We start from the raw sequence: 113,676 nt of genomic DNA, 5'->3' as shown, positions 1-113,676 counted from the left end.
ATCCGCGCACCGCCGCCACGGTGATGATCTCGGCCTATCTGGAATCCTATGGCGCCGACCCGCATCGGGCGAAGCTGGCGTTCCTCGAGGTCGTGGGCGTGAGCGAGCGGATGGAACGGCATCGCCGCGAGCGCAGGCATATGTGGGCCACCGTGATCGAGCGCGTGGTGGTTCCGCTGGCCGGATCCGATATCCGTATTCGCGGCGCGCACGGGATGGCGGCCAGCGCCCTGATCGGCGCGGTCAACGGCCTTGCGCACGAATGGCTGCTCACCGATCCGCGCCCGCCGATGGGGGATCTGGTCGAACTGCTCGTCCCGATCGCGCTGGCGCTGATCGACTAGCGATCCGATCCGGCCAGCAGGAAATCGTCGAGGGAGTCGACCTCGCACCGCGCTGTGCCGGATTCGGCGAAGACGGCCTCGACCTCGTCGGGGTGGACTCGGCGGAAGCTGAAGCGCAGATCCTCCACTCCGGACGCGAGAGTGCGGGTGCGCCGGGTGGTTTCGCCGGAGGTGTAGACCACCGTGACCGTCACCGGACCCGGGGTCTTCAGATGATGTAGCCGCACGGTCACTCCGCGCCCTGTGCTCGCGCCGTCCCAGACACTCGGCATCGCACAGGCCGCGGTGCCCGCCCGCAGGGTCGGCAGCGCCGCGGCCGGTTGATGCGGGCGCTCGGTGGAGGCATTGTGCGCCGATACCGCGAAGGCCGCCGCCGTCGCCGGAATCGTGAGCAGTACGGCCACCGCGAGAACGACGCGGAGCAGACGGCGAAACATGGCTTCTCCCTTGTTTATTGAATGGCGAGCGTGGTTTCGATGAGGTCGTGGCCGAGTTCGGGGTGGATGGCATCGGTGGCGGGCAGGCGCGGCGGATGGAACCAGCTCTCGTCGGCCTCCGGATGCGGTCCGGTCAGGCCGACGCGACCCTGGCCGTAGCGGGTGACGATGGCGGCCGGTTCGCCGGTGGGATAGGTGGCCAATTGCTGTAGCGCTGTGCCGGAACGGATTCGGAAGGTCGGCCCGTCCTGGAAGTACAGTTTGCGTCGTTGGCCACGCCAGGTCACCGGGACGATCGCGTCGTCGGCGGTGGTGACGACCGCGTTCGCGGTGGCGATGTACTGCTCGGAATTCCCGGCCAGCAGCCGATATCCGGGGGCACCCGCGAGATATCCGCCCAGGCAGAAGCCGAGATAGACGCCCCCGCCGCGCACCCAGTCGCGCACGGTGTCGGCGTGTTTGCGCAGTCGAGGCCAGGCCGATTCCACATCACCGCCGCCGGGCTGGGCGAAAATCCGTGCTCGGGCCAGGTTTTCGACACTCAACTCCAGTTTCTCGCGCGGCCCGACGTATTCGACTCGCAGCCGTGTCGAGGTCGTGCGCAGCAGTGCCGCAACGGCTTCCGGGCATCCCGGGGTGGCGGCCGGTCCGCGGTACACCAGCGCCAGCGGCGGATTGTCGTGCAGCAGTTCGTAGGTGGCGAAGGCTCCCGCTCCCGCGGTCGTGGTGACCGCCGCGGCCGTGGCGATCAGAAAGGTGCGGCGGCGGATCATGTCGCGGCTCTCGTCCGGGTGGCCGCGCGGCGGGCCCGGCGTGCGATCGCGGTGACCAGCGATTCCAGCGGGCCGCGTCCGGCGGTGGCGGTCCAGGCCAGGCCGATCAGCAGCGCCGCGACCGTCTGCGCCGCGTAACTCGTTGTGCGGGAGTAATGATCGAATTCGCTGTTGATGAAGATCAGATGCAATGTGTAGAGCGTCAGGGTCATCCGCCCGGCCGCGGCGAGTGGCCGCAGCGCCCGGCGGACGAGGGCCGTTCGGGTGATCGCGAGCAGGACGCCCAGGACCGCGACCGACGAGCCGACGGTGGCGAGCAGATCCAGCGGGGTTCCGGTATGCGGCCCGGCCACCGCGAGCCACCACCAGGTGTCGTCGGGAACCGTGCCGTCCGCGCCGAATTCCAGCATCTGTTCGGTCTCGTCGAGGGTCAGCGCGCTCGCGGGCTGGGCGGCCAGGATGTGGTCGAGGCCGTGCTGGGCGTTCAGCAGGAAAGTCGACAGCGCGGGCGCGCCCCAGGCCGCTCCCGCGCCGAAGGCGATGAGCAGCAACATATTTCGCATACGACCGAGATCGAGCCTGCCGACGACCAGTCCGGCGCACAGATAGGCCAGCCACGGCAGGGCCGGAAATTCGCCCGTCACACAAAGTTCGGCGATCAACTGCCCCGGCCGCGTGACCAGATCGGTGAAGGCGAAATTGTCGCCGCTGGCATCGGGCAGCCGCCCCAGCAGTAGATGGGTGGCTACCGGAGCCCCGGCGACAATCCCCGCGCCCACCACTCCGACCGCCCAGGTCGGCAGCAGCACAAGCGGAATCGCGGCCACGAACAGCACGGCGTAGTACGGCAGAATGACCGTCGCCAGCTCCGGTTCGGTATAGCCGAGCGCGAGCCCGATCGCGCCCACGGCGAGCGCTCGCGCGGCCAGTCCCGCCGCATGCCCCGGCGCATCGGCGAGCCGAACCCGGCGACGACCGGTCAGCAGCGCCACCGAGACCCCGGCCAATACCGCGAACAGCGCCGAGGCGCGCCCGCCGAACAGGGCGAAACTCCAGGTCGGGTCGCCGTCGTCGGTGGCGTCCGGCAGGACGTGCACGGCCATCATGCCGATCAGGGCGAGGCCGCGCGCGGCGTCGACACCGATCAGGCGGGCCGTGGAAGCGGCTGTGCCGGAGGCTTTTTCGGTGGGCCGGGTGGGTGCGACGGCGGTGGTCATCGAGCCATCACCGCGTTCACCAGATCGTGGGCGAGATCGCGGCCGCAGGCCGGCAGCCGGTCGTTGCCGTGCGGAAACGGCAGTCCGGCATCGGCGAACCAGTCGGGCGTGGCCTCCGGATGCGGGCCGACCACCCCCACCCGACCCGCGCCGAACCCCGTCACCGCGGCCGCGATGGCGTCGTTCGGGTAGGTCGCCAGAACCGTTGTGCCGCGGTCTGTTTCGATCTCGAAATGCGGACCGTCCTGGAAGAACAGCCGCCGCGGTCGTCCGCGCCACACCACCTCGACCACGGCATTGTCCTCGGTGCGCACGGTGGCGCGCCGGGTGTCGATATAGCGGTCGGTATCGCCGGGCAGCAGTGCGAATCCCGGTGTGGCGCCGGCCAGATAGCCGCCGAGGCAGAAACCGAGATAGCGCCCGCCCGCACCCACGAAACCCCGGATCGCCTCGCGCTGATCGCGCAGGTGGCGGTAGGCCGCGTCGAGGGTGTCGCCGCCGGGCTGGGCGTAGAGCGTCGCGCGGGCGAGGGTGGCCTGCGACAGCGGCACTCGCTCGCGCGGTCCGGTGAAATGGATGTCGAAATCCCAATGGCTCGCGGCCAGCATGTCCGCGACGGCCTCGGGACAGCCCGGCAGGCTGGCGGGGCCGCGGTAGACCAGGGCCACCGGGCGCGAGAGTCGGGATTGCAGAGCGTATTTCATGGCGTCACTCCTCAGCCGACGACGGCCAATTGCGCGGGAATTCCGGCCCAGCGGGTATCGGCGGTGAGCTGTTCGCCCTTCATCAGCAGCGACAGCGAGTCCAGGACCACCCGATCGCCGACAACGGCGTCGTAGAGCACGATCGCGCGGGTGCCGACCGTGGCCCCGGGGCGGATGGTCACCGTCGACATCTTCATCACCCGGTCCTCGAACAGATGGGTCTGCAACGAGGCCTCCGGGCCCACCGCCGCGTCGTCACCGATGATCACCAGATCGAATTCGGTGAAGTAGGTGGTGCCGATCCAGGTGCGCCGCCCGATTTCCGCGCCGAACCAGCGCAGCAGCGGCGGCAGTAGTGGGGTTCCGATCAGCAGCGCCAGACAGGCCGGGACGGCGGCCGCCTCGTACAGGCCGGTCACGAATTCGCTCTTGCGCACGAACGGATCCCACAGTGGTTCCACCCGCGGGCCGTAGCGGCCGACCACCCCGCGTTTGACCGCCGCGCAGTAGCCCACGATCGCGACCGCGACGGCCCCGGCCACCAGCGGTGACACCAGTGCGGGTACGCCGATGTCGCGGCCGTGCGCCAGTATGGACAGCGACCACAGATACAGATAGAAGCCGGTGCCGAGAACGGTCGCGGGCAGGGTGGCGCGGAAGAATTCGATGGCCAGCCGATGCCTGATCTGCCGCGGTGTCGGTGCGTAGGTGGCCGTCTCCGGGAAGTCGCCCGAATCCTGGCGCACCGGAAGATGCATCGCCGGGGAACCGAGCCAAGAGGTCCCGTCGGGCACCCCGGTGCGCGGCGGCAGTGTGCCGACGCCGACCAGCGCGCCCGCGCCGACGGTCGCGCCCGCCGAGACGACCGCCGCGTTGCCGATGAACGAGCGTCGCCCGATCGTGGTGGGAGCGAAGGAGATCCAGCCGTGGCCGAAGGTCGCCGCGCCGACACTGGCCATATCGGCCACGAAGGTGCCCTCGGCGAGTTCGAGCAGATCCGGATCCAGATGCGCGGCGGTCGACACCTCCGAACCGCGCCCGATGCGCGCGCCGAGCAGGCGCAGCCACGGCACGGTGTAGAGCGTGGCGTAGAGCGAATTGGTGAATTCGAGGCTGTATTCGAACAGCTTGTCCGCCACCCACTTTCGCACGCCCAGCGCTGAGCGGGCCGGATGGATGCCCGTCGGCAGCTGCGGCAGCACCAGCCACTTACCGGCGGCCACCAGCGCGCAGACGGTGAGCACGAAGGCCGGACCGGCCAGCAGGGTGGAGATCAGGCCGATCAGCAGGTCGAAGCGCAGCAGCGCCCACCAGACGAATGCGGTGGCGGGCACGATCATCGCGATCGCGGCGACCTCGAGGATCAACGCCGCCGCCGCGATAATCGCCAGCTGCGGCCGCGTCCACGGCGCGCGGCTGGGCGGCGTGGCCAGAATCGCCTCGGCCGCATCCGAAAGCCGTTCGGTCGGGACCGCCGGGGATCCGGACCAGCGCTGTTCGGGCGGTACGGTCACACCCCGGCCGAGGGCCGACTGCTCGCCCAGCGCCGCCCGGGCCGACACCACTGATCCGGGATCGAGGACCGCGTGCGCGCCGACGAAGGCGTCGTAGCCGATCGCGATGGGCGCGACGACGACCCAGCCGTCCTCGATTCGCCAGGGCCACAGGGTGACTCCGTATCCGATGGATGCGCCGGGTCCGATATCGAGCAGATGCGGCAGGCTGATCGAGCCGCTGGCGATATGCGCGCCGCGCCCGATACGCGCGCCGAGCAGGCGCAGATACACATTCGCCAGCGGGGAGCCCGACAGCACCGGCAGCGGGCCGATCGTCAGCAGTAGATGCAGGGCCCAGATACGCAGATAGGTCGGGCCCCATAGTCGATAGCGGCCAGGCCGCACGCCCGCGACGAGGATGCGGCCCAACAGGATCGGCACCACCCAGCGCACATTCAGATAGGCGATGAGCAGGGCGAGCAGCAGCTGCGCGAGTACATCGAAGGAGACGTAGCCGTCGTTGACGGTGTAGACGTAGACCACCGGCAGGGTGATCACGAGCAGTAGTAGATACAGTGCGGCCAGCTGGGCGATACCCGCTCGGGCGACCGCGAAGCCGCTGTGCCGTAAGGGTTCCGGGCGTTCGAGCGATAGCGTGGGGGTCGCGTTCGTGGTGTGCGCGGCCAGTTCGCGAACGGTCGGGTACCGGTAGAGATCGCGCAGCGCGGCCTGCGGAATCGCCGCGCTCTCGCGCAGTCGCGATACGGTTCGCGCGGCCAACAGCGAATGTCCGCCGAGTTCGGTGAAGAAATCGGCTGTGACGGAGACTGTTTCGGGCGGCAGGCCCAGTGCCTCGGCCCAGATGTCGCGGACGCGTTCCTCGGCGGCATCGGCGGGTGCGACGACCGTGCCCGAGCCGACGAGGCGGTGGGTGGTCGGAGCGGGCAGCAGCCGACGGTCCACCTTGCCCGACGGCATGGTGGGCAGGGCGGGCAGTGTCTCGATATAGGAGGCGACCATGTAGGCGGGCAGGCGTTCTCGCATGCGTTCGTGCAGTCGCGCGCGCAGGTCGTCCGCTTCGACACTGGCTACGACGTAGGCGGCGAGTTCCGGTCCGTCGGCGCCGGGTGTGGTGGTGACCACTGCCTCGGCGATGTGCGGGTGGTCCATGAGGACGGATTCGATTTCGCCGAGGTCGATGCGGTGGCCGCGGATCTTGACCTCGGCATCGGCGCGGCCGAGGTATTCGAGTTCGCCGGTGGGGGTGTGGCGGCCGAGGTCGCCGGTGCGATAGAGCTTGCCGTCGGGTGTGCTGGGGTGGTCCAGGAAGCGGTCGGCGGTGAGGTCGGGGCGGCCGATGTAGCCGAGGGCGACTCCCGGTCCGCCGATGCAGATTTCGCCGACCTCGCCCGAGCCGACCTCGTTTCGGTCGTCGTCGAGCAGGACGATCGAGTAGGTGGGCAGGGGTCGGCCGATGGTGACGGGCTGGTGGGGGAGGAGTTCGCCGACCGTGGCGGTGACGGTGGCCTCGGTGGGGCCGTAGGTGTTGAGCATGCGGCGGCCGGGGCGGGCCCATCGTTCGACCAGATGGGCAGGGCAGGCTTCGCCGCCGACGAGGATGCTGCGGATGCCGGGCAACTCCCGCGGGATGGTGGCCAGCAGTGTGGGTACGCAGTACAGCACCGTCACCGCGGCGACCTCGAGGAAGTCGGCCAGCTCCGCGCCCAGCCGCCGCGAATCGGTCGGCCCCGCAACGAGAGTCGCGCCGCGCGCCCACGTCGGCCAGATCTCCTCGATGGAGAAGTCGAACGAGATCGTCATGCCCTGGTACACCCGATCGCCGGGGCGCACGTCGTAGACCTCGGGTACGACGCCGAGGAAGTTGCAGATGCTCGACTGCGCGATCAGCACACCCTTCGGGCGTCCGCTGGAACCGGATGTGTACATCACATACGCCACCGGATCGTCGGGCTCGTCCGGCGGTTCCGGGCGCACGGGCGAGGCGTCGGCGAGCGCATCGCTGTCCATGAGAACGATCGTCAGGTTCGAATCCGGCAGTGCGGGGGCCAGTTCGGTACAGGTCACCACGGCCTCGACCCCGGCATCGGCGACGATGTAGGCCACGCGGTCCGCCGGTGCGCCCGGATCGATCGGTACGAAGGCGGCCCCGGACTTGCCGATGCCGAGCAGTGCGACATAGGTGTGCGGCGAGCGCGGCAGCAGGATCGCCACCCGGGCGCCCGCTCCCACGCCGAGGCCGCGCAGCCGATGCGCCAGGCGATTGGCCCGGGAGTCCAATTCGGCGTAGGTCAGGCTCGTTCCGGCGCATTCCAGCGCGATCGCCTCGGGCGTGCGATCACAGCTGGCCTCGAACAGTCGATGCATTCGCTGCCCGCATGCCGATGATGATTGCGCCGTAGGGCGTTCCGCACCGAGCTCGATCACCAGGTCCTCCATCATGACGCGCGCCGACGACACCCGGTGACCCCATCGGCGCCGGGCCCGCGATTCCGGGCCGTACCGCACGTCCGCCTGCCCTGTCGGCGGAGGATTGTGTAATGCGTTGTGTTACAACGGATTACCGCACGGTGTGACGCATTTGTTACAGACGCTAACAGCAGCGGGGGGAAGCTACCACCCGGAATCATCGAATTAGAGTTATGGACATCCGGTCGAGCCGGGCCGGTAACCTGCGCTTCTTCGGGTGTTCGCAACGCGTTGCCCGATGTTGTCTCGGGTCAGCCCTCGGCGTCGTTCGCGGCCAAGGGATGAAAGGGCAGGATTTCGGCGAGGACGCGGTAACGCCGCTGCGGAATGTCGATCTCGATATCGGTGTCGGCCGGTTTGTAGACCTTCTGCGCGCAACCCACCGGCGGATACCGCCGGCCGCCTCGTAGTGGGCCCGCAGCAGTCCGGCGTCGACGAGCTTGTCGAGATGGAAGGCGGCCAGCTTGCGGGAGATGCCGACCTCGGCGGGCGCCTCGTCGCGGGTGACCGGTCGGCGCATCCGCCGGATGAACCAGTACATGCCGCGGCGCAGTTCGTCGTCCAGGGCCGCGACCGCGCCGATCGCCGAATCGCTGGTCATGCGACCCGCTGGCGCTGTCGATCGCGAGCATCGCGGCTCTGGCCGTCTCCGGTTATCGGCACCGACTCGATCCAATTCGTTCTCAGGAGACATCATGGGTATCGCGGCGTTGATCACCTGGCTGCTCACCGCGGCGGGTGGTTTCGTCCTACTAGGCATGTGGGTGGCGAAAGGCGCTGTGCGCGAGGACGGTTCGACCCGCCTGCCCGCGCCGGTCGTATTCGGGCACTTCCTGCTCGCCGCCGCCGGTCTGGTGATCTGGATCATCTGTCTGGTGGCCGATTCCACCGGTCACGGCGTCTTCGCGGTCGCCACGGTGGTGCTGGTCTTTCTGACCGCGCTCGGGGTGGGGGACCAGCGGGTCGGCTCGAGACCGAAAACAGTGGCCCCGACCGGATAAGGTCGGGGTTACTGTCGTATCAGGGAAGAGTGCAGATGAGATCCACTCGTGACCAGCGATCGTTCGTACCCGCGGCCGGATTCGGTTGGCTGACACCGATATACGAGCGGACGATGAGCATCCTGCAACCGAGCCGCCAGCAGCTCGTCGAGCGAGCGGACATCGCGCCGGGGATGACCGTTCTGGATTTCGGTTGCGGGCCCGGCCAGCTGGCATTGCTGGTCGCGCGGGTCGGTCCGGATGTTCGGGTCATCGGCGTGGACGTCGATCCCAGCATGCTGAAGATCGCCCGTCGCCGCATCGCCGCGGCCGGCGTGGATATCGAGATCCGTTCGGGGACACTGGAAGAACAGGACTTCCCCCCGAACTCCTTCGATCGGATCGTGTCCGGCTTCGTCCTGCACCACCTCACGACGCCGCAGAAGATCTCGACCCTGCGGACCATGTACGACCTGCTGCGCCCCGACGGGCAACTGCACATCGTCGATATCGGTCGGCCGCGCAATCTACTCGCCAAGCTCAGCGGCTATGCCAATCGCCTGTCGCACGGCCGCGGCGTCCTCGACGCGAACCTCGAGGGGCGCATTCCCGGGCTGCTGCGCGAGGCCGGTTTCCTCGATGTCGAGGAGAGCCCGTGCGCGCCCGCCCGGCTCGGTATGGCGTTCTGGCGAGCGCGGCGTTGAAAAGAGTAACGGCCCTCTGCCTGTTGACCAGGCGGAGGGCCGCTGTCGTGTCTCCACACACGAGTCGGGGTGACAGGATTTGAACCTGCGACCTCCTCGTCCCGAACGAGGCGCGCTACCAAGCTGCGCCACACCCCGTGGTTGAGCCTGTCGTAGCTTACAGCAGGGTCGGCTCAGACGTTAAATCGGCTGGTCATCGGTCCGGGAGCGGGCGGATGCTGGCGAGCACCTTCTTGGCGGTTTCCTTGTCGATCGACTTGGCCACGCCCGTGTCGGCGGCGATGGTCATCACGAAATTGCCGTTCTCGCTCGGGAAGGCGAAGGTGTAGACCGAGAACGATTTGGCGCAGCCGGGAGCGGGCGCGGTACCGCCGCCGGTGGTTTCGACGAAGGCGCCGTGCAGTTGCCCGTCCAGGGAGACGAGCTGTTCGGCCTTGCCCGGATTGGCGCCGGTGGCCGCGGGCCAGCCGACCTTGATCATGCGCATGCCGACATCGGCGGCCGCGGCGGCCGGATCGGCCTGCGGGGACAGCGTCAGGAAGGAACTCGTGCGCACCGAGCGCGGGCAGTAGTTGTCACCGTCGGTGGCTCGACCGGCGATCTCCACGGTGTCGGCGCCGCTGCCGAGGGTGGTGGTGGCGAGCGCGTCGACCTTCCAGTCCTTCGGAATGTCGTAGGCCGCGCCGCGATCGGGGACGAGCACGGTCTGATAGCCCGGGATCAGCGGGGCCGATGCGATGGCCGGGGTGGTCGCGGGCTTGGTGGTCGTCGGGCGCGCGGAGGTGGTGGGCGCGGGCGCGGCGTTCTGCCCGCTGGTCAGCGCGCTCACCATGGACGGTGTGGGCGCGGCCTGTGTCGCGGCGGTATCGGAGCTGTGCCGGGTGGACACCACCGCGACCGCACCGGCGACGGCGGCCAGGACGACCACCCCGACGCCCGCGAGCAGCCAGATCTTGCGGCCTCGGCTGGACGGGGGAGCCTCGGTGGGTGGCGGCGGCGGGGGGTTTCGTTTCTGTTGCGCCGCTGCGGGTTCGGGTGTCGCGCCGAGTTGCCAGGGCTGTTCCGGCTGGGGTCGGCGGGGTGGCTGGTTCTGCGGAAAGTGTTGCCGGTCGGGGTTGTTCGGTGGCCGACTGGTCGGAATCGCTTGGGTCACAGCCGAATCGAGACCGCGTGGTGGCGGCGTGACGTTGTTCATCGGGCGGGTGGCATCGTCGCGTCCGGAGGAGGCGAGCGATTGGAGGGCGCGGGTCGCGGCGTCACGATCCAGATTCGGGGCGGCCTCGCGCGGCGCGGCGGGTGTCGGCGCACTGCGGCCCGGAATCGGTTGCTGCGGTGGGGGACTCGCGGCAGGGCCGGGCCGCCGGGGCGGCTGCGGGGGCGGGTTCGTGCCGGGTCTGGCCAATTCCTGCCAGGCCGGGCGAGGTAGCGGCGGATCGGCGGGGCGCGGTGGTTCGGCGCGCGCGAACATCTCGGTCTTGGCCGTATCGGCGGGCGATTCGGCGCGATGGACCGCCTGCGTCGGCGCTATCTCCGGTGCGTCCGGCCCGGGCGGTCTGCGATGTATCTTCTCGGTCGCAGCCGCGTTGTCGGCCGACGGGTCGTTCGGCCGTCCTTCGAACCCACTGGTCACCCTCGTCCCCTACCTGACGTTCCAGCCCGGCGCGCAACCCTAGCGCGCGACGGCCTCCGATGCCGACAGCCCATGGCCGGTGTCGGCGGCGGGGCGTTTCGGCGGGGCGGCCACCAGGGTGAGCAGAGTAGCCTCCGGACGGCAGCAGAACCGGTAGGGGGCCCATGGTGAGGTGCCCAGGCCGGCCGAGACATGCAGCCGGGTGTGCGCGCCCCAGCGTGAGGGGCCCTTGACGCGGGAACGATCGATACCGCAGTTGGTGACGAGCGCGCCGAAGCCGGGCAGGCAGAGCTGCCCGCCGTGGGTGTGCCCGGCCAGCACCAGGTCGTAACCGTCGGTGGCGAATCGGTCCAGGATGCGCGGCTCGGGGGAGTGGGTGAGGCCGATGCTCAACTCCGCCAGCGGGTTCGGCGCACCGGCGATGGTGTCGTAGCGGTCGCGGTGCAGATGCGGATCGTCGACGCCCGCGGTCGCGATCTTGATTCCGGCCACCTCGAGATCGCGGCGGACATGGGTCAGATCCAGCCAGCCGCGTTCGTTGAAGGCCGCGCGCAGATCCTGCCAGGGCAGCGGCGCGCCGTGGACGCGCTTGTGGTTCTTCTTGAAGTACTTCAGCGGATTCTTCGGCACGGGCGCGAAGTAGTCGTTGCTGCCGAAGACGAACAGGCCCGGGCGCGACAGCAGACCCGACAGCGACTGCACCACCGCGGGCACCGCGCGCGGATGGGCGAGATTGTCGCCGGTGTTGACGACCAGATCGGGCTCGAGTCGCTCGAGTTCGCGCACCCACGCCTGTTTCAGCTTCTGCCCGGGTGTCATGTGCAGATCGCTCAGATGCAGGACCCGCAGGCTGGACGAACCCGGTTGCAGGACCGGGAGCGTCGCCTCGCGCAGGACGAAGGCATTGCGTTCGATCAGCGAGGCGTAGCCGATTCCGGCTGCTGCGGCTCCGACGGCCCCCAGCGCGGCTCGTCGGAGTGCGGGAGACGAGAGTTCGGGCATTCGCTCAGAATAGGCGACCGGTGTGACGTACGCCGAGTGCTGTTCCGCACAGGGACCCGGTACGGGACGCTACCGTGAGCCTCATGACGGAACTCAAAGCCAGGTTGCGTACCGATCTCACCGCCGCGATGAAGAGTAAGGACGCGCTGCGCACGGGCACGCTGCGCATGCTGCTGGCCGCCGTCCAGACCGCCGAGGTCTCCGGACCCGAGGCCCGCGAACTCAGCGACGCCGAGGTGATCGCCGTGCTGAGCAAGGAGGCCAAGAAGCGCAACGAGGCCGCCCTGGTCTTCGAACAGGCGGGCCGCGGCGAACTGGCCGCCAACGAGCGCGCCGAAGAAGAGATCATCGACGAATACCTACCCACCCCCCTCACCGACGCGGAGGTCGCCCACATAGCCGACACGGCCATCGCCGAAATCGCCGAGGAACTCGGCGAACGCCCCGGCATGCGCCAAATGGGCCAGGTCATGAAAACAGCCACCCGCCTGGCCGAAGGCCGCGCCGACGGCTCCCGCCTCTCCGCCGCCGTCAAGGCCCGCCTCTAACCGGCCGCCCGTCGGCCCCCGCCCTGGAACCGGCCCACCTCTGACCTCGGGTCGACCACACATCTGACCTCGGGTCGGCCCCAACTCTGTCCTCGAGTCGGCCACAACTCCGGCAGGGTTCGGCTTCGACTCCGTGGCATCGGGGTTCGGTTTCAGCTCCGCGGTATCGGGGTTCGGTTTCAGCTCCGCGGTATCCGGGTTCGGCCACAAATTTCCCCGGCATCCGGCCCCCAGGGCCGGATGCCGGGGTCTCCCCTACCGAGGAATAGGAATCGGAATCGGAATCGGCGGCAACCGCGGTGGCGGCGGCAGTCCCGGGAGACCCGGCGGCAGCTGGATCGGCCCCGGCGGCGGCGCTTCGCGCTGGGTCCCGTCGCTGACATTGACCGTGATCACCGAACCCGGGATCGCCGAGCCGTTCGGCGTGGTGCCGATGACGGTGCCCTTGGCGGGCGAGCCGGGCACGCTCACGATGGTGACCTGGAATCCCGCGCCGACCAGAGTCGACCGGGCCTCGGCCTCGGACATGCCCGTCACATCAGGAATCTGCGAGTTGTTCGCGCCGCGGACGTATTTGTCGTCCAGCGGCGGCAGGCTCGTCGGCGGGTAGTGGTCGAGCACCGGCCTGATGCCGGAGAACCAGCTGCGCGCCGGTTCGTTACCGCCGTAGAGATTTCCGTCGCCACAACTGCGCAGCGGGAACGAGCAGATCTCGCCGGGCGTCGGCGAGTCGCCGTAGATGTAGGCCGCACCCGCGAGCGAATTGGTGAAGCCCAGGAACGCCGAGGACCGATGCGATTCGGTGGTTCCGGTCTTCGCCGACACCGGCGCGTTCCACCCGGCCGCGCGCGCCGATCCGGCCGCGGTACCGCTGATCGCGTCCTGACTCAGCGCATTGGCCAGGGTGTTCGCCAGTCCGGGCTCCACGACCTGCTCACACGCCTGCTGGGTCAGCGGCACGGTCTTACCGCTGCGATCCACGACCTCCTTGATCGGATTCGGCGGGCACCATTTACCGCCCGAGGCCAGCGTCGCGGCGACATTGGACAGCTCCAGCGGATTGATCGCGAACGGGCCCAGGGTGAACGAGCCCAGATTCTGCTGTTTGACCATGTCGGCCAGGCTCTGGTTGCCGTGTCCGGAGGTATTGGGCTGGGTGTAGGACCGCATGCCCAACCGGATCGCCATATCCACGGTCGGGGTGACCCCGACATCCTGGATCAGCTTGACGAACGCGGTGTTCGGCGACTGCGCCAGCGCCTCGGTCACCGACATCGGCGATTTGTAGTTGCCCACGTTCTTCACGCAGTAGGTCTCCGCCGGACACCCCGGCGTCCCGCTGTTACCCATACCCTTCGCGGTGAAGAACGACGGAACATCCAGCTGGGCGTTGATGCCCAGGCCCTTCTCCATCGCCGCGGCCGTGGTGAATACCTTGAAAATCGAGCCCGCGCCGTCACCGACCAGCGAATACGGCTGCGGCTGCACCGTTTGATGCTGTCCCTGATCCAACCCGTAGTCGCGGCTCGAGGTCATCGCGACCAGCGGATGGGTGTCCTGCCCGGTGCCGACGATGCTCATCACCTCGGCGATATCGTCCAGGCGCGGATTGGTCACCGAGTTGACCGAGGCCTTGATCGAGTTCTGCACCGCGGGATCGAGATTGGTGCGGATCAGATAACCCCCCTTATCGATCTGATCCTTGCTGATCCCGGCGTTCTGCAGGTACTGAAGCGCGTAGTCGCAGAAGAAGCCGCGGTCGCCGGAGGAAATGCAGCCGCGCGGCAGGCCCTTCGGTTCGGGCAGTACGTCCAGCCCCCTCGCCTTCGCGGCGCGGAATTCCTCGGCGCGGCTGGGGATGTTCTGGATCATCGTGTCCAGCACGGTGTTCCGCCGCTCCAGCACGCCCTTCGGATTGGTGTAGGGGTTCAGCTTGGAGCTGGACTGCACCATGCCCGCGAGCATCGCGGCCTGCTGAACGCTCAGATCCTTGGCGTCCACGCCGAAGTAGGTCTGCGCGGCGTCCTGTACGCCGTAGGAGCCGTTGCCGAACGGGACCAGGTTCAGGTACCGGGTGAGGATCTCGTCCTTGCTGAGCTCCTTCTCGAGCGTCAGCGCCATGCGGATCTCGCGCAGCTTGCGCGCCGGCGTTGTCTCGATCGCGGCGCGGCGCTCGGCATCGGTCTTGGCCACGACCAACAGCTGGAAGTTCTTCACATACTGCTGATCGATGGTCGAACCGCCCTGCTGCACTTCGCCGCTGGAGGAGTTGCGCAGGAACGCGCGCAGGGTGCCCTGCCAGTCGACGCCGCCGTGTTCGGCGAAGCGCTTGTCCTCGATGGACACGATCGCCAGCTTCATATCGTTGGAGATCTTGTCGCTGGGCACCTCGAAGCGCCGCTGCTCGTAGAGCCAGGCGAACGGCGCACCGGTCGCGTCCACCATGGTCGACACCGCTGGCACGGTGCCCTCGACAAGTTCCGCGGAGACGTTGTCGACGGCATCGGCGGCCCGGTTGGACACGAACCCGAAACCGCCGGCGAGCGGGAACAGCAACCCGGCGATGAGCACGGCCGCCAGGACGCACGCACCCACCAGCCTCGCGAGCGTTTGTGAGATCGGCACGACCTAAAGCCTAAAGCAGTGTTTTCTTGCCTTCGCTTCGCTGCGGCGGGTTCGCGGCCCCTGAGTCTCGTCGTTCCGCGATCGAGACTCGCGCTTCGCGCATGCGCTTCGATCGCGGAACGACGAGACGGGCCGCGAACCGCTTCTCGTATCGGTCGCTGGGAGGGGCCTTTCGGCGCGTCGTGGCCACTTTCAACGGGCGTGTCGTCCGGTTGGTTCCCGACTGTCCGGTCCTGTCGGGGATTTGCAGGGACGGTCGTACCAAAAATTCCGGAGACGGTCTTGCGCAGGCGCCATACCTTTACCTAGATTGAGAACCCAGTGTGATAGAGCTAACACTCAAAGTGGAATGTGGTGCAGGACGCAGGTTGGGTTGGGTTGCTGCGACTGCACGCGATTCTGGAGCGCCGTTGACCCGGTGTTCGGACTGCAAAGGGGCACACCAAATGCACATGACTACCCCCATCGCTCGATTGGACGTGGAGCAGGCCGAAGCGAGAATCGCCTGGGTGTCCCAGGCCCGATGCAAGGAAGTGGATCCCGACCAGTTGTTCGTGCGCGGCGCCGCTCAGCGCAAGGCGGCGACCATTTGCCGGCACTGCCCGGTCTTGATGGAGTGTGGCGCGGACGCCCTCGACAATCGAGTGGAGTTCGGTGTGTGGGGTGGGATGACGGAGCGGCAGCGGCGTGCGCTGCTGAAGCAGCATCCGGAGGTGACGTCCTGGGCGGACTTCTTCCGTGCCCAGCGCCAGCAGAAGGTTGCGATGTAGGGGTTGGTGCGTCGACAACGGTCCGAGCCCGCCGGTGCGGGCTCGGACCGTTTCAGGGCTGGTTCGGGCCCGTCAGCTGAGCGCCGACCGCTCGCAGGGCGTCGAGATCCGACACCTCGAACGGCAGCGCGGTGACCGCCACGATCGGTACCCGCGGATGGGCGCCGGTGAATCGGTGCAGCAGATGCTGTTCTCGCTTGGCGGTGGCCGCCCGATGTGCGTGGATCCGCAGCACATCGGCGGCAAGACCGGTTGATTCGGCGGCGTCGGCCGCGGAGCCGTTGGGCGCGAGCCGATCCGCCGCGGCCAGCGCGTGCTCGGGCGAGAGCGCGCACAGCGCCGGATGGGTCCGATTGAGCACCAGTCCGGCCAGCGGCATGCGATCGGTCGACAGCCGGTCCACGAAGAACGACGCCTCGCGCAGCGCGTCCGGCTCCGCGGCCGCCACCACGAGGAAATGCGTACCCGGCCGCGACAGCATGGCGAAGGTGCGCTCGGCGCGATCCTGGAAGCCGCCGAACATCGACTCGAGCGACTGCAGGAACAGCGAGGCGTCCTTGAGCATCTGACCGCCCACGATCGTGGAGACCCCGCGCACCGCCAGGCTCATCGCACCGGTCACGAACCGCCCCACGCCGCGGCCGGGCGCCATGATCACGCGGATCATGCGGCCGTTGAGGAAGTTTCCCAGCCGCTTCGGCGCGTCGAGGAAATCCAGCGCATTGCGCGAGGGCGGGGTGTCGACGACGATCAGATCCCATTCGCGCCGCCCGGCCAGCTGGCCCAGCTTCTCCATCGCCATGTACTCCTGCGTCCCGCCGAAGGAGGAGGCCACGGTCTGATAGAAGGGGTTGGCGAAGATCTGCTCGGCCTTGTCCGGGGTGGTGTGCTCGAGCACCATCTCGTCGAAGGTGCGTCGCATATTGAGCATCATCGCGTACAGCTCGCCCTTGGCCTCGGGGCCCAATTGCACCCGCTGCGGGACATTGCCCAGATCGCTCACGCCGAGCGACTGCGCGAGCCGCCGGGCCGGGTCGATGGTGAGCACCACGACCTTGCGGCCCTGTTCGGCCGCCCGCAGCGCGATGGCCGCGGCCGTGGTGGTCTTGCCGACGCCGCCGGAACCGCAGCAGACCACGACCCGTGCGGTGGGATCGGCGATGATCCGCGAAATGTCAAGGGGCGTAACGGTAGGGGGTAGGAGGGAAGCAGGGGTGGGCATCAGCGGACTCCCTGCGCGCTCAGCTGTTCGGCCAATTCGTAGAGCCCGCCCAGATCCATCCCGTCGGGCAGGGCGGGCAGGTACAGGCGGCTGATGTCGATCTTGGCCAGTTCCGCGGAGCTGTCGTCCTGGGCCTGCAGCGTCGCCGAATGTTCCACCGCCTCCCGCAGCAGCCCCTGGAAGTCGCTGTCGGACAGTGTGATCCCGGCCTCGCGCAATCCGGCCCGCAGCGCCTCGGCGTCGAGCTCACCGGCCGCGGCGCGGGCGCGCAGCTCGGCGGGCAGATAGCCCTCGGCGGCCCGATTCACGATCACGGTGCCGACCCGGAAGTCCGAGCCGCTCAATTCCGCGACGGCATCGGCGGTTTCCTGTACCGGCAGTGCCTCGAGCAGGGTGACCAGGTGGACCACGGTCTGGTCGGAGTGCAGCAGGCTGGACACGCCCTCGGCCTGCGAGGCGATCGGGCCGCCCTTGGCGACCTCGGCCATGGCCTTGGTGACGTCGAGGAAACTCGCGATCCGGCCGGTCGGCGGCGCGTCGACGACCACCTCGTCGTAAACCGGCCTACCCGACGATTTATCCACGCGCACAGCGCATTCCTTGATCTTGCCGGTCAGGATGACATCGCGCAGACCCGGGGCGATCGTGGTGACGAATTCGATGGCGCCCATCCGTCGCATGGCCCGCCCGGCGAAGCCGAGGTTGTAGAACATGTCGAGGTATTCCAGGAAGGCGTGTTCGATATCGAGCGCCAGCGCCACCACCTCGCCCCCGCCGTCCGCGGTCGCGATCTTGGTTTCGGTGGGCGGCAGCGGCGGCCGGTCGAACAGCTGGGCGATCGACTGCCGCCCCTCGACCTCGACCAGCAGCACCCGGCGTCCGCCCGCCGCGAGGGCGAGCGCCAAAGCGGCCGACACCGTGGACTTTCCGGTTCCGCCCTTGCCTGACACGTAGTGCAGACGAGCCCGGTCGGCCCGTTCCGGCCATCCTCGTTTCAGCCCCGGTTCCGCCGAAACGGGCACTGCTGTCGGTACTCCCACGTTCGCGAGCCTATAACCCGTTATGAAAGCGTGGCCATAGACTCGGCCGACTGTTTGTTACGACACAGTCCGGTTCCGCAGGCGCGTGAGCTGCGCCGTCGGATTCCCACTACGCTCGGGCGCATGAGTGATGTGACCCTGTGGGAGTACGCGACCGTGCCGTTGCTGACCCATGCGACCAAAGCGATTCTGGACCAGTGGGGCGCCGACGGCTGGGAATTGGTTACCGTGCTGCCCGGCCCGACGGGCGAACAGCACGTCGCCTACCTGAAGCGGGTGAAGGGCTGATGAGCGATTCCACGCTGTGGCGCAAGAATCTGGAGCGGCTGGGCCTCGAGCTACCGTCGGTCGCCGCTCCGGCCGGCGCCTACATTCCCGCGATCCGCTCGGGTTCGCACGTCTACACCTCCGGCCAGCTGCCGTTCGTGAACGGTGAACTGTCGGCCACCGGCAAGGCCGGCGCCGAGGTGAGCCTCGAGGACGCCAAGGAGGCGGCCAAGCTGTGCGCGCTCAACGCGCTGGCCGCGGTCGACGCCCTCGTCGGTCTCGACAATGTCGTGCGGATCGTGAAGGTGGTCGGATTCGTCGCCTCCGCACCGGGTTTCAACGATCAGCCGCTGGTGATCAACGGCGCGTCGGAATTCCTGGGCGAGGTCTTCGGCGAGGCCGGCGTGCACGCCCGCTCGGCCGTCGGCGTATTCGAGTTGCCCAAGAACACCCCCGTCGAGGTGGAGCTCATCGCCGAAGTGCGGTAAGGCTATTCGCTGAATGGTTTGCGGCCCGGCTCGTTTCTGGACTGACGGAGCGGGGGAGCGGAGGAGGGAAGAAGCGAGCCTCAGGGGCCGCAAACCCGCGACGCCGAAGGCGGCGCAGAGGACACAGCGTTAGGAGCTTTATGAGCCTCACCCATCCGGCCTACGAGCAGGTGCGCCCGGTCACGGCGAGCGCGTCGGTGCTGCTGGCGAACAATCCGAATCAGATGACCCTGCAGGGCACCAATACCTGGCTCCTGCGCGCCCCGGATCGATCCGAGTACGTCGTGGTCGATCCGGGTCCGAAGGACAAGGCGCACAGCGAGGCCATCGCCCGGGCGACCGGCGGCGCGATCGCGCTGACCCTGATCACCCATCACCATCACGATCACACCGGCGGCATCGAGCGGCTGGTGAAGCTGACCGGAACCCCTGTCCGGTCCCATGATCCGAAATTTCTGCACGGCTCGGACGCGCCGCTGACCGACGGTGAGGTCATCGAGGCCGCGGGCCTGCGCATCACCGTGCTCGCCACACCGGGCCATACTCAGGATTCGGTGAGTTTCGTCCTCGACTCGGCGGGAGCGACGGGCCCGGAGGCGGCAGTTCGCGTAACCACGCAGGGACCCGCGGACGCCGTATCGGATGCAGCCCTGCTGACCGGTGACACCGTGCTCGGCAGCGGCACCACCGTATTGGAATCGCGTGACGGCGCGCTGGGGGACTATCTCGCCTCGCTGGACCGGCTCGCCGCGGTGGCTTCGAACCGAGCCCTGCTACCGGCGCACGGCCCCGATCACCCGGAAGCGAAGCCGGTGATCGACTACTACGTCCGCCACCGCCAGGAACGCCTGGAACAGGTGCGGGAAGCGCTGCGCGTACTCGGGCCGAATGCCCGTTCGCTGCAGATCGTCGCGCGGGTCTACGCCGACGTCGACAAACGCCTGTGGCCGGCCGCGCGCAGCTCGGTCAAGGCCCAACTGGCCTATCTGCGCAGCCGATCCGCCGACTGACAGCACAAATCACCCCGTCCGGCGGCCTCTCCCTGCAGAGGCCGCTCCGGATGACGGGGTGATCAGCGGGCCCGTCGGGCCAGACGCTCTGAATCGGTGATCAGCACGCTCTTACCCTCGAGACGCAGCCAGCCGCGGTGGGCGAAATCGGCCAGGGCCTTGTTCACGGTCTCGCGCGAGGCGCCGACCAGCTGGGCGATCTCCTCCTGCGTGAGGTCGTGGGTGACCCGCAGCGCGCCCGCCTCCTGAGTGCCGAACCGCTGCGCCAGCTGCAACAGCGCCTTGGCGACACGACCGGGGACGTCGGTGAAGATCAGATCGGCGAGGTTGTTGTTGGTACGGCGCAGCCGACGCGCCAGCACTCGCAGCAACTGCTCAGCGATCTCCGGGCGCTGGTCGATCCACGACTTGAGGGCGTCGCGGTTCATGGTCACCGCGCGGACCTCGGTGACGGTGGTGGCCGTCGAGGTGCGCGGGCCCGGATCGAAGATCGACAGCTCGCCGAACATATCCGAGGGACCCATGATGGTCAGCAGGTTCTCACGACCGTCGGGGGAGCGACGACCGATCTTCACCTTGCCTGATGTGATGATGTACAGCCGATCACCGGGCTCGCCCTCGTTGAAAATGACGTGACCGCGCGGGAAATCCACGGGCTCGAGCTGTTTGGCTAGAGCCGCCACCGCGGTGGGCTCTACGCCTTGGAAGATGCCTGCTCTGGCGAGGGCCTCGTCCACGAATGTGCTCCTTATGGGAATTGGCTCTGTCCTGGACCGAAGCGAGTCGGCCGACAGTGCAGTCTACTTGGCATACGGGCAGCGTAGTGACAGACACCACGTAACGTGCGCTTTGTGGAACGCTCGTGGTGCCGAATCGGTTCCCGTAGCCCAGCTCGGGGAGCCGGGCCGCTCAGCTCGCGGCGGCAACGTCCAGTTCGTCGCTGTTGGCGCGTCGGCGGCGATTGCGCGGCGCATGGGCCGGCACGCCGAGCTTGGCCAGCTCGTTGACCTCGGAGGCCTCACTGGCCCGATCGAGGTACTGCTGCACCTCTTCCTCCGGTTCGAGCAGTTTGCGTAGCCGATTTTCGACCCGTTCCATGAACAGCGCGAACAGCATCAGCACCACCGGGAAAAGCACCACAGCGAGTCCTTGCATACGGGTGAGTAAACACGGAGAAGGTCTCAGATGGAACACGGGGCTTGTTCACGGCCGCGCCCGCGTCGGTGTGGTTCCGTAAGGTGGACGCGTGCGTGAAACCGGATCCGCCGCCGCGAACGGGCACGAATCGCCCGCCGATATCCAACCCGTCGAGACCACCGCCGAACCCGCCCGCCGTCGTCGCGCGCCCGCCTCGCCGAAGTCGAAATTCGCCGGGGAGACCAGGCTGGGTCTGGTGCGGCGGGCGCGCCGGATGTATCGGACGCTGACCGAGGCGTTTCCGGACGCACACTGCGAGCTGGATTTCACCACCCCGCTCGAATTGGCCGTCGCCACAATTCTTTCCGCCCAGTGCACCGATGTCCGCGTGAATATGACCACACCGGCGCTGTTCGCCCGTTACCGCGACGCCAAGGGCTATGCCGAAGCCGATCGAGCCGAGCTCGAGGAGTACATCCGGCCGACCGGTTTCTATCGCAACAAGACCACCTCGCTCATCGGTCTGGGCCAGGCGCTGATGGACAAATACGACGGCGTGCTGCCGCACACCCTGGACGAGTTGGTGAAGCTGCCCGGTATCGGCCGCAAGACGGCCAATGTGATCCTGGGCAACGCCTTCGATGTGCCCGGAATCACTGTCGACACCCACTTCTCCCGGCTCGTGCAGCGCTGGCAGTGGACCACCGAGGACGATCCGGTGAAGATCGAGCACGCCGTGGGCGAGCTGATCGAGCGCAAGGAGTGGACGATGCTGTCGCACCGGGTGATCTTCCACGGTCGCCGGGTGTGCCATGCGCGTAAACCGGCCTGCGGCGCATGCCTGCTGGCCAAGGACTGCCCGGCCTTCGGCACGGGTCCGACCGATCCGGTCGCCGCGGCCGCGCTGATCAAGGGACCCGAGGCCGAGCATCTGCTCGAACTGGTGGGCCGGTGAGATCTTTTCCGGTCGCCTGGCGCTGGACGCTCGCGGCTCTGATCGTGATCGTCGCGCTGGCCGTGGCGATCTGGCCGCGCGGTACGCGCGATACGCCCCGCGACACCGCGCGGCCGACCTCCGCGCCGAGTGCGGCCGTCTCCCAGGACATGCGGGCCGCGGCCGCGCTGGCCGACTGTCCCCAGGCCGCACCCGGCGCCGTCGCGCGCGGGCCGCTGGCCGGAATCACCCTGAACTGCCTGGCGAACGGCCGCCCGGTCGAATTGGCCGCCGCCCTCGCCGGTCGCCCGGCCCTGCTGAATCTGTGGACCTACTGGTGCCCGCCGTGCGCGGAGGAATTGCCCGCGTTGCAGCGCTACGCCGCCCGGCCCGGCGCGGTCGCCGTGCTGACCGTGCACAGCGACCCCGACGAGGCCAAGGCGCTGGCCCGGCTGACCGATCTGGGCGTGCGGTTGCCCGGGGTCCAGGACGCCCGCGCCGAGGTGCGCAATGCGGCGGGAGCGCCTGCGGTGCAGCCGGTTTCGGTGCTGGTGCGGGCCGACGGCTCGATCGCCAAGGTGGTGGTGCGCCCGTTCCGCGACACCGACGACATCGCCGCGACCGTCGCCGCCGAATTGGGAGTCGCGGCGTGACCGAATCCGATCCGCGGCACGGCAAACCGCAGCCCCGGGGCGCGCGCGATCGCGCGGGCGACGATGATCGGAGGATGAGCAGTGGGATCGGAGGTTGCGTGTGCCGCGGTGCACGGCCTCGCGCCCGCGGCAGTTCGAGCGTGAGCGACGGGGCAGCAGGAGGCAGCGTGGACGACCGCGAGAGCCGGGAAAAGGCGAGCGTCGCACCGAGATTGGTGACCGACGCGATTCCCGAATGGCTACGTGGCGTGGCCGAGCACGAGCCGGCCGATCCGACCGGCACCAATCCGGTGCTCAATCGGCGGGCGATGAAGAAGGTCGTCAGCGCGGCGCTGCGCCCGCGGCAGGCGGCGGTTCTGGTGCTGTTCGGCGGATCCCCGGAATCCGATCAGGCCGCGCCGGGCGGATTACCGGCCGATGCCGATGTATTGCTGACCCAGCGCGCGGCCACGCTGCGACAGCATCGCGGGCAGGTGGCCTTCCCCGGCGGCGGTGTGGAGGCCGGGGACGACGGCCCGATCGATACCGCGCTGCGCGAGGCGTGGGAGGAGACCGGTCTGGAACGCGACGGCGTCGAGCCGATCGCGGTGCTGCCCAAGATCTTCGTGCCGCCGTCGCGCTTCGACGTGACACCGGTTGTCGCGTACTGGCGTAAGCCGGGCGAGGTCCGGGTGGTGAGCGAGACCGAGGCCGCGCGGGTGGTGCGGGTGCCGCTGGCGGATCTGATCGATCCGGCCAATCGGTTCGTGGTCCGACACCCGCTGGGATACATGGGTCCCGCGTTCGCGGTCGACGGCATGCTCGTATGGGGTTTCACGGCCGGCGTGCTCGCCGGTCTGCTGGCGGTGTCGGGATGGGAGCGGGAGTGGGATCACCACGATGTGCGTGATCTACAGACCTCGCTCGCGGCAGTGGGGATGACGTTATGAGTTCCTCGGCGTGGCTCGATCTCGGTGTCGTGATCATCGCGCTGCTCGCCGCCACCTCGGGGTGGCGGCAGGGCGCGGTCGCCTCGGCGCTGGCCTTCCTGGGTGTGGTGCTGGGCGCGGTCGCGGGCATTCTGATCGCGCCGCACATCCTGATCCACATCAGCGAGGGCAGAAAGCGCGTGCTGGTCGGCGTGGTGCTGATCGTGGCGCTGGTCATCATCGGCGAGGTCGCGGGCATGGTGCTCGGCCGTGCCGCGCGCAGCGGTATGCGGCATCCGTTCACCCGCAGTGTGGACAGTGTGGTCGGCGCGGCGCTGCAGTGCGTGGCGGTGTTGGTGACCGCGTGGCTGCTGGCGCTGCCGCTGGCCTCGTCCTCGCAGCCTTCGATCGCGGCCGCCGTCAACGGTTCTCGCGTCCTGACCGATGTCAATCAGGTGGCGCCCGACTGGTTGCGGCGGGTGCCCAACGAATTCTCCAAGCTGCTCAACACCTCCGGGCTGCCGGATGTCATCGGCCCGTTCGGCCGCGCGCCCATCGCGGCCGTGGAACCGCCGGATCCGACCGTGCTCGATTCGCCGGTGGCGCTGAATCTGCAGTACAGCGTGCTGCGCATTCGCGGTGTCGCGCCGAGTTGCCAACGGCAGCTGGAGGGTTCGGGCTTCGTGGTGGCGCCCGAGCGCATCATGACCAACGCGCATGTCGTCGCCGGTACCGCCTCGGTGCAGGTCGACACCACGCGCGGGGCGCTGGATGCCAGTGTGGTGCTGTTCGATCCGAACAAGGACATCGCGATTCTGAAGGTGCCGGGGCTCCAGGCGCCGGTCATTCCGCTGGCCCCGTCCGCGGCGAAGTCGAGCGAAAGCGCCATCGTGCTGGGCTATCCCGGCGGCGGTAAGTACACCGCGAGCGCCGCGCGCATCCGCGAGACGCTGAATCTGAGCGGTCCCAACATCTACAAGTCCGGGACCGTCACCCGCGAGGTCTACACGTTGCGCGGTCAGGTCCGCGCGGGCAATTCCGGTGGGCCGCTGGTGGATACGGAAGGTGAGGTGCTCGGCGTGGTCTTCGGCGCGGCGGTCACCGACGAGGACACCGGATATGTGCTGACCCTCAAGGAGGTTCAGACCGACCTCGACGCCGCCACCCGCTCGGAGACACCGGTGCCGACCGGGGAGTGCGTGCTCAGCTGAGTGGTTGCCGCCGGGCCCGCTGAGATGTCAACGGGCCCGGCGACAATCGGCTCACTGCTGCGCGATGGGCAGCAGCCCGCGTTCCTGGAAGACCTTCTTCGCCACGAAGGTGGCATTGAGCGCGCGCGGGAATCCGCAGTATCCGGCCGCGTGCAGGAACGCCTCGACGATCTGCTCCGGCGTGAGGCCGACATTGAGAGCGGCGTTGATATGTACCTCGAGCTGCGGCTCGGCCCCGCCCAGGGCGGTGAGCATGCCGAGGGTGACCAGCTGGCGATCGCGCGGGGGCAGCGCCGGACGCTGATAGATCTCACCGAAACCCCAGGCCACGATCTGGTGGCCGAGTTCGGGGGAGATATCCGACAGCGAGTCGATGACCCGCTGTCCGGCCTCGCCGTCGATGCGCCGCAGGACCTCGAGGCCCCGGTCGAACGCTTCCTGACGGGTGTCGGCGCTATCGCTCATCGTCGGTCCTTTCCTACCGCTTCCGCGGTGGTTGATCGTGGATACGAAGAGAACCGTAAAAGCTGGAGCGTGCTCCAAGTCAAATGGTCAGCCGAGCAGCTTGGCCAATTCGGCCGTGACGGCCTCGGGATTCTCCTGATGCGCGTAGTGACCGGCGTTCGCGATCGAGACCATGCGGCGATCCGGGCTGAGTTCGGGGTGTAGCCGGACGGTGCGATCGAGGATGTAGCGATCGGCCTCGCCGCGCAGCGCCAATACCGGCACCCGCACCGGTTCGCGCATCACCGACATGAAGCGGTGCCCGTCGGGCCGCCACTGACTGCGGAAGGCCCAGCGCTGATACTCCAGCGCACAGTGCGCCACCCCGGGAATGCGAATGGCCGAGCGCAGTCGCCGTGCGGTGTCGACGAATTCGGCGCTACCGCTCCAGCCCGCGCCGGCCCGCTGCCGCAGCAGCCGCTCCACCTCGAAGCCGTCACGCTTGGTCAGCAGCCGTTCGCCGGTGCGCGGGGGCTGATAGCGCAGGAAGTTCGGCAGCCAAGCCGACCGCTGGCGGCTGTCGCGCAGGACCGACTGTTTCAGCGAGATCGGATGCGGCGAACTCACCAGCGCGATCGAGCGGACCAGCCGCGGATGCAGCACCGCGGTCGCCCAGCACACCAGGCCGCCCTCGGCGTGACCCACCAGCGTCGCCTCGGTATGGCCCAGGGCTCGGATCAATCCGGCGACGTCACCGGCCAGGGTCCAGCCGTCGTAGCCGCGCGGCGGCTTGTCGGAGTCGCCGTAGCCGCGCAGATCGACAGCGACCGTGCGATATCCGGAGTCGGCGAGCGCGCTCAGCTGATGCCGCCACGACCACCAGAAATCGCCGAAGCCGTGTAGCAGCACCACCAGCGGGGCCTCGGCGAGTACAGCATCGGCCGGTGCGGCCTCGACGATATGGAATCGAATGCCGTTGGCATGCACGTCCTTATGCGTCCACGGTCCGTCGTAGCGGACGCTGGACGGATCGGGACCCGGAGAAGGCGACACGCGAGAAGCGTAGTGTGCGGCTCAGTCGGCGTGCGAGCCACCGACGTGCGGAATCACCGAGCGTGTCTCCTTGAGCGTCTCGATGGTCTTCTGCGGCGCCCGCAATTTGCGCACCTTCAGATAGCCGAGGAAGCCGAATCCGGCCACGGCCACGATCATCAGCCCGAACACGATCAGGAAGGCCGCCCAGCGCACCAACCACACATCGAGCAGCTCGGCGAGGAAGAAGAAGAAAAAGAAGCTGGAGAACAGCAGGATCGTCAGCGCGACGATGAAGTACACGCTGCCCTGCAGGCCCTTCTTGATCTCGCCGGTGACCTCGGTCTTGGCCAGCTCCACCTCGGCGCGAACCAGGGTCGACATCTGCTCCGCCGCATCGCGCACCAGATCGCCGATGCTCGCGCCCGCTGTGGTGTCGACCTCGGACAGCGGAATCGAGTTGATGGTCCGGTTGCGGCCCGTGTCCTGCCCGTTACCGCCCTGTGTGAAGCTCAATTGCTCGACCCTTCTCCATTCCCGGTGCTGCCCCGGCCTTCACTCGTCTCCGGCAGCCGCACGTGCGTCCCGCCGTGCCTGGTGTACGCGGCCCCGACGCAACAGTAGCGCCGAACCCAGTAGGGACGCCGTCATTGACGTCATCAACACGGCGGCTTTCGCCAGTTCGGCCGATGCGACGTCGTCGGTCAACGCCAGTTCTGCCACCAAGAGGCTAACGGTGAACCCGATCGCGCCCAGTACCGACAGGGCGAACATATCGCGCAGGGCCAATCCATCGGGCCGCCGAGCGAGTCCGGAGTGCACGGCCAACCAGCCGGAGCCGAAGATGCCGAGTGTCTTTCCGACGATCAGTCCGGCGATGATCGCCAGCGCCAGCCGGTCGGTCGCCAACTGACCCAATACCTTCGTGGACAACGGAACTCCGGAGGCGAACAGCGCGAACAGGGGTACGCACAGACCGGCCGAGACGGGTTGGAACAGATGCTCGAGTCGCGTCGCGGGAGCCTCGTCCTCGTCGGCATCGGGCCGGACCCGGGTCAGCAGCCCGCAGACCACCCCCGCGAGCGTCGGATGAATTCCGGCCTCGTGCAACGCGAACCAGGACAGCAGTGCCAACGGCACGTAGATCAGCGGGCTGCGCAGCCGAAGTCGTTGCGCCAGCGCCCATCCGGCGAAGCAGGCCGCCGCCGCCAACAGCCAGCCGACTGCGACGGTGGTGGTGAACAGCACGGCGATCAGCACGATGGCGATCAGATCGTCGACGACGGCGAGACTCAGCAGGAAGACCCGGGCGCTGGCCGGAATCCGAGATCCGGTGAGCGCGAGTACGGCCAGCGCGAAGGCGATATCGGTGGCGACCGGTATGGCCCAGCCCCGGTCCATCCCATCGATGCCGTGTCCGACCACGAGCGCGATCAGCGCGGGTACGACCACGCCACCGATCGCCGCGATGATCGGCAGCACGGCCTGCTTGCGGTCGGCGAGCTCACCCACCACCAGTTCCCGCTTGAGCTCGAGACCCGCCACGAAGAAGAAGATCGCCAGCAGCCCGTCCTTGGTCCAGTCCGCCAGGCTCAGGTCGAGACGCAGTCCCGGAACGGCGAGCCGGGTCTCGGCGAGCGCGATATAGCTGTCACCCCACGGAGAATTCACCCACAGCAGCGCGAGCGCGGCCGCGACCAAGAGCAGGACCCCACCGACGGTCTCGGTGCGAAGAAAACGGGCGAATTCGGAGCGCAGCGCAGCGATCACGGGCACCTTCCGGTCGGACGGACAGTTCACACACGCCGACCAGACTTCCCGGCACTCCTGACGAAATTTTAACGCCTGTCCGTTTTGCCGGAGTAAGCACCCCGAACCGAAATCCCCCTGGCGACCTTCCCCTGTTCCCCGCCGGACTCAGGCCGCCCCATTTTCCCGTCGTTCCGGCCCCCAGGCCGGAACGACGGGATCGCCTCACCAGTTGGCCTTCTTCTCCCGAATGGCCTCGAACACATTGGGATCCACCAGCGTCGAGGTATCCCCAAGCTCACGCCCCTCGGCCACATCGCGCAGCAGTCGCCGCATGATCTTCCCGGACCGGGTCTTGGGCAGTTCGGGCACGATGTGGATCTCGCGCGGGCGGGCGATCGGGCTGATCTCGCGCGACACTTCGGCCTTGAGCTCGTCGACCAGATCCTGACCGGTGTTCTTGGCCTCCCCGGTGAGAATCACGAAGGCGACGATGCCCTGTCCGGTGGTGGCGTCGCTGGCCCCGACGACCGCGGCCTCGGCCACTCCGTAGTGCCCCACCAGCGCCGACTCCACCTCGGCGGTCGAGATGCGGTGTCCGGACACGTTCATCACATCGTCCACCCGGCCCAGCACCCACAGGTCACCGCCCGCGTCGAGTTTGGCCCCGTCACCGGCGAAGTACCAGCCCTGCGCCTCGAACCGCTCCCAGTAGGTCGCCTTGTAGCGCTCGGAATCACCCCAGATGCCGCGCAGCATCGACGGCCAGGGCTGATCGAGGACGAGATAGCCGTTGGCCTCGGTGGCCCCGAGCGTGACCGGCTTACCCTCCTCGTCCACCACCTGCGCGGAGATGCCGGGCAGCGGCGCCATGGCGGCGCCGGGCTTGGCGGCGGTGACGCCGGGCAGCGGCGAGATCATGATCGCGCCGGTCTCGGTCTGCCACCAGGTGTCCACGATCGGAGTCTTGTTGGCGCCGATCACCTCCCGGTACCAGCGCCAGGCCTCCGGATTGATCGGCTCGCCCACCGAACCCAGCACCCGCAGCGAGGACAGATCGTGCGCCCGCGGAATCTCGCGGCCCCACTTCATGAACGTGCGGATCAGTGTCGGCGCGGTGTAATAGATTGTGACGCCGTACTTCTCGATGATCTGGAAGTGGCGATGCTCATCGGGCGAATTCGGGGTTCCTTCGTAGACCACCTGCGTGGCCCGGTTGGACAGCGGCCCGTACACGATGTAGCTGTGTCCGGTCACCCAGCCGATATCGGCGGTGCACCAGTACACGTCCTGACCCGGCTTGTGGTCGAAGACGTAGTGGTGGGTGTAGGACGCCTGGGTCAGATAGCCGCCCGAGGTGTGCAGGATGCCCTTGGGCTTACCGGTCGTGCCGGAGGTGTAGAGGATGTACAGCGGATGTTCGGCATCGAACGGCTGCGCCTCGTGTTCGGTGGACGCCCGGGCGACGGTCTCGTGCCACCACAGATCGCGGCCCTCGGTCCAGGGCACCTCGATATCGGTGCGGCGCACCACGAGTACGTGCTCGACGCTCGACGGCGTACCACCGTGTGCGTAGAGCGCCTCGTCGACGGCCTCCTTGAGCGGGGCCGCCTTACCGCGTCGCCACTGCCCGTCGGTGGTGACCACCAGCCGCGCCTCGGCATCGTCGACGCGCTGGCGCAGCGCGGTGGGGGAGAAGCCGGCGAACACCACCGAATGGGTCAGGCCCAGCCGGGCGCAGGCCAGCATGGCCACGATCGCCTCGGGGACCATCGGCATATAGATGGCAACCCGGTCACCCGCCTCGAGGCCCAGCTCGGTGAAGTAGTTGGCGGCCTGGCTGACCTCGGCCAGCAACTGGGCGTAGGTGATGTCGCGGGAATCGCCCGGCTCACCCTCCCAGTGGATCGCGACCTGATCGCCGAAACCGTCGACGACGTGGCGATCCACGCAGTTGTAGGCGACATTCAACTTGCCGTCGACGAACCAGCGCGCGAAGGGCGCGTCGTCCCAGTCCAGCACGCGGGTCCACGGTTGATGCCAATGCAACCGACCGGCCTGCTCCGCCCAGAAAGCCTCGCGATCGGCGGCGGCCCGGTCGTAGAGAGACGCATCGGCGTTGGCCGCGGCCGCGAATTCCGCGGTCGGCGGATAGGCATCCAGGTGATCAGCGGTGGTATCTGTCATCTCGTCTCTTCTTTCGCGTGCGATGGGGCCGGGGGTGACCGCGGCCACGTTCCGACAGTAACGGAGTGTGACCTGCACCGCGTCAGGGTGTCGCCGGGTCGTCCCACAGCCTGGCGCACTGTCCGTGACGGAACCGTGAAGCAGGCCGTCCTGCTATCCGGATTGCGCAACCTGCCCGCTGAACTACCGGCAATGAGTCGGCTATGTTGCCGAATTGCTAACAAGGGGAACAAAAACGGGTCGATCCGCTGACAACCGGGCTGGTTGTGGCTACTGTCCGTTTCACCCAAGGTGGATCGTCGGTGCCCACGGGCGGATCCCTGCGCGTACCGCCGCTCCTCCTGCCTTTCCAGAACCGGAGTAGTTGCGTTGAGATTCAAGACGATCACCGCGCTGAGCGCGGCAGCACTGTTGGCCACGAGCCTAGCGTTGACAGGCTGTTCCTCGAGCGGCGGCAATGATGCCGATATCGTCACGGTGAACGGTGGCGAACCCCAGCATCCACTGGTCCCCACCAACACCAACGAAAACATGGGCGGTCGGGTGGTCGACCGCCTGTTCGCGGGCCTGAAGTACTACGACGCCGACGGCAAGGCCTACAACGAGGTGGCCCAGTCGATCGAATCGACCGATCGACAGCACTACAAGATCACCCTCAAGGACTGGAAGTTCACCGACGGCACCCCGGTGACCGCGAAGTCGTTCGTCAACGCCTGGAACTACGGCGCGCTCGGCACCAACGGCCAGGTGCTGAACTGGGCCTTCACCCAGATCGCCGGATACGACGACGTCGCCGCGAATCCGCCCAAGGCGCAAACGATGTCGGGCCTGAAGGTGATCGACGACAAGACCTTCACCATCGATCTCAAATCCCCCTCGATCGACTTCGAACTGGAACTGGGCTACTCGCCGTTCTACCCGCTGCCGGACGCGGCCTACAAGGATATGCAGGCCTTCGGTGAGAATCCGGTCGGCAACGGCCCGTACAAGATGGCCGGCTCGGGCGCCTGGCAGCACAACGTGAAGATCGACCTCGTGCCGAGCGAGGACTACCACGGTGGCCGCCCGCCCAAGAACAAGGGCCTGCGGTTCGTGATGTACCAGTCCTACGACACCGCCTACGCGGACCTGCTCGCGGGCAACCTCGACGCGCTCGACATCATCCCCGACAGCCAATTGGGTTCCTACCAGAAGGATCTCGGCGATCGCGCGATGACCAAGCCGATCGCCTACAGCCAGCACATCGGCATCCAGCAGACTGTCCCGCACTTCGGCGGCGCCGAGGGTGTGCTGCGGCGCAAGGCGATCTCGATGGCGATCAACCGGGAACAGATCGCGCAGAACATCTTCCACGGCACCCGCGTGCCCAGCCAGGACTTCACCGCGTTCACCCTGCCAGGCTTCCGCAAGAATCTGCCCGGTTCCGAACTGCTGAAGTACAACCCGGACGAGGCCAAGAAGCTGTGGGCCCAGGCCGATGCCATGTCGCCGTGGTCGGGTCGCTACGAGATCGCCTACAACGCCGACGGCGGACATCAGGCGTGGGTCGAGGCGGTCGCCAACAGCGTGAAGAACACCTTCGGGGTCGACGCTGTCGGCGTGCCCTTCCCGACGTTCAAGACCATTCGCGACGCGATCCAGGGCAACACCATCGGCAAGGCCTTCCGCTACGGCTGGCAGGGCGACTACCCGTCGATGTTCGAATTCCTCACCTCGCTGTACCTGACCGGTTCGGGCACCAACAACACCCAGCACAACGACCCGGAATTCGACGGTCTGCTGGCGAAGGCGCAGGCTGCGGCGACTCCCGAGCAGGCCTATGACATTCTTGCCCAGGCCCAGGGGCTGCTGTTCCGGGACATGGCCGATATCCCGATCTTCGACTACAACGTCGCGGCCGGACGGTCGGACAAGGTCAAGAAGGCCGAGGTGACCTGGTCGGGTCTGTTCGACTTCGAGAACATCGAGAAGTAGCCGCCCCGCCGGGGGCCGTGCCAGGCGCGGCCCCCGCCTGACAGGAGTTGAAACATGGCTTGGTATGTCGTGCGGCGGCTGCTCCAGATGATTCCGGTCTTCCTCGGAGCCACGCTGCTCATCTACGCACTGGTCTTTCTGCTGCCCGGCGATCCCATCCGGGCGCTCGCGGGTGACAAGCCCATGACCCCGGCGGTGGAGGCCACGCTGCGGGCCCGCTACCACCTGGATCAGCCGTTCATCATCCAGTATCTGGAATATCTGAAGGGCATCCTCACCCTCGACTTCGGGACCTCGTTCTCGGGTCGGCCGGTGCGCGACGAACTGGCCCGCGCGTTCCCGATCACCTTCCGGCTCGCGGTCATGGCCGTGGCGATCGAGGGTGTGTTCGGTGTGCTGTTCGGTCTGGTCGCCGGTTTGCGCAAGGGCAAGCTGTTCGATTCGACGATGCTGGTGCTCAGCCTGATCATCATCGCCGTGCCGATCTTCGTGGTCGGCTTCCTCGCGCAGTACGTGCTGGGGATCAAATTGGAGATCGCGAAGGTGACCGTCGGCGGCAAGGCCGATTGGGGTGATCTGTTGTTGCCCGCCTTCGTGCTCGGGTCGCTGTCGTTCGCCTATGTGCTGCGACTGACCCGAAACTCGGTGGCGGAGAACATGAGCGCCGACTACGTGCGCACCGCCACCGCGAAGGGACTGAGTCGTCGGCGGGTGGTCGTGGTGCACATCCTGCGCAACTCGATGATTCCGGTGATCACCTTCCTCGGCACCGATCTCGGCGCGCTGATGGGCGGCGCGATCGTGACCGAGGGCATCTTCAACATTCCGGGTGTCGGCGGAACGCTGTATCAGGCCATCACCCGCGGCGAACCGCCCACGGTCGTGGCGTTCGTGACCGTGTTGATCATGGTGTTCCTGATCTCGAATCTGATCGTCGACCTGCTCTACGCCGCACTCGATCCGAGGATCCGCTATGCCTGACCAAACGACCGAAGTCCGGGATGCCCGGCCGGGCCAGGGGCATTTCGTCGCACCGCCCGACGAGGTGGAGGTGCTGGCCACCGACCGGCTCGACGAGACCACCTCGCCGAGCAGTGTGTGGCGCGATGCCTGGCGACAGTTGCGGCGCAATCCGATCTTCGTCATCGCCACGGTGCTGATCGCGTTCGTCCTGGTCGTCGTGGCCTGGCCGAGTCTGTTCACCGATCTGGATCCGCGTTACTGCAGCGGCGATTTCAGCATGCACGGCCCGGCCTCGGGTCATCCGTTCGGCTTCGACAAGCAGGGCTGTGACATCTTCGCGCGCACGCTCTACGGCGCGCGGGCGTCGGTGGCGACCGGTGTCGGCGCGACGCTGCTGTTCATCCTGATCGGCGGCACGCTCGGCGCGCTGTCGGGATACTATGGCGGACTGCTGGATTCGATCGTCTCGCGCATCGCGGAGATCTTCTACGCACTGCCGCTGATGCTCGCCGCCATCGTGGTGATGCAGCTGCTGGACTCGCGCACGATCTTCACCGTCATGCTCACGCTCGCCTCGTTCAGCTGGCCGCAGGCCGCGCGTATCGCCCGCAGTGCGGTGATCCAGGCCAAGAACAGCGAATACGTCACGGCGGCAAAGGCTCTGGGCGTTTCCCGGTTCCGGACCCTGATCCGGCACGTACTGCCCAACTCGGCCGGTCCGCTGATCGTGGTCAGCACGATCTCGCTGGGCGCGTTCATCGTGACCGAGGCGACGCTGTCCTATCTGGGCGTCGGCCTGTCCCGGACGATCGTGTCCTGGGGTGGCGATATCGCGGCCGATCAGAAGGAGATTCGCACCTCCGGCATCCTGTTCTATCCCGCTACGGCGTTGGCGCTCACCGTGCTCAGCTTCATCCTGCTGGGCGACGCGGTGCGCGACGCGTTGGATCCCAAGGCACGCAAGAGGTGAGTGAGATGGACCAGCCACTGCTCGAGGTCCGCGACCTCAATGTCAGCTTCACCTCCGACGGCCGGACGATTCCGGCGGTGCGTGGGGTGAATCTGTCGGTGTATCCGGGCCAGACCGTCGCCATCGTCGGCGAATCCGGCTCCGGTAAATCCACGACCGCGCACGCGATCATCGATCTGCTGCCCGGTTCCGGCAAGGTCACCGGCGGATCGATCGTCTTCGACGGCAAGGATCTGGCCACCGCGTCCAAGCGCGAGATCGTCGGCGTGCGTGGGCGCGGTATCGGCTTCGTTCCACAGGATCCGATGTCGAACCTCAACCCGGTGTGGAAGGTCGGCTTCCAGATCCGGGAAACCCTGGAGGCCAACAAGATCGCCAAGGGTTCGGAGGCCAAGCGCAAGGTGCCGGAGTTGCTCGCCGAGGCGGGCATGTCCGATGCCGAGCGCCGGGTCAACCAGTATCCGCACGAGTTCTCCGGCGGTATGCGCCAGCGCGCGCTGATCGCGATGGGACTGTCGTGCCGGCCCAAACTGCTGATCGCCGACGAGCCGACCTCCGCGCTCGATGTGACCGTGCAGCGCCAGATCCTCGACCATCTCGACGGGCTCACCGCCGAGCTGGGCACCGCGGTGCTGCTGATCACCCACGATCTGGGTCTGGCCGCCGAGCGCGCGGAACATCTGGTGGTGATGTACCGCGGCCGGGTCGTGGAATCCGGTCCGGCACTGCAGATTCTGCGCGAGCCGCAGCATCTGTACACCAAGAAGCTGGTGAACTCGGCGCCGTCGCTGGCGTCGCAGCGGCTGTCGTCGGTGCGCAAGCGGGCCGAGATTCGCGAGCAGGCCATCGAGGCGGCCGAGGAGCTGGCCGAGACCGATTCCGAATTCGCCAGTGCCCCCGACGATGTGGTGATCGTCGAGAATCTGACGAAGGTGTTCAAGATTCGCGGCAGCACGCCGTGGAAGTCGACCGAACTGGTCGCGGTGGACGATGTGTCGTTCCGGCTGCGCCGGGGTACCACGACGGCCATCGTCGGTGAATCGGGCTCCGGGAAATCGACTGTGGCACAGATGGTTCTGGGTCTGCTGGCCCCGACCTCCGGCAATGTCACATTCGACGGCCGTGCGGTGTCCGGACTGGATCGCAAGGCGGCCTTGGCGTTTCGCCGCCGGGTGCAGCCGGTGTTCCAGGACCCCTACGGTTCGCTGGACCCGATGTACTCGATCTACCGCACGATCGAGGAGCCGCTGCGCACCCACGGCATCGGCACCTCGAAGGAGCGTGAGGCCACGGTCCGCGACCTGCTGGACAAGGTGTCGCTGCCCGCATCGGTGATGCGCCGCTACCCCAACGAGCTGTCCGGCGGTCAGCGCCAGCGCGTGGCGATCGCCCGGGCCCTGGCCCTCTCGCCCGAGGTGGTGGTCTGCGACGAGGCCGTCTCGGCCCTGGACGTACTGGTCCAGGCCCAGATCCTCACCCTGCTCAACGAACTGCAGGCCGAACTGGGCCTGTCGTACCTGTTCATCACCCACGACCTCGCGGTGGTCCGCCAGATCGCCGACAACGTCGTGGTCATGCAGCAGGGCAAGATCGTAGAAGCGGCCACCACCACCGAGGTCTTCGACAACCCGGAGTCGGACTACACCCGCCGCCTGCTGGCCGCCATCCCCGGCCGAGACCTCTTGACAACGGCGTAACCCAACGCCGTAAACCCTTGCGGCCGTACCCATCCCGAACCGCGGTGTGATGAGGGCCGTCGGTTCCACCGGGCACGGCCGCAAGGGGCCGAAACCGAACACCGGGATACACCAGGGCCGCCGCACGCTTCTCGAAGCGTCCAGCGGCCCTGAACGCGTTTCACACCCACCACGGCCGCAGTCCCCGGTCTCCCAATGTGCTCATGCCGCCACCTGTCGCGCGTGCCGATCGCGCCGCCACCTGTCTTCCCGCTGCCCCGATGGCCGCGCAGCGGGCATCAGGCCCTCGAGTAGCGTGTGGGCTCGTGAGTGATGTGCTGCAACCCCTCGTCGAGCTGCCCGGCGTGCGCGAGGCGGCCGATCGGGCCCGCGACGCACTGGCCGAGGTGCACCGGCACAAGGCCAATCGGCGCGGCTGGCCCACCACGGCCGCCGAGGCCGCGGTACGGGCGGCCCGATCCTCGGCGGCCATCGACGGCGGCAGCACCGAATTACCTTCCGACGGCCAGGTGGCCGACCCCCTCCTCGCGGGCGCCCTGCGCGTCGGCCAGGCACTCGACGGCGACGCCCTGCGCAATCTGGTCGCGGTCTGGGACCGCGCCCCCCTGCAGGCCCTGGCCCGCCTGCACCTGCTCGCCGCCGCCGATCTGGTGACCGATCAGGAACAACTCGGTCGCCCCCGCAGCGCCCCCGGCGTCGCCGAACGCCTCGACCTGCTCGCCCAGACGATCCTGACCTCGAGCGCCCCCGCCCCGGTCCTGGCCGCCGTGGTCCACGGCGAACTACTGGCACTGCAACCCTTCGGCACCGCTGACGGCCTGGTGGCCCGGGCGGCCTCCCGTCTCGTTTCGGTGTCGAGCGGCCTCGACCCCCACAACCTCGGCGTACCCGAGGTCTTCTGGCTGCGTCGCCGCCAGGCCTATCTGGATGCCTCCGTAGGCTTCGGCGCGGGGACCCCCGAGGGTGTCGGCGGCTGGGTCATCCTGTGCAGCGGAGCGCTGGAAGACGGTGCGCGAGAAGCCCGTTCGATCGCGGACGCCGCGACCTAGTCCGCACATCGAAGCGGGCGGCGTAGTCGTTGTCGACCTCACCGCCCGCTAGCACGGACCGCCCGGTTACCAGGCGTGCTTATAGGGTTGTGTTCTGCGGCCTCGGCGATTCGCCGGCCCCGACGGTTCATCCCCGCAACTTGTGCGAGGCGCTCGCCATCGCTGATCGGTACTCGCAGGCCCACAACGCTTCTGCCCTTGTCGCGGCGCGCTCCGCGTGGGTGCCTGACGTCCGTGCTGGGAAGGTTGGGATGGGAGATCGGACCTTCTCTTCCGGCCTCGGTCTTGGCCTTCCGTCCTTCCGTGGCTCCATTGTTACTCTGTGAGGCGACTCACATCAAGGGTTGGGAAACATTCAATTAATCGGCGTGTCGCTCGGCGTTTCGTGGTTTTCTTGATAGTTGGGTGCCATGACCCGGCGGTCCCGCTCAGCGACGCCGGCGCAACAGCCGATAGCTGATCGCCCCCGCCAGCAGCGCACTCGCCCCCACCACCGCGGTGGCCGCCACGGTCGTCGACGAGGGTGCCGGAAGCCGGGCCCACAGCGACACCGGATTCGAGAACTCGAGTACCGGCCAGCCGCGAGATACGGCCTCCCGCCGCAGATTTCGATCGGGATTGACCGCCGTCGCATGCCCCACCGCCGACAGCATCGGCAGATCGGTGATCGAATCCGAATAGGCGTAACAGTGCGACAGGTCGTAACCCTCGCTCGCCGCCAACCGCTCGATCGCCTCGACCTTGCCGGGACCGTAGCAGTAGAACTCGACTTCGCCTGTGTACCTTCCGTTTTCGACCACCATACGAGTGGCCGCGGTATGCGTCGCGCCCAGCGCGGCGGCGATCGGCTGCACGATCTCCTCGCCGGAGGCCGATACGATCACCACATCGTGCCCGCGGATCTTGTGGTCGGCGATCAGATCGGCCGCCTCGGCGTAGATCAGGGGATCCACCAGCTCGTGTAGGGTCTCGGCGACGATCGACCGCACCTGGCTCACATCCCAGCCCGCGCACATTTTGGTCAGATGCTCACGCATCCGCTCCATCTGGTCGTGGTCGGCGCCGGAGAGCAGGAACAGGAAGTGGGCGTAGCTGCTCTCCAGTACCGTGCGGCGGTCGAGCAGGCCCTGGGCGAAGAACGGCTTGCTGAATACGAAGGCGCTCGACTTCGCGATGACCGTCTTGTCCAGGTCGAAAAAGGCGGCTGTGCGTGGGGGGCGCGTATTCGTCACGGCGTCCAGGATAGGTACCGGTGGCACAAAGTTCCCCGGCCGGTGGACTTGCGTTTCGGCCGGGGCGTGGGTGTAGTATTGCTGACACCTGGACACGGTCCAGGCGCGTTCAGCCCGACCCCCCGGGGCTGAACCCCGACGGCCCCAGCCTCCTCCCCCCCCCGGCTGGGGCCGTCCTCTATTTCCAGGGCTTTTCGCCGTTCTGCCTGTGCCGGTAGCCGTTACGCGGCGTTCTGAACTTGCCAACACCCCCCGAGTTATCCACATTCGGTCTTCACCCCCTGTTGCCGAGGTCCGACTCGAGCCACGCTGACCTGCATGAATTCCGTTGCAGCACTAGCACCCTCGGCCCTGGTCCTCATTGCCGACCACCGGCTGCGCGACGAAATCCGGCGCATCGCCGCCGCGGCCGACCGCCGCCTCGACGAACAGCGGCCGCCGGTCGGTCGGCACGCTTGGTTGGCCGCCGGATCGGTGATCCTGGACACATCCAGCGCCCGGCACTGCGTCGAGACCGGTTGCCCCCGCCGATCCGGGGCGATTCTCGTGACCGCGGGCGAGCCCGAACTGGCCGACTGGCAGGCGGCCGCCGCGGTCGGCAGCGATCGGGTGATTCCCCTGCCCGCGGCGGCCGATCGCCTCATCGAGGCCCTGGCCGACCATGTTCCGCGCGGATCCGGCGACGGCGCGGTGGTCGCACTCGTCGGCGTGGGTGGGGGAGCGGGCGCTTCGGTATTGGCCGCTGCCGTGGCCCTGACGGCCGCGGCCGAACGATTTCGAACCGAAACACTGCTGGTCGACGGAGATCCGCTGGGCGGCGGTCTGGACCTGTTGCTGGGCATCGAGAACGCGCCAGGGCTGCGCTGGCCGGACCTGGTCGTCGAGGACGGACGGGTTGCGGCCCGGGCCCTGCACGACGCGCTACCGGCGGTCGCGCCGCGGTTGAGCCTGCTGTCGTGCGGCCGGGTCGACGACGGGCCGCCCGAGCAGATCGGCGCGGCCGCGGCGAGGGCGGTGGTGTCGGCCGGTCGCGCGGCGGGAGAGCTGGTCGTCTGTGACGTTTCCGCCGCGCGCGGTCCGCACGTCGACGAAATGCTCGACAGCGCGGGTCTGGTCGTCCTCGTCGCACCCGCACGGTTACGCGCGGTGGCCGCGGCCCGGGCGGTCGCGGCATGGGTGCGCCCGCGAAATCCCAATCAGGCCTTGGTGGTTCGGGGCCCCGCGCCCGGCGGGCTGCGCGGCTCGGAGATCGCCGAGGCCCTGTCGCTACCCCTGCTGTCCGCCTTCCGTCCGCAACCCGCGCTGCCGTATCGGGTGGAACGCGCAGGTCTGACCGATCCACGCGGTCCCTTGCGCGGGGCCGCCGAAGCCGTCCTCGACGCCCTTCCGGAGGTAATTCGATGATCACGTCTTATCTGTTGTCCGACAACGGGTTACGCCGACCTTGCCGCAGGCTTGCTGCTGGAACCGCTGTGGTCGATGCGGTTGATCTTTCCGGCGATCGGCGAACTCGATCCTTGATTCGGGTACGCCGCGCCGACGCGGTTGCTCGGCCCGGAAATTCTGCCCCCAGCTACCCTGTCCTGCAGTCATTTTCGATGCCATCATCGGTGTGTCGGCGTCGTATTTCCGACTGGGATGAGTGTGAAGAATCCGGCAAATCGGGCCTCGTTGGTTTCGCCGATATCGAATCCGGGGCCGGACGATGAGCGCCTCGGGTCGCCGGCGTCCGCGGCACGGCGACAACCGATTCCGGCATATCCGGTGGGACGTGGTGACCCTCGACGCTGGCGGTGACATGCCGAATCGGCTGCGGGACATTGCCGTTGACCGTCGATCGGTTTTCCGCCCGGGCATAGGCGATCGGCGATGAGCGGCCTGGTGACCGCCGAACTGCTGGATCGAGTGCGCGAGCGGTTGGTCGCGGAGGCGGCGGATCCCGATCCTGCCCGGGTAGCGGCGGCCATTCGAGCCGAAGCGGGCGGCGTGCTCGGCGACACCGACCTGCTGCGGGCGTTACGGCTGCTGCAGACCGAGATGACCGGTGTCGGCGTCCTCGAACCGCTGCTGCACGACCCGCGAGTATCCGACGTACTCGTCACCGCCCCCGACGCGGTGTGGGTGGACCGCGGAAACGGACTGCGCCGCAGCCGGATCGCCTTTTCCGATGAGGCCGCGGTGCGCCGATTGGCGCAGCGGCTCGCATTGGCCGCCGGACGCAGACTCGACGATGCGCAGCCCTGGGTGGACGGCCGCCTCCCGGAAATCGAAGGCCTGCTAGGTGATTCGTTCGGCGTGCGGCTACACGCCGTTCTCGCGCCCATCGCGCACGGCGGAACATGCCTGTCGCTGCGAATACTCCGTCCCGCCGCCCAGAATCTCGACGCCCTGGCCGCGGGCGGCGCGGTCGTCCCCGAGGCGAAACGCCTGCTGGAAGCGATCATTCGCGCCCGCCTGGCATTCCTCGTCGTGGGCGGAACCGGAGCGGGCAAGACTACGCTGCTGTCGAGCCTGCTGGCGAAGGTCGATGCGCGCGAACGCATCGTCTGCGTCGAGGACGCCGCCGAGCTGGCGCCACCCCATCCCCACGTGGTCCGCCTCGTCGCCCGCACCGCGAATGTCGAGGGCATCGGCGCGGTAACCGTCCGCGATCTGGTCCGCCAGGCCCTGCGCATGCGCCCGGACCGCATAGTCATCGGAGAGGTCCGCGGCGCCGAGGTCGTCGACCTCCTCACCGCCCTCAACACCGGCCACGACGGCGGCGCGGGCACCGTCCACGCCAACTCCCCGCGCGAGGTCCCCGCTCGCCTGGAAGCCCTCGCGGCCCTGGGCGGTATGGACCGCCCGGCGCTGCACAGCCAACTGGCCGCCGCCATCCAGGTGGTTCTGCACATGCACCGCCACCCCGACGGCACCCGCAGCCTCCACGAAATTGGCATGGTCGTCCGTTCCGCCGACGGTCAGGTCCATATAGATCCCGCCTGGCACCACGACCCACACCCGACACCCGCGGCCCCGTTGCTGCACCGCCTCCTCGAGGAGCGACTGCGCCGATGAATCCATGTGCACACCTGTTCCCCTCGAAAGTTGCGGCGCTGTACACGCTTTCGGCGAGGCGGCGATGCCGACTGGCCTCGAATGAGCAGAAGCAATCACTCTCGCGACGGACGACGCGATGAGCGCGGTCCTGTTCTGCCTCGCGCTGGCGATGATCGCTCTGCCCGCTCGCACAGGCAGACGGCGGTTCGAGGCTCTGTTCGGAGGGCCGCGATCGACGCGAAAACCGCAGTCGGCCTGGATGGTTCGGGCCGCACTGTTGTGCGCGCTCGGCGCGACGGCCGTCTTGGGCCTCGGTGCACTGCTCGCAACGGCCATGGTCGGGGCGACCGTCGGAACACGATTGCGTCGCGGGCGGAAAGAACAGCGGCGCATCGCACAGTGTCGAGCACTGGCGGACGGCCTGGCAGTGGTGATCGGCGAACTCCGCGTCGGTGCCCACCCCGGTGCCGCGGCCGCCACCGCGGCCGAGGAATCCGACGGCACAGCGGCCCACGCCTTCGCCGCTTGCGCGGCCCGCTCCCGCCTCGGCGGCCGCCCCGCCGACGGCCTACGCGACCCGCACGCACCGATCGCCACGGAACTGGCCCGCATAGCCGAAGCCTGGCAGCTGGCCGACCAACACGGCCTGGCCCTGGCCGACCTCCTGACCACCGCCCGCGCAGACCTCCTCGCCCGCATACGTTTCCGCGACCGCACCCGAGCCGCCCTGGCAGGCCCCCGAGCCACCGCAACCATCCTGGCGGCCCTGCCCCTACTCGGCATCACCCTGGGCCACCTCATGGGCGCCTCCCCGCTATCCATCCTCCTCCACCCCGGCCCCGGCGCCCTCCTCCTCCCCCTGGGCACAGCCCTGGCGTGCACCGGCATCCTCTGGACCGACGCCCTGACCCGAAAGGCGTTGATATGACCCACCTCCCACCCCGACCCGGCACACCTACCGATCGCCGGAAAAGAGCGCGACCCCACAACCGCACAATCCCCAACCGAGCCGCCCAGGAGACCAAGAACCACACCTTCGCCCCCACCCAGGACACAAACAACACCACGACCGCACTACCGGCAGCCGAGACGCCTGAGACCCAAACCATCGACCGCGATAGGAGTGCAGACATGACTGCGTCTGCCCTGAAGGTAGCCGTGCCGCCTAGCACGCCGAGAAACTATGCCGCCGGTCGCGTTTGGGGCGGGCGCAACGGCGAAGGTACGAGCCGTGGCCGAGTTGCTCAGCGGGTCAGGAGCCGCGCGCTGCCTGTAGCCGAGCCGCCTATTGCGCCGAGAAACTATGTCGCGGGTCGTGTTTGGGGCGGGCGTGACAGCGAACGTGCTGGCTGTGATGGAGTTGCCCAGCGCGCGGCCGGGGTGTGGGCATGACTGCGACTGTGCTGCCTGTAGTCGGGTTTGCAAGTGCGCCGAGAAACTATGCCGCCGGACGAGGTTGGGGTGGGAACAACCGCAACCGTGCTCGCAACGACCGAGATGACCGGCGGGGCAGTAACTTTGATGTCGACCGCCGTCGTGACGGGGGCACGATTGCGCTGCCTGTAGTCGAGTTTCCAAGTGCGCCGAGAAACTGTGCCGTCGGTCGAGTTCGGGGTGGGCACGACCATGACTGTGCTGGCTGTGGCCGAGTTGTCCAGCGGGACAGGTACTGCACTGTGGGCAGGGGCCAGGGCGCGGACATGACTGCGGTTGTGCTGTCTGTGGTCGAGGTGTGGGCATGACTGCGACACCGTTGGCTGTTTTGCTGGTTGGCGCTGCGCTGTTGGTTGTGCCGGGGCGGCGGACTTCTGCGGAGCGGTTGCGAGCTGTGCTGGGTGGGCGCGAGCGTCCGCGGCGTCGGTCGGCGAATGCCGCAGCGGATCCGTTGGCCACCGCCTCGGCCTTCGATCTGTTGGCGGCATGTCTGCGGGCGGGTCTGCCGGTGGCCACGGCGGCTCGAGCTGTTGCCTGCGCCGCGGCCGATCCGCTGCGTACCGCACTGCGACAGGCGTCGGAACTGCTTGCCCTGGGCGCGGATCCGGCCGCGGCCTGGCAGCGCGCGGCTGACGAGGCCGACTCCGACGATCTGGTCGCCCTCGCTCGTCTGGTCCGCCGGTCCGCTCGTTCGGGTAGCGCGCTCGCGGGCGCGGTCGCGGAACTGGCCGAGCACTGCCGCGCTCGGGTCGAGGATGCGGCGACCGCGCGAGCCGAACGTGCCGGAGTGCTCATCGCGGGCCCGCTCGGGCTCTGCTTCCTGCCCGCCTTCCTCTGTTTGGGCATCGTGCCCGTCGTGCTCGGCCTGGCAGGCCGCCTCCTCGGCGGAGGCCTGCTGTGACCACATCCGGGAATCGGCGCGGATCCGCCGCGCCGATCCGACAGAAAGGAGAGACCGATGCGTACCACAGCGCGATCGACACTCTGGGAGCTGCGCAACCGGCTCCTACGCGCGGCGGTGGCCGACGACGGTATGTCGACGGTCGAATACGCCATAGGAACAGTCGCCGCGGCCGCCTTCGGCGCGGTCCTGTACACCGTGGTCACCGGCGACTCCATCGTCAGCGCCCTCACCGGGATCATCGACAAGGCCCTCAACACGTCGATGTGAGCCCACCGGACGGCGAGGCGGGTGCGGTCACGATCGAGGCCGCCATCGCCCTCACCACACTGATCGCGGTCGTCGTCCTATGCCTGGCGGCCCTTATGGCGGCGTCGGCGCAGATCCGCTGCGTCGACGCCGCCCGAGAGGCAGCCCGCTCCGGCGCACAGGGCGCCGACGCCCTCCGCGTGGCCCGCCGAATAGCTCCTCCGAGCGCAAGCCTCTCGATCCGCGACGAGAACGACCTCGTAATCGCCACCGCCACAGCCCGAGTGCCCCTGTTCCCCCTCCTGGTCCTGCACGCCGAGGCGGTAGCGGTACGCGAACCCGGAGTCCGAGAGTGAGCACCGGGACGGGCCACCGGGCTCTGCGAGCTATGGGCTCTGGGATGCGCGGATGGGTGGCGCGAGTGCGTTCCGGAAGGTGGGCCTGGGCTTCGCGAATGCTCGGTACGCGGTCCCGGCGAGGTGAAGAGGGTGGCGCCACCGTTCTGGCCTGCCTGGCCGTGGTCGCGCTGCTCGCCCTGACTCTGCTGACGGCTCAGCTCGGTGCTGTCGTCGCGGGGCGGCACCGGGCTCAGGCGGTGGCGGATTTGGGAGCGTTGGCTGCGGCGGGTGCGCTCGCGGATGGAGAGCGGGCGGGCTGCGTGAAGGCCGAGGAGATCGTTCGGCGCATGCGGGCCGCCTTGCTCGAATGCGACGTCGTGGGGTGGGACGTCACTCTGCGAGTGGAGACGAGTGTGGCGGCGGGCTTATTGGTAGTGCGTCCAGTTCAAGCGATGGCTCGCGCTGGGCCCGTCGATCCGAATGACTCGTGAATACCGAACGGTTGGTGTCGCGGTTGATAAACGTGATCGCCGACACAGTCTGTGCGTTCCTTCTGTGCGATATTGCCGAAACTCGCTACCGAGAATTGGACGACGGCTCAATTTTCAATTGATCTATGAAGCGTCATTCGAATTGAACCCGCAAGTCATGGTTATTCACAGGAGCAATGGGTCAGTTAATATGATCACATTCCTTTTTATTCATTCCGGGTGGCAGCGACCCGTGACCCGGCTCGCCACAGGTCGGTGCGGTTCGCGGTCGGTTCGCACCCGACCGCAACCGCCCGGCCTGGGTAGCGAAGCGATCTCACGATGATGACTCGGCCGTCACGGTTCGGATTCGCCGTCGTCACCGGCCCAGTCCGGGGGCAGATCGGCCAGCACCGCGCGCAGCAGCGCCGCCGCCCCGGCCTTGTCCAGCGGGTGATTGCCGTTGCCGCACTTGGGCGACTGTACACAGGACGGGCAGCCACCTGGGCATTCGCAGGATTCGACCACCGACAACGTAGCCGCCAGCCAGGTCCGCAACCGAGCGAAACCACGCTCGGCGAACCCGGCGCCGCCGGGGTGGCCGTCGTAGACGAACACCGTGGCCAGCCCGGTATCGGGATGCTCGGCGGTCGAGACCCCGCCGATATCCCACCGATCGCAGCTCGCGACCAGCGGCAACATGCCGATCGCGGCGTGTTCGGCCGCGTGCAGAGCACCCGGCACCCGCTTGGGATCGAGGCCCGCACGGGCCAGCAGCGTCGGGGTGACGGTGTAGAAGACCGCCCTGGTCGGCAGCGTCTGCTCGGGCAGGTCCAGTTCGATCAGGTCCAGGACCTCGCCGGTGGGCAGGGTGCGCAGATAACCGACGACCTGGCGGCTCACTCGCACCCTGGCCAGGGCCGCCGTGACCGCGCCGTGTGCCCGCTCGGTGGTCACCTCATCGATGGCGATCGAGGTGACCGCTCGCGCACTGGTGGTCCAGCCGGGCTGGTCGGCGTGGACGAAGGCCACCCCGCCCTCCAGATCCAGCTCGTCGACCACGTAGGACTCGCCTTGATGCAGGTGAACGGCGCCCTGATGCAGCGTGGCCGGAGCCCGGCCGGCATCGGCCGTACCCAGCAGCCGTCCGCTTTCCTCGTCGACGATCGCCAGCGGTGCGCCGATGCCCCCGCGCACGTCGACGGCGTCGTGGGGTGTGGTGGCGGCGGTGACGTACCAGCGGCCCGGTCCGCCGCCGCTGCTCCTGCGCCGGATCAGGCCCTGTTCGGCCAGGTCGGCGAGCAGTTCCTCGGCCTGGAGGTCGTGAGCCTCCTCATCGGTGAGCGGCTGCTCCAGGGCCGCGCACAGCAGATGCGGACCCAATACATAGGGATTGTGCGGATCGGTGATCGTCGCCTCGACCGGTCGGCCCAGCAGCGCCTGCGGGTGGTGGACCAGGTAGTTGTCCAGCGGATCGTCCCGGGCGACCAGGACGACCAGCGATCCCTGGGTACGCCGCCCGGCCCGTCCGGCCTGCTGCCAGAACGATGCGACCGTGCCCGGAAAACCGGCGATCACCACGGCATCCAGCCCGGCGATATCCACGCCCAGCTCGAGTGCGGTCGTGGTCGCCGCGCCGACCAGCGATCCGTCGGCCAGACCGGCCTCCAACTCGCGACGGTCCTCGGCCAGATATCCCGCCCGATAGGCCGCCACCCGTTCGGCGAGCTGCGGATCCACCTCGAACAACATGCGCCGGGTCTCCATCGCCACCAACTCCGCGGCCCGCCGCGACCGCACGAAAGTCAATGTCCGGGCACCCTCTGCGACCAGGTCGGTCATGATCCTCGACGCTTCGGCCGTGGCCGGTCGCCGCACCGGCGCACCGTTCTCCCCGACCGCGGCCAGCAGCGGTGGTTCCCACAGGGCGACGGTCCGCGCACCCTGTGGTGAGCCGTCCTCTGTGACCGCGACACAGGGCGCCCCGATCAGCCGGGATGCCGCCTCGGCCGGATCCGCCGTGGTGGCCGAGCACAGGATGAAGACCGGATCGGCGCCGTAATGCCTGGCCAGCCGGCGCAGCCGCCGCAGCACCAGCGCCACGTGCGAACCGAAAACCCCACGGTAGGCATGGCATTCGTCGACCACGACGTAGCGCAGCCGCCGCAATACCCGGGCCCAGCGCTGATGCGAACGCAGAATCCCCAGGTGCAGCATGTCCGGATTGGTGAAAACCCAGCGGGCATTGGCGCGCACCCACTGCCTGATCTCGGCGGGCGTATCGCCGTCGTAGGTGGCCGGATGTATGTCGCGCAGCGGTCCCTCGTGGGTCAGCGCGGCCGTGGCCCGCAGTTGATCGGCCCCTAATGCTTTGGTCGGCGATATATACAGCGCGGTCGCGCGGGGATCCTCGCGCAACGCCGTCAGCACCGGCAGCTGATAACCCAGCGACTTTCCCGAGGCCGTCCCGGTGCACACCACCACGTGCTGCCCGTCCGCGGCGAGCTCCGCGGTGCGAGTCTGATGCGACCACGGAAATTCGATGTCGCAATCCTGAAACGCCGTGACCACATCCGGCGATACCCAAGAAGGCCAGGTCGTGGGCTGTGCTGTGCGTGCCGGAAGTTCGGTGACATGGGTGAGGCGGGAGTCGCCACCCGGATGCTCGATAAGGACACGATTCAGCAACGATCGACCATAGCGGGGTTCCGCGCCTGGATGTATCCGCGTCTTCGGCTGGCTCGGATTCATCGGACTCGGACCGCGACACGCAGAGAATGTGTGAACGGTGTGTGTTGCGAGAGCCCTACCTGCCTTTTCACTACCGAGTAGCGACCTGTGTCACAGGCTGTTTCCCTGACGGACGCTCGGTTATCGAGAAGCAAACCTACTCCAAGTACGGATATGGGCATTGTGCGCCTCACCTGCGCATTCGCAAGATCATCTTTTTTGCAAATTGTCGGTAACTCGACTGTTGAATTCCCCGGAGACATGGTTAAGTGGTTCCTGGTCGCAAGCTTCTGTGTTCGAGGGAACGGATCCAAAGTCCAAACCATCAGCAGGATCGATGTTGCGAACGGTGTGCTTGATGCTTCCTGCAGGGGGAACAGAGTACAGCGGTCGGAACGGACCCGGTGGATGAACCAAAGTTGTCCGCCGTTCCGGTATGGAAAGAGAAGGAACAGAATGGCACAGGGAACTGTGAAGTGGTTCAACGCGGAGAAGGGGTTCGGCTTCATCGCGCCCGAGGACGGCTCCGCTGACGTCTTCGTCCACTACTCCGAGATCCAGGGGTCGGGCTTCCGCACCCTCGAGGAGAACCAGAAGGTCGAGTTCGAGGTTGGCCAGGGCACCAAGGGCCCGCAGGCCACCGGAGTTCGCGCCATCAGCTGAGCGCGTAACCAAGGTTCGATCGCTCGTCCCTCACCGCCCACCGCGGTGGGGGACGAGCTGTATCCGGGGCAGTACACTCGACCGGAAACGGGGCATTCCAACACGCCGTGCCGCAGGTGCGGTCCTACAACACGGTATAAACGTCTCTGGTGGGAGACATCTGTCTCCACCGCTTGCCCCAGCCGCGCGCTGCGTGCCAGGCGCCGCGCGGGTCGACAGGAAAGGTGTGTTCGCCGGTGGCAACACGAGACCGCGGTGCGGCGCCGAACTCCAAGGCAGCGCCCGACCAGGGGCGTCCCCTGCGTCGTCTCGTCATCGTCGAGTCACCGACGAAGGCCAAGAAGATCGCGCCGTATCTGGGGCGCGGTTACATCGTCGAGGCCTCGGTCGGCCATATTCGCGATCTTCCGCGTGGCGCCGCCGACGTGCCCGCCAAATACAAGGGCCAGTCCTGGGCCCGGTTGGGCGTCGACGTCGACAACGACTTCGAACCGATCTACGTGGTGAGCCCGGACAAGAAGGCCAAGGTCTCCGAGCTCAAGAATCTGCTCAAGGATGTCGACGAGCTCTATCTGGCCACCGACCCCGACCGCGAGGGCGAGGCCATCGCCTGGCATCTGCTGGAGACGCTCAAGCCCAAGGTCCCGGTCCGGCGCATGGTGTTCCATGAGATCACCGAGCCCGCGATCCAGGCGGCCGCGGCCGACACGCGCGATCTGGACAATGATCTGGTCGACGCGCAGGAGACCCGCCGCATTCTGGACCGGCTCTACGGCTACGAGGTCAGTCCCGTGCTGTGGAAGAAGGTCATGCCGAGGCTGTCGGCGGGCCGGGTGCAGTCGGTGGCCACGCGCATCATCGTGCAGCGCGAACGCGAGCGCATGGCGTTCCGGTCGGCCGAATACTGGGATATCGCAGCCAAATTCGATGCCGGCGGCGAGGGTGACGAGGCCAATCCGCGGCTGTTCGGCGCCCGGCTGATCACCGTCGACGGCTCGCGCGTCGCGGGCGGTCGGGATTTCGGTTCGGACGGGCAGCTCAAGACCAGCGGCGTCACCGTACTGGACGAGGGCTATGCCCGGCGGCTGGCCGAGGCGTTGGAGACCAGCGCTTTCCAGGTCACCTCGGTCGAATCCAAGCCCTACACGCGCCGACCGTACGCGCCGTTCATGACCTCCACACTGCAGCAGGAGGCCTCACGCAAGCTGCGGTTCAGCTCCGAGCGCACCATGCGGGTCGCGCAGCGGCTGTACGAGAACGGCTACATCACCTATATGCGTACCGACTCGACCACGCTGTCGGAGTCGGCTATCGCCGCGGCCCGGGCGCAGGCCACGCAGCTGTACGGTCCGCAGTTCGTCCATCCGACGCCGCGGCAGTACACCCGCAAGGTCAAGAACGCGCAGGAGGCGCACGAGGCGATCCGTCCGGCGGGCGACACCTTCGCCACGCCGGGCCAGTTGGCCTCGCGTCTGGAACAGGACGAATTCCGGCTCTACGAGCTGATCTGGCAGCGCACGGTCGCCTCGCAGATGGCCGACGCGCGCGGCACCACGCTGACGGTTCGGATCACCGGTACGGCCGGTACCGGCGAGGAATGCGTGTTCTCCGCATCCGGTCGCACGATCACCTTCGCCGGATTCCTCAAGGCCTATGTCGAGAGCGTCGACGAGGACAGCGGCAGCCAGTCCGACGACGCCGAATCACGGCTGCCCTCGCTGACCGAGGGACAGGGCGTCAGCGCGACCGAGCTCACCCCCGATGGGCACACCACCAATCCGCCGCCGCGCTACAACGAGGCGTCACTGATCAAGGCGTTGGAGGAGCTCGGGATCGGGCGTCCGTCCACCTATGCCTCGATCATCAAGACGATTCTCGACCGCGGCTACGTCTACAAGCGCGGTAACGCGCTGGTGCCGTCATGGGTGGCGTTCGCGGTGGTCGGCCTGCTCGAGGTGTACTTCGGCAGACTGGTGGACTTCGACTTCACCGCGGCGATGGAGGACGATCTCGACGCCATCGCCGGAGGCCGCGAACAGCGTGGAAACTGGCTGTCCTCCTTCTATTTCGGCGGCGAGCACGGCGCCGAGGGGTCGGTGGCGCGTTCGGGCGGGTTGAAGCGGATGGTCGGCGAGCGGCTCGACGATATCGACGCACGCGAGATCAACTCGATCAAGATGTTCACCGACGACGAGGGCCGCGATGTGGTGGTCCGCGTCGGCCGCTTCGGGCCCTATCTGGAGCGGATGGTCGTCAATCCCGATGACCCCGACGGCGATCCGATCTCGCAGCGGGCCAATCTGCCCGACGATCTGCCGCCCGACGAGCTCACTCCGGAGGTCGCCGAGAAGTTGTTCTCGACCCCGCAGGAGGGTCGTGAGCTCGGCGTCGATCCGGAGTCGGGACATCGAATCGTGGCCAAGGAGGGCCGGTTCGGGCCCTACGTCACCGAGATCCTGGCCGAGCCCGACGGTGACGGCGACGCCAAGAAGTCCGCGAAGAAGTCGGCCGCCAAACCGCGGACCGGTTCGCTGTTCAAGTCGATGGATCTGGCGACGATCAACCTCGACGATGCGCTCAAACTGCTCTCATTGCCGCGCGTGGTGGGTAAGGATCCCGCCAGCGGCGAGGAGATCACGGCCCAGAACGGCCGCTACGGACCGTATTTGAAGAAGGGCACCGACTCCCGTTCGCTGACGAACGAGGATCAGATCTTCACCGTCTCGCTGGAGGAGGCGCTGAAGATCTACGCCGAACCCAAGCGGCGTGGTCGTCAGGCATCGAGCGCAGCACCGCTGCGGGAGCTCGGCGCCGATCCGGCCACGGGTAAGCCGATGGTGATCAAGGACGGTCGCTTCGGTCCGTACGTCACCGACGGCGAGACCAATGCCAGCCTGCGCAAGGGCGATGAGGTGGAGTCGATCACCGACGAGCGGGCCGCGGAACTGCTGGCGGATCGGCGGGCGAAGGCGCCGGTGAAGAAGACGGCCAAGAAGGCCGCGAAGAAGACCGCCGCCAAGAAGACCACCGCGAAGAAGGCCGCCAAATCCGCGGAGAAGGCCCCGGCGAAGAAGGCGACCAAGAAGGCCGCCGCCAAGGCCTGATCGCGGAAATCGGTCGTTGTCCGTTTTCTGTCGGTGTCCTGCCGTAGCGTGTCCAGCCAACCGGGCACGCCCAGCGGAAGGATCTGCGATGACCGCACCCTCGACCGATCAGGAACGCGAGGATCTGATCGCCATGCTCGACAGTCAGCGCGAGCTGTTCCGGATCACGTTGCGCGGCATCGACGATGACCAGGCGCGCCAGCGCACCACCGTCAGCGAGCTCACCCTGGGTGGGCTACTACATCATCTGGTCAGCTGCGAGCGGCACTGGTACACGGTGCTCGTCGAGCGGGACGAGAACGCGAAACTCGATGTGTCCAAGTTCGATTCGGAATATCGGATGGGTCCGGAGGAGACCGTCGAGGGGCTGCTCAAGGAGTGGGAGACCGTCGCCGACGACACCGCTGCCCTGATTCGGTCCGTCGACGATCTCGATACCGTCATTCCCACCCCGACCTCGCCGTGGGTGCCCGAAAGGGTTTGGCAGACAGTGCGTTTCACGCTGCTGCACATCTTCCGGGAGATCTCCCATCACAGCGGTCACGCCGACATCATCCGCGAGGCGCTCGACGGCGCCAATTCCACCTATCAACGCGTCTCCTGACCGGACGGCCGCATCGGGCTGTCGGTGGCGGCCGCTAGGGTGTACGACGTGGCGGGTGTCTTCGATCGGCTGGTGGGCCAGGATGCGGTCGAGTCCGAGCTGACGGCCGCGGCCGTGGCAGCGCGCAGCGGTGTGTCGTCCTCGGCGATGACGCATTCGTGGCTGTTCACCGGGCCGCCCGGCTCCGGGCGTTCGGTGGCGGCTCTGTGTTTCGCGGCCGCGCTGCAGTGCACCGATTCGGGCACGCCCGGCTGCGGTCACTGTCACGCGTGCACCACCACCATGGCGGGCACCCACGGCGATGTGCGCCGGGTGATCCCCGAGGGTTTGAGTATCGGTACCAAGGAGATGCGCGAGATCGTTCAGGTCGCCGCCCGTCGTCCGAGTACCGGCCGCTGGCAGGTCGTGGTGATCGAGGATGCCGACCGATTGACCGAGGCCGCGGGCAATGTGCTGCTGAAGGTCGTCGAGGAGCCGCCGGAGCGAACGGTCTTCCTGCTGTGCGCACCGTCGGTCGATCCCGAGGACATCTCGGTGACGCTGCGATCGCGCTGCAGGCATATCCATCTGGTGACGCCGTCGGTCCCGGCCATCGCCCACGTGCTGCGCGAGCGCGACGGTCTCGACGCCGACACCGCGGCCTGGGCCGCGTCCGTGAGCGGCGGCCACGTCGGGCGCGCCCGACGGCTGGCCACCGACGAGGAGGCCCGGACTCGCCGCAAGCGCGCGCTGGCCCTGGTCGCCGCGACCGCCCGTCCGGCCGCCGCCTATGCGGCCGCCGATGAACTGGTGAAATCGGCCGAGGAGGAAGCCAAACAGGTCAGCGCCGCCCGCGACGAGCGCGAGCGCGAGGAGTTGGCCACCGCCCTGGGCGCGGGTGGCACCGGTAAGGGCACCGCGTCGGCGACCCGCGGTTCGGCGGGCGCGCTGAAAGATCTGGAGCGCCGCCAGAAATCCCGTGCCACCCGCACCGGCCGCGACTCCCTCGACCGCGCCCTCATCGATGTGGCCGGGCTCTACCGCGACGCCCTCGCGGTCCGTCTGGGCGCGGCCCGCACCACCCCCGCCACCGGCGTCCCCCTCACCCACCCCGACCTGCCCGACCAGATCCGAGAACTCGCCACCGACGTCAGGCCCGAGGGCCTGCTCCGCTCCATCGAGGCCGTCCTCGACTGCCGCGAGGCCCTCGACCTCAACGTCAAACCCCGTTTCGCGGTCGCCGCCATGGTCGCCGGCCTCATCGCCGCCCGCACCCGTTGACCCAGGTCACCCCGCCCTCACCGAACCGATTTTCCGGATCGGCCCCCGAGACGATAGACTCGCACCCGCCGCAAGGCACGCCGCCTTAGCTCAGTCGGTAGAGCGCTTCACTCGTAATGAAAAGGTCAGGAGTTCGATTCTCCTAGGCGGCTCCACAACTTTCCGGCTCTATGAGCCGATTTCGGTTCGGTGATGCTTCCCGGGGCCGAGCCTTCGACCCGCCCGCCGCAAAAGGTCCGGGCATTCATGGGCACAGGGCGTGGGGCAGGATTGTGTCCACCACGTCCGAGCGGGAGGTGGGGGTGCCGGTCAGGGTTATCGTTACGGCTCGGCTTTGGGGAGTGGCGCCTGCGATGGTGGTGAAGCCGTAGATGCCGCCGGTGTGGCCGGAAAAGGTTGTGTCGCAGGGGAGGGGCTTGGTGGTGAGGCCCAGGCCGTAGGGGAAGTCGGGGGCGTTTTCGAGGGGGATGGTGTCGAGCATTTCGTTCAGTTGGGTGGGTGGGATGACCTCGCCTGTGCGGAGTTCGGTGTAGAAGTGGTTGAGGTCGGGGCCGGTGGAGATGAGGGCGCCCGCGGACCAGGGGATCGAGGGTTCTATTCGGGTTACGTCGGTGATCTTGTCGGCGATGGTGGCGTAGCCGGTGGGGTGGGGGCCGTGGATGGTGTGGTCGCCCGGGGTGGGGAGGTAGGTGTCGGTCAGGTGCAGGGGTTTGAGGATTCGGCGGGTCAGTTGGTCGGAATAGGGTGTGGCCGTGACCTTTTCGATGAGCATGCCAGCCACGATGTAGTTGGTGTTGCTGTAGCGGGCGTGGGAGCCGGGGGCGAATTCGGCGGGGTGGCTCAGGGCGATCCGCATTTCCTCGTCGGGGGTCATGATGCGGTTGTCCTGGGCCGCTCGGTATTCGTCGATGCGTTCGTCGTCGGTGAGTTCGGGTAGGCCGCTCTGGTGACGGAGCAGGTGGCGGACGGTGATGGCGTGGCCGTCGATGCCGTCGCCGCGCAGCAGGCCGGGCAGGTAGGTCTCGATCGGTTCGTCCAGCCGGATTCGGCCCTCGCCCACCAATTGCAGTACCACCGCGCTGGTGAAGGTTTTGGTGATGCTGCCGACCCGGACCTGCTGGGGCGGGTCGGCGGGGATCGGGCGGCCGGTCGCCAGATCGGCGAATCCACCGGTGAGGGCCTGGTTTCGGCCGTGGTCGGTGACCGTCACCAGGACGCCGGTGGCGCCGGAGCGCAGTAGCGCGTCGATATCGGCGCGCAGCAGCGAGGTCTGCGCGGTCGAAATCGGCGGGGTCGGCGTCGCGTCGGCGCTCTCGCTCGAGGTGCAGCCCGCGAGCAGGGCGGCGGCGGACAGGGCTCCCACGAGCGGTGACAGACGCATGAGCCGACGCTAAAACCTCTGCGCCGCAGCCGCATCAGGGCTCGACCCGGAGTCGTCCCCGAGATGTCGTGAGCCGCGGGAGGTACGGCTGTCAGCCCTACGGCTGACGGCGGGTGGACAGTCGCCGGGCCAGCAGCATGCCGGGCCAGGTACCCACCGAGAATTCGGCGACTCGGGTGAAGCCGTAATTCTCGTAGACGCGCACCAGCTTTCCCTCGCCGCCCGCATAGCAGTCGACCCGCAGCAGATCGATACCGCGCTCGGCCGCCTCGGCCACGGCACGCTCGATCAGCAGGCCGCCGAGGCCGCGGCCGCTGTGCCGACGCGAGGTGAGCAGCAGGTTGAGATACAGCTCGGGTTCCTCGACGGCCGGGACGTAGTCCTGACAGGTCTCGCTGATCACCAATGCCCCGGCGATCGTCTCGGATTCGTCCACGAGTACGCGCAGACCCTCGGCGGCGTGCGCGCGAACGAAGGATTCGCGGCGCTCGTCACCGGTCCAGGGCGTGGCGCCCCACTGCTGGTTGTTGCCCATGGTGTTCATCCAGGCCACGGCCTCGTCGCCGAGGGCGAGCACCCCGGCCGCATCCTCGGTCGTGCCGACTCGTATTCGCATGAGCCCTCCCGTCGCGTCGAGCCTACCGGGCGGGCGAATCACGCTGCTGACGAGCGGTTTTCAGGATACGAGACCCCGTCCGGTCGTCAGCGGCAGATCCAGGGCGGTGAGCAGCCCCGGTTCGGCCTCGACCACGGCGGGGATCGCGCTGACCAGTCGGGCGGCGGTGCCGACGACGCCCGCGCGGGCGTGATCGCCGCCGCTGTAGAGCTGCAGATCGAGTTGATAGTCCGGCTCACCCTCGATTTCCACTCGGTAGCAACCCTTTCCGGCGGGTTGCGGCCAGTCGGGAGCCAGATCGGGATGTAGGCGGGTGACATGTTCCAGGGCGATGAGCTCACGGCCGGAACGCGTTCCGCTGATCCGGAAGCGCAGTGCGGCGGCGGTGCCCGCCTCGACCGTGCGGTCCGCGACCCGCAGGGCCTCGGGTGCGGGATGACGTTCGAACGTCTGTGTGACCGAATCCAATTCGACATCCAGCGCCGCGGCCAGCTGGCGGATCACGCTGCCCCAGGCCAGCGTCAGGACGCCGGGCTGCAGGAGCATGGGCAACTCGTCGAGCTTGCTGCCGAAGCCCATGATGTCGAACAGAACCTTGGGATTGTCGTAGGTGGAGTAGTCCATGATCTCCGAGCACACGATCCGATCGATGCGCTCGCTGCCACTGGTGAGCAGCAGCGGCAGCCAGTCGTTGGCCCAACCCGGATCGATGCCGTTGACCCACAGCGAGGCGCCGCCCTCGCGAGCGGCCTCGACGATCGGATCGATGGCCTCGGAAGGCAGTGTGCCGTAGGGATATTGGAGGAAGACCGGACTGCTGGAGACCACGTTGATACCGGCGCGCAGGAAGGTCTTCAGATCCTCGACCGCCTCCAACAGGCGGTCGTCGGCCATGGCCGTGTGCAGGATGCAGTCGGGGCGCAGTGCGATGAGCTCCTGCGCGTCGGTGGTGGCCAGGATGCCGGTGGGCTCGTCGAGTCCGGCCAGTTCGGCGGCGTCGCGGCCCGCCTTGTCGGGGCCGGAGACCCAGACACCGACCAGTTCCAGTTCGCGACGGGCGATGATGGAGCGCAGCGCCCAGCGCCCCACATTGCCTGTGCTCCACTGCACTACGCGATAGGTCATCGGATGCTCCTCACAGATCCGGAAGGCCCAGTTCGAGATTCGGGCTTTCGATACCGCCGTCGATTTCGAGCACCTTGCCCGTGAGGTAGCCGCCCGCGGGGGAGCACAGATAGACGATGCCCGCCGCGATCTCCCACGGCTCACCCAATCGGTGCAGCGGGGTGGCGGTCTCCATCTTCGCCTTGATCTCCGGCTGGCGGGCCACGACGTCGAGGGCCGAGGTGAGCACCGAGCCGACCGCGATCGCGTTGACGCGGATGCGGGGCGCGAGATCGGTTGCGGCCAAACGGGTCCAATGCGCGAGGGCGGCCTTGGCGGTGCCGTAGGCGAGGAAGCCGCGGCCGGGGGAGCGCCCCATCATCGAGGAGATGTTCACGACGCTGCCGCCGTCGCCGCGCAGCATATGCGGTACCGCCGCCCGGGTGAGGGCGTGTGCGGTCGAGACATTGAAGCGAAAGGCTTCCTCGAGGAATTCGGGTGTGGTGGTCAGGAACGTGTTGGGCATGGTGCCGCCGACATTGTTGACCACGATGTCGATGCGGCCCAGTTCGGCGGCGGCGCGCTCGGCGAAGGCGGTGACCGTGGACAGGTCGGACAGATCGCACGGCACGGTGACCGCGCGGCGGCCCAGTGCGCGAATCTTGCCCGCGACCTCGTCGAGTTGGGCCTCGGTGCGCGAGGCGATGGCCACATCGGCGCCCGCTTCGGCGAGGGCGAGCGCGGTGGCGGCCCCGATGCCGCGTCCGGCGCCGGTGACGATCGCGACGCGGCCGTCGAGGCGGAAGGTGTCGAGAATCATGGCGGGTGGTCCTCCTTCGGATGCCCGCGGCTGATGAAACGTCTTGGGAGCCCGGACCTTCGGTCGTGACGGGCATCACAAGCAGTGTTGAGAATATTCGCTTAACTGTCAAGGATTTGTACTCAAATCCCTGGTGAGGGGCTATTCTTTCGAATGTGGAAGCGATTACGGCTCGGGAGCGGCTGATCCTCGCGGCGGAACGGCTGATCGCCGAGCGCGGGGCGGCGGTGCCGCTGCGCGATATCGCCGCGGCCGCGGGGCAGCGCAATAATTCGGCTATTCAGTACCACTTCGGTTCGCGGGACGGACTCGTCGCCGCGGTGGTCGAATCGCGGATGGCGACCCTCGAGGTGCGACGGCTGGAACTGTTGGCCGAGCGACGCGGTGACGGGGTGCGCGAGCTGCTGGCGGCCCTGGTGATTCCGATGTTCGAGCTGAGCGCCCGGCACGGGATCGGGCACTACGCGCGGTTTCTCGAACAGATTCGTACCCATCCCTCGGTCACCGACGCGGCCAATCTCGACGACGACAGTCGGACCTCGGTGCGGGTGATCATGCGTGGACTCGATCGGGCGCTGCCCGAACTGGCCCCGCGATTGCGGATACGGCGATTGCGCACGCTGCCGACCGTGCTGTTCGCGTTGCTGGCCGATCACGAGCGCGCGGTGGAGGCCGGGGCCGACGATGCCGATGCCGGTGGCGAGATCGTGGACATGCTGGTGGGGGTGTTGACCGCGCCGGTGTCGGAATCGGTCGCGAGTCGGTGAGATATCGGGGACCATTCGCCCATGGCCTCCGATGCGATTCGCCTCGCCGCTCCGATTCCCGTGCTGCGCATCTTCGATGTGCCCAGGGCATATGAGTTCTACTGCGACTATTTGGGATTCACCGTGGATTGGGAGCATCGGTTCGCACCGGAGATGCCGCTGTATGCCCAGGCGTCGCGGTCGGAGGCGACGGTACATCTCAGTGAGCACCACGGCGACGGTACGCCCGGGACGGTGGTGTGGATCGCGGTCGGCGACGTCTACGCGTTGCAGGCCGAACTGGCGGCGAAGGATTACGGATACGCGCGGCCCGGTCCGCCCGAGGACGGCCCGGGCGGACCGGGTTTCGCGGTGGCCGATCCGTTCGGCAATACCTTGCGGTTCGCCCAGGCGGACTGATCTGGTCAACCCGCCGCATCGGCCGCTACCGTGGACGATTGTGAACACCGCGCATGTGCTGCCCGAGATCCGGCCGGGCTGGCGGGCACTCGGTCAGCCGTTTCTCGTGGCCGGGGCCGCGGCGGGTGTGGCGGCGGTGCTGCATTTCCGGGATCCGCATATCTCCGGGTCCTACGGCATCTGCCCGTTCTACGCGCTGACCGGTTGGTGGTGTCCCGGCTGCGGTGGTCTGCGGGCGATGCACAATCTCACCGAGGGGCGCATTCTCGACGCGGTACACAGCAATGCGCTGCTGTTGCCTTTGGTCGTGGGTTTTCTCGCGTGGTGGGGCGGTTGGGTATTGCACCGCTGGCGTGGACAGCCGGGCAGCGCGGTGACATTCACCCTGAGCCGTACCGGATTGGTGATCACACTGACGCTGCTCACCGCGTTCTCGGTGCTGCGCAATACGCCGTGGGGCGGTTGGCTCGCACCGGTATGACCCGATCCGGCGTGGCCGTGCGGGTCGATCGCGCCGAACTGGGCATGCTGGAACCATGAGTGATTCGTTGAAGGCGCGCGTGCGCGAGAAGATCCTGTGACAGCTGAACGAGGACGGCGCTCCGGATCCGGAGCAGGACGATACCCGGCAGGTTTCGGTCGAGAGCGATCTCGAGGCGCTGGACGCGGTGGCCGACGACGATCCGCTGATCGAGGAATTGGCGGAGCGGTATCTGGTTCCTTAGGGCGGTCCTGTTGTCCCGGCGAAAAGCGTGCCGGGACAACAGGAACAGGGCGTGGTGCCGGGACAACAGGAACAGGGAGTGGTGCCAGGGGCACAGGACCACGGGGTGGTGCCAGGGCAAGAGGACTACCGGGTGGTGCCAGGACAACAGGGCCACGGGGCGGTGGCGGGTCGGAAAGGCGCGAGGCCGGCGGTCCGAAGGGACGAAAGGGCTTCGGCGCCAGCGGGATTCGAGTTGTCCGGGCGAGATGCGGTTTTGGTTAGAAGGAGCAAGGGGTGGCGCCTTGGGGGGAGGTGGGGGTGAGGCCGGGGCGGGTTTCGGGGGAGGGGTTCCACTGGCCTTGGGTGTTGGTGTAGGTCCAGGTGGGGCCTTGGGTGGTGAGGGTGGCGATGGCATCGATGAGGCGGTCTACATCGGCGGTGGAGGTGCCGAGGCCGATGCTGGCTCGGAGGGCGCCGTCCACGCCGAGGCGGGCGAGGAGGGGGTGGGCGCAGAAGCGGCCGTCTCGGAGGCCGATGGCGTGTTCGGCGGAGAGGTAGGCGGCGACTCGCCCGGGTTCGAAACCGGCGAGGGTGAAGGCCACGATGCCGACGCTGTCGGTGCTGTCGGACCAGATGCGCAGGAAGTCCACGCCAGCAATGGCTTTCAGGCCCGCGCGCAGGCGGTCGGCGAGATGGCGCTCATGGTCGAGGACGGTTTGTTCGTCCAGGGATCCGAGGGCGTCGCAGGCCGCGGCGAGGGCGGCCACGCCGAGGACGTTGGGGGAGCCCGCCTCGTGACGCTGGGGGGCGCAGGCCCATTCGGTTTCGGTGGCGCTGACCTGTTTGACCGCGCCGCCGCCGGCGAGGTACGGCTCGGCGGCGTCGAGCCAGTCGCGGCGGCCGACCAGGACTCCGGCGCCGAAGGGCGCGTACAACTTGTGGCCGGAGAAGGCGAGATAGTCGATGCCGGTGGCGCGCAGGTCGATTCGCCGGTGCGGGGCCAGCTGCGCCGCGTCGACGAGGATGCGCGCACCGCACTGATGCGCGATGGAGGCCAGCCGCTCCAGCGGCAGCACCTCGCCGGTGACATTGGACGCACCCGTGATCGCCAGCAGCGCAGCGGGTTTCGCACACAGTTCGGCGACCACGCGGCGGATGGTCTCCTCCACGGTGTCGGCCGCGGGCACCACGCGGCGTCCGTGCCGGGTCCAGGGCAGGAAGTTGGCGTGATGTTCGATATCGAGCACCACGGTGTCGCCGGGCACGCAGGAGGCCAGCAGATTCAGCGAATCGGTGGTGTTGCGCGTGAAGACGACGACCTGATCGTCGGCGCAGTTCAGGAAGCGGGCCACCGAATCGCGGCTGGATTCGTAGCAGTCGGTGGAGACGCGCGAGGCGTATCCCGCGCCGCGATGAACGCTGGCGTAGAGCGGCAGCAGCTCGGTCACCCGATCGGTGACCTGCGCCAGGGCGGGGGCGCTGGCGGCGTAGTCGAAGTTGGCGTATTTGCGAGTTCCGCCCTGTACCAACGGAACTCGCAGATCACATCCGGAAACGCGGGCGAGCGGGGCGCAGGTCTGTTCGAGTACGGCGGTCATCGGGCAATCCCTTCGGATCAGGGACTCCGCAAGAATCGGTGATCGGAGTCCGCGCTTGCCGCGCCCGGTCGGGCTGCGGCCCGGTCGTCACCCGGAGCACCCCACCGCGGAGGAGGGTTGCCGACCAGCTAGCCGGGGCTTAGCGCTGGTACTCATGACCTGAGGCGAGATTGGCAGAGCCGGTGGGATCTTGTCAAGTGCGCCCCGCTCGGAAAATCCCTTGCCGCCCGCGCTGACCTGGACTTATATGAGCCGATGAGCGTATCGCTATTGCTCGGGTTCATCGGAGTGTGCGTGGTCCTGTCCCTCACACCGGGGCCGGATTCGTTCCTGGTGCTGCGGTACTCGGTGGTCGGGCGACGACCGGCGATCGCCTCGGCCATCGGATCGGCGGTCGGCGGGATCGGGTGGACGATCGTGGTCGCCGCGGGGGTCGCGGCGCTGCTCGAACAGTCGGCGACGGCCTATCGCGTGGTGAAGGTGATCGGCGGAATCTACCTGGTGTACTTGGGAATTCGGACGCTGATCGAACAGCGCCGGGCCCGGGTGGCCACGGCGGAGGACGCGCCGGTGCGGCGATCGGTGTCGATGCTCTCGGCGTTCACCGCGGGTTTGCTGTCGACCCTGCTCAATCCGAAGGTCGGATTGTTCTATCTGGCGGTGCTGCCGCAGTTCCTCATCGAGGCGACGTTCGTGAACACCCTGACCCTGGGCGCGATCGAATCATTCGTGGCCGCAATCGAAATGGTGCTGCTGGCACTGGCGGCCGCCCGGCTGGCCGGACTGTTGCGGCAGCAGCGGATTCGCGATCGGCTGGAGCGGATCAGCGCGGGAATCCTTGCGGCCCTTGGTATCGGGACCGTAGTCTCGGCGAGCTGAGTCACTCCAGTCCGGTCGGGCGGTGATAGGCGCCGTTGTAGTACAGCAGCGGCGCGGCGATCGGCTGGTCGTCGGTATTGTCGAACACGCGCGTGACCAGGCCGATCACCAGGGTGTGATCGCCGATCGGGATGAGCCGGAACACCGTCGCGCGGACCCACAGCGGGGTGCCGTGCAGTACCGGCTCGCCCGTGTCGAGGGTGGTCCACAGCGAATGGTCGGCGAAGCGTTCCTCGGCGGAGCGCGAAAACCGTTGGGCCAGATGCTGTTGATGTTCGCCGAGGAAGTGCACGACCACCGAATCGGCCGCGAGCATGGCCTCGATACTCGAGGAGGTGTGGGCGATATTGAACGAGATGAGCGGGGGTTCGGCCGACAGTGAGGCGAAGGAGGTGGCGGTGAAGCCGATCGGTTCGATCGCCGAACCCAGCGTGACGATCGTCACCCCGGCCGGATAGTGCCGCATCGCCGCACGGAACTGCGTCGCGGTGATGCCGCTCAGATCGTCGGGCGCCCGTAGTCGATCGCTCACAGCCTTAACCTACGTCCCCCGCGCCGATGATATTCCGATCGCCGGTCAATCCACATCGATCGCCAGGCCCGCGGTGATGCGGACGAGCTCGGGGAACGATGTGCGGAATACGGTGTTCGGATGTCCGGCGGCGGCCCAGAGCTCGCGATGGCCGGACAGTAGGTTGTCCACGTAGGTGGGCAGATTGGTGGGATGGCCCACCGGGGCGACACCGCCGATGGGCTGACCGGTCACCTCGCGCACCAGGGCCGCGGGGGCCCGGGTGAGGGTGCCGTCGAGCCGCTTACCGGTGTTCTCGATATCGACCTGATGGGCGCCGGAGACCAGAAGCAGTACCGGATCGTCGTCGAGCAGGAACACCAGCGATTTCGTGATCGCGCCCACCGCCACCCCGAGGGCCTGAGCGGCCTGTTCGGCGGTGTGGGTGGGCTCGGATTGGGTGACGATCACGCCGTGGTGTCCGCGCGCGATGAGCGTGTCCGAGACCCGGGATGCCACCGGGGGCAACGACCTGCGCATGGCACCAGGGTAGAGCCGAATTCGGGCTACTGTCGGGCGAATTCAGTATTCGGGGTAGCCTTCGGCCGGTCCCAGCAGGCCTTCGATGTGATCGTGCATGATGCGCGACAGTTCCTGTACCGTGCGGGCCGAAACTCGCTCGTGCACAAGGGAATCGAAAACCCGGTCCAGATCTGGTCCGGACAGGGCGAGCAATTCGCCGTCGACGGCCGCGATCAGCGCCTCTCGGGTGGGGTAGGGCCGGGCGTCGGCGATCTTCTCCGCCCAGGTCACCGCGCAGCAGCATTCGAACAGTGCGTGTATCGCGCGACTGCGCGGCAGTGTGTTGAAACGATCCAGGCCTAGGCCCTGGTGCATCAACATATGACCTCCGGCACCGCTGCTGACTGATGGCTGATTCATTCATGTTCCGCCGCCGATCGGGCCGGGAGCACTGCCTTCCTGGAGATTTAGCGCAGGATTTACAGGCCCCGCGGTCTTTCCTGACGGTATCGCTACGCTGGGCGAATGACCGAATGGAAGGCCTTCACAGTCGAGACCGGCGACCGAGTTGCCACGGTGACGCTGACCGGCCCGGGCAAGGGTAATGCCATGGGACCGGACTTCTGGCGCGAGCTGCCGCTGATCTTCGGCGAGCTGGACGCCGATCCCGAGGTGCGAGCCATCGTGCTGACCGGGGCGGGTAAACATTTCTCCTTCGGGCTGGATCTGCCCGCGATGAGCCCGCTGTTCGGTCCGCTGCTGGCCGATAAGGCCCTGGCCGCCCCGCGCACGGAATTCCTGCGTGACATCCGGCGGATGCAGGCCGCGGTGACCGCGGTCGCCGACTGCCGCAAGCCGGTGATCGCGGCGATCTCCGGCTGGTGCATCGGCGGTGGGCTGGATCTGATCGCGGCCGCCGACATCCGGCTGGCCAGCGCGGACGCCAAGTTCAGTCTGCGGGAGGCGAAGGTGGCGATCGTCGCCGATATCGGCTCGCTGCATCGGCTGCCGGGCATCATCGGCGAGGGGCATCTGCGCGAGCTCGCCTATACGGGCCGCGATATCGACGCCGCGCGGGCGGAGAAGATCGGTCTGGTCAATGACGTCTATGCCGATCAGCAGGCCGTCCTGGACGCGGCCGCCGCGCTGGCCCGCGAGATCGCGGACAATCCGCCGCTGGTCGTACAGGGTGTCAAGGATGTGCTGGATCAGCCCAAGGTGGCCCGGGTCGCCGACGGGCTGCGCTACGTGTCGGCGTGGAACGCGGCCTTCCTGCCGTCGGAGGATCTGACCGAGGCCATTCAGGCCGTTTTCGAGAAGCGGTCGCCGGAGTTCAAGGGACGTTAGCTCTAACACGACCGTCCGGTCTGTCGACGGTATCGGTGATCGGATAGCGTTTCCGAACAGAGAAATGACGCTTTTCGGACAGGACAGATGCTGAAGTTTGCCGTGCTCGGTGAGGTTCGTGCGTGGCACGGTGAGCATCCGTTGGACCTCGGTCCGAAACAGCGCCGGGCCGTACTCGCCGCGCTGCTGCTGCGCGGTGGGCGCTCGGCCACCCTGGGCGATCTCATCGCCGACGTCTGGGGTACGCGGCCGCCCGCGAGTGCGGTCGGGGCGGTTCGCAATCACGTGCTGCATCTGCGGCGTGTGCTGGAACCCGAGCGAGCTACGGGATCGTCACCCGCGGTGCTGGTCGGCTTCGCGGGCGGGTACGCGCTGCGGCTGCCGCCCGGTGCGGTGGATATCGAACTCGCGCAACGGTATGCGGCCGAGGCGGGGCGGGCGGGCGATACGGCGGCGGCGCGCGAACGACTACGGGAGGCGCTCGCACTGTGGGAGGGCACGCCCCTGGCCGGGCTGCCCGGCCCGCATGCCGAACGACTGCGCGCCCAGCTGACCGAGTTTCGGCTCACCCTGTTGGAACAGCGCCTCGCCGCCGATCTGCGATTGGGTCGGGCCGGTGAGATCGTCGCCGAGCTGCGGTCGCTGGTCGCGGAGCATCCGCTGCGCGAGCGGACGCGTGAGCTGCATATGACCGCGCTCTACTGCGCCGGGCGGCAGGCCGAGGCGCTGGAGGTGTTCGCCGAGACGCGGCGAATTCTGGTGGAGCGCTTGGGCATCGATCCGGGACAGCGGCTCACGGATCTGCAGCGGCGGATTCTGCGGGGCGAGCCGGTGGGGGACGGGCCGATGCTTCCGGGGGAGACGAGTACGGGGACAGCGGGTACGCCCGACGCCGCGATGGACGATGCCACGGGCGGCCCCGGAGTTCGGGGCGAGATCGAAATCCCTTCCAGCGCTGGGCTCGAGGCCGAGCGGCGTGGCGCGGCCGGTGCCGGAATCGCGATCGCCGCGCGTTCGTACGGCGCTGCCCCGGATCCGGGCAATGCCGATATGATGGTGGAAAGCCGTTCGGAGGCAGTGCCGTCGGAGGGTTGGGCGGCCGTGCTGGGCCCACGGGTTTCGGTGCGTCGCTCGGCCGTGCACACCGCCCCGCCCGCGCAATTGCCCGCCGACATCGCGGATTTCACCGGGCGCGAGGACGCGGTGCGCAGACTGGTGGATCGGTTGCGGGACGCGGGAGCCGCGGTGCCGGTCTGCGTCGTCACCGGAATGGGCGGGGTCGGTAAGAGCACGGTCGCGGTCCATGTGGCGCATCGGGTGCGGCACTGGTTTCCCGACGGGCAGTTGCATGTGGATCTGCACGGGTTCGAGCGGTCGGGCGGATGTTCGGCCGGGGATATTCTCGGCGGCTTCCTGCGGTCGCTCGGGATGCCGGAGGGGGAGATCGCGCCGACCTCCGAGCAGCGGGCCGCGCAGTTCCGTATCCGACTCGAGGGTCGGCGGGTGCTGATCGTCCTGGACAACGCGCGCGACGCCGATCAGGTGCTGCCGCTGATTCCGTCGACGCCCGGATCGGCCGTGCTGATCACCAGCCGGGCCGCGCCGCCGCAGCTGCCGGGGGTGCTCGCGGTTCGGCTCGACGAGATGGCCACCGTGGAGGCCCTGACCCTGTTGAGCCGTATCGTCGGCGCCGAACGGGTCGCGGCCGAGCCGACGGCCACCGCGACGGTCGTGCAGGCCTGCGGGCGATTACCGTTGGCGGTGCGCATCATCGGATCGCGACTGGCCTCACGACCGCGCTGGAGTATCGAGGCGATCGCCGAACGCCTGGCCGACGAGCGGCAGCGACTGGGACTGCTGCGCACCGGCGAACTGACCGTGGCGGCGGTGTTCCGGCTCGGCTACGACCAGCTGGAACCCGCGCAGGCCAGGGCATTTCGATTGCTGGCCGTGCCCGAGGCGGAGGATCTGCCGATCGCGGGTGTGGCCGCGATCCTCGAATGTGGTCATGCCGAGGCCGAATTGCTGTGCGAGTCGCTGGCCGATCTGAGTCTGCTCGACGCCGCCGCCATCGGTCGCTATCGCTATCACGATCTGCTGCGCCTGTTCGCTCGCGAGGTCGCGCCCGCCGACGACACCGGGGCCCTGGCGCGGCTGCTGGACTTCTACCTGGCCACCATGAAAAACGTGGTGCTGGTTTGCAATCCGGGAACACGGCTGCCCGAGCATCTGAAAGCCACGGTGGCCGTGGGTCTTTCGTTTCGCGACGGCGCGGACGCGCAATGCTGGCTCAATACCGAGCGGCTCAATCTGATCGCGCTGCTGCGCCAGGCCGCGCGGTCCGGCGGCGACGCGCTGGCGCTGTGCGCCGATCTGGCCTGGGCCATGGCCGAATTGATCGAATGCGGACCCAATGCCCAGGAACATGTCCGCGCGCTCGAGGAACTGCTCGAGGCGGCGCTGGCCGCGGGTGATCGGGGATTGGAATGCCGGGTGCGGGTGGCGCTGGGTTCGGTGCTGACCTACGCCCTGGCCCGCATGCGCGCCGGTCGCGACCATCAGCGCATCGCGCTGTCGCTGGGCACCGATACCCCGGATGCCGCCCGGCTCACCGCATTCGCCGCACAATTGCTGGCCGCCTCTACCCGCATGGGCGCCGAGATCGCCGCCTCCATGGCCCATGCCGAACGCGCCATCCGGCTCGCACGGCGGGCCGGGGACGCGGCCGTGGAGGCGGCCTGTCTGATCCACGCCGCCAAAACACTTTCGGACGGTGGACGTTTCGATGAAGCCGTCAGCCGCGCCGAACAGGGGTTGACGCTGGCCCGGAGCATCGGCAATCACGCCCTGACCGGCATGGCCACCCACGAACTCGGTGCGGCGCTTGCCTTCCGGGGCGAATACGGCCGCGCCGTCGAATTGTGTACGCGCGCGGTCGAATCGGCGCGGCTCAGCGGTTCCCGGTTGCATATGGGTTTCGCGCTGGCCCGGCTGGCCCAGGTGGGCATGCTGGCGGGACGGCTCGCGGACGCGGAATCGGTTGCCGCCGCAGCGGTCGAGGCCGTCACCGACGCGGCCGGACCGCTGCACCGGGCCCGGGTGCAGGTGCTGCACGGGGTGGTGCTGGCGGCGCTGGGGCGAGATGAGCAGGCGCGGGCGGCATTTCGCTCGGCCGCGGAGATCTTCGACGATCTGGACGATGCCCGGCTGGTGCACGAGCGGCTCGACGAGGCGTTCGAGGCGCCCGTGGTGGAGATCCTGCGGGCGCATCAGTTTTCCGTCAATTCCGCCTCATCGGCCGCTGCGACCTGCGCGGACGCCGACGAGACGGGGATGCGCGACCCGGTGCGCGGACACTAGCGTGGAATGGCGGAATTCGGCCGTTCCCAAGAACATTCGGCGGCCGGGTTCCGGGTGGCCGACCGTGGGGTCAGCGTCGTTCGGAGGGGTCGACGGTGACGTAGGGGTTCGGTCGGGTCGACCCGAGCGCTCGGTGGGAGCTCCGCAATCCGGAGCCCCCGCCGAGCGTTCGACGCGGCTCAGTGGCCGCCCTGCTCCTTCAGCCGGGCGAAGGCCTCCTCGACCAGGGTCTCGGCCTTGGCGCGATCGCCCCAGTTTTCGACCTTGACCCACTTGCCGGGCTCCAGATCCTTGTAGTGCTCGAAGAAGTGCTGGATGGCCTTGCGTTCGAATTCGCCGATATCCGAGACGTCCTGAATGTGGTTCCAGCGCTTGTCACCCGCGGGCACCGCCACGATCTTCTCGTCGCCGCCGGCCTCATCGCTCATGATCAGCACGCCCACCGGACGGGCCTCGACGATCACGCCCGGGTACACCGACTCCGGCAGCAGCACCAGGCAGTCCAGCGGGTCGCCGTCGGAACCGAGGCTGTTTTCGATGTAGCCGTAATCGGCGGGGTAGACCATCGGGGTGTAGAGGTAGCGGTCCAGCCGCACCCGGCCCGTCTCGTGGTCGACCTCGTACTTGTTGCGCTGACCCTTGGGGATCTCGATGGTGACGTCGAACTCCACGTCATCTCCTTCTTTGGTGCGGTTGCGGCTGCCGACTCGCCATCTCGTTCGGGGGAACGCCGGCGAGGTGAGGATAGTGTGGTCGGCGGGCGCGTGGGTGCGGCAGGGACGTCACACGGTGATCAGGGAGACAACGGTCAGGTGCTTGGTTCGAGCAACAGCAACATCGGTGAGCTGGCCGCACGGCGGCGCAGGCGCATTTGGACAGGTGTCGGCGCCGGTTTGGTCGTGGTGGTCGCCGCGGCGGCGGTGGTGCTGGTCACGGTGAAACCGTGGACCGAGGAATTCCGGCACGGCGGTTTGAAGATCGCCGCGCCGCCGGCGCCGGTCAAGCCGATCGCGCAGGTGGCCCCGGCCCCGCCGAGCGCGCCCGAACCCAGTCCGGCCGGACTCGCGGCGGCCCTGGGCCCGGCCGTGACGAATCCGGATCTGGGCGGTTTCTCCGGCTCGGTCACCGACGCCGAGACCGGGACCGTGCTGTGGAGCGCCGACCCGGACAAGCCCGTGATCCCGGCCTCGACGGCCAAGGTGCTCACCGCGGCCGCGGCGCTGCTGGTGCTGCCCGCCGAACAGCGGGTCGCCACTCGCGTTGTCGCGGGGGCGAATCCGAACGAATTGGTTCTGGTCGGCGGCGGCGATCCGACACTGACCGCGCAGGCCGAGGGTAAGGGCTACTACCCGAACGGCCCCCGGCTGTCGGATCTGGCGAACCAGATTCGCACCGCGAGCCACGGCATCGACACGATCGTGGTCGACACCTCGCTCTACACCGGCCCGGGCTGGCCCGCGGGCTGGGATCCGGTCGATATCGCGGGCGGCTCGTGGGCTCCGATCGAACCGGTGATGATCGACGGCGGCCGCCTCGATCCGCTGGTCGAATACTCTCCCCGCACCCCGACCCCCGCTCTGGACGCCGGTCGCCGCCTCGCGATGGATCTGGGCCTGGATCCGGCCAAGGTGCACGCGGGCCGCGCGCCCGCGGGCGCGGCCGAGATCGCCAGGGTGCAGTCGGCGCCGCTGCGGGATCGGCTGCGGGACATGATGGTTCATTCCGATGATGTGCTGGCCGAGTCGATCGGTCGGGAGATCGCGGCGGTCACCGGCGGCGAGCAGTCCTTCGCGGGCGCGGCCGCCGCCACCCGGACCGCGCTCGAGGTCGCCGGATTCGACACCACCGGCCTGACCCTGCTCGACAACAGCGGACTGTCCACCGACGATCGCATTCCGGCCCGCCTGCTGGACCGGGTGCTCACGGTGGCCGCGGCGCCGCAGCCGGGTGCGGTCGGCGAGCGCGCGGGCGGGACGCTCACCTCGGCGGTCAACTCGGGTGGATCGCTCGCCAGCGGCTCCCCGCTCGCCCCGCTGCTGGACTATCTGCCGGTCGCGGGCGGTTCGGGCTCGCTGGCCGGGCGATTCGTCACCCCGCGCGATCACGGTGGCGCGGGCTGGGTTCGGGCGAAAACCGGAACTCTGTCGGTATCGAGCGCGTTGGCAGGGTATGTGCTGGACAGTGATGGCCGCGTCCTGACGTTCGCGCTGATGTCGAACGACCGTCCGCCGGAGGCGAGCCGGCCGGCATTGGATGTCATCGCTGCCACGCTGCGCAATTGTGGATGCCGATGACGGGTGGATGAATATGAGCGGACCCGGTGACGAGGCGGCCGACAGCCGAGCCGAACGATCCGAACAGCTGGTGGTCGACGTCGCCAGCGGCCAACTGGTCCGCAAGGCGAAGCGTTCGGCGCTGGCCGGCGCGGTGGACTGGAATATGGCCGCCCGCACCGCGACCGCGCTGGTTCCGGCGGGCCCGCGGACCTCGCGCTATTCGGCCGAGCAGGTGGTCGCGGAATTGGCCTCGGCCTCGACGCGGGCCGAGGGGCCGGTGCGCGAGGTCAGTCTGCTCGCCGACGACGGCGCGGTGCCGGACGCTCGGATCGTGGACCGCCCGGGTTGGATTCGGGCGGCCGCGGATTCGATGGCACAGCTGACCGGTGAACCCGAGGGCGAGCGCGGATTCCTCGCGGGTAAGCCCGCCGGGATGCAGGCCGGTGCGATGCTGGCCTTCCTGGCCACCGCGATCCTCGGTCAGTACGACCCGTTCAGCGGGCGCGACGGCACCCTGCTGCTGGTCGCGCCGAATATCGTCGCGGTCGAACGAGCGCTCGGCGTGACGCCCGGCGACTTCCGGCTCTGGGTCTGCCTGCACGAGGTGACCCACCGGGTGCAGTTCTCCTCCGCGCCCTGGCTCGCGGACTACATGCGCGAGAACGTGGGCGTCCTCGGTGACGTCGGCGAGGAACCGCTCGCGGAAATGCTGCAGCGGTTGCTGGACGAGGTGCGCGAGCGGCGACGGGCCAAACCCGATGCCGACGATCCGGCCAACAACGGCGTGCTCGGCCTGCTGCGCGCCACCCAGGCCCCGCCGCAGCGTGAGGCGCTGGATCGGCTGCTCATGTTGGGCACGTTGCTCGAGGGTCATGCCGATCATGTGATGGACGCGGTCGGACCCGCGGTCGTGCCGTCGGTCGCGCAGATCCGCCGGGCCTTCGATCAGCGGCGGCAGCGTCCGGTGAATCCGGTGCAGCGGCTGCTGCGGGCGCTGCTCGGGGTGGACGCGAAGGTCGCGCAGTACGTGCGCGGCAAGGCATTCGTCGACGAGGTGGTCGATACGGTCGGCATGGAGCGGTTCAACACCGTCTGGTCGAATGCCCAGACGCTGCCGCGCACCGACGAGATCGGCAATCCGCAGCGCTGGGTCACCCGGGTGCTGGGCTGAGATGACGGGCCGGGCCCGGCCGCTTCCGGAAACCGCCGCGGCGCTGGATATGCGTCGCGCGGTGCGGGATTGGCTCGCGCGATTCGCACCCGAGGCTGTGGTGGCCGTCGGGCTGTCCGGCGGGGCCGATTCGCTGGCGCTCACCGCGGCCGCCGTCGCGGAGGCGGAGGTGGTCGACGCGCTGATCGTCGATCACAATCTGCAGCCCGGCTCCGATCGGGTCGCCGCGGCGGCCGCCGAGGGCGCCCTGGCACTGGGCTGTCGCTCCGCGCGGGTGCTTTCGGTCGAGGTGAGCGGTGCGGGCGGGCTCGAGGCCGCGGCCCGGCGGGCCCGCTACGCGGCACTCGACGATGCCCGCGACGGACGGCCGGTGCTGCTCGGCCACACCCTCGACGATCAGGCCGAAACCGTGCTGCTGGGCCTGGCCCGCGGCTCCGGACCGCGTTCGATCCAGGGCATGGCCGCCTTCGCCGAACCCTGGGGGCGACCGCTGCTGGGCGTGCGGCGGTCCGCGACCCGGGCACTGTGCGCCGAATTGGGTCTGTCGCCGCACGAGGATCCGCACAACAGCGCGCCGGAGTTCACCCGGGTGCGGCTGCGCACCGAGGCGCTGCCGCTGCTCGAGGAGATCCTGGGCGGCGGGGTCGCCGCCGCGCTGGCCCGCACGGCCGAGCAGCTGCGGGCCGACAATGCCGTACTCGACGAGCTTGCCGACAAGTTGCTGTCCGCTGCGGACGATGGTTCGGGGTTGTCGATCGAGACGCTCGCCACTGCGCCCGCCGCGCTGCGCCGCCGGGCGATTCGGGCGTGGTTGTTCGCGGGCGGGGCAAAGGCGTTGACCGACAAGCATTTACGCGCGGTCGATGCGCTGGTCACCGATTGGCACGGGCAGGGCGGCGTGGCCGTGGGTGGCGGTAAGCCGGGGACGAGGTTGGTTGCCGCGCGCGAACATGGCAGGCTGACGCTGGCGTTTGGCCGATAATGATCCCGGGTGTCCGCGCGGCATCCGGATTTCCCGCAAAGCGCCATGAGTGCCACGACATCATGAAGGGAAACCAGCGCACGTGTACGGGGACGACATTGCGTCGGTGCTGATCACCGAGGAGCAGATCGAGGCGAAGGTCGCCGAACTCGCCGAACTGATCGCCAAGCGTTACCCCCCTGATGCGCCCGAGGGTGATCTGCTGTTGGTGGCCGTGCTCAAGGGCGCGATCTTCTTCATGGCGGATCTGGCTCAGGCCCTGCAGATTCCGACCCAGATGGAGTTCATGGCCGTCTCCTCCTACGGCTCGTCGACCTCCTCCTCGGGTGTGGTGCGCATCCTGAAGGATCTCGACAAGGACATCGCCGGGCGCAATGTGCTGATCGTCGAGGACATCATCGACTCCGGCCTCACGCTGTCGTGGCTGAAGCGGAATCTGTCCAGCCGCAATCCGGCCTCGCTCGAGGTGGTGACACTGCTGCGCAAGCCCGACGCGTTACGCACCCACGTCGACGTGGCCCATGTCGGCTTCGACATCCCCAACGAATTCGTGGTCGGTTACGGCTTGGACTACGCCGAGCGCTACCGCGATCTGCCCTACATCGGCACGTTGAATCCGAAGGTCTACAGCAACGCGTAACCCGGTCGGCGTGTCTTTCCACGCCGCGCCGTTGGTGTGAGCAATTTCACTGTTTGGCCAAGTGCCCAGCGTGCCCGCTTCGGGCAAATGTTGCTGACAACCCCGGACGTACCGCGTCCGGGGTTTCGTGCTGGCCGATTCCGGCGAGGGTGGCCCTCGTTACTGCTGGTCGGCTGCCCTGATGACCGGTGTTCGCCGGGACAATCGAGGTTGGCCGCAAATTCGCCGAGGCCGGTGTGCCGCGGTTATGCAGAGGCCCTATGCTGTCACTAACAAACCTGATGGCTGTTTCCGTGCCTCAATCCCGACTCGAGGGACTGATACAGCTGGATTTCCAAGACCAATTCTGATAGCAAGGTGCTATGGATCCGCATTTGCGCGACTTGCGGTACTTCGTCGCCGTCGCTGAGGAACTGCACTTCACCAATGCCGCTCAGCGGCTGCACATCGCTCAACCGACGCTGTCGCGGCAGATCCGCCAGCTCGAGCGTCAGCTCGATGTGGTGCTGTTCGATCGCAATCAGCGCAGCGTCGCCCTCACCGTGGCCGGTAAGGAACTGCTCGAGGGCGCCCGCAAGATCCTGGAGCTGTGGGAGGTGACCAATGTCGCCCTGCAGGAAGCCGGTGAGGTGCTGCGCGTCGGTATCCAGAGCTCGATCGGGCGCGGCCTGATCGCCGATCTGGAGAGCGCCAGCGGGCACCGTCTCGCCCTGCACTCGGCGTCGTGGACCGACCCGTCCAGCGGCCTGGCCGGGCGGCAGGCCGATCTGGCGCTGATGTGGCTACCCGTCCCCGATGTCGGCCGCTACCGCTGGCAGGTGCTGCGCACCGAGCCGCGCTGGGCGCTGCTGCCGGAGAACCACGCCCTGGCCGAGCGCGAGACCGTCGACTTCGCCGATCTGCTCGACGAGCCGTTCATCGCCATGCCGTCGGAAGCCGGTGCGGCGCGCGACTTCTGGCTGGGCGTCGACGGCCGCGGCGGCCGGCAGCCCAAGATCGGCGGCGAGGCCGCGACCGCCGAGGAGCGGCTCGAGGCCGTCAGCCTCGGACTGGGCGTATGCCTGCTCGCCGAGAGCAATGTGCCGATGTATCGCTGGCCGGGCCTGACCGCCCGCGAGGTGACCGGTCTGGCCCCGTGCGAACTGGCCGTGGCCTGGCGCGCCGACGACGACCGTCCCACGATCCTCGACTTCGCCAACCGCGTGATGGCCGGTGGTTTCGGCTCGGCGCAGGACTGAGCGAACGGTCAGGCCGTACGCCGCCACGGCCGCGCGGCCTCCAGCTGGGCCGCCAGTCGCAGCAGCGTCGACTCGCTGCCCGGCGGCCCGGCCAGTTGCGCGGCCAGCGGCGTGCCGGTCCGCGCGTGCAGACCCATCGGCACGCTCACCGCGGGCCAGCCGACCAGATTCCACAGCGGGGTGAACGGCGCATAGCGCGCGCTGGCAAGCACATTCGGCAACCAGCCGCGGGCGTGCCAGGCCTTGGCGAGCGGCGGCGGCCCGGCCAGGGTCGGGGTGATCACGACATCGTGCTGTTCGAAGAAGTCCAGGAGCCGGGCCTCGACGCGATCGACCTGCCCGGGTCGAATCAGTCCGGCGCGCAACACCGCACGGCCCAGGGCCACATGTGTGCGGGTGCGCTTCTGTAGTCGTTCGGGGTGGGGCGTCACGGTCGCCTCGCGTGCGGCGTTGGCCAGCCAGCGCAGCAGGACCGCGGTGGCGCCGCCCGCATAGGGCAGCGTCGCGGAGGTGACGATATGCCCGGCCTCACCGGCCAGTTGAGCGGCCGTGCGGGCCGCGGCGGCCCACTGCTTGTCGACCATCAGCAGCGGTGACGGGGAGGCGAAGGCGAGTCCGACGCGCAGCTGCGCGGGCGGTTCGAGTTCGGCCAGCGCGGGGCGATCGGCCAGTACCGACAGCATCAGCGCGGCATCGGCGACGGTGGTGGCGAGTACGCCGTTCTCGGTCATTCCGCCCCAGGAGTCGACCCCGACCTGCGCGGGCACCACGCCGCGTCCGGGTTTGACGCCGAAGACGCCCGAGCAGGCGGCCGGGATGCGCACCGAGCCCAGCCCGTCGTTACCGTGCGCGACCGGAACCAGTCCGGCCCCGACCGCCGCACCCGATCCGCCGGAGGAGCCGCCCGCGCTGTAGCGAATATTCCACGCGGACCGCGTGATTCGCTCCGGCGTGTCGCTGACGCCCCACAGGCCGAATTCGGGCATTTCGGTGAGGCCGACGACGACCGCGCCCGCGGCGCGCAACCGCCGCACCACCGGATGGTCGGCTTCGGCCGGTCGATCGTCGCCCGCGAGGGATCCGGCGCGGGTCACCTCACCGGTCACATCGATATTGTTCTTCACCGCGATCGGCACGCCGGCCAGCGGCAGCGCCTCCAGATCGGCGCGTTCGGCCAGCGCCCGGCTCTCCGCGCGCGCGGCCTCGGCGCGAACCATGCTGAAGGCGTTGACCTTCGGATTCCCGAGGCGGATGCGCTCGAGGGCGGCGTCGACGATCTGCTCGGGGCGCACGGTGCCGTCCCGCACCGCCGCGGCGATCGCGGTGGCCGTGGTCGGCATGGCCGGTGCGTCGTTCGAGTCCATCGACACCTCCTGCGTGGCTCCGGTGGCGGTAGTCGATGTCGCGGCCGCTAGCGCGGTGCCCTCGTTCTGCATACTCGTAGCCCCCGTCGCATCATGCTCGAAATGGGTGTTTCGGTATCGATGCGCAAATTATCATTTCCGGCAGTGCTCGGGAATGATGGTCTCGGGGTGTGGCGGATTCTATCCGCTGTACCTCAGACCGACCAGTGTGGATTTCGGTCGCGATCCGGTCTTCCGTGATCCGGTGTGATCCGGGCGCAGCCCGGGTTCGTTAGGTGCGATATGAGCTACAGTTCCGACTCCGGCGGCGGGTTCGGGCGACCAACGGCGGGGACCGAATTCGGCACGGTGGCCGCGTTCGCAGCCGCCTGGGAGTCCGGCGCCCGGCCGCCCGAGATCGCCGACTACCTGCCCGACGCCGACGCCCTGCGCCTACACGCGCTGATCGAACTGATTCGGATCGATCTACGGCACCGCTGGCTGCGTCCGAACGCCGACCACGCGACTTCGCCCGCGCGAAAACGGCTGCGCGAATACTGCTCGGAATTCCCCGAGTTGGCCTCGGGCAGTATTCCGGCCGGTCTGGTGTACGAGGAGTTCGTGATCCGGCGACACAGTGGCGAACGGGTAGATCCGCGGGAGTGTCTGCGCGAATATCCCGATCAGTCGACGCAATTGCGGGAACTGCTCAACGCCGACGACGAGGATCAGAGCACCCGGCGCGCCGCCGCCGATGCCACGGCCACATTCGCGGCGACCGGCGAAGCCACCCGCACCACCACCGGACTGTCCGAAACCGTCGACACCGACGGACTGGACAACATTCGGGTGGGACAGTGCATCGACGATTTCGATCTGCTCACCGGACTCGGCAGCGGCGCCTTCGCGCGCGTGTTCCTGGCCCGGCAGCGCGCGCTGCAGCGACTGGTCGCGGTGAAGATCTCCGCCGATCGGGGTACCGAACCGCAGACCCTGGCACAGCTCGATCACGACTACATCGTGCGGGTCTTCGATCAGCGCCTGCTCGACGATCCGATCCTGGATTCGGGGGTCGATCTCGGCTCGCGTCGACTTCGCTTGCTGTACATGCAGTTTCTGCCCGGCGGCACGCTGCTGGGCGTGCTGCGCTGGGTGCGGGCCACCCCGGCCGCGCAGCGCAGCGGGCAGCTGCTGCTCGACGCGGTGGACGCGGCGATGGAGGAGAAGGGTGAGATCCGGCCGACCGATTCCAGCGTGCGCGCCGAACTCGCGACGCTGTCGTGGCCGGAGACCGTGGCCTGGCTCGGACGACGGCTGGCCGAGGCGCTGGCCTACGCCGATTCGCAGGGCGTACTGCATCGCGACGTCAAACCCGCCAATGTCCTGCTCACCGCCGAGGGCGTGCCGAAGCTGGCCGATTTCAACATCAGTTTCAGTCGCAATCTCGAGGGGACGAGTCCGGTCGCCTATTTTGGCGGCTCGCTGTCCTATATGTCGCCCGAACAGCTGGAGGCCTGCCATCCCGGCTATCGGCGGACGCCCGGGGATCTGGACACCCGCGCCGATATCTACTCTCTCGGTGTGGTGCTGTGGGAATTGCTCACCGGGGCAAAGCCTTTCGACGATACGACGGCCAGCGAACACGGCGACGTCACCACGCTGAAGGAGATGCTCGCCCAGCGGTGCGCCGGGGTGGATCCGGCCGCGCTGCAACGCATTCCCGCGAACTGTCCGGCGGCATTGCGCCGGGTGCTGCTGCGCTGTCTGGAACCCGAGCGCGAGAAGCGTTGGGCCGACGGGGCGGAACTGGCTCAGCAGTTCGAGCTGTGTCTCGACGAGCGGGCCCGTGATCTGGTGGATCCGCCGCCGCACAGCTGGCGTTTGCGACTGCGCCCGTGGCGGGTCCCGGTGCTGGCGCTGGCGATCGGGCTGCCGAATATCGCTGCCTCGCTGTACAACATCGAGCACAACCGGACCCTGATCATCGAGCGGCTCAGCGATCCGGCCCAGCACGCGTTCATGGCGGTGACCCTCGCGGTGAACGGCATCTTCTTCCCCATCGGAATCGCGGTGCTGGTGTATCTTGCGCGTCATCTGATCACCGTGCCGAGTGGCCTGCGCAGAGGGCGCGCCTACGATCCGGAGACCATCGCGCACGCGCGGGCGGATGCGCTGCTGATGGGGGATCGCACTGTGCTCGTGGTGTTTTCGCTGTGGGCGCTGTCGGCGCTCACCTTCCCGGTGGCCCTGCAGCTGACCACCGGCGAGGTCACCCTGCGCGTGCTGGTGCATTTTCTGTGGTCGCTGCTCGTCTGCGGCGCGATGGCGGTGGCCTATCCGTACTTCCTGGTCACCTTCTTCATGATGCGCAGCATCTATCCGATCTTCCTGCGCCAGGGCGATATCGGGGCCGCGGACGCGGCCCGGCTGCGGCGGCTGGATCGGCGGTGCACCGGATACCTGGCGGTGGCGGCGTCGGTACCGCTGCTCGCGGTGGCGGGTGTGACTTTTCTACCCGCCGCGGATATTCCGAGCGTGATCGTGGCCGTGCGGGTGCTGTGCGTGGGCGCGATCATCGCCTTTCTGATCGCCTATGTGCTGTTCCGCGCGCTCGAGGCCGATCTGCGCGCGCTGGGACGGGTGGTCGATCCCACCGCGACGCGCCGATGAACACCGCATCGGCGGCGACCATCGCGCGTTTCGCCGCCGACTGGCAGACCGCCCTGCGCGAGGGACGGCTCGAGCCCCCGAGGCTGGCGCACTATCTACCCGACGGGGTCGAGATGCGGCTGGCGGTGCTGGCCGAGCTGGTTCGTATCGATCAGCGCGAGCGTCGGCGGCGGCGTGCGGCGAGTCGCCGAATGTCGGAGTACGGCAAGGAGTTTCCGGATCTGCTGGGCTCCGAACGGTTCGTCGAGCTGGTGTGCGAGGAGTACGCGCTGCGCCGCCGCTACGAGGCGATCGGGCTGGCGGAGTTCTGCACCGAATATCCCGAGCAGGCCGATGAACTGCGGCGGCGATATCTCGATTCCGAGCAGCCCCGGCGGACGGGCGGCGTGCCGGGGCTACCGGATCGAATCGAGATCGGCATTAGGCTCGACGATTTCGATCTGCTCACCGAACTCGGCGGGCGCGCGCACGCGAAGGTCTTTCTCGCCCGGCAGCTTTCGATGCAGCGCCTGGTCGCCGTCCGGGTGGAGGCCGGTGACGAACACGATCCGCATCGGGTCGCCCAGCTGGATCATCAGTACATCGTGCGGGTCTTCGACCAGCGAGTGGTGGTCGAACCGGGCGGTGCGACGCTGCGCCTGCAGTACATGCAGTATCTGCCCGGCGGTACGGGCGACGAGCTGCTCTCGGCGCTCGGTTCGGCGACGCCGGACGGCGGCCGGGCGCTGCTGCGCTCGGTGGACGCGGCGATGGAGGCCCGGGGTGAGATCCGGCCCACCGATTCCAGCGTGCGGCGCGAGATCGCGGCGCTGTCCTGGCCGGAGACCGTGGCCTGGATCGGCCGTCGTTTGGCGACCGCGCTGGATTACGCGGACCACCAGGACATTTCGCACGGTGCGGTGAAACCGGCGAATGTACTGTTCACCGCGGAGGGCGTGCCGAAGCTGGCCGATTTCGGCTGCGATCCGCCGCTCGACATCGATCCGGAGGCGACGCCGTATCAGGCGCCCGAACACCTCGCCGCGCTGATCGATCCGGACGCGCCGGTGCCCGATACCCGCGCCGATCTCTATGCCCTGGGCGTGCTGCTGTGGGAAATGCTCACGGGCGCACGACCGTTCGACGAGCACGAAGGCGACAGCGCGGCGCCGCTCGCGGCGATGCGGCGCGACCGCCACGCCGGAATCGGTCCGCACGCACTGGATCGGTTGCCCGCGGATACCCCCGCGACGCTGCGTCGGGTGCTGCTGCGCTGTCTGGAACCGGATCCGTCGCGGCGCTGGCAGTCCGGCTCCGAATTGGCCGGGCAGCTGGAGCTGTGTCTGGACGAGCGGGCCCGCGATCTGGTGGATCCGCCGCCGGACAGTTGGCGGCATCGGGCGCGCCGGTGGCCGCTGATCATCGCGGCGCTGTGCGTCGGCGTGCCGAATCTACTGGCGAGTCTGTACAACATCCGGCTCAATCAGATCCTGATCGTCGACGGGCTGGACGCGGCCGATCAGCAGCGGTTCCAGACCGTGGCTGTGATCAACAACGCGATCGCCTTCCCGTTGGCGACGGTGGTGATGGTGTTGCTGTGCCGGCGCGCGCTGACCGCGGCGCGGCGGCTGGCCCGCGGGCGCGGCTATCCGCCGGAGGAGCTCGCGCGGGCGCGGCGGGAGACGCTGTCGATCGGGGATCGGCTGGTCTGGGTGCCGTTCGTGATGTGGCTGGTGGCGGGGGCGGCGTGGCCGCTCGGGCTGATGTCGACCGGGGTGGCGCTGCCCTCGCGGAATTTCGTGCAGTTCTACACCGCCCAGGTCGTCTGCGCGGCCATCGCGCTGGCGTATCCGTTCTTCCTCGCGACCGTATTCGCTGTGCGGTCGCTGTATCCCCAGTTGCTGGTGGCCGGGCCGGTCGGAACCGAGGACGGGCGGCAGCTGGCGCGGCTCGCTCGGCGCGGCAGCGGTTATCTGGCCGCGGCGGCGTCGGTACCACTGCTTGCGGTGGCCACCGCGACCTTCGTGCCCGACGGACAGCTGGCCCTGGTGATCGGGCCGGTGCGCACGCTGAGTGTCGGTGGCATCCTGGCATTCGTGCTGACCTACTGGCTGTTCCGGCTGCTGGAGGCCGATCTGCGGGCCTTGATCCGCGCGGTGCCGCGGGGTGTGCGATGAGCGAGCGGATCGTGAACCTGTCGCATGTGCACGATCCGGCCACGACGCCGCTGTATCCGGGCGATCCGCCCTTCACGCTCGAGACCGTGGCCGAGATCGGATCCGACGGTTACTACCTGCGGTACATCCGGCAGGGCGAGCACACCGGAACCCATTGGGGCGCACCGATTCATTTCGATCCCGACGGGCTGGCCGCCGATCAGCTGGATCCGGAGGATCTGATGCTGATCGCGGTCAGGATCGATATACGTGAGAAGTGTTCGCGGACTCGGGATTACGCGATCTCGGTGGCCGATCTCGAGGAGTGGGAGCGCGAGCACGGCCGCATTCCGAACGAGGCGGCCGTCATCGCGTGGACCGGATGGGACGCGCTGTGGGGTGGCCCGGAGTTTCTCGGTGTCGGTGAATTCGAGGGCCACCAACCGGGATTCGCGCCCGAGGCCGTGCGATGGCTGCTCGATACCGGTCGCCTCGGACGCCGCGGCGCGCTCGGGATCGACACCTTCGGGCCGGACCTGGGGATCGACGAGAGTTATACCGTGTCGCGGCTGCTGTATCGCGAACACCGGATCAGCCTGGAATGTCTGGCGAATCTGGCCGCCCTGCCCGCGGTCGGCGCGCGAGTGCTGATCGGCGGGCCGATCTATCGGGGCGGTTCGGGCGGCCCCGCGGGTGTCGTCGCGCTGGTGTCGTGAGAGCCGCTTCGGCGCAGGTAGGGTCGATGTGGTGGTCAGCGAGGATTCCGGAATTTCGATCGATGAGCTGGCGAGTCGGATCTGGGAGCGGGTGACCGGGCGCTCGCGGCGTTTCGTCCTGGGAATCGCGGGACCGCCCGGTGCGGGGAAGTCGACGCTGGCGGTCGCGCTGCGCGATGCGGTGAACGCCCGGGCCGGGGCCGGGGTGGCCGAGGTGGCCCCGATGGACGGATTTCACCTCACCAATGCCGAGCTGCGCGTGTCGGGTGCGCTGGCGCGCAAGGGCGAGCCGGATACCTTCGATGTCGCCGGATATCTCGACCGGCTGCGTTTATTGCGGGAAACCGTTCCCGGACAGCGGGTTTCGTGGCCGCTCTACGATCGGGTCCGGCACGAGCCGGTACCGGACGGGATAATCTTCGATCGGCAGTCGCTGGTCGTCACCGAGGGTAACTATCTGCTGCTCGACGATTACGGCGCGGCGGGATGGTCGGCGGTGCGGGAATGTCTCGACGCGGCCTGGTATCTGGACGCACCCGTCGAACAGCTGCGAGAACGGCTGCTGGAAAGGCATATTCGCGGCGGTAAGAGCGAGACCTTCGCGCGTGACAAGGTGGCGCGCAGCGATCTGATGAATGTGGCGCTGGTGGCCGAGACGCGCGAGCGGGCGGATCTGGTGCTGCGTTCGGTCGGGGTGAACTACCTGGTGGAGTGAATCACTCCGGGGCCCGCATCCAGGCCCGCGTGCCGAGGTATCCGCACGAGGCCGATGCCACCTCCGCCGCCTGCCGCAGGGCATCCGGGAACGACTGTCCCGCAACGTGATAGTGGCAGAACGCGCCGTGCAGCACATCGCCCGCACCCAGGGTATCGACCACCTCCGCGGCCGCGATCGGAATTTCGCCGCGTCCGTTCGGGGTGGCGTAGCGAATCGGCTTGTCGCCCTGGGTGATCGCCGCGTACTCGATTCCCTGAGCGCGCAGGTGGTCGAACAGATCGTCGGGCCCCACGCCGGGCGGGGTGAAGTTCGCCGAGCAGATGGCGATATCGGTCATGGGGAGCAGATCCGCGTGGATATCGCGCCAGCGCCCGGCGTCGAGGACCACCGGAACACCGGAAGCCTTGGCGGCCGTGGCGAATCCGACGGCCAGTTCCGGATAGTGGCCGTCGATCAGCAGAACTCGAGCATCGTTGAGCGGACCGAGCAGGCGCGGCTCGAAATGCGCGGAGATCTGGGAACCGTCCAGCGAGACGATGGTGCGGGTCGCGGCAGCTGTGGCCACCAGGGCCGAGGAAATCGGCGGGCGCTGCGCCCCGGTCGGTGTGACATCGACCGGGGCCACGCCGTATTCCTCGAGATCGTGCCGGATCATCTGCGCCAGTTGATGTTCCCCGAGCGCGGTCACCAGCGCGGGCGTGCGACCGGACAGGTGGGCGAAGGTGACCGAGGCGTTCGCCGCCGGACCGCCCGCGCCCAAGAACGCGTCACGCGCCTGGGTCTTGGAATCCTCGTCCGGATAGCGCTCCAGCGCGTATGCGATATCCAGCGTTGTCAGACCCACGAAAACCGCTGTCGCCATGGGTCCGACAGTAGCGACGGATCACTTCGGCTCGTTACGCACCCGCTGTTCGTAGGCCTTGCGAGCGCCCGAATCGACCTGATCGAGGAAGGCGTGCTGGGAGCCCAGGACGCGGCCGAGGGCATCGCCGACCGGTTCGGGCAGTAGGCCGACCACCTGGGACAGCAGGCCCGCAGCGAAGGTGACCCGCACCTTCGAACGCGGCTGCACCAGCAGTTTCGCGATGGCCTCGGCGATTTCCTCCGGCTCGGCCGGGCGCGGCAGCAGCCGGGGCGGATTCACACCCGAGATCAGCTCGGTCTTGGTCAGCGTCGGCAGGACCGAGGAGAACGAGACGCCGCTGCCGCGGTACTCCTCGCGCAGCGTATCGGTGAAGCCGAGGACGGCGTGTTTGGTGGCGTTGTAGGTGGCCAGGCCCGGGATGTGGGTCTCACCTGCCAGGGATGCGATATTGATGACGTGCCCGGTCCCGCGCGGCAGCATGCGCTGCAGCGCCAGCTTCGAGCCGAGAATGACGCCGTAGATGTTGATGTCGAGCATGCGGCGGGTCAGCGCGTCCGGTTCGTCGACGACCTTGCCGGTCGGCATGATTCCCGCATTGTTGACCAGTACATCGATCGGGCCGAGCTGCCGCTCCACCTCGTCGAGGAAATTCGCGAACGATTGCGCGTCGGTCACGTCGAGCGGGCCGTAGTACTCGAAATCCTGTGCGGTGCCGGATTCCTTGACCGCCGCCTCGTCCACATCGCCGATGGCGATCTTCGCACCGTATTTCCGCAATGCGGTGGCGGTGGCGAGCCCGATACCGCGGGCGCCGCCGGTGATCACCACGACCTTGCCGCGGATGATTCCGAAATCCGTCACTTGCCCTTACCTCCTACGGTGTTGATGACATCCAGCACGCCGATTCGGCGCATGCCCCGCGCGCCCGCCGCGCGCATGGCGGTCAGCGCCAGGCCGAGTTTCGTTGTGTTGTACGGGAACCAGAACAGTTCCTTCTGCTGCGTCGGCAGCATCGGCGCGGTGATCGCCTGGTGTCGGCAGTATTTGCGCACACCCTCCGCACCACCCCAGCGCGCGCCGAGGCCGGACTGCTGCCAACCGCCCATGGGCAGGGCGAAATTGAACATATTGGAGAAGACGTCGTTGATATTCACCGCGCCCGCGTTCAATTGCCGCGCGAGGCGTTCCCCGCGCGCCTTGTCGCCGGTCCAGATCGATGCGGACAGACCGTAGATCGAATCATTGGCCAGTGCCAGGGCCTCGATTTCGTCGGCCACCTTCATCACCGGTAGGGTGGGACCGAAGGTCTCCTCGGTCATACAGGTCATCCCGTGATCGACGTCGACCAGGACGGTCGGCTCGAAGAAGGTGCCGGTGCCGGTGGGCTTACCACCCGTCAGCGCCTTCGCGCCCTTGGCCAGTGCGTCCTCGACATGGCTGGCGACGATGTCGCGCTGCGCCTCGTTGGCCAAAGCGCCGACATCGTAACGGGATCGGCGGTCGTCCACGCCCTGGCGCAGACTGCGCACATGATCGGTCAGCTTGGTGACGAATTCGTCGTAGACCGGCGCCTCGACATAGACCCGCTCCACCGAGATGCAGACCTGCCCGGCGTTGAACAGCCCGCCGAACGCGATTCCGTATGCGGCGCGGTCGATATCGGCGTCGGCGAGCACGATGGCCGGATCCTTACCGCCCAATTCCAGGCTGTAGGGAATCAATCGCCTCGCGCACGCCTCGGCGATCGAACGGCCGGTGCGGGTGGAACCGGTGAACTGCACATAGTCCACGGTGTCGACCACGGCCGCGCCGGTCGCGCCGCCGCCGGTCATGACCGCGAGCACCGGCGGCGCGCCGATTTCGGCCCAGCCGCGGGCCAATTCGAGCGCCGAGAGCGGGGTCACCTCCGACGGTTTGAGCAGTACGGCCGCTCCGGCGGCGAGCGCGGGGAATACGTCGAGGGCGGGCATGGCCAGCGGGAAATTCCACGGCGTGATCACCCCGACCACCGGATACGGCCGGTAGGCGGTGGTCAATTTCTTGACCCGGGCCAGCGGGCTGTGCGGCGAAGGGTGTTCGTCGGCAAGGAATTTCGCGGCGCGGCGGGCGTAATAGCCGAGCAGATCGACTCCGAAACTCGGATCGATGAGCGCGTCCACCCGGGGCTTACCGGTTTCCGACTGCACCACATCGGCGAGGTGATCGGTGTTGTCGATCAGCCAGTCCTGCAGTTTCAGCAGCCAGACCTTCCGGCCCTCCGGCCCGATCGCCTCCCATTCCTGTTGGTACAGGCGCAGTTCCCGCACCTTGGCGGCGACCGCCTCGGCCGATTCGCTGGGCACCGTGCCCACCAGCTCACCGGTCGCGGGGTTGCGCACCTGGATCTCGGCATTCGTCACGATCTGTTCTTCCACCGGCGCGTCCTCGGGAGGTTGTGAAATGTTTCACTGAAATATGATCGTGACACAATCGTGCGGTGACTTCTTGGCCGTCACGGTCAATGATGAGGTGCGAATTTGTACTCGGAGAACAAATCGGGAGGCATAGCGATGACGGCCGCCGGTACCGATCCGTTGGTTCGGCAATGGATCGTCGATTTCGTCGCCGAGACATTGCGCACCGAAACCCTCGAGCAGATCGTGGACCGGCTCGACTCCGAGATCATCGGTCGGGTGCCCGAACTCGCCGACCGCGATATTCGCCGCGATCTGGCGGCCAGCACCCATGCGCACGCCCTGGTGATGCTCGGCGGACTGACCCAGGATCGCGCCGACTATCCGGTCCCGCAGCAGGCGCACGATTTCGCCCGCACGATCGCCCGGCGCGGCTATGACCTGCGGCTGCTGCTGCGGGTCTATCACCAGGGCCACGAGGCCGTGATGGCGTATATGACCGAGATCCTGGATCAGCGGCAACTGCCGCCCGATATCGAACGCACGGTGCTGATGCGGCTGTTCGACCGGTCGATTCGCTGGGTCAGCACCTCGGTCGAGGAGCTCACCGACACCTATATCGAGGAGCGCGAGCGCGGGCTGCGGGCGGCGTTGAATCAGCGCGCCGAACTCGTGCGCGCGCTGCTGGCCGGGACCGAGGTCGATATCGACCAGGCTTCGGCCCGGCTCGGATACCGGCTGACCGGACGGCATCTGGCCTGCGTGCTGTGGACCGACGAGTCGATGCCGCCCGGCGTCGGCGACAGCGAGATTCCGGGACTGCTGGATCGGGTGGTCGCGCGGGTGGCCGCGGCGCTCGGTGGCACAAGCGTGCTGACCGTGCCGTCCGGCGCGAGCGCGCTGTGGGCGTGGATCGCGGTGGAATCGCTGCCCGCGCGGCCGCCGATTCCGATCGAGGCACCGGTGCGGATCGCGCTGGGTACGCCCGCGACGGGTCTCGCCGGATTTCGCGACGGGCATCGCGAGGCGATCGCGGCCCGTCAGGTCGCCGAGCGTGCGGTCGGCGAGATCGGCCGGGTGCTGCACTATCCGGAGGTCGAGGTGGCCTATCTGGCCGGAGCCGACGAGGCGGCGATGCGAACGCTGATTCGGCGGGAGCTGGGGCCGCTGGCGGCGTCGGACGGCAATTCCGCGCGGCTACGCGAGACGCTGCACGCCTATCTGCGCTGTCATCGCAGTCCGGACGCGGCCGCGAAACGGCTCGGCGTGCACAAGAACACGGTGCGCTATCGCATTCAGCGCATCGAGGAACTACTGGGTCATCCGATCGAACAGCGCAGTCTTCGGCTCGAGATCGCGCTCGACTGCGCCGCGGTCTACGGCGTGCGGTAGCGGTCAGTCCGCCTTGGCCAGCCGGCGCAGCGGCGGTTCGGTCGACGGGGGTACCCGGCGGTCGGGCAGTTCGGCCAGCAGCGCCGTCGTCGCCGCCGCTACCGCGGCCACCGCCTTGTCGAAGGCCGGTTTGGTCGTGGAGGACAGGCCGGTCAGGCCACCGACCTTCCGCACGTATTGCTGTGCGGCCGCGTAGATTTCCTGATCGGTCGCGGGTGGTTCCAGCCCGCGCAGGACGGTGATGTTTCTACACATGGCGCAGAGATTAGCGCTCGGTTCCGGACCGCGACAGGGCAAGAATCCACAGATGTGAAAATTGTGCGTTGCGCGTCTCCGAGGGGATGGGCGACACCGATGCCCATCGATACGACACAATCGGTGCTATGGCCACCCGCGACGTGCCCACCATGACCACCTTCCCCTACGAGGAGCTGGACCGGCGCGAGGACGACCACTGGTCCGGCGCACAGGTCTCCGACGACGAATTGCGCGCGCTGTCGCTGGGGGCGTTCTACTCGGCGCGCTGGGACGCGTTCCACGATGCCCTGCTGCTCGGTCCCGAGCGCGAACATCCGCTCGGCGATCGCCGCGAGCTGGCCATCGACACGCTGACCGGCGCCTGGGGCATCACCGACGGCACCGAGGCGATGGCGTCGATGGAACAGCTGCTCGACGGTATGCACTCACCGCTCTACGCGCTGGTGCATCCGCTCGTGATGGCCGGAATCAATTCGCCCGAGCGGGATCGGTTCGGCGAGCGCGCGGACCGGCATCGGGCGTTCCTGCGCCAGGTCGGCTCGTTCCGCGGTATGGAGAATCCCGAGGCGCTGGTGCGCGACTACGACATCTGGTCGCAGGCCATCAAACTCGGCCTCACCGATCATCTGGTGCAGCCGCTGCCGGCCGACATCCAGGCGTGGGATCTGGCCCGGGTGGTGGCCGTGGCCCGGATGGCGTTCACCGCGGGCTACCTCGACGCCGATGTGGCGTGGGATTACGTCATGCGCGCCCTGCCCGCGGCCCAGCGTCGCTATCGCAACTGGCGGCAGTTCGGCGATTCCTATCTCACCGGCTGGACCTACTGGCAGGCCTGTGAGGATCTCGCCGAGCTGAAGTCCGGCGGGGTCGACCGCCGCCTGGAACTGGTCCGCCTGTGGATGCGGCCGACCAGCCCGTGGCGGCGGATCTCGTTGCAGCCCGCCGCCGACTAATCCGGTAGCGAGCGGAGGATGCCCCGGCCGTAGCGCTGGAACTGGGAATCGTCGACCATGCCCAGCGAATGCCGCTCGACCAGCAACTCCCACTCCGAATACAGCTGAGCGACACCCGGATCCGGCGGGGCCACGGCCCCGTCGGCGGATTCGCGCTGGATGGCGAAGGTCAGCGCGCCCACCACGCGCTCGGTATCGGCGCGATCGGTGCCGGTGAAGCGCAGGATCGTATTGCCGTCGCAGACCTCGACGCGGGATTCGCCCTCGTCGGTATCGGTCGACCGCGCCGACATGAGCGCCGCCACGGGCATCTCGTAGGCATAGCGCTCGCCCGCGCCGACCGAGACGAACAGCAGCCGCTCGGTGGTGACCGCGAGCAGACCCCGGCCCCGGCCCGCGGGCGGTTCGGCGCCGACCAGCGCGGTCTCCAACGCGAACTCCTCGGCGGTGACCAGCTGGTGCAGAGTGGTCACGGCCGAACGGGTTTCGCGCCGCGGCGCCATCCGGCGGACCGCCCGATCCACATCGGCTCGGGTCGGGCCGGTCTTCTCCCAGACGGGCGCGGGCGGATTCAGGTCGGGTACAGACATATCGATGCGCTGGGTGGCCAGGATCTGGGTGTTGATCCGCTCCACGATCACGGTGGCCGCCGGCACGTCGTGCTCGGCGATCAACACCGGTAGCGGAGTGCGGTCGGCCGGAATTCCGGTCAGCAACGACGTGGGATACCGGAGATAGATCTCGATGACGACGGCATCGTCGGTGCGACGGTTCAGCCGTACCTTGAGCAGGTCGGAGACCGGCACGTCGAGCACTCGCTCGCCTTCCGCGCCGGGTCTCAACACCTGCAGTCGACCGCCGCCGTGGCGCAGTATCGCTGTTGGTGTCCGTAACTCGACTATGTCCATACCCCCTGCACTCGGGCTGTGTCGTCGATCACAATGGAGCTTGCATGTCATCATTGTGACCACTTCGGTCCGACAGGAACGCACAAAGTTCTTGTCGGTTCGAGCACAGGCCGGGAACCACCGCTGTTCTCCGACCGTTTACTTGTCGAACTGCATAAGGTGCCGAACTGCGCGATGTATCGAGTAGACCGTACGCGGTAACGTGGCTTGTCCGCATCCGTTCGGTCGCACCCGGTCGGTCCGAACGCGGATGCGGCACCGCTCGATGCATCGTAGGCACGAACCGGAATTACCGGAAAGGACTGGCCCGCCGGCCGACGCTCTATGAACCGCAAGACAGTGTTTCGCAACCTGGCCATAGTCGCGGGCATCCTGCTCGGGATCTATCTGGTCAGCTATTTCAGCAACGACACGCGCGGCTGGAAGAACGTCGATACGTCGGTGGCGCTCGCCCAGCTGCAGGACAAGCCCAACGTCAAACAGGTTCAGATCGATGACAAGGAGCAGCAGCTCCGCATCACGCTGAACAAGGGCACCGACGCGACCGGTGGTCAGGCGCAGATCATCGCCAAGTACCCCGGTGGCAGCGAGGTCTCCGCGCAGATCCTCAAGGATGTGCAGGCCTCGAACGCGCCGTACAACACGACGGTCAAGCAGGACAGCTGGTTCACCCAGGTGCTGCTGTTCGTGCTGCCGATGGTCGTGCTGCTCGGCCTGTTCATCTTCGTCATGGCCCGTATGCAGGGCGGTGGTCGCGGCGGCATGATGGGCTTCGGCAAGTCCAAGGCCAAACAGCTGTCCAAGGACATGCCCAAGACCACCTTCGCCGATGTCGCGGGCGCCGACGAGGCGGTCGAGGAGCTCTACGAGATCAAGGACTTCCTGCAGAACCCGAGCCGCTATCAGGCGCTGGGCGCGAAGATCCCCAAGGGCGTGCTGCTCTACGGCCCGCCCGGTACGGGTAAGACGCTGCTCGCCCGGGCGGTCGCCGGTGAGGCGGGCGTGCCGTTCTTCACGATCTCCGGTTCGGACTTCGTCGAAATGTTCGTCGGCGTCGGCGCGTCGCGCGTGCGCGATCTGTTCGACCAGGCCAAGCAGAACAGTCCCTGCATCATCTTCGTCGACGAGATCGACGCGGTCGGCCGCCAGCGCGGCGCGGGCTTGGGCGGCGGTCACGACGAGCGCGAGCAGACCCTTAACCAGTTGCTGGTCGAGATGGACGGCTTCGGCGATCGCACCGGTGTGATCATCATCGCGGCCACCAACCGGCCCGACATCCTGGATCCGGCGCTGCTGCGCCCGGGCCGCTTCGATCGCCAGATCCCGGTGGGCAATCCGGATCTGGCCGGTCGTCGCGCGATCCTGCGGGTGCATTCGCAGGGCAAGCCGATCGCGCCCGATGCCGATCTGGATGGGCTGGCCAAGCGCACGGTCGGCATGTCCGGCGCGGATCTGGCCAACGTCATCAACGAGGCCGCCCTGCTCACCGCGCGTGAGCACGGCAATGTGATCACCGGCCCGGCGCTGGAGGAATCGGTCGATCGCGTCATCGGCGGCCCGCGGCGCAAGAGCCGGATCATCAGCGAGCACGAGAAGAAGATCACGGCCTATCACGAGGGCGGTCATACCCTGGCGGCCTGGGCGATGCCCGATATCGAGCCGGTCTACAAGGTCACCATCCTGGCCCGCGGTCGCACCGGCGGTCACGCCATGACCGTGCCCGAGGACGACAAGGGCCTGATGACGCGCTCGGAGATGATCGCCCGCCTGGTGATGGCGATGGGCGGCCGCGCGGCCGAGGAACTGGTGTTCCACGAGCCGACCACCGGCGCGTCCTCCGATATCGATCAGGCCACCAAGATCGCCCGCGCGATGGTCACCGAATACGGGATGAGCGCGCGCCTCGGCGCGGTGCGCTACGGGCAGGAGCAGGGCGATCCGTTCCTGGGCCGCTCGATGGGTATGAGTTCGGACTACTCGCACGAGGTCGCCCGCGAGATCGACGAGGAGGTGCGCAACCTCATCGAGGCCGCGCACACCGAGGCGTGGGCCATCCTCAACGACTACCGCGACGAACTCGACGCGCTGGCCACCGCGCTGCTGGAGCGGGAGACGTTGCACCGCAAGGATCTCGAGGAGGTCCTGGCCACGGTCGACAAGCGCCCGCGCATCACGGCGTTCAACGATTTCGGCGATCGCGTCCCCTCGGATCGCCCGCCGGTGAAAACCCCGCGCGAGCTGGCCGCCGAGCGCGGCGAGCCGTGGCCCGACGAGACTGCCACCCGCGCGGTGGAACGGCCCGCCGCACAGCCGGTTCCGGCCAACGGGTATCCGCCGGAGCCCGGCTATCAGCAGCAGCCCGCCTACGGCTATCCGCAGCCGAGCGGCTATCCGGCGCCGGGCAATACCGGCGGCTACCCGCGTCAGGGCGGCGGCGGCACCCACGGTTCGCGCCCCGATTACGGCGCCCCGGCCGGCTGGTCGGCGCCGGGCTGGCCGCCGCAGGAGGACACCCAATCCGGTCAGCCGGGTTACGGCGCGCCGAGTGGGCAACAGCAGCAAGGTGGCTGGGCGCCCGCGGGCGGTCAGCGCTACGGCCGCCCGGGTTGGAATCAGCCGGGCGAGGCGGATGGTCCCGCCTACGGATCGCCCAATGGTGAGGGCGAGAGCGGCGACTGGGACGGGCCGAAGGGTCGGCACTGACCGACCGGTGATTAGGCTCGACGGTCGAGGTGCCGAGAGGTAACCGGCACCGGCTGCGGCCGGTGCCGACCGGCGCTATGAACGCAGATTTTGGAGGTGTCCCCGAGTGTCGGCCAACAACCGTGTCGTCACAGAACCCGATATCGACGCTCAGGTCGCCATCGAGACGGGCCGCCCGTTCGACCAGGGACGCGCGGAGGCGGCGGTTCGGGAGCTGCTGCTCGCCGTCGGTGAGAATCCTGACCGCCCCGGGCTGCGCGATACCCCCGCCCGGGTCGCGCGCGCCTATCGCGAAATCTTCGCGGGCTTGTTCACCGAGCCCGATTCGGTGCTGAATACCACCTTCGACGAGGGGCATCAGGAATTGGTTCTGGTGCGCGATATTCCGATGTACTCGACCTGCGAGCATCACCTGGTGTCGTTCCACGGTGTCGCGCACGTCGGCTACATCCCGGGTACGCACGGCCGCGTGACCGGTCTGTCCAAACTGGCCCGGCTGGTCGATCTGTACGCCAAGCGCCCGCAGGTGCAGGAGCGGCTGACCAGCCAGATCGTCGACGCGGTCATGCGCAAGCTGGATCCGCGCGGCGCGATCGTGGTCATCGAGGCCGAACATCTGTGCATGGCGATGCGTGGTATCCGCAAACCCGGCGCGAGCACCACCACCTCGGCGGTGCGCGGAATCCTGCAGTCCAGCGCCTCCTCGCGTGCCGAGGCGCTCGATCTGATCCTGCGGAAGTGAGTGGGCGGGCGATGTCCGAACGACTCGTCACCCCGCGCGGCGGGCGTTCCTGTGTGGTGATGGGCGTGGTGAACGTCACCAGCGATTCGTTCTCCGACGGTGGCCGCTATCTGGATCCGGGCCTGGCCGTCGCGCACGGCCTCGAGCTGTACGAGGCCGGGGCCGACATCGTCGACGTGGGCGGTGAGTCGACCCGGCCCGGTGCGGTGCGAGTGGATCCGGAGGCCGAGGCCGCGCGGGTGGTTCCGGTGATTCGCGAGCTGGTCGCCGCGGGCGTGCCGACCAGCGTGGATACCATGCGCGCGGCGGTGGCCGAGGCCGCGATCTCGGCGGGTGTATCGGTGGTCAACGACGTCTCGGGCGGGCGCGCCGATCCCGATATGGTCAAAGTCGTTGCCGCGGCCGAGGTTCCGTGGATCCTCATGCACTGGCGCGCGAGCGCGGACTATCGCCACACCGGTCCGGCCGAACATTACGACGATGTCGTCACCGAGGTGCTCGACGAGTTGTCCATGCAGGTGGATCTGGCCATGGCCGCCGGGGTGCATCCCGATCGTCTGGTACTGGATCCCGGTCTGGGTTTCGCCAAGAACGCCGAGCACAATTGGGCGCTGCTCGCGGCGCTGCCCGAATTGGTCGCGCGCGGACTGCCGATCCTGATCGGCGCCTCGCGCAAACGTTTCCTGGGCGCGCTGCTGGCCGACGAGTCCGGCCCGCGTCCGCCCGACGGCCGCGAAACCGCCACCGCCACCATCTCCGCGCTGGTCGCGCGGCACGGCGCCTGGGGCGTGCGGGTGCACGATGTGCGCGCCTCGGTGGATGCCATCGCCGTCGCCGACGCCTGGCGGCGAGCCGAACGAGTTCGACAGGGAGCCGAGTGAGTACCGATCGCATCGAACTGCGCGGGCTGCGCGCCTACGGCCATCACGGCTGCTTCGATTTCGAGCGCCGCGACGGCCAGGAGTTCGTCGTCGACATCACCCTCTGGCTGGACTTCGCGAAAGCCGCGGCCTCCGACGATCTTTCGGCCACCGTCGACTACGGCGAACTGGCCGGGCGCGCGGTCGCCATCGTGCAGGGACCGCCGCGCAATCTCATCGAGACCGTTGTCTCCGAGATCGCCGACGAGGTCATGACCGATTCCCGGGTGAGCGCGGCCGAGGTGGTCGTGCACAAGCCGTCGGCCCCGATCCCGCACACCTTCGAGGATGTGCGAGTGGTCGCCACCCGTCGCCGCGAGGTGCGGGCGTGAGCCGCGCGGTCCTGTCGATCGGTTCCAATCTGGGCGATCGGCTCGCCCATCTGCGCGGGGTCGTCGACGCGTTCGCGCCGTATCTGGTCGCGGTGTCATCGGTGTACTCGACCGCGCCCTGGGGTGGGGTCCCGCAGCAGGACTATCTGAATGCCGTTGTGATCGTGGACGATCCGACCGCCGAGGCGCGGGACTGGCTGCTGCGCGGGCAGGCTCTCGAACAGGCCGCGGGTCGGGTGCGCGAGGTGCGCTGGGGCGCGCGAACGCTCGATGTCGACGTGATCCGATGCGTCGCCGGGCAGCGCGTGCTGCACAGCGGCGATCCCACGCTGACGCTGCCGCATCCTCAGGCGCACAATCGGGCCTTCGTGCTGATGCCGTGGCTCGAGGTGGAGCCCGAGGCGGTGTTGGAAGCCGACGGCCAGGAGTTGCCGGTGCGGGAATGGCTGGCGCGGTTGGACTCCGCCGAGGTCGAGGGCGTGCGACTGACCGAGCTCACCCTGCGAGCGGCCCGGTCATGAATGTCATGAAGCCGACGCGGGCGCTGGACCTGACCGCGAATGTGCTGGTTGCCGCCGTCGTGGCCTGGGTCGCCACCCGCTGGGCGTATTCGAGCTTCCCACCGATCACGGTGATCGCGGGCGCCTCGCTGTATCCGGTGGCCGCGTTGGAGGCCGTGCTGGCGTTCATGATTCGCACCCGCGTCCACGATGACCGCATCGGCGACGGGCCCAAACAGCTACATCCGATCACCGCGGCGCGGGCGGTCGCGCTGGCCAAGGCCTCGGCGCTGGTGGGCTCGCTGGCCGCGGGTGTCTGGCTGGGCTTTCTGATCTGGGTGTTCCCGCAGCGATCGGCGCTGCGCGCGGCCGCGGCGGACACGCCGGGCGCGATCGTCGGCCTGATCGCGGGACTGGCGTTGGTGGCCGCGGCGCTGTGGCTGGAGTATTGCTGTCGCGCTCCGAGTGAACCGCCCGATGAACCAGCAACCTCCTAGCAAGTTTTCTTCGCGGAATCACCGCCGCAGCTCCGAGCCGGAATCTGTCAACCGAGCTATCCTCGCGGACATGGTTTCACCCGCCCGTAGCAGTACTTCCCGTCGACGGCGGGAGGACGCGGGAAAGTTGGTCATCGGAGCGCTCATCCTGCTCGGACTGATTGCCAGCGTGTTTCTGATATTCAGCACCAGCTTGCAATTGATTCGGGTCGGACTGGTCGTCGCGCTGTGGGCCGCGGTGATCGGCGCGCTGGCCGCGACCCGCTATCGACGCGAGGCCGCGGTCGATCAGGCCAAGGCCCGTGACCTGCAGCGGGTGTACGAGCTGCAATTGGAGCGCGAGATCAGCGCGCGGCGCGAATACGAGCTGAGCGTCGAGGCGCGGGTGCGCCGGGAGGTGGGCGCCGACGCCACCGAATTGGCCGCGCTGCGCGGTGAGTTGGCCGTGTTGCGGGAAAGCCTGCAGCGGCTGTTCGACGGCGATCTGCCGAATCCGCGTCCGGCCCTGCACGCCGACGCGATCCGGATTCAGGAATTGCCCAGCGCCGATACGGCGAACGATAACTCGCGTGAAACCGATACCTGGGACGCCTGGAACGCGCCCGCGGTCCCGTTGAATGTCACACCGGTCTTCGATTCCGATCATCCCGAGCCGCCCGCCTTCGCCAGCCCCTACGACGATCCGGTCACCGCGGAGACCGCCGTGGTGTCGGCCGAACAGGTCGACGACGAACCGCCCACCCGCCCGGCCCCCGAGCGCCGCGCGTCGGTCGGCACCTCCGGCGCGCGGCGTCGCCGTCGCGCCGAGACCGAGGATGGCGAGGATCCAACCGGTCGGCGGCTGTCGGTCGCCGAGATCATGGCCAATCTGCGCTCCGAGCAGAGCGGTCGCTGAGGTGAATATCACCGGGCCCGGCTCTGTGCGCGGCGCGGCGCCCGCCCTATTCTCGACTCGGTAACGTCCGGTACCCGCACAGCGGGACTGGAACGACATCGAGAGGACAACGGTGACCTCGGATAATTCTGGGAGTGACCCTGCGCCTGCACGTTTGACGGTGGGAATCGTCTCGGCGGGACGCGTCGGATCGGCACTGGGCGCGGCGCTCGAACGCGCCGGGCACATCGTGTTCGGCGTCACCGCGATTTCCGATGCCTCGGTGCAGCGCGCCCGCACCCGGCTGCCGGATTCGCGGATCCTGCCCGCCGAGGAGGTGGCCGCGCGCAGCGAACTGCTGGTGCTCGCGGTGCCCGATAACGAATTGGCCGGGCTGGTCGGCGGTTTGGCGTCGGCGCGGGTAGTTCGGCCGGGCACGATCGTGCTGCACACCTCGGGCGCCAACGGCATCGGTGTACTGGCCCCGCTGACCGAGCGCGGCGCGCGCCCGCTGGCGGTGCATCCGGCCATGACCTTCACCGGCTACGACGAGGATGTCGCCCGGTTGGGCAATGCCTGTTTCGGCATCACCGCCGCCGACGAGGTCGGTTACGCCATCGCGCAATCGCTGGTGATCGAGATGGGCGGCGAGCCGGTCCGGGTGCCCGAGGACCATCGCACGCTGTATCACGCCGCGCTCGCGCACGGCAGCAATCATCTCGTCACGCTGATCGTGGACGCGGTCGCCGCACTGCGCGCCGCGCTCGCGGGTCCGGGTCTGCTCGGTCAGCAGTTGGTCGACGATCAGCCCAACGGCCTGGCCGAGCGCATGCTCGCCCCGCTGGCCTCGGCGGCGCTGGACAACGCGCTGCGTCGTGGCCAGGCCGCGCTGACCGGTCCGGTCGCGCGCGGCGATGTCGAGGCGGTCGCGGCGCATCTGAAGGCCCTGGCCGAAGTCGATTCCCAATTGGCCGCGGGCTATCGCGCACTGTCGCTGCGCTCGGCCGAGCGCGCCCGTACCAACCCCGCTCTGATCGAATTACTGGAGGGGCCCCACCTGATCGATCAGGCCCGTACGCGGCAGCGGAGCGTAACCGCGGAGGGCCCCGATCAGGTGGAGAAAGGAAACTGATGTCCGGTCCGAATGCTCGCCTGCAGGCGCTGCGCGGCTCGTATCGACCCGGGGAGCTGACGGTGCTGCACGATCCCGGCACGGTCACCACCGTGGTGAACGCGCTGCGCTCGGTCGGCCGCAAGGTCGGGTACGTGCCGACGATGGGCGCGCTGCACGAGGGGCATCTGGAACTGGTGCGCCGGGCCAAGCGGACCAATCAGGTCGTGGTCGTGTCGATCTTCGTCAATCCGCTGCAGTTCGGCGCGAACGAGGATTTCGACAAGTACCCCCGCACGCTGGACACCGATGTGGAACTGCTGCGGGCCGAAGGCGTGGAACTGGTCTTCGCACCGAGCGAGGCCGAGATGTATCCGGACGGGCGGCGCACCTCGGTGCATCCCGGACCGCTGGGCGACCAGCTCGACGGCGTGACCCGGCCGGGTCATTTCGCGGGCATGCTGACTGTGGTCGCCAAGCTGTTGCAGATCGTCCACCCGCACGAGGCGTTCTTCGGTGAGAAGGACTATCAGCAGCTGATCCTGATCCGGCAGATGGTGCGGGACTTGAACTTCGACGTCTCGATCGTTCCGGTCGCCACTGTCCGCGAGCACGACGGCTTGGCCATGTCCTCGCGCAATCGCTATCTCGATCCGGTGCAGCGCGAACTGGCGGCGGCGCTGTCGGCCGCCCTGGCCGCGGGTCGTCATGCCGCCGGACTCGGTCCCGACGGGGTGCTGCGGGCCGCGCGCGCGGTGCTCGACGCCAAGCCCGAGATCGAGGTCATCTATCTGGAATTGCGCGGGGCCGATCTGGGGGAGATTCCCGCCAGCGGCAATGCCCGCCTGCTCGTCGCCGCTCGCGTCGGCGCGACCCGGCTCATCGACAATATGGCCGTCACCGTCGGCGTTCCGATAGACGGCCACCCCACCACCCCCGACGCTGCCGCCACCCAGGCACTCTCGTAAGGAAGGCGACGACGATGTTGCGCACCATGATGAAATCCAAGATCCACCGCGCCACGGTCACGCACGCCGATCTGCACTATGTGGGTTCGGTGACCGTGGATCCGGATCTGATGGACGCCGCCGATCTGCTGGAGGGTGAGCAGGTCTGCATTGTCGACATCACCAACGGCGCCCGGCTCGAGACCTATGTGATCGCGGGTGAGCGCGGTTCGGGGGTCATCGGAATCAACGGCGCCGCAGCGCATCTCGTGCAGCCGGGCGATCTGGTGATCCTGATCGCCTACGCCATGATGGACGAGGCCGAGGTCCGGGAGTACCAGCCGCGCGTGGTGTTCGTCGACGAGCGCAATCGGCAGGTGGAGCTGGGCTCGGATCCGGCGCACGCCCCGGAGGGGTCGGGTCTGACCTCGCCGCGCAAGCTCACCTTCGCGTGAGCGGCGGGTCGCATCGATGCTGCTGACGATCGACGTCCGCAACACCAGCCTCGAGATCGGGCTGTTCTCCGGTAGCGGTTCGCACGCGAAACTGGTGAACACCTGGCGCATGCACACCAATCCGCTGCTGACCGCCGACGAATTCGCCATGCACGTACGGGGTTTGGTGGGCGATCAGCTGGATCAGGTGATCGGCGTCTCCGCGCTGTCGACCATGGCGCCGGTGCTGCGCGAACTGCGGACCATGATGACCAGGTACTGGGGCGATGTGCCGCATGTCCTGGTCGAACCCGGCGTGCGCACGGGAATCCCACTGCTGGTGGACAATCCGAAGGAGGTGGGCGCCGATCGAATCGTCAACTGCCTGGCCGCCTTCCACCGCTTCAACTCCCCGGCCATCGTCGTCGATTTCGGCCCCGCGGCCATCTGTGTCGACCTGGTCTCGGCCAAGGGCGAATTCCTCGGCGGCAGTATCGCCCCCGGCATGGAGGTGTCGACCGAGGCGCTGGTGGCCCGCACGGCCCTGCGCCGCGCGGAGTTGGCCCGCCCGCGCTCGGTGGTCGGCAAGAACAGCCTCGAATGCCTGCAATCCGGCGCGATCTTCGGCTTCGCCGGCCTGGTCGACGGCCTGATCGACCGCATCCGCGACGAATTCGACGCCTTCGCCGGCGATGACGTCGCCATCATCGCGACGGGCAGCAATGCCGCACTGATCGTCCCCGAATCGGAGACCATCGACCGCCTCGAGCCACACCTGACGTTGGAGGGGTTGCGGTTGGTGTACGAGCGGAACCAGCAGAGGAAGCGTTGAGGGTCGCGTAGGCCCGCCGTGCATCGCGCTGCGCTGCACGGCGGGAAAGAGGGGGCTCGCATTCCAAGTAGCCCACGCGACGCATCCATGTTCCTCACGCAACGCGTCCCATGTTCGCCATGCGCCGCGCCTCATGTTGCCCGCGCCCCGCGTCCCGTGTTGCCCGCGCGTCGCGCCTCATGTTTTCCACACGGCGCGTCCCATGTTCCCCCACGACGGAGTCGTGTGGGGAAGCCAACATGGGGCTTGTGTGGAAATCTCACGCTGCTAGACTTTCGGCCGTGTCGTTCCGTGTGAGCATCCAGGAGTGTTGTCGAGGCTGATTCGCCTCGACCGTTGTCGGGGCTTCAGGTTCCCCGGCCGTCCACTTCTTCTGGAGTTTCGCTCATGCGTTCCTCTGTCATCACCCCCGTACACAATTCCCTTGCCGCCGTGGCGTCCGGTCGGCTCGCGCCCGAGGTTGCCGAGCGGGCCGTGGCCTCCGCGCTGCCCACTCGGCTGCGGCCGGCCGATCTGCTGCGGCTGACCGATGAGGGCGCCGAGGACGTGCTGGCCGGTCGTTACGATCATCTGCTGCCCGCCGACGGGCGCTGGCCTACCGAGAGTCGTTGGGCCACACGGCTTTCCGCCGATGATGAGGTCGATGTGTGGCTGATCGGCTGGGTGCCCGACCAGTCCACCGAACTGCACGATCACGCCGGGTCGCTGGGCGCGTTGACCGTGCTGTCGGGGGCGCTGTCGGAGTATCGGTGGAACGGCCGGGAATTGCGCAACCGCACCCTGACCGCGGGCGACCAGGCCTCGTTCCCGCTCGGCTGGGTGCACGACGTCGTGCGCGCACCCGATGAATTCGCCGGTGCGTCGACGCCCGGCAACCCCACGCTGTCGGTGCACGCCTATTCACCCCCGCTCACCGCCATGTCCTATTACGAGGTCACCGGCCACGGCACGCTGCGCCGGACCAAGACCGTCCTCACTGATCAGCCGGAAGGCGATGCGAAATGACCCACCTGACGATCGATCGCATGCTGGAGAACGCCCGGGAACAGCTCCGGCGGATCTATGCCTTCGAATTGCCGCAGGCGATCGCACGCGGCGCCTTACTGGTCGATATTCGCCCGCAGGCCCAGCGCGTGAAAGAGGGCACACTGCCCGGCGCCCTGGTGATTGAGCGAAATGTCCTGGAATGGCGGTTGGACCCGACCAGTTCCGCGCGACTGGCCCTGGCCGCCGACCATGACGTGGAATGGATCGTGGTCTGCTCGGAGGGCTACACCTCCTCGCTCGCGGCGGCCGCGCTGCAACAGCTCGGTTTGCACCGCGCGACCGATCTGGTGGGCGGGTATCAGGCTTTGAAGGCGGCCGGACTGCTGTCGGTAGCCGCCGCCGCCCCGCACATCGCGCGCGAGGTCTTGGCGCTCGCGTCGCTGTAATTCCGCGGCGTTCGAGCAATTGTGACGAAACCGACAGAAGCTTTTTCGTTACCCCGAGCAAGTGGCCGGGCGGCCCGCAAAAGGATTTTCGCCGCACGATAGGGTAGTTCGATGTGAGCACCCCGAACACCCCGTCCTCCGGTGGCGCCGCGGCCGAACCCGCGACGCAAAGCCGTCCTGCCGCAGCGGAAGTCGATCTTCCCGAGCAGATGCGCATTCGCCGGGAGAAGCGGGAGCGGTTGCTCGAGCAGGGCGGCGAGGCTTACCCGGTGGTGGTGCCGCGCACGCACAGCCTCGTCGAAATTCGGGCCGCCTATCCGGACCTCGCGCCGGATACGCAGACCGGCCTGCAGGTCGGTGTCGCCGGTCGCGTCATATTCATGCGGAATACCGGCAAGCTGTGTTTCGCGACGCTGCAGGAGGGTGACGGCACCAAGCTGCAGGCAATGATCAGTCTCAACGGCGTCGGCGCGGACGCGCTGGCCGCCTGGAAGTCCGATGTCGATCTCGGCGACTTCGTATTCGTGCACGGCGAGGTGATCTCCTCGCGCACCGGCGAATTGAGCGTCATGGCCGATTCCTGGTCCATGGCCGCCAAGTCGCTGCGGCCGCTGCCGGTGGCGCACAAGGAGATGGGCGAAGAGGCGCGGGTGCGCCAGCGCTATGTCGATCTGATCGTGCGGCCCGAGGCTCGGGAAATGGCCCGCACGCGCGTCCAGGCGGTGCGCGCGCTGCGGAATGCCTTGGAGCGCAGGGGCTTCCTCGAGGTCGAGACCCCCATGCTGCAGACCCTGCACGGCGGCGCCGCGGCCCGGCCGTTCGTCACCCACTCCAATGCGCTCGATATGGATCTGTATCTGCGTATCGCACCGGAGCTGTTCCTCAAGCGCTGTGTGGTGGGCGGTATCGAGAAGGTCTTCGAGATCAACCGCAACTTCCGTAACGAGGGCGCCGACTCGACTCATTCACCCGAGTTCGCGATGTTGGAAACGTATGAGGCCTACGGCACCTACGACGATTCCGCGCGGATGATGCGGGAATTGATCCAGGAGGTGACCCAGGAGGTCTTCGGCACCCAGGTCGTGACGCTGGCCGACGGCACCGAATACGATCTCGGCGGCGAGTGGAACACCGTGGAGATGTACCCGTCGCTGTCGGACTCGTTGGGTGTGCAGGTGACCCCCGAAACCACCGTGCCGGAATTGCTGGCGCTGGCCGATCGAGTGGGTCTGGAAATTCCCCAGGACAAGGGCTACGGACACGGCAAACTGGTCGAGGAACTGTGGGAGCACGTCTACGGCGACAAGCTGTACGCGCCTACTTTCGTGCGCGACTTCCCGGTCGAGACCTCACCGCTGACCCGTCAGCATCGCAGCAAGCCCGGTGTCACCGAGAAGTGGGATCTGTACGTCCGCGGCTTCGAGTTGGCCACCGGCTATTCCGAACTCGTGGATCCGGTGATTCAACGCGAGCGCTTCATTGATCAGGCCAGATTGGCGGCCGCGGGTGACGACGAGGCGATGCGCCTGGACGAGGACTTCCTCGCCGCGATGGAACACGGCATGCCGCCGACAACCGGTACGGGTATGGGAATCGATCGCTTGCTGATGGCGTTGACGGGTCTGGGAATCCGGGAAACGATACTGTTCCCCATTGTGCGTCCGACTGCTCGCTGAGCGTCGGATTCAAAGCCGAAGCCCGTCTTGGAAATTTCGAAATTCGAGGTATTCTCGACTCGGGTATCGGCCTGGTATACGGGTCGCACGATTTCGAGAGGACGTTCATCTCATGGCAAAGAAGGTCACCGTTAGCCTGATCGACGATGTCGACGGTGAGTCCATCGCGGACGAGACCATCGAGTTTGCGATCGACGGTGTGTCGTACGAGATCGACCTGTCCGCGGCAAATGCGGCGAAGCTGCGGGATGGGTTGGAGCCCTGGGTTTCCAACGCGCGTCGGGTCAGTGGTCGGCGACGTAGCAAACCGGCCGGTGCGGGGGCGGGTACGCCCAAGAGCCGGGTCTCGATGGACCGTGAGCAGAGTGCCGCAATTCGGGAATGGGCGCGCCGGAAGGGACACAAGGTCTCCGCGCGTGGTCGTATCTCCGCCGACATTACCGAGGCGTACAACAAGGAAGTCGGCCGTAACAACTAAGCGACAACTCGGTTTGTCTTTTGAGCCGCTGCCGCCCGGAGGAAACGTGCACCGTCCGGGCGGCAGCGACTTTTTCATATCATTTCCGCATAACCGGTGAAAGTGCGGCTTTCCGGACGCGTGTGATGCGATCTTGCTTCGAGACGTCGAGGCGCGGCACCATGGAAACCGTGAGTGAGGGATCGGGACAGTGACGGGATTTCACGGATCGTTCCTGCGTTTCACCGACGACAGCGGCACGCGTCAGGAGCTGGTGCTCACCCCCGACCGTCAGCGCGTCACGATCGGGCGTTCACCGCAGGCCGACCTCGCGCTGTCCTGGGACGCCGAGGTGTCGCGGCTGCACGCGGCCGTGGAGTTCCTGACCGCGGGGTGGACCATCGTCGACGACGGGTTGTCGCGCAACGGTACCTTCGTCAACGGCGAGCGCGTGGTGGGGCGGCGTCGCCTCGCCGAGGGCGACCGGATTCGAATCGGTTCGCAGCTACTGTCTTTCCACGATTTCAGTGGCGTCGCCGACGATGCGACGCGCACCTCGGCCGGAATGTTTCCGACCCTGCGCTCGCTGACCGAGACCCAGCGCTCGGTGCTCGTCGCGCTGTGCCGGCCCTACAAGAACAACTCCGGATTCGCCACGCCCGCGTCGAATCAGCAGATCGCCGACGAGTTGTTCCTGAGCGTCGACGCCATCAAAACCCATCTGCGCACGCTGTTCTCGAAGTTCGGGGTCGAGGATCTGCCGCAGAACCAGAAGCGGGTGCGGCTGGCGAGTCTGGCGCTGCAGACCGGCATCGTCTCGGATCGCGATCTGTAGATTCCGCCCCGAATTGCAACGTGTTCTCGTAACCTTCCGGAACGGGTTTCATTTTCTGGAGGGCATATGCGGCGTCTACCGGGCTCGATGCTGATCATGGCGGTGCTGACCGCCCTGTGGGTGGGCGCCGCGGGATCCGCTCATGCCGAATATCCGGTCGTCTACAACTTCTTCGCCGGAATTCCGGGCGAGCTGACCGATCCCGGTGGCGCGCTGCCGGGTTCGAACGACTGGTCCTGTCGTCCCACCGCGGCCCATCCGAATCCGGTGGTGCTGCTGCACGGCACCGGCGGTGGCGCACAGACGAATTGGGGCGTGTACGTGCCGCTGCTGGCCAATGAGGGCTACTGCGTCTACGCGCTGACCTACGGCGCCTACGATCTGCCCTGGCCGATCTCGGCGATCGGCGGTATGCGCCCGATCGAGCAGAGCGCCGCGGAGGTGGCCGCGTTCGTGGCCCGGGTGCGCGCGGCGACCGGTGCGGCGAAGGTCGACTTCATCGCCCATTCGCAGGGCAATATCGTCGGCAATTACTACATCAAGCGCCTGGGCGGCGCGGCGGCGGTCGACAAATTCGTCGCGCTGGCGGCCCCGTGGCTGTCGACCTTCGGGCCGGTGCTGGATCCGGTGCGAACCTTCGCCCGGCAGCTGGGTGCCGAACCCGCGATCGATGGTCTGCTCAGTGCCGGATTGTGTGTGCCGTGCGGGCAGATGGCCGGACGATCCGCATTCATGAACGCGCTGCTCGCCGACGGCGTGTACGACCCGAATGTGACATATACGAATATCGAGACCCGCTACGACGAACTCGTCGTGCCCTATACCTCCGCGCTCGTCCCGGGCCCGCGCACCACCAATATCCTGGTTCAGGACGGCTGCCCGGCCGATCTGTCCGACCATGCCGCGATCGCGGGCAGCGAACGAGCGGCGATCTTCGCTCTCGACGCCCTCGATCCCGCGCATCCGCGGACGGTGCCGTGTCATCTGACACCGCCGCTCATCGGAGGTTAGGGGTCCGCGGTCGCGGGTAGCCAAGCGGAACGCACTCGTGACTCGACGCCGCCTTGGTCACCACGTGGTTCCGAGCGGGTGCCGCCGGACGCGTTTTCGGCCCCGGACCGGCGGGTTGTTCGCTCAGGGCGTATCGAGACGGAAACGAACCCGGCAACAACTGCGTTATGACTGAATGACGCGTGTGGTCGGAGGTCCCCAATAGGGTGGACGGACGACGGCCGTGACCCCCGGCAACTAGAGTGGAGTCGGGGGATGCAACCCCAGGGCTTCATGGCAGGCTGGCGCACAGTCGACTGGAAGCGCCGGAACGCCGTGGATAGCGGAGCAGGAAGTGAGGGAGCGATGTTCGAGAGGTTCACCGACCGCGCAAGGCGGGTCGTTGTCCTGGCTCAGGAAGAGGCCAGGATGCTCAACCACAACTACATCGGCACCGAGCACATCCTGCTGGGCCTGATCCACGAGGGCGAGGGTGTCGCGGCGAAATCCCTGGAGTCGCTGGGTATTTCGCTGGAGGGTGTGCGCAGCCAGGTCGAGGAGATCATCGGACAGGGTCAGCAGGCGCCGTCCGGCCACATCCCCTTCACCCCTCGGGCGAAGAAGGTGCTGGAACTGAGCCTGCGCGAGGCGCTGCAGCTCGGCCACAACTACATCGGCACCGAGCACATCCTGCTCGGCCTGATCCGCGAGGGTGAGGGCGTCGCGGCGCAGGTGCTGGTCAAGCTCGGCGCCGATCTGAATCGGGTGCGCCAGCAGGTCATTCAGCTGCTGTCCGGCTACAGCCAGGGCGGTAAGGAGGCCGTGGAGGCCGGTGGCCGCGAATCGGGCACCCCGTCCACGTCGCTGGTGCTCGACCAGTTCGGCCGCAACCTGACCCAGGCCGCCCTCGAGGGCAAGCTCGACCCGGTCATCGGCCGCTCGAAGGAGATCGAGCGGGTCATGCAGGTGCTGAGCCGCCGCACCAAGAACAACCCGGTGCTGATCGGCGAGCCCGGCGTCGGTAAGACGGCCGTCGTCGAGGGTCTGGCCCAGGCGATCGTCAACGGCGAGGTGCCCGAGACGCTGAAGGACAAGCAGCTCTACACCCTCGACCTGGGTTCGCTGGTCGCGGGCAGCCGCTACCGCGGTGATTTCGAGGAGCGCCTGAAGAAGGTGCTCAAGGAGATCAATACCCGCGGCGACATCATCCTGTTCATCGACGAGCTGCACACGCTGGTCGGTGCGGGCGCGGCCGAGGGCGCGATCGACGCGGCCTCGATCCTGAAGCCGAAGCTGGCCCGCGGTGAGCTGCAGACCATCGGCGCGACCACCCTCGACGAGTACCGCAAGTACATCGAGAAGGACGCCGCCCTCGAGCGCCGGTTCCAGCCGGTGCAGGTGGGTGAGCCGACCGTCGAGCACACCATCAACATCCTCAAGGGCCTGCGCGACCGGTACGAGGCGCATCACCGCGTTTCGATCACCGACTCCGCGCTGGTCGCGGCCGCGACGCTGGCCGATCGCTACATCAACGACCGGTTCCTGCCGGACAAGGCGATCGACCTGATCGACGAGGCCGGCGCCCGGATGCGTATCCGTCGCATGACCGCGCCGCCGGACCTGCGCGAATTCGACGACAAGATCGCCGACGCGCGCCGGGAGAAGGAATCGGCGATCGACGCGCAGGACTTCGAGAAGGCCGCGCGGCTGCGCGACAAGGAGAAGCAGCTCGTCGCCAAGCGGCAGGAGCGCGAGAAGCAGTGGCGCTCGGGTGATCTGGACGTCGTGGCCGAGGTCGACGACGAGCAGATCGCGGAGGTGCTGGCCAACTGGACCGGTATTCCGGTGTTCAAGCTCACCGAGGAGGAGACCACCCGTCTGCTCCGCATGGAGGACGAGCTGCACAAGCGGATCATCGGCCAGGAGGACGCGGTCAAGGCCGTGTCGAAGGCGATCCGCCGCACCCGCGCCGGCCTGAAGGATCCGAAGCGTCCGTCCGGCTCGTTCATCTTCGCCGGTCCGTCCGGTGTCGGTAAGACCGAGCTGTCCAAGGCGCTGGCGAACTTCCTGTTCGGCGACGACGACGCGCTCATCCAGATCGATATGGGCGAGTTCCACGACCGCTTCACCGCCTCGCGGCTGTTCGGCGCCCCTCCGGGCTACGTCGGCTACGAGGAGGGCGGCCAGCTCACCGAGAAGGTGCGCCGCAAGCCGTTCTCGGTCGTGCTGTTCGACGAGATCGAGAAGGCTCACCAGGAGATCTACAACACCCTGTTGCAGGTGCTGGAGGACGGCCGCCTGACCGACGGTCAGGGCCGGACCGTGGACTTCAAGAACACGGTGCTGATCTTCACCTCGAACCTCGGTACCTCGGACATCTCGAAGGCCGTGGGTCTGGGCTTCACCCAGTCCAACGCCGAGGGTTCGAACTACGAGCGGATGAAGCTCAAGGTCAACGACGAGCTGAAGAAGCACTTCCGCCCCGAGTTCCTCAACCGGATCGACGACGTCATCGTCTTCCACCAGCTCACCACCGAGCAGATCGTGGAGATGGTGGATCTGATGATCAACCGCGTCGGCAACCAGTTGCGGAACAAGGATATGGAGATGGAGCTGTCCGAGCAGGCCAAGTCCCTGTTGGCCAAGCGCGGCTTCGATCCGGTGCTGGGCGCCCGCCCGCTGCGCCGGACCATCCAGCGCGAGATCGAGGACCAGCTGTCGGAGAAGATCCTCTTCGGCGAGATCGGCCCCGGTCAGATCGTGCACGTGGATGTCGAGGGCTGGGACGGCGAAGGCGCCGGCGAGGACGCCAAGTTCACCTTCGTCGGCCGGGAGAAGCCGAAGAAGGCCGCCGACGACGACGAGGAGAAGCCGGTGGCGGCGCTCGCGGGCGAATCCGCGGCGTCCGGCGAGTAAGGACTCCACTCGAAAGCCCCACCTCCCGGGTTCGCCCGGGGAGTGGGGCTTTCGCGATGTCGAGAGGTGATACGGGTTGGCGTACCGATTCGCGGTCGAGCGCACCGACTACGGCGATCTCGCCAGTGGCGCGGTATTGCGTTCGGCGCCCGGATTGCCCGCCTTTCCGGTGCGGTTGGCGTCGGAGATCTTTCAGCGGGCCGTCGAGCTGCGCGGCGGCGAGCAGCGCGCGGTGGTGTGGGATCCGCTGTGCGGCGGTGGATATCTGCTGACGGTGCTCGCGATGCTGCATCGCGAGCGGATCGCCGGGTTGATCGCCTCCGATGTGGACGAGCGGGCGCTCGAGGTGGCGCGGGCGAATCTGGGGCTGCTCACCGCGGCCGGATTGGCCGCGCGCAGAGGTGAACTCGCGGATCTGGCGGATCGGTACGGGAAGGCCGCGCATCTCTCGGCGCTGGCGGCCGCCGATCGTCTCACCGGATCGGGCGGTGACCTGGTCGCGTCGCTGGGACGCGCGGATGTCTTCGACACCGCCGCCCTCCGGGCGCTGCTCGCTCCGATGCCGCCGGATGTCGTGGTGACCGATATCCCCTATGGCGAACAGGTTTCGTGGCAGGGCGGAGGCAAGGTCGAGGCATTGCTCGAATCGCTGGACTCGGTGCTGCCCGCCGATGCGATCGTCGCTGTTACCGGCCGGGGCCGCCGGATCGAATCGGGGCGATTCCGCCCGGCGCGATCGTTTCGGGTGGGCACTAGGGCCACGGCGCTGTTCCGGATCGCGGATCGAAACGGCGGCAGTTGAATTCGCCGATTTGATCTAATGTCTGACGGGTCCGCATGGGATACAGCGGTCGGGGCGCGTCGGCTCCGGCCCGGCAGGAAGGCTGGACGCGCTGAAGGTCACCGTTCGAAATGCCATGTTCCAGCAATGGGAGGCATTGCTCAGCAATCGCAACAAGCGACAGCGATCCGGCCGGTTCCTGATTCACGGAGTGCGGCCCATCACGCTGGCGATCGAGCACGAGTGGCCGCTGGACAGCCTGCTGCGCACCCAGCACAGGCCGCTGTCGGACTGGGCCGAGCAGATGGTGCGCCGCAGCGGTGCGCCGATTGTGGATGTGGCGCCGGAGCTGCTCGCCGAATTGGGGGAAAGGGATTCCGGACAGCCCGAATTGATCGCGGTCGGAATACTTCCGCCCGATGATGTGGACCGATTAGCGGCCGGGCCGGATTTTCTCGGCGTCGTGTTCGACCGGCCGGTGAGTCCGGGCAATGTCGGCACACTCATCCGGTCCGCCGACGCGTTCGGGGCCTCCGGCATCGTGGTGACCGGACATGCCGCCGATATCTTCGATCCGAAATCCGTTCGGGCCAGCACCGGTTCGCTGTTCACGGTGCCGGTGGTGCGGACGGGGTCTACCGATGAGGTGTTGCGCTGGGTGCGCGATCGTCGCGCGGACGGTATCGCGATCCGCGTCGTCGGAACCGATGAGCACGGGGCCAGCGATATCTCGGAATACGATCTGACCCAACCGATTCTGCTCGTCATCGGTAACGAGACGACGGGGATGAGCGCACGATGGCGCGCGGAGTGCGACGATATCGTGCGCATTCCCATCGGGGGTGGCGCCAGTTCGCTCAATGCCGCGAATGCCGGGACCGTGGTGCTGTACGAGGCCGCCCGCCAGCGCGGTTTCCGATATCGGTAGTTCAGCCGACCCGGTCGGCCACGTACTGCGCCCAGGTGCGCTTACCCGTTTCCGCGTGCACCAGATTGTCGCCGTCGCGATAGGCGCGACCGGCCTTGCCCGGGAACGGCATCGGCATCGTGAGCCGCCGCTTGCCCGTTGCCCGCAGATAGGTGCGCAGCATCGCGCCGAATTCGAGGATTTCGGGCCCCGCCAGATCCGGTACGCGGCCCCGCGGATCGCTCAACGTCAATTCGACCAGCCGCTGTCCCACCTCGGCGACCTCCACCGGCTGCAACCGCACCGCGCCCGGCACCGGCACCACCGGCGATTTCGTCAGTGCCGCAATGGCGGTGAACATCAGATCGTGGAATTGCGCCGCCCGCAGCGTCGTGAACGCGATCCCCGACTCCTCGACCGCCCGCTCGGCCGCTTCCTTGGCCCGGAAATACCCCAGCGGAATTCGTTCCGCCGCGGTCACTCCGATATAAACCAGATGTTCGACCCCACCCCGCCGCGCCGCCTCGACCAGATTCCGGGTGGCCACCTCATCGGTCTTGGCATCCCCGGCCAAATGCACAACGGTCTCCATGCCCGCGACCGCCGCGTCGATGCCCACCCCCGCCGTGAGATCCCCGCGCACATATTCGATCCCCGCGGCCGCCTCCCGCGCACTGCGGCTCAACACCCGGACATCCCGCCCGGCCGCCACCAGCCCCGGAACCACATGCCCACCCAGCGTCCCGGTCCCACCGGTAACCAAAATCCGCGCACCCATGACAACCTCCATCCGGTCCACACCGCCTATCCGGCGCTCTACCCGAATGACGAAACCCCGGCCCCGAATGTGACGCCCTGTGCCGGAGAGCACAATTCCCCCGAACCGTCGCACCGGCCCGGCGGGGCTTCCCCTCTCGGCCCCGCCGGGCGTCGTGTCAGCGCAAACGCTCCATGATCGGTGTGAAGGCATCCGCTATGTCGGAGGGGACTATTACCTCGTCGATGCCGTATTTCTCGTGGCGGTGTTCGAGGATGGCCGCGGCTTCGGCGGGGTCGGCGGGGAGGGCGGCCGCCGAGGATGCGGCTCGGAGGTTGTCGGCGGTGGGGATGTTCCAGGATCCGGGCCAGCGGGGCATGCGGTCGCCGATGGCCATCAGTTGGGTGGTGAAGGCGATCGGGCGGTCGGTGTTGTCGCGGGCCAGGGCGATCATTGTGGCGAGATCGTCCTCGGTGGCCTGCGGGCCCGCGGCCAGCGCGATGCGGTCGGCGATCTGGGCGGCCAGGGCGAGCATGCGGGGGCCGGAGGTGGCGATCATGATCGGCGGGGCAGGATCGACCTCGGCGCGGACCGCGGCCACGACCTCGGTGAGGTGGGCTCGTCGGCTCGCGGCCGAACCCCAGGGCTGGCCGAGTCGTTCGGCCTCGCTCGCGGCGTCGGGGCGGCCGATGCCTATGCCCAATTCGAAGCGGTCCTCGGAAAGCCGTTGCAGCGCGGCGGTTTCCCGCACGGTGGCGGCGGCCGTGCGCAGCGGCGCGGCGATCACGTTGGGGCGCAGCCGCAGCGTCTCGGTAACCGCGGCGGCGGCCGCGAACGCCGGGAAGGGCGACGGGGTGTTCAGGGTGTCCGGCATCAGCAGCGTGTGATAGCCCTGCTGTTCGGCGGTGCGGGCGGTCTCCGCCCAGGCGCGGCCGGAGAACGGGACGGTCATGAGTCCGAATCGGATGGACATGGCGGGCCTTTCGATGAAAACGGGTAGGGATCAGAAGCGCCGACGCGAGCGCCGCAGCACCTCGAGCCGGGTCAGATAGTCCTCTTCGCTGATCTCCCCGCGCGCAAACGACGAACGCAGCGTGCCGATTCCGCTATCCCGTCGGCAGCCCCGCCGGAAGACGAATCCGAGGCTGATCAACCCGATCCAGAACAGTACGGGGAAGATCCAGAAATACGGCCAGGGATGTCCGTAATCGCCGTGGTCGGCCAGTACCGAAACGGCCGTGGCGTACAGGTGAGTATTCATGTCTCCAGCCTGTTCCGGAGCGCGGCCCGGGGCATCGGTTTGCGGACGGTATCGCGCCTACGCCTCGAGACGTACGCCCCGGGCTACTGCCAGCCCGGCCGCACGAGCCCGGACTCGTAGGCCAGCACCACCAGCTGGGTGCGATCGCGGGCATTGAGCTTCAACAGGATTCGGCTGACATGGGTACGCGCGGTGGCCGGACTCAGGAACAGCCGCTCGGCGATCTCGGCATTGGTGAGCCCCTCCGCGACCAGGGCCATCACCTCACGCTCGCGATCGGTGAGTTCCGAGAGCGCCGAGGCGGGCGCGGGTTTCGCGCGCGAGGCGAATTCGGCGACCAGGCGGCGGGTCACGCTGGGGGACAACAGCGCATCGCCCGCGGCCACCACCCGCACCGCCTTCACCAGATCGGCCGGTTCGGTGTGCTTGACCAGGAAACCCGTTGCGCCCGAACGCATCGCCTCGAAGACGTACTCGTCCAGTTCGAAGGTGGTCAGCACCACCACCTTCACCTCACTCAGTTCGGCATCCCCGGCGATCTCGCGCGTGGCGCACAGACCGTCGAGCACCGGCATGCGAATATCCATCAGCACCACGTCCGGCCGCAGTTCCCGCGTCATCCGCACCGCCTGCTGTCCGTTGTCCGCCTCGCCCACCACCTCGATGCCGTCCTGTGCGTCCAGCAGGGCCGCGAAACCGGCCCGCACCAGGGCCTGATCGTCGGCGATCAGCACTCGAATCGTCATGAGACCTCTTGTCCGCCTTCGTCGTCCGCAGCGAGCGGCAACCGGGCGCTGACCCGGAAACCGCCGTCCTCGGCCCGGCCCGCGGTGACCTCGCCGTGCAGGGCGTGCGCCCGCTCGATCATGCCCGCGATGCCGTTGCCCCCGCCTGGGGATGGTTGTGGAGAATTCGCGGGCCGGTCGTTCTCGACGACCAGCCGCAGTTCGCCCGGCGCGTAGTCCACGGTGACCACCGCGCGGGCGCCGGGGGCGTGGCGGATCACATTGGTCAGCGACTCCTGCACGATGCGCGCGGCGGCCACGTCGACCAGCGCGGGCAGCCGAAGGATCGGACCGCGGATCTCGGTGTCGACGCTGATCCCGGCCGCACGCGCGGGGGCGAGCAGCGCGTCCAGATCGACGATGCCGACGGTCGGAGTCGTCGGCGCCGCAACGGTTTCCGCACCGGAGCGGATCGAACGCAGCAGGGTGTGCACCTCGCCGAGGGCATCGCGGCTGACCTGTTTGATGGCCGACAGCGCGGTCGCGGCCTGTTCGGGCTTGCGGTCGAGCAGTTCCAGCGCGACCGAGGACTGCACATTGATCAGCGACAGGCTGTGCGCCAGCACATCGTGCAGTTCGCGGGCGATCGCGAGCCGTTCCTCGGTCGCACGCTGTTCGCGCTGGGCCAGTTCGCGTTCGCGTTCGGCCTGTTCGTTGCGGTGCGCGGCCTCGGCGCGCTGTCGGCGGGCGGTGTGGATCTCGCGGCGCTGCCGGATGCCCTCGGCGGCGGCGAGCAGTACGCACAGCCAGGCCAGTACCCCGATCATCTGCCAGCCGTTGGTCGGATTGCCGCGCAGCGCGGGCAGCGGCCAGATCATCAGCAGATAGCCGACGGGTACGAACGGATATGTGCGCCAGCGGGATCCGCGCGTCGCGGCGGTGAGGAAGGCGATGATCAGTGAGATGAAGATCGGCCCGTAGCCGAATCCGGCGATCAGATAGGCGACCGTGGTCGCGAGCGCGCCGACGAATACGCTCAGCGGATACGCCCGCCGCACCACCAGCAGCAGCGGTCCGACCATCAACAGGCCGTAGCCGAGCGCGTCGAGCGGTCGCACGCCGGTCACGCCGTGCAGGGTCATCGCGTGATTGGCCATCCGCCCGGCGCCGAGCTGGACGCCGGCGACGACGAGCGCCACCAGCACATCGCGCCCACAGGGCCGTACGTTCGGACTCACTCTCGCACGGTAACGCCGTAGTCGCCGCGGCGGTATGTCGCCACGACGAATTACGCCGCGAGACGTATGTCCGATCGCGCCGGGCGGCCGATGTGTCCGACCGGGCCGGGGGCGGATTCTCGATGCATGAACGAAACCGTCGTGGTCACCGAGTCGCTGACCAAACGCTACGGCACCCATACCGCCGTCGACGCCGTCGCGATGACGGTGCGTGCCGGTGAGATCTACGGATTCCTCGGACCCAACGGTGCGGGTAAGACGACCACGCTGCGCATGCTGGTCGGACTGATCCGGCCGACCTCGGGGTCCGCGAAAGTGCTGGGTCGCCGTCCCGGCGATCCGCACACCCTGCGCCGCATGGGCGTGCTGATCGAGGGGCCCGGGTTCTATCCCTATCTGTCCGGTCGTGACAACCTGCGGGTGCTGGCCCGCTATCGCGCATGCGGGCCCGACGATGTGGCCGAGGCGCTGGATCGGGTGGCGCTCACCGATCGCGCCGAGGACAGGTTCAAGGCGTATTCGCTCGGTATGAAACAGCGTCTGGGGGTGGCCGCGGCCCTGCTCGGTCGCCCGGATCTGCTGATTCTCGACGAACCCACCAATGGGCTCGATCCGGCCGGAATGGCCGAGATGCGTGCGCTCATCACCGGTTTGGCCGCCGACGGGCACACCGTGGTGCTCTCGTCACACCTGCTCAGTGAGGTGCAGGAGATTTGTGACCGGGTCGGCGTCATCTCGCGGGGCCGCCTGCTCACCGAGGCCACGGTGAGCGAATTACGCGGTGCGGCAACGCTTTTCCTGCGGGCTGAACCGGTGGAGCTGGCATTCCCGGCGGTGCGCCGGGTAGTGGGCGATCGATCCGCGTTGCTGACCGCCGCCGGCATCAGAGTCGATGCCGGTGTGGCGACGGCGCCGAAGGTGGCGCGCGCTGTGGTCGAGGCCGGTGCGGATCTGCTGGAGCTGCGCACCGACGAGAAGTCTTTGGAAGAGGTCTTTTTCGAGATGACGAAATTGGAGGCGGCGTCATGAGTGACCTGTTGGCTTGTACGCGTGCGGAATTCGCACGGCTGGCGAAGTGGCCCGCGCTGTGGATTCTGATCGGCACGTGGCTGCTGTTGAATCTCACCTTCGCCTATCTGTTCAACTATCTGGCCTATTCGTCGGGTAGCGGTTCGCGAATGTCCAACGGGCTGCCCCGGGATCTGCTGTTGCAGCAGATGCTGCCCGCCGCGGTGCCGGAGGTGTTCACCCAGGGCATGGCCATGTTCGGGGGTGCGCTGATCCTGGTGCTCGGCGCGTTGGCGGTTGGTAGCGGCTACGGCTGGGGTACGTGGAAAACCGCTCTGGCCCAAGGGCCTTCGCGGGTGAGCGTCATCGGCGGGACGATCGTGGCGCTGGCGGTGATCGTGATCGGCCTGGTCTGTGCGGCCTTCGTGGTGGATACCGGGGTGGCCGCGGTGATCGCGATGGTGCAGCATCAATCCCTGGCGCTGCCGTCGATCGGCCGCACGCTGATCGGAATCCTCACGGGCACGGCGATTCTCGCCATGTGGACCCTGGCGGGCGCGCTCATCGGCGCCATCGCCCGCGGCCCCGCCCTGGCGGTCGGGCTCGGCCTGGTCTGGGTCCTGGTCGTGGAGAACCTCCTGCGCGGCGTCGCCGCCATCTTCTCCCCGATCCGCCCCCTCACCGACCACCTCCCCGGTACCGCCGCGGGCTCCCTGGCCAACGCCATGCGCACCATCAAGGGCGAAACCGCCACCCCCGGAGTAGTCGACATCCTCTCCCGCCCAGCCGCTTTCCTCTCCCTCACCCTCTATGTCACGGCCTTCGTCATCGCCACGCTCTGGCTGATCCGCAGCCGCGACATGGCCTGAGCTCCTCGCCCTGGTATCCGGCCTGACGGCCTGATACCAGGGAAATTGGGGCGGGCCCCAGCCCTTTTCCCCGTCGTCCGGCCATCAGGCCGGGCGGTCGCGTTATTTCAGGACCCCGTGGGCGAGGTGGTTCAGGGCGGCTTTGATTTGGTTGGGGGTCAGGCCCTTGGAGCGTTGCTGCACATAGACATCCGCTGATAGGGGGGCCAGGAGGATGTCGATGTGGGAGTCCGGGTGGGGGATTCGGGCGTCGGTGAGTAGGGCGCGGAGGTGGGCGTACCAGAAGCCGTAGGCGCCGGTTTCGAAGCGGACGCCGCCGGATTCTGCGCCCAGGGCCAGGTGGGAGTGGGTTTCCAGGAGGTCGACCATGGCGGCGTAGAAGGCTGCCAGGCGGTGGGCGGGGGTGGCGCCGGGGCCAAGGGGCGGTGGGCCGCTGAGGAGGCGGGCCTGTAGGTCGCGTTCGTGTTCGTCGAGGAGGGCGACCGCGATGGAGGCCACATCGGGGTAGCGGCGATAGAGGGTGCCGCGGCCGACTCCGGCGGCCTTGGCGATGTCGTCCATCGTCACCGAGCGCGGGGCGCGGGTGC

At 67.9% G+C, this 113,676-nt stretch carries 108 protein-coding genes, 2 tRNA genes and 1 riboswitch (2 of these 111 cut by a window edge); of the genes, 68 read left to right on the top strand and 42 right to left on the bottom strand.

Annotation, left to right across the window (positions count from 1 at the left end; genetic code table 11):
* On the top strand, positions 1-344 hold the 3' portion of the coding sequence (locus NP4_RS14815; protein ID WP_067997917.1) for a TetR/AcrR family transcriptional regulator. It extends 280 nt beyond the left edge of the window; the window shows 344 of its 624 coding nt (coding positions 281-624); its start codon lies beyond the left edge, outside the window; the stop codon is at positions 342-344.
* Here NP4_RS14815 and NP4_RS14810 read toward each other — a convergent pair.
* From NP4_RS14810 to NP4_RS42600, 6 genes are all read right to left on the bottom strand, one after another.
* Complete coding sequence (locus NP4_RS14810) at positions 341-781, bottom strand: hypothetical protein (RefSeq protein WP_067997914.1); 441 nt, start codon at positions 779-781, stop codon at positions 341-343. The genes NP4_RS14815 and NP4_RS14810 overlap by 4 nt on opposite strands.
* 14 nt (positions 782-795) lie before the next feature.
* The gene (locus NP4_RS14805; RefSeq protein WP_114755641.1) at positions 796-1,554 is read right to left on the bottom strand and encodes a BPL-N domain-containing protein; all 759 of its coding nucleotides are present in this window, start codon (positions 1,552-1,554) and stop codon (positions 796-798) included.
* Positions 1,551-2,771, bottom strand: a complete 1,221-nt coding sequence (locus NP4_RS14800; RefSeq protein ID WP_067997911.1) for a heparan-alpha-glucosaminide N-acetyltransferase domain-containing protein — start codon at positions 2,769-2,771, stop codon at positions 1,551-1,553. The genes NP4_RS14805 and NP4_RS14800 overlap by 4 nt, the downstream gene beginning before the upstream one ends.
* Positions 2,768-3,475 (bottom strand): BPL-N domain-containing protein, encoded by a 708-nt coding sequence (locus NP4_RS14795; RefSeq protein WP_067997906.1) that lies wholly within the window; start codon positions 3,473-3,475, stop codon positions 2,768-2,770. Before NP4_RS14795 ends, NP4_RS14800 begins: the two co-directional genes overlap by 4 nt.
* A gap of 11 nt (positions 3,476-3,486) precedes the next feature.
* Positions 3,487-7,356 carry a Pls/PosA family non-ribosomal peptide synthetase gene (locus NP4_RS14790; RefSeq protein WP_067997903.1) on the bottom strand — a complete coding sequence of 1,290 codons (3,870 nt, stop codon included), beginning with the start codon at positions 7,354-7,356 and terminating at the stop codon, positions 3,487-3,489.
* A 353-nt stretch (positions 7,357-7,709) separates the two neighbouring features.
* Positions 7,710-7,841, bottom strand: coding sequence for a hypothetical protein (locus NP4_RS42600; protein ID WP_255285512.1), 132 nt, complete (start codon positions 7,839-7,841; stop codon positions 7,710-7,712).
* Positions 7,842-8,153: 312 nt separating this feature from the next.
* Here NP4_RS42600 and NP4_RS39895 point away from each other — a divergent pair, with 312 nt between their 5' ends.
* Positions 8,154-8,459, top strand: coding sequence for a hypothetical protein (locus NP4_RS39895; RefSeq protein ID WP_082875863.1), 306 nt, complete (start codon positions 8,154-8,156; stop codon positions 8,457-8,459).
* A gap of 35 nt (positions 8,460-8,494) precedes the next feature.
* Positions 8,495-9,142, top strand: coding sequence for a class I SAM-dependent methyltransferase (locus NP4_RS14780; RefSeq protein WP_082875862.1), 648 nt, complete (start codon positions 8,495-8,497; stop codon positions 9,140-9,142).
* Positions 9,143-9,206: 64 nt separating this feature from the next.
* On the opposite strand, the gene NP4_RS14775 is transcribed toward NP4_RS14780, so the two are convergent.
* The 3 genes from NP4_RS14775 to NP4_RS14765 all read right to left on the bottom strand — a co-directional run bounded on the left by NP4_RS14775 (position 9,207) and on the right by NP4_RS14765 (position 11,774).
* Positions 9,207-9,280, bottom strand: a tRNA-Pro gene (locus NP4_RS14775).
* A gap of 55 nt (positions 9,281-9,335) precedes the next feature.
* Positions 9,336-10,772, bottom strand: coding sequence for a DUF8017 domain-containing protein (locus tag NP4_RS14770; protein WP_067997895.1), 1,437 nt, complete (start codon positions 10,770-10,772; stop codon positions 9,336-9,338).
* Positions 10,773-10,811: 39 nt separating this feature from the next.
* Entirely contained in the window at positions 10,812-11,774 is a 963-nt protein-coding gene (locus NP4_RS14765; protein ID WP_067997892.1) for a metallophosphoesterase, read from the bottom strand.
* An 83-nt stretch (positions 11,775-11,857) separates the two neighbouring features.
* On the opposite strand from NP4_RS14765, the gene NP4_RS14760 reads away from it, so the two are divergent.
* The gene (locus NP4_RS14760; RefSeq protein ID WP_067997889.1) at positions 11,858-12,322 is read left to right on the top strand and encodes a GatB/YqeY domain-containing protein; all 465 of its coding nucleotides are present in this window, start codon (positions 11,858-11,860) and stop codon (positions 12,320-12,322) included.
* Between the two features lie 255 nt (positions 12,323-12,577).
* On the opposite strand, the gene NP4_RS14755 is transcribed toward NP4_RS14760, so the two are convergent.
* Complete coding sequence (locus tag NP4_RS14755) at positions 12,578-14,947, bottom strand: penicillin-binding protein (RefSeq protein ID WP_067997887.1); 2,370 nt, start codon at positions 14,945-14,947, stop codon at positions 12,578-12,580.
* 446 nt (positions 14,948-15,393) lie between these two features.
* Between NP4_RS14755 and NP4_RS14750 the strand changes: the two genes are divergently transcribed.
* The gene (locus NP4_RS14750) at positions 15,394-15,717 is read left to right on the top strand and encodes a WhiB family transcriptional regulator (protein ID WP_030516437.1); all 324 of its coding nucleotides are present in this window, start codon (positions 15,394-15,396) and stop codon (positions 15,715-15,717) included.
* Positions 15,718-15,769: 52 nt separating this feature from the next.
* Here the strand turns inward: NP4_RS14750 and bagB are convergent, their stop codons facing one another.
* Positions 15,770-16,939: an ATPase BagB gene (gene bagB / locus NP4_RS14745; RefSeq protein ID WP_067997884.1), complete on the bottom strand. Its 1,170-nt coding sequence runs from the start codon at positions 16,937-16,939 to the stop codon at positions 15,770-15,772.
* Positions 16,939-17,961, bottom strand: a complete 1,023-nt coding sequence (gene bagA, locus NP4_RS14740; protein WP_067997882.1) for an ATPase BagA — start codon at positions 17,959-17,961, stop codon at positions 16,939-16,941. The genes bagB and bagA overlap by 1 nt, the downstream gene beginning before the upstream one ends.
* A gap of 141 nt (positions 17,962-18,102) precedes the next feature.
* Here bagA and sp36 point away from each other — a divergent pair, with 141 nt between their 5' ends.
* The 3 genes from sp36 (at position 18,103) to NP4_RS14730 (ending at position 19,744) form a co-directional block, all read left to right on the top strand.
* Positions 18,103-18,267 carry a Sp36 family protein gene (gene sp36, locus NP4_RS40935; RefSeq protein ID WP_114755642.1) on the top strand — a complete coding sequence of 55 codons (165 nt, stop codon included), beginning with the start codon at positions 18,103-18,105 and terminating at the stop codon, positions 18,265-18,267.
* A complete protein-coding gene (locus NP4_RS14735; protein WP_067997879.1) occupies positions 18,267-18,734 on the top strand; it encodes a RidA family protein in 468 nt (155 codons plus the stop codon). The genes sp36 and NP4_RS14735 overlap by 1 nt, the downstream gene beginning before the upstream one ends.
* A 140-nt stretch (positions 18,735-18,874) precedes the next feature.
* Complete coding sequence (locus NP4_RS14730) at positions 18,875-19,744, top strand: MBL fold metallo-hydrolase (protein WP_067997876.1); 870 nt, start codon at positions 18,875-18,877, stop codon at positions 19,742-19,744.
* A 62-nt stretch (positions 19,745-19,806) separates the two neighbouring features.
* On the opposite strand, the gene glxR is transcribed toward NP4_RS14730, so the two are convergent.
* Positions 19,807-20,481 (bottom strand): CRP-like cAMP-activated global transcriptional regulator GlxR, encoded by a 675-nt coding sequence (glxR, locus tag NP4_RS14725; RefSeq protein ID WP_067997873.1) that lies wholly within the window; start codon positions 20,479-20,481, stop codon positions 19,807-19,809.
* Positions 20,482-20,653: 172 nt separating this feature from the next.
* Positions 20,654-20,899 (bottom strand): hypothetical protein, encoded by a 246-nt coding sequence (locus NP4_RS14720; RefSeq protein ID WP_062506290.1) that lies wholly within the window; start codon positions 20,897-20,899, stop codon positions 20,654-20,656.
* A gap of 256 nt (positions 20,900-21,155) precedes the next feature.
* On the opposite strand from NP4_RS14720, the gene nth reads away from it, so the two are divergent.
* From nth to NP4_RS14700, 4 genes are all read left to right on the top strand, one after another.
* Positions 21,156-21,836 carry an endonuclease III gene (gene nth / locus NP4_RS14715; RefSeq protein ID WP_082875872.1) on the top strand — a complete coding sequence of 227 codons (681 nt, stop codon included), beginning with the start codon at positions 21,156-21,158 and terminating at the stop codon, positions 21,834-21,836.
* Entirely contained in the window at positions 21,833-22,468 is a 636-nt protein-coding gene (locus tag NP4_RS14710) for a TlpA disulfide reductase family protein (RefSeq protein ID WP_067997870.1), read from the top strand. Before nth ends, NP4_RS14710 begins: the two co-directional genes overlap by 4 nt.
* A 167-nt stretch (positions 22,469-22,635) precedes the next feature.
* Entirely contained in the window at positions 22,636-23,397 is a 762-nt protein-coding gene (locus NP4_RS14705) for an NUDIX hydrolase (protein ID WP_245997855.1), read from the top strand.
* Positions 23,394-24,587, top strand: coding sequence for a MarP family serine protease (locus NP4_RS14700; RefSeq protein WP_067997866.1), 1,194 nt, complete (start codon positions 23,394-23,396; stop codon positions 24,585-24,587). Before NP4_RS14705 ends, NP4_RS14700 begins: the two co-directional genes overlap by 4 nt.
* A gap of 51 nt (positions 24,588-24,638) precedes the next feature.
* On the opposite strand, the gene NP4_RS14695 is transcribed toward NP4_RS14700, so the two are convergent.
* From NP4_RS14695 to acs, 5 genes are all read right to left on the bottom strand, one after another.
* Entirely contained in the window at positions 24,639-25,052 is a 414-nt protein-coding gene (locus NP4_RS14695; RefSeq protein WP_067997863.1) for a carboxymuconolactone decarboxylase family protein, read from the bottom strand.
* An 87-nt stretch (positions 25,053-25,139) separates the two neighbouring features.
* On the bottom strand, positions 25,140-26,084 hold the full coding sequence (locus NP4_RS14690; protein WP_067997860.1) for an alpha/beta fold hydrolase: 945 nt from the start codon (positions 26,082-26,084) through the stop codon (positions 25,140-25,142).
* A gap of 21 nt (positions 26,085-26,105) precedes the next feature.
* Positions 26,106-26,579: a phage holin family protein gene (locus NP4_RS14685; RefSeq protein ID WP_062506295.1), complete on the bottom strand. Its 474-nt coding sequence runs from the start codon at positions 26,577-26,579 to the stop codon at positions 26,106-26,108.
* A 39-nt stretch (positions 26,580-26,618) separates the two neighbouring features.
* Positions 26,619-27,833 carry a Na+/H+ antiporter NhaA gene (nhaA, locus tag NP4_RS14680; protein ID WP_067997999.1) on the bottom strand — a complete coding sequence of 405 codons (1,215 nt, stop codon included), beginning with the start codon at positions 27,831-27,833 and terminating at the stop codon, positions 26,619-26,621.
* 204 nt (positions 27,834-28,037) lie between these two features.
* Complete coding sequence (acs, locus tag NP4_RS14675; protein ID WP_067997858.1) at positions 28,038-29,999, bottom strand: acetate--CoA ligase; 1,962 nt, start codon at positions 29,997-29,999, stop codon at positions 28,038-28,040.
* Positions 30,000-30,368: 369 nt separating this feature from the next.
* On the opposite strand from acs, the gene NP4_RS14670 reads away from it, so the two are divergent.
* The 5 genes from NP4_RS14670 (at position 30,369) to NP4_RS14650 (ending at position 36,652) form a co-directional block, all read left to right on the top strand.
* Positions 30,369-31,973 carry a peptide ABC transporter substrate-binding protein gene (locus tag NP4_RS14670; protein ID WP_245997856.1) on the top strand — a complete coding sequence of 535 codons (1,605 nt, stop codon included), beginning with the start codon at positions 30,369-30,371 and terminating at the stop codon, positions 31,971-31,973.
* 54 nt (positions 31,974-32,027) lie between these two features.
* A complete protein-coding gene (locus NP4_RS14665) occupies positions 32,028-32,954 on the top strand; it encodes an ABC transporter permease (protein ID WP_062506298.1) in 927 nt (308 codons plus the stop codon).
* Complete coding sequence (locus NP4_RS14660) at positions 32,947-33,906, top strand: ABC transporter permease (protein ID WP_067997855.1); 960 nt, start codon at positions 32,947-32,949, stop codon at positions 33,904-33,906. Before NP4_RS14665 ends, NP4_RS14660 begins: the two co-directional genes overlap by 8 nt.
* A gap of 5 nt (positions 33,907-33,911) precedes the next feature.
* Positions 33,912-35,603 carry a dipeptide ABC transporter ATP-binding protein gene (locus tag NP4_RS14655; RefSeq protein WP_067997853.1) on the top strand — a complete coding sequence of 564 codons (1,692 nt, stop codon included), beginning with the start codon at positions 33,912-33,914 and terminating at the stop codon, positions 35,601-35,603.
* Positions 35,604-35,908: 305 nt separating this feature from the next.
* Positions 35,909-36,652 (top strand): Fic family protein, encoded by a 744-nt coding sequence (locus NP4_RS14650; RefSeq protein ID WP_067997850.1) that lies wholly within the window; start codon positions 35,909-35,911, stop codon positions 36,650-36,652.
* A 428-nt stretch (positions 36,653-37,080) separates the two neighbouring features.
* On the opposite strand, the gene NP4_RS14645 is transcribed toward NP4_RS14650, so the two are convergent.
* Positions 37,081-37,884 carry an HAD family hydrolase gene (locus NP4_RS14645; RefSeq protein ID WP_245997857.1) on the bottom strand — a complete coding sequence of 268 codons (804 nt, stop codon included), beginning with the start codon at positions 37,882-37,884 and terminating at the stop codon, positions 37,081-37,083.
* Between the two features lie 318 nt (positions 37,885-38,202).
* Between NP4_RS14645 and ssd the strand changes: the two genes are divergently transcribed.
* The 7 genes from ssd to NP4_RS14610 all read left to right on the top strand — a co-directional run bounded on the left by ssd (position 38,203) and on the right by NP4_RS14610 (position 44,336).
* The gene (gene ssd, locus NP4_RS14640; RefSeq protein WP_067997847.1) at positions 38,203-39,288 is read left to right on the top strand and encodes a septum site-determining protein Ssd; all 1,086 of its coding nucleotides are present in this window, start codon (positions 38,203-38,205) and stop codon (positions 39,286-39,288) included.
* 465 nt (positions 39,289-39,753) lie between these two features.
* Positions 39,754-40,941 (top strand): TadA family conjugal transfer-associated ATPase, encoded by a 1,188-nt coding sequence (locus tag NP4_RS14635; protein WP_067997844.1) that lies wholly within the window; start codon positions 39,754-39,756, stop codon positions 40,939-40,941.
* 118 nt (positions 40,942-41,059) lie between these two features.
* Entirely contained in the window at positions 41,060-41,851 is a 792-nt protein-coding gene (locus NP4_RS14630) for a type II secretion system F family protein (RefSeq protein WP_067997840.1), read from the top strand.
* 810 nt (positions 41,852-42,661) lie between these two features.
* Positions 42,662-43,258: a type II secretion system F family protein gene (locus NP4_RS14625; RefSeq protein ID WP_067997837.1), complete on the top strand. Its 597-nt coding sequence runs from the start codon at positions 42,662-42,664 to the stop codon at positions 43,256-43,258.
* Positions 43,259-43,315: 57 nt separating this feature from the next.
* Positions 43,316-43,528: a DUF4244 domain-containing protein gene (locus NP4_RS14620; protein ID WP_067997834.1), complete on the top strand. Its 213-nt coding sequence runs from the start codon at positions 43,316-43,318 to the stop codon at positions 43,526-43,528.
* Positions 43,525-43,863 (top strand): TadE family protein, encoded by a 339-nt coding sequence (locus tag NP4_RS14615; protein WP_067997831.1) that lies wholly within the window; start codon positions 43,525-43,527, stop codon positions 43,861-43,863. Before NP4_RS14620 ends, NP4_RS14615 begins: the two co-directional genes overlap by 4 nt.
* A 32-nt stretch (positions 43,864-43,895) precedes the next feature.
* The gene (locus NP4_RS14610) at positions 43,896-44,336 is read left to right on the top strand and encodes an Rv3654c family TadE-like protein (RefSeq protein ID WP_307597277.1); all 441 of its coding nucleotides are present in this window, start codon (positions 43,896-43,898) and stop codon (positions 44,334-44,336) included.
* A 336-nt stretch (positions 44,337-44,672) separates the two neighbouring features.
* Here the strand turns inward: NP4_RS14610 and sftH are convergent, their stop codons facing one another.
* Positions 44,673-47,066, bottom strand: coding sequence for a DEAD/DEAH box helicase (gene sftH / locus NP4_RS14605; protein ID WP_067997825.1), 2,394 nt, complete (start codon positions 47,064-47,066; stop codon positions 44,673-44,675).
* A 435-nt stretch (positions 47,067-47,501) separates the two neighbouring features.
* Here sftH and NP4_RS14600 point away from each other — a divergent pair, with 435 nt between their 5' ends.
* From NP4_RS14600 to NP4_RS14580, 5 genes are all read left to right on the top strand, one after another.
* Positions 47,502-47,708 carry a cold-shock protein gene (locus tag NP4_RS14600; protein WP_062506310.1) on the top strand — a complete coding sequence of 69 codons (207 nt, stop codon included), beginning with the start codon at positions 47,502-47,504 and terminating at the stop codon, positions 47,706-47,708.
* 236 nt (positions 47,709-47,944) lie between these two features.
* Entirely contained in the window at positions 47,945-50,812 is a 2,868-nt protein-coding gene (gene topA / locus NP4_RS14595) for a type I DNA topoisomerase (RefSeq protein WP_067997822.1), read from the top strand.
* 88 nt (positions 50,813-50,900) lie between these two features.
* The gene (locus NP4_RS14590; RefSeq protein WP_067997819.1) at positions 50,901-51,416 is read left to right on the top strand and encodes a mycothiol transferase; all 516 of its coding nucleotides are present in this window, start codon (positions 50,901-50,903) and stop codon (positions 51,414-51,416) included.
* A 48-nt stretch (positions 51,417-51,464) separates the two neighbouring features.
* Complete coding sequence (locus NP4_RS14585) at positions 51,465-52,676, top strand: DNA polymerase III subunit delta' (protein WP_067997989.1); 1,212 nt, start codon at positions 51,465-51,467, stop codon at positions 52,674-52,676.
* A gap of 79 nt (positions 52,677-52,755) precedes the next feature.
* Positions 52,756-52,831: transfer RNA gene (locus NP4_RS14580), tRNA-Thr, on the top strand.
* 89 nt (positions 52,832-52,920) lie between these two features.
* On the opposite strand, the gene NP4_RS14575 is transcribed toward NP4_RS14580, so the two are convergent.
* The 4 genes from NP4_RS14575 to NP4_RS14560 all read right to left on the bottom strand — a co-directional run bounded on the left by NP4_RS14575 (position 52,921) and on the right by NP4_RS14560 (position 56,597).
* Complete coding sequence (locus NP4_RS14575) at positions 52,921-54,057, bottom strand: serine hydrolase domain-containing protein (protein WP_067997818.1); 1,137 nt, start codon at positions 54,055-54,057, stop codon at positions 52,921-52,923.
* 97 nt (positions 54,058-54,154) lie between these two features.
* Complete coding sequence (locus tag NP4_RS14570) at positions 54,155-54,673, bottom strand: GNAT family N-acetyltransferase (protein ID WP_067997815.1); 519 nt, start codon at positions 54,671-54,673, stop codon at positions 54,155-54,157.
* Between the two features lie 60 nt (positions 54,674-54,733).
* Complete coding sequence (locus NP4_RS14565; RefSeq protein WP_067997813.1) at positions 54,734-55,798, bottom strand: NAD(P)H-dependent amine dehydrogenase family protein; 1,065 nt, start codon at positions 55,796-55,798, stop codon at positions 54,734-54,736.
* Between the two features lie 10 nt (positions 55,799-55,808).
* Complete coding sequence (locus tag NP4_RS14560; RefSeq protein WP_067997810.1) at positions 55,809-56,597, bottom strand: SDR family oxidoreductase; 789 nt, start codon at positions 56,595-56,597, stop codon at positions 55,809-55,811.
* 155 nt (positions 56,598-56,752) lie between these two features.
* On the opposite strand from NP4_RS14560, the gene NP4_RS14555 reads away from it, so the two are divergent.
* From NP4_RS14555 to NP4_RS14545, 3 genes are read left to right on the top strand one after another with little or no spacing between them, the layout of a single operon-like run.
* Positions 56,753-57,364 (top strand): TetR/AcrR family transcriptional regulator, encoded by a 612-nt coding sequence (locus NP4_RS14555; RefSeq protein ID WP_169813736.1) that lies wholly within the window; start codon positions 56,753-56,755, stop codon positions 57,362-57,364.
* A gap of 21 nt (positions 57,365-57,385) precedes the next feature.
* Positions 57,386-57,763 carry a glyoxalase superfamily protein gene (locus NP4_RS14550; RefSeq protein WP_211335866.1) on the top strand — a complete coding sequence of 126 codons (378 nt, stop codon included), beginning with the start codon at positions 57,386-57,388 and terminating at the stop codon, positions 57,761-57,763.
* A gap of 40 nt (positions 57,764-57,803) precedes the next feature.
* Entirely contained in the window at positions 57,804-58,244 is a 441-nt protein-coding gene (locus NP4_RS14545; protein ID WP_067997805.1) for a DUF2752 domain-containing protein, read from the top strand.
* Positions 58,245-58,747: 503 nt separating this feature from the next.
* Here NP4_RS14545 and NP4_RS14535 read toward each other — a convergent pair.
* Positions 58,748-60,067, bottom strand: a complete 1,320-nt coding sequence (locus NP4_RS14535) for an aminotransferase class V-fold PLP-dependent enzyme (RefSeq protein WP_067997800.1) — start codon at positions 60,065-60,067, stop codon at positions 58,748-58,750.
* Between the two features lie 46 nt (positions 60,068-60,113).
* A riboswitch (SAM riboswitch) is annotated at positions 60,114-60,227 on the bottom strand.
* A gap of 95 nt (positions 60,228-60,322) precedes the next feature.
* Between NP4_RS14535 and NP4_RS14530 the strand changes: the two genes are divergently transcribed.
* Positions 60,323-60,946: a LysE family translocator gene (locus NP4_RS14530; RefSeq protein ID WP_067997797.1), complete on the top strand. Its 624-nt coding sequence runs from the start codon at positions 60,323-60,325 to the stop codon at positions 60,944-60,946.
* Position 60,947: 1 nt separating this feature from the next.
* On the opposite strand, the gene NP4_RS14525 is transcribed toward NP4_RS14530, so the two are convergent.
* The 3 genes from NP4_RS14525 to NP4_RS14515 form a co-directional block, all read right to left on the bottom strand.
* On the bottom strand, positions 60,948-61,412 hold the full coding sequence (locus NP4_RS14525; RefSeq protein WP_082875869.1) for a flavin reductase family protein: 465 nt from the start codon (positions 61,410-61,412) through the stop codon (positions 60,948-60,950).
* A gap of 111 nt (positions 61,413-61,523) precedes the next feature.
* On the bottom strand, positions 61,524-61,997 hold the full coding sequence (locus NP4_RS14520; RefSeq protein WP_062511331.1) for a YbaK/EbsC family protein: 474 nt from the start codon (positions 61,995-61,997) through the stop codon (positions 61,524-61,526).
* Between the two features lie 42 nt (positions 61,998-62,039).
* On the bottom strand, positions 62,040-62,354 hold the full coding sequence (locus NP4_RS14515; RefSeq protein ID WP_245997858.1) for a 2-oxo-4-hydroxy-4-carboxy-5-ureidoimidazoline decarboxylase: 315 nt from the start codon (positions 62,352-62,354) through the stop codon (positions 62,040-62,042).
* 150 nt (positions 62,355-62,504) lie between these two features.
* On the opposite strand from NP4_RS14515, the gene NP4_RS14510 reads away from it, so the two are divergent.
* Both NP4_RS14510 and NP4_RS14505 read left to right on the top strand, forming a co-directional pair.
* Positions 62,505-63,326, top strand: coding sequence for a crotonase/enoyl-CoA hydratase family protein (locus tag NP4_RS14510; RefSeq protein ID WP_067997789.1), 822 nt, complete (start codon positions 62,505-62,507; stop codon positions 63,324-63,326).
* A gap of 87 nt (positions 63,327-63,413) precedes the next feature.
* Positions 63,414-66,686: an AfsR/SARP family transcriptional regulator gene (locus NP4_RS14505; protein WP_067997787.1), complete on the top strand. Its 3,273-nt coding sequence runs from the start codon at positions 63,414-63,416 to the stop codon at positions 66,684-66,686.
* Between the two features lie 179 nt (positions 66,687-66,865).
* On the opposite strand, the gene ppa is transcribed toward NP4_RS14505, so the two are convergent.
* Entirely contained in the window at positions 66,866-67,357 is a 492-nt protein-coding gene (gene ppa / locus NP4_RS14500; protein ID WP_067997785.1) for an inorganic diphosphatase, read from the bottom strand.
* 141 nt (positions 67,358-67,498) lie between these two features.
* Here ppa and NP4_RS14495 point away from each other — a divergent pair, with 141 nt between their 5' ends.
* The 5 genes from NP4_RS14495 (at position 67,499) to NP4_RS14475 (ending at position 72,993) form a co-directional block, all read left to right on the top strand.
* Positions 67,499-68,980, top strand: a complete 1,482-nt coding sequence (locus NP4_RS14495) for a D-alanyl-D-alanine carboxypeptidase/D-alanyl-D-alanine-endopeptidase (protein ID WP_373863836.1) — start codon at positions 67,499-67,501, stop codon at positions 68,978-68,980.
* Between the two features lie 145 nt (positions 68,981-69,125).
* On the top strand, positions 69,126-70,133 hold the full coding sequence (locus tag NP4_RS14490; RefSeq protein WP_067997982.1) for an Rv3626c family coenzyme F420 biosynthesis-associated protein: 1,008 nt from the start codon (positions 69,126-69,128) through the stop codon (positions 70,131-70,133).
* 1 nt (position 70,134) lies between these two features.
* Positions 70,135-71,115, top strand: coding sequence for a tRNA lysidine(34) synthetase TilS (gene tilS, locus NP4_RS14485; RefSeq protein ID WP_067997783.1), 981 nt, complete (start codon positions 70,135-70,137; stop codon positions 71,113-71,115).
* 82 nt (positions 71,116-71,197) lie between these two features.
* Positions 71,198-71,755, top strand: a complete 558-nt coding sequence (gene hpt, locus NP4_RS14480) for a hypoxanthine phosphoribosyltransferase (protein WP_062511318.1) — start codon at positions 71,198-71,200, stop codon at positions 71,753-71,755.
* Between the two features lie 362 nt (positions 71,756-72,117).
* Positions 72,118-72,993 carry a LysR family transcriptional regulator gene (locus tag NP4_RS14475; protein WP_067997780.1) on the top strand — a complete coding sequence of 292 codons (876 nt, stop codon included), beginning with the start codon at positions 72,118-72,120 and terminating at the stop codon, positions 72,991-72,993.
* A gap of 8 nt (positions 72,994-73,001) precedes the next feature.
* Here NP4_RS14475 and NP4_RS14470 read toward each other — a convergent pair whose 3' ends face one another.
* A complete protein-coding gene (locus NP4_RS14470) occupies positions 73,002-74,357 on the bottom strand; it encodes an amidase (protein ID WP_067997979.1) in 1,356 nt (451 codons plus the stop codon).
* Between the two features lie 282 nt (positions 74,358-74,639).
* On the opposite strand from NP4_RS14470, the gene NP4_RS14465 reads away from it, so the two are divergent.
* From NP4_RS14465 to NP4_RS14450, 4 genes are read left to right on the top strand one after another with little or no spacing between them, the layout of a single operon-like run.
* Positions 74,640-77,006, top strand: a complete 2,367-nt coding sequence (locus NP4_RS14465) for a serine/threonine-protein kinase (protein WP_067997777.1) — start codon at positions 74,640-74,642, stop codon at positions 77,004-77,006.
* Positions 77,003-79,162 carry a protein kinase domain-containing protein gene (locus NP4_RS14460; RefSeq protein WP_067997775.1) on the top strand — a complete coding sequence of 720 codons (2,160 nt, stop codon included), beginning with the start codon at positions 77,003-77,005 and terminating at the stop codon, positions 79,160-79,162. Before NP4_RS14465 ends, NP4_RS14460 begins: the two co-directional genes overlap by 4 nt.
* The gene (locus NP4_RS14455) at positions 79,159-79,857 is read left to right on the top strand and encodes a cyclase family protein (RefSeq protein ID WP_067997772.1); all 699 of its coding nucleotides are present in this window, start codon (positions 79,159-79,161) and stop codon (positions 79,855-79,857) included. The genes NP4_RS14460 and NP4_RS14455 overlap by 4 nt, the downstream gene beginning before the upstream one ends.
* A gap of 31 nt (positions 79,858-79,888) precedes the next feature.
* Complete coding sequence (locus NP4_RS14450) at positions 79,889-80,572, top strand: nucleoside/nucleotide kinase family protein (RefSeq protein WP_114755662.1); 684 nt, start codon at positions 79,889-79,891, stop codon at positions 80,570-80,572.
* A gap of 1 nt (position 80,573) precedes the next feature.
* Here NP4_RS14450 and NP4_RS14445 read toward each other — a convergent pair whose 3' ends face one another.
* Genes NP4_RS14445 through NP4_RS14435 form a run of 3 tightly spaced genes read right to left on the bottom strand, consistent with a single transcriptional unit; the run spans position 80,574 to position 83,854 of the window.
* Positions 80,574-81,437, bottom strand: coding sequence for a PfkB family carbohydrate kinase (locus NP4_RS14445; protein WP_067997769.1), 864 nt, complete (start codon positions 81,435-81,437; stop codon positions 80,574-80,576).
* Between the two features lie 21 nt (positions 81,438-81,458).
* Entirely contained in the window at positions 81,459-82,301 is an 843-nt protein-coding gene (locus NP4_RS14440) for an SDR family oxidoreductase (protein WP_067997768.1), read from the bottom strand.
* On the bottom strand, positions 82,298-83,854 hold the full coding sequence (locus NP4_RS14435) for an aldehyde dehydrogenase family protein (protein ID WP_245997859.1): 1,557 nt from the start codon (positions 83,852-83,854) through the stop codon (positions 82,298-82,300). Before NP4_RS14435 ends, NP4_RS14440 begins: the two co-directional genes overlap by 4 nt.
* 135 nt (positions 83,855-83,989) lie before the next feature.
* On the opposite strand from NP4_RS14435, the gene NP4_RS14430 reads away from it, so the two are divergent.
* On the top strand, positions 83,990-85,225 hold the full coding sequence (locus NP4_RS14430; protein ID WP_067997762.1) for a PucR family transcriptional regulator: 1,236 nt from the start codon (positions 83,990-83,992) through the stop codon (positions 85,223-85,225).
* Between the two features lie 3 nt (positions 85,226-85,228).
* Here NP4_RS14430 and NP4_RS14425 read toward each other — a convergent pair whose 3' ends face one another.
* The gene (locus NP4_RS14425) at positions 85,229-85,480 is read right to left on the bottom strand and encodes a DUF2277 domain-containing protein (RefSeq protein WP_062511302.1); all 252 of its coding nucleotides are present in this window, start codon (positions 85,478-85,480) and stop codon (positions 85,229-85,231) included.
* A gap of 128 nt (positions 85,481-85,608) precedes the next feature.
* Here NP4_RS14425 and NP4_RS14420 point away from each other — a divergent pair, with 128 nt between their 5' ends.
* A complete protein-coding gene (locus NP4_RS14420) occupies positions 85,609-86,436 on the top strand; it encodes a DUF1266 domain-containing protein (RefSeq protein ID WP_245997860.1) in 828 nt (275 codons plus the stop codon).
* On the opposite strand, the gene NP4_RS14415 is transcribed toward NP4_RS14420, so the two are convergent.
* Positions 86,433-87,251: a hypothetical protein gene (locus NP4_RS14415; RefSeq protein ID WP_245997861.1), complete on the bottom strand. Its 819-nt coding sequence runs from the start codon at positions 87,249-87,251 to the stop codon at positions 86,433-86,435. The genes NP4_RS14420 and NP4_RS14415 overlap by 4 nt on opposite strands.
* Positions 87,252-87,668: 417 nt before the next feature.
* Between NP4_RS14415 and ftsH the strand changes: the two genes are divergently transcribed.
* From ftsH to NP4_RS14315, 20 genes are all read left to right on the top strand, one after another.
* Positions 87,669-90,047, top strand: a complete 2,379-nt coding sequence (ftsH, locus tag NP4_RS14410; protein ID WP_067997757.1) for an ATP-dependent zinc metalloprotease FtsH — start codon at positions 87,669-87,671, stop codon at positions 90,045-90,047.
* Positions 90,048-90,153: 106 nt separating this feature from the next.
* On the top strand, positions 90,154-90,789 hold the full coding sequence (gene folE / locus NP4_RS14405; RefSeq protein WP_067997754.1) for a GTP cyclohydrolase I FolE: 636 nt from the start codon (positions 90,154-90,156) through the stop codon (positions 90,787-90,789).
* An 11-nt stretch (positions 90,790-90,800) separates the two neighbouring features.
* Complete coding sequence (gene folP / locus NP4_RS14400) at positions 90,801-91,670, top strand: dihydropteroate synthase (protein ID WP_067997752.1); 870 nt, start codon at positions 90,801-90,803, stop codon at positions 91,668-91,670.
* Positions 91,667-92,041: a dihydroneopterin aldolase gene (gene folB, locus NP4_RS14395; RefSeq protein WP_067997748.1), complete on the top strand. Its 375-nt coding sequence runs from the start codon at positions 91,667-91,669 to the stop codon at positions 92,039-92,041. The genes folP and folB overlap by 4 nt, the downstream gene beginning before the upstream one ends.
* Positions 92,038-92,562 (top strand): 2-amino-4-hydroxy-6-hydroxymethyldihydropteridine diphosphokinase, encoded by a 525-nt coding sequence (gene folK, locus NP4_RS14390; protein ID WP_067997745.1) that lies wholly within the window; start codon positions 92,038-92,040, stop codon positions 92,560-92,562. The genes folB and folK overlap by 4 nt, the downstream gene beginning before the upstream one ends.
* A 5-nt stretch (positions 92,563-92,567) precedes the next feature.
* Complete coding sequence (locus NP4_RS14385) at positions 92,568-93,038, top strand: DUF3180 domain-containing protein (RefSeq protein WP_067997971.1); 471 nt, start codon at positions 92,568-92,570, stop codon at positions 93,036-93,038.
* Positions 93,039-93,108: 70 nt separating this feature from the next.
* Positions 93,109-93,933, top strand: a complete 825-nt coding sequence (locus NP4_RS14380) for a DUF6779 domain-containing protein (RefSeq protein ID WP_067997742.1) — start codon at positions 93,109-93,111, stop codon at positions 93,931-93,933.
* Positions 93,934-94,045: 112 nt separating this feature from the next.
* Positions 94,046-95,044, top strand: a complete 999-nt coding sequence (locus NP4_RS14375) for a Rossmann-like and DUF2520 domain-containing protein (protein ID WP_082875859.1) — start codon at positions 94,046-94,048, stop codon at positions 95,042-95,044.
* A complete protein-coding gene (gene panC / locus NP4_RS14370; protein WP_067997739.1) occupies positions 95,044-95,991 on the top strand; it encodes a pantoate--beta-alanine ligase in 948 nt (315 codons plus the stop codon). The genes NP4_RS14375 and panC overlap by 1 nt, the downstream gene beginning before the upstream one ends.
* Before the next feature lie 14 nt (positions 95,992-96,005).
* On the top strand, positions 96,006-96,425 hold the full coding sequence (panD, locus tag NP4_RS14365; RefSeq protein WP_067997736.1) for an aspartate 1-decarboxylase: 420 nt from the start codon (positions 96,006-96,008) through the stop codon (positions 96,423-96,425).
* 16 nt (positions 96,426-96,441) lie between these two features.
* Positions 96,442-97,236, top strand: a complete 795-nt coding sequence (locus NP4_RS14360) for a type III pantothenate kinase (protein WP_062511279.1) — start codon at positions 96,442-96,444, stop codon at positions 97,234-97,236.
* A gap of 387 nt (positions 97,237-97,623) precedes the next feature.
* Positions 97,624-98,241 carry a cysteine dioxygenase gene (locus NP4_RS14355; RefSeq protein ID WP_082875858.1) on the top strand — a complete coding sequence of 206 codons (618 nt, stop codon included), beginning with the start codon at positions 97,624-97,626 and terminating at the stop codon, positions 98,239-98,241.
* Positions 98,238-98,669 (top strand): rhodanese-like domain-containing protein, encoded by a 432-nt coding sequence (locus NP4_RS14350; RefSeq protein WP_373863835.1) that lies wholly within the window; start codon positions 98,238-98,240, stop codon positions 98,667-98,669. The genes NP4_RS14355 and NP4_RS14350 overlap by 4 nt, the downstream gene beginning before the upstream one ends.
* 209 nt (positions 98,670-98,878) lie before the next feature.
* Complete coding sequence (lysS, locus tag NP4_RS14345) at positions 98,879-100,345, top strand: lysine--tRNA ligase (RefSeq protein ID WP_067997733.1); 1,467 nt, start codon at positions 98,879-98,881, stop codon at positions 100,343-100,345.
* A gap of 112 nt (positions 100,346-100,457) precedes the next feature.
* The gene (locus NP4_RS14340; RefSeq protein ID WP_062511273.1) at positions 100,458-100,823 is read left to right on the top strand and encodes a histone-like nucleoid-structuring protein Lsr2; all 366 of its coding nucleotides are present in this window, start codon (positions 100,458-100,460) and stop codon (positions 100,821-100,823) included.
* Between the two features lie 190 nt (positions 100,824-101,013).
* Positions 101,014-101,637, top strand: a complete 624-nt coding sequence (locus NP4_RS14335; RefSeq protein WP_067997728.1) for an FHA domain-containing protein — start codon at positions 101,014-101,016, stop codon at positions 101,635-101,637.
* Between the two features lie 66 nt (positions 101,638-101,703).
* Positions 101,704-102,648 (top strand): esterase/lipase family protein, encoded by a 945-nt coding sequence (locus tag NP4_RS14330; RefSeq protein WP_067997724.1) that lies wholly within the window; start codon positions 101,704-101,706, stop codon positions 102,646-102,648.
* 345 nt (positions 102,649-102,993) lie between these two features.
* Positions 102,994-105,543 (top strand): ATP-dependent Clp protease ATP-binding subunit, encoded by a 2,550-nt coding sequence (locus NP4_RS14325; RefSeq protein WP_067997721.1) that lies wholly within the window; start codon positions 102,994-102,996, stop codon positions 105,541-105,543.
* Between the two features lie 76 nt (positions 105,544-105,619).
* Complete coding sequence (locus NP4_RS14320; protein ID WP_067997718.1) at positions 105,620-106,345, top strand: hypothetical protein; 726 nt, start codon at positions 105,620-105,622, stop codon at positions 106,343-106,345.
* Between the two features lie 115 nt (positions 106,346-106,460).
* Positions 106,461-107,252 carry a TrmH family RNA methyltransferase gene (locus NP4_RS14315; protein ID WP_067997715.1) on the top strand — a complete coding sequence of 264 codons (792 nt, stop codon included), beginning with the start codon at positions 106,461-106,463 and terminating at the stop codon, positions 107,250-107,252.
* A gap of 1 nt (position 107,253) precedes the next feature.
* On the opposite strand, the gene NP4_RS14310 is transcribed toward NP4_RS14315, so the two are convergent.
* The 5 genes from NP4_RS14310 to NP4_RS14290 all read right to left on the bottom strand — a co-directional run bounded on the left by NP4_RS14310 (position 107,254) and on the right by NP4_RS14290 (position 111,212).
* Entirely contained in the window at positions 107,254-108,009 is a 756-nt protein-coding gene (locus tag NP4_RS14310) for an SDR family oxidoreductase (RefSeq protein ID WP_067997963.1), read from the bottom strand.
* Positions 108,010-108,166: 157 nt separating this feature from the next.
* Positions 108,167-108,961, bottom strand: a complete 795-nt coding sequence (locus NP4_RS14305; RefSeq protein ID WP_067997712.1) for an LLM class flavin-dependent oxidoreductase — start codon at positions 108,959-108,961, stop codon at positions 108,167-108,169.
* 30 nt (positions 108,962-108,991) lie between these two features.
* On the bottom strand, positions 108,992-109,249 hold the full coding sequence (locus NP4_RS14300; RefSeq protein ID WP_067997709.1) for an SHOCT domain-containing protein: 258 nt from the start codon (positions 109,247-109,249) through the stop codon (positions 108,992-108,994).
* An 83-nt stretch (positions 109,250-109,332) separates the two neighbouring features.
* Positions 109,333-109,995 (bottom strand): response regulator transcription factor, encoded by a 663-nt coding sequence (locus tag NP4_RS14295; RefSeq protein WP_067997706.1) that lies wholly within the window; start codon positions 109,993-109,995, stop codon positions 109,333-109,335.
* Positions 109,992-111,212, bottom strand: a complete 1,221-nt coding sequence (locus NP4_RS14290; protein ID WP_067997703.1) for a sensor histidine kinase — start codon at positions 111,210-111,212, stop codon at positions 109,992-109,994. The genes NP4_RS14295 and NP4_RS14290 overlap by 4 nt, the downstream gene beginning before the upstream one ends.
* A gap of 126 nt (positions 111,213-111,338) precedes the next feature.
* On the opposite strand from NP4_RS14290, the gene NP4_RS14285 reads away from it, so the two are divergent.
* Together NP4_RS14285 and NP4_RS14280 are read left to right on the top strand one after the other, a co-directional pair.
* Positions 111,339-112,241: an ABC transporter ATP-binding protein gene (locus NP4_RS14285; protein WP_067997701.1), complete on the top strand. Its 903-nt coding sequence runs from the start codon at positions 111,339-111,341 to the stop codon at positions 112,239-112,241.
* Positions 112,238-113,089 carry an ABC transporter permease subunit gene (locus NP4_RS14280; RefSeq protein ID WP_067997698.1) on the top strand — a complete coding sequence of 284 codons (852 nt, stop codon included), beginning with the start codon at positions 112,238-112,240 and terminating at the stop codon, positions 113,087-113,089. The genes NP4_RS14285 and NP4_RS14280 overlap by 4 nt, the downstream gene beginning before the upstream one ends.
* 102 nt (positions 113,090-113,191) lie before the next feature.
* Here NP4_RS14280 and NP4_RS14275 read toward each other — a convergent pair whose 3' ends face one another.
* Positions 113,192-113,676 carry the 3' portion of a TetR/AcrR family transcriptional regulator gene (locus NP4_RS14275; protein WP_067997694.1) on the bottom strand. The gene runs 106 nt beyond the window's last position, so the window shows 485 of its 591 coding nt (coding positions 107-591); the start codon falls outside the window, past its right edge; the stop codon is at positions 113,192-113,194.

It is taken from the genome of Nocardia pseudobrasiliensis NBRC 108224 (assembly GCF_001613105.1).
GTDB lineage: Bacteria > Actinomycetota > Actinomycetes > Mycobacteriales > Mycobacteriaceae > Nocardia > Nocardia pseudobrasiliensis.
Note: the sequence above shows the minus strand (reverse complement) of the source record. Positions and strands in the feature narration are given on the sequence as shown.

Excerpts from the sequence above, each read along its gene's own strand:
- NP4_RS14810 (WP_067997914.1), bottom strand. The coding sequence starts at position 781 with ATGTTTCGCCGTCTGCTCCGCGTCGTTCTCGCGGTGGCCGTACTGCTC.
- NP4_RS14805 (WP_114755641.1), bottom strand. The coding sequence starts at position 1,554 with ATGATCCGCCGCCGCACCTTTCTGATCGCCACGGCCGCGGCGGTCACC.
- NP4_RS14800 (WP_067997911.1), bottom strand. The coding sequence starts at position 2,771 with ATGACCACCGCCGTCGCACCCACCCGGCCCACCGAAAAAGCCTCCGGC.
- NP4_RS14795 (WP_067997906.1), bottom strand. The coding sequence starts at position 3,475 with ATGAAATACGCTCTGCAATCCCGACTCTCGCGCCCGGTGGCCCTGGTC.
- NP4_RS14790 (WP_067997903.1), bottom strand. The coding sequence starts at position 7,356 with ATGCATCGACTGTTCGAGGCCAGCTGTGATCGCACGCCCGAGGCGATC.
- NP4_RS39895 (WP_082875863.1), top strand. The coding sequence starts at position 8,154 with ATGGGTATCGCGGCGTTGATCACCTGGCTGCTCACCGCGGCGGGTGGT.
- NP4_RS14780 (WP_082875862.1), top strand. The coding sequence starts at position 8,495 with ATGAGATCCACTCGTGACCAGCGATCGTTCGTACCCGCGGCCGGATTC.
- NP4_RS14765 (WP_067997892.1), bottom strand. The coding sequence starts at position 11,774 with ATGCCCGAACTCTCGTCTCCCGCACTCCGACGAGCCGCGCTGGGGGCC.
- NP4_RS14760 (WP_067997889.1), top strand. The coding sequence starts at position 11,858 with ATGACGGAACTCAAAGCCAGGTTGCGTACCGATCTCACCGCCGCGATG.
- NP4_RS14750 (WP_030516437.1), top strand. The coding sequence starts at position 15,394 with ATGCACATGACTACCCCCATCGCTCGATTGGACGTGGAGCAGGCCGAA.
- bagB (WP_067997884.1), bottom strand. The coding sequence starts at position 16,939 with ATGCCCACCCCTGCTTCCCTCCTACCCCCTACCGTTACGCCCCTTGAC.
- sp36 (WP_114755642.1), top strand. The coding sequence starts at position 18,103 with ATGAGTGATGTGACCCTGTGGGAGTACGCGACCGTGCCGTTGCTGACC.
- NP4_RS14735 (WP_067997879.1), top strand. The coding sequence starts at position 18,267 with ATGAGCGATTCCACGCTGTGGCGCAAGAATCTGGAGCGGCTGGGCCTC.
- NP4_RS14730 (WP_067997876.1), top strand. The coding sequence starts at position 18,875 with ATGAGCCTCACCCATCCGGCCTACGAGCAGGTGCGCCCGGTCACGGCG.
- NP4_RS14720 (WP_062506290.1), bottom strand. The coding sequence starts at position 20,899 with ATGCAAGGACTCGCTGTGGTGCTTTTCCCGGTGGTGCTGATGCTGTTC.
- nth (WP_082875872.1), top strand. The coding sequence starts at position 21,156 with ATGTATCGGACGCTGACCGAGGCGTTTCCGGACGCACACTGCGAGCTG.
- NP4_RS14700 (WP_067997866.1), top strand. The coding sequence starts at position 23,394 with ATGAGTTCCTCGGCGTGGCTCGATCTCGGTGTCGTGATCATCGCGCTG.
- NP4_RS14695 (WP_067997863.1), bottom strand. The coding sequence starts at position 25,052 with ATGAGCGATAGCGCCGACACCCGTCAGGAAGCGTTCGACCGGGGCCTC.
- acs (WP_067997858.1), bottom strand. The coding sequence starts at position 29,999 with ATGACAGATACCACCGCTGATCACCTGGATGCCTATCCGCCGACCGCG.
- NP4_RS14665 (WP_062506298.1), top strand. The coding sequence starts at position 32,028 with ATGGCTTGGTATGTCGTGCGGCGGCTGCTCCAGATGATTCCGGTCTTC.
- NP4_RS14660 (WP_067997855.1), top strand. The coding sequence starts at position 32,947 with ATGCCTGACCAAACGACCGAAGTCCGGGATGCCCGGCCGGGCCAGGGG.
- NP4_RS14655 (WP_067997853.1), top strand. The coding sequence starts at position 33,912 with ATGGACCAGCCACTGCTCGAGGTCCGCGACCTCAATGTCAGCTTCACC.
- ssd (WP_067997847.1), top strand. The coding sequence starts at position 38,203 with ATGAATTCCGTTGCAGCACTAGCACCCTCGGCCCTGGTCCTCATTGCC.
- NP4_RS14635 (WP_067997844.1), top strand. The coding sequence starts at position 39,754 with ATGAGCGGCCTGGTGACCGCCGAACTGCTGGATCGAGTGCGCGAGCGG.
- NP4_RS14630 (WP_067997840.1), top strand. The coding sequence starts at position 41,060 with ATGAGCGCGGTCCTGTTCTGCCTCGCGCTGGCGATGATCGCTCTGCCC.
- NP4_RS14625 (WP_067997837.1), top strand. The coding sequence starts at position 42,662 with ATGACTGCGACACCGTTGGCTGTTTTGCTGGTTGGCGCTGCGCTGTTG.
- NP4_RS14620 (WP_067997834.1), top strand. The coding sequence starts at position 43,316 with ATGCGTACCACAGCGCGATCGACACTCTGGGAGCTGCGCAACCGGCTC.
- NP4_RS14610 (WP_307597277.1), top strand. The coding sequence starts at position 43,896 with ATGGGCTCTGGGATGCGCGGATGGGTGGCGCGAGTGCGTTCCGGAAGG.
- sftH (WP_067997825.1), bottom strand. The coding sequence starts at position 47,066 with ATGAATCCGAGCCAGCCGAAGACGCGGATACATCCAGGCGCGGAACCC.
- NP4_RS14600 (WP_062506310.1), top strand. The coding sequence starts at position 47,502 with ATGGCACAGGGAACTGTGAAGTGGTTCAACGCGGAGAAGGGGTTCGGC.
- NP4_RS14590 (WP_067997819.1), top strand. The coding sequence starts at position 50,901 with ATGACCGCACCCTCGACCGATCAGGAACGCGAGGATCTGATCGCCATG.
- NP4_RS14575 (WP_067997818.1), bottom strand. The coding sequence starts at position 54,057 with ATGCGTCTGTCACCGCTCGTGGGAGCCCTGTCCGCCGCCGCCCTGCTC.
- NP4_RS14570 (WP_067997815.1), bottom strand. The coding sequence starts at position 54,673 with ATGCGAATACGAGTCGGCACGACCGAGGATGCGGCCGGGGTGCTCGCC.
- NP4_RS14565 (WP_067997813.1), bottom strand. The coding sequence starts at position 55,798 with ATGACCTATCGCGTAGTGCAGTGGAGCACAGGCAATGTGGGGCGCTGG.
- NP4_RS14560 (WP_067997810.1), bottom strand. The coding sequence starts at position 56,597 with ATGATTCTCGACACCTTCCGCCTCGACGGCCGCGTCGCGATCGTCACC.
- NP4_RS14550 (WP_211335866.1), top strand. The coding sequence starts at position 57,386 with ATGGCCTCCGATGCGATTCGCCTCGCCGCTCCGATTCCCGTGCTGCGC.
- NP4_RS14535 (WP_067997800.1), bottom strand. The coding sequence starts at position 60,067 with ATGACCGCCGTACTCGAACAGACCTGCGCCCCGCTCGCCCGCGTTTCC.
- NP4_RS14530 (WP_067997797.1), top strand. The coding sequence starts at position 60,323 with ATGAGCGTATCGCTATTGCTCGGGTTCATCGGAGTGTGCGTGGTCCTG.
- NP4_RS14525 (WP_082875869.1), bottom strand. The coding sequence starts at position 61,412 with ATGCGGCACTATCCGGCCGGGGTGACGATCGTCACGCTGGGTTCGGCG.
- NP4_RS14520 (WP_062511331.1), bottom strand. The coding sequence starts at position 61,997 with ATGCGCAGGTCGTTGCCCCCGGTGGCATCCCGGGTCTCGGACACGCTC.
- NP4_RS14515 (WP_245997858.1), bottom strand. The coding sequence starts at position 62,354 with ATGCACCAGGGCCTAGGCCTGGATCGTTTCAACACACTGCCGCGCAGT.
- NP4_RS14510 (WP_067997789.1), top strand. The coding sequence starts at position 62,505 with ATGACCGAATGGAAGGCCTTCACAGTCGAGACCGGCGACCGAGTTGCC.
- NP4_RS14505 (WP_067997787.1), top strand. The coding sequence starts at position 63,414 with ATGCTGAAGTTTGCCGTGCTCGGTGAGGTTCGTGCGTGGCACGGTGAG.
- NP4_RS14490 (WP_067997982.1), top strand. The coding sequence starts at position 69,126 with ATGGCCGCCCGCACCGCGACCGCGCTGGTTCCGGCGGGCCCGCGGACC.
- tilS (WP_067997783.1), top strand. The coding sequence starts at position 70,135 with ATGACGGGCCGGGCCCGGCCGCTTCCGGAAACCGCCGCGGCGCTGGAT.
- NP4_RS14475 (WP_067997780.1), top strand. The coding sequence starts at position 72,118 with ATGGATCCGCATTTGCGCGACTTGCGGTACTTCGTCGCCGTCGCTGAG.
- NP4_RS14470 (WP_067997979.1), bottom strand. The coding sequence starts at position 74,357 with ATGGACTCGAACGACGCACCGGCCATGCCGACCACGGCCACCGCGATC.
- NP4_RS14465 (WP_067997777.1), top strand. The coding sequence starts at position 74,640 with ATGAGCTACAGTTCCGACTCCGGCGGCGGGTTCGGGCGACCAACGGCG.
- NP4_RS14460 (WP_067997775.1), top strand. The coding sequence starts at position 77,003 with ATGAACACCGCATCGGCGGCGACCATCGCGCGTTTCGCCGCCGACTGG.
- NP4_RS14455 (WP_067997772.1), top strand. The coding sequence starts at position 79,159 with ATGAGCGAGCGGATCGTGAACCTGTCGCATGTGCACGATCCGGCCACG.
- NP4_RS14445 (WP_067997769.1), bottom strand. The coding sequence starts at position 81,437 with ATGGCGACAGCGGTTTTCGTGGGTCTGACAACGCTGGATATCGCATAC.
- NP4_RS14430 (WP_067997762.1), top strand. The coding sequence starts at position 83,990 with ATGACGGCCGCCGGTACCGATCCGTTGGTTCGGCAATGGATCGTCGAT.
- NP4_RS14425 (WP_062511302.1), bottom strand. The coding sequence starts at position 85,480 with ATGTGTAGAAACATCACCGTCCTGCGCGGGCTGGAACCACCCGCGACC.
- NP4_RS14420 (WP_245997860.1), top strand. The coding sequence starts at position 85,609 with ATGGCCACCCGCGACGTGCCCACCATGACCACCTTCCCCTACGAGGAG.
- ftsH (WP_067997757.1), top strand. The coding sequence starts at position 87,669 with ATGAACCGCAAGACAGTGTTTCGCAACCTGGCCATAGTCGCGGGCATC.
- folP (WP_067997752.1), top strand. The coding sequence starts at position 90,801 with ATGTCCGAACGACTCGTCACCCCGCGCGGCGGGCGTTCCTGTGTGGTG.
- NP4_RS14385 (WP_067997971.1), top strand. The coding sequence starts at position 92,568 with ATGAAGCCGACGCGGGCGCTGGACCTGACCGCGAATGTGCTGGTTGCC.
- NP4_RS14380 (WP_067997742.1), top strand. The coding sequence starts at position 93,109 with ATGGTTTCACCCGCCCGTAGCAGTACTTCCCGTCGACGGCGGGAGGAC.
- panC (WP_067997739.1), top strand. The coding sequence starts at position 95,044 with ATGTCCGGTCCGAATGCTCGCCTGCAGGCGCTGCGCGGCTCGTATCGA.
- panD (WP_067997736.1), top strand. The coding sequence starts at position 96,006 with ATGTTGCGCACCATGATGAAATCCAAGATCCACCGCGCCACGGTCACG.
- NP4_RS14360 (WP_062511279.1), top strand. The coding sequence starts at position 96,442 with ATGCTGCTGACGATCGACGTCCGCAACACCAGCCTCGAGATCGGGCTG.
- NP4_RS14355 (WP_082875858.1), top strand. The coding sequence starts at position 97,624 with ATGCGTTCCTCTGTCATCACCCCCGTACACAATTCCCTTGCCGCCGTG.
- NP4_RS14350 (WP_373863835.1), top strand. The coding sequence starts at position 98,238 with ATGACCCACCTGACGATCGATCGCATGCTGGAGAACGCCCGGGAACAG.
- lysS (WP_067997733.1), top strand. The coding sequence starts at position 98,879 with ATGCGCATTCGCCGGGAGAAGCGGGAGCGGTTGCTCGAGCAGGGCGGC.
- NP4_RS14340 (WP_062511273.1), top strand. The coding sequence starts at position 100,458 with ATGGCAAAGAAGGTCACCGTTAGCCTGATCGACGATGTCGACGGTGAG.
- NP4_RS14330 (WP_067997724.1), top strand. The coding sequence starts at position 101,704 with ATGCGGCGTCTACCGGGCTCGATGCTGATCATGGCGGTGCTGACCGCC.
- NP4_RS14325 (WP_067997721.1), top strand. The coding sequence starts at position 102,994 with ATGTTCGAGAGGTTCACCGACCGCGCAAGGCGGGTCGTTGTCCTGGCT.
- NP4_RS14315 (WP_067997715.1), top strand. The coding sequence starts at position 106,461 with ATGTTCCAGCAATGGGAGGCATTGCTCAGCAATCGCAACAAGCGACAG.
- NP4_RS14310 (WP_067997963.1), bottom strand. The coding sequence starts at position 108,009 with ATGGGTGCGCGGATTTTGGTTACCGGTGGGACCGGGACGCTGGGTGGG.
- NP4_RS14305 (WP_067997712.1), bottom strand. The coding sequence starts at position 108,961 with ATGTCCATCCGATTCGGACTCATGACCGTCCCGTTCTCCGGCCGCGCC.
- NP4_RS14300 (WP_067997709.1), bottom strand. The coding sequence starts at position 109,249 with ATGAATACTCACCTGTACGCCACGGCCGTTTCGGTACTGGCCGACCAC.
- NP4_RS14295 (WP_067997706.1), bottom strand. The coding sequence starts at position 109,995 with ATGACGATTCGAGTGCTGATCGCCGACGATCAGGCCCTGGTGCGGGCC.
- NP4_RS14285 (WP_067997701.1), top strand. The coding sequence starts at position 111,339 with ATGAACGAAACCGTCGTGGTCACCGAGTCGCTGACCAAACGCTACGGC.
- NP4_RS14280 (WP_067997698.1), top strand. The coding sequence starts at position 112,238 with ATGAGTGACCTGTTGGCTTGTACGCGTGCGGAATTCGCACGGCTGGCG.